Genomic DNA, 85,066 nt, shown 5'->3' on the forward strand with positions numbered 1-85,066 from the left:
CCGGTCTTCTCATGGAAGGGGCGGAGGGCCTCCTTCAAGCCGGGGAACTTCTTCCTGGCGCGCTCGAGGGCCGTGCGCACCGTCCGCCGCGACACTCCGAGACGTTCGGCGATCTTCTCGTCGCTGAGCGAGGCCCCCTCCTCGCTGTAGCGCATCTCGAGGATCATGAGCTGGCGGCCCTTGAAGTTCTTGCGGAAGACGTTCCAGAACTCGCTGAGTTCCTCCGGCGCGAACTGGAGGCCGTCCTGGTCGTGGGCCTCGGTTTCCGGCGGTTCGCCGTCGAGGTCGTCGGCGTCGTCGTGGTCGTCCGGGTGGACGAGGTGGTCGAAGTGGGTCGTCGGATACGCGTTCCTGCGGTATTGGTTCTCCTTCCGCTTCAGGACCTTGATCTGGTGGAAGATCTCGTCGGTGAGAAGCGCCGTCACCTCCTCGAGGCCGGGCGTTTCGTCGGCCTGGTCGAGCTCCACGAGCACGCAGACGGACGCCTCGTTCATGACCAGGGTCTTGCTGTCGTCCGGGAGGGCGCGGAAGAGAGCGCTGGCGAATGCCCTCGACTCGGCGGCCCTGTACGCCTCGCGAAAGGTCTCGCGCGGCGGAGGTCCGCCTCGCTGGGCAGGAATCTCGGTCACCAGTTGCCTCCACGCACTTGCCGACTCGGGGGGTGGGGCCGCCCTGCGGTGGCCCCACCCTTGCGAAAAATGGCGGCAAAGTTGCCCAAGGCATGCTTTTTGGCGGGGTGTTGACGTGGAGGAGCGCGTGCCTGTCGTGATCGGGAACGCTTATGACGGCCTGCGCTCCCGCCGCGCCCCCATACGGAAGCGGCCGCCGTCCTGGGGTCAGGGCGACGGCCGCTCGGGTCGTGCGGTGGCGCTGGTGAGGGGATCGGGCGTGATGGAGCGTCCCGGCGCGGTGGAGTGCTCCGCCGCGGTGGAGCGCTCCGCTCAGTCGCCGGTCACGCGGCGGGGGAGGTTCAGGGGGTTGGCGTCGCGGAGTTCGGCCGGGAGCAGGGCGTCCGGGACCGACTGGTAGGCCACCGGCCGCAGCCAGCGCTCGATTGCCGTGCCGCCCACCGAGGTGGAGTGCGAGGTCGCGGCCGGGTACGGGCCGCCGTGGTGCTGGGCCGGGGCCACCGCGACCCCGGTCGGCCAGCCGTTGACCACGATCCGCCCCGCCAGCCCGGTGACCTGCCCGATCAGCTCGGCGGCCGGGCCCGGCGCGCCCTCGGTCTCGGCGGCGGACAGCTGGAGGGTGGCGCTCAGGTTCCCGCCGAGCCGCCCGAGGACCGCGCCCGCCTCGCCCTGGCCGGCGTACCGGACGACGACGGTGACCGGACCGAAGCACTCCTCCAGGAGGACGTCGTGTCCGTCGCCGCCGAGGAGGTCCTCCGCCCGCACGGTCAGATAGCCCGCACCCACCGTGTGGTCGCCACCGGAGCCCGGGGTGACGGGGGCCTCGACGCCGGGCAGTGCGGCCCGCTCGCGCACCCCGGAGACGAAGTTCTCCCGCATCCGGTGGTCGAGCAGCACTCCGGGCTCGGTCTCGCCGAGCGCCTTGGTCAGCTCGCCCGTGAGCCGGTCGCCGTCCGCGCCGTCGGGCACCAGGACCAGGCCGGGCTTCACGCAGAACTGGCCGACCCCGAGGGTGACCGAGGCCGCGAGGCCGGCGCCGATCTCCTCGGCGCGCTCGGCGGCCGCGGCCGGGGTGACCACGACGGGGTTGAGGGAGCCCAGTTCGCCGTGGAAGGGGATGGGCACGGGCCGGGCGGCGGCGGCGTCGAACAGCGCCCGCCCGCCCCGGATGGAACCGGTGAATCCGGCGGCGGCGACCAGCGGGTGGCGGATCAGCTCCAGGCCGGCGTCGAACCCGTGGACCAAGGCCACCACTTCGGGCGGGAGCCCGTTCGCGACGGCCGCCCGGCGCAGCAGCGAGACGCAGAGCTCGGAGGTGGCGGGGTGGTCGGGGTGCGCCTTGACCACCACCGGGCAGCCCGCGGCCAGCGCGCTCGCGGTGTCCCCGCCGGGGACGGAGAAGGCGAGCGGGAAGTTGGAGGCGGCGTATACCGCGACCACGCCGAGCGGGACCTTGTAGCGGCGCAGCTCGGGGCGCGGCGGGCTGAGGGACGGATCGGCGCGGTCGATCCGGACGTCGAGGTAGGACCCCTCGTCGACGGCGTCGGCGAAGGCGCGCAGCTGGCCGGTGGTGCGGGCCAGTTCGCCGGTGAGCCGGCCCGGGCCGAGGGCGGTCTCGGCGTCGGCGGCCTCGATGACGTGGGCTGCGGCCTCGTCGAGCAGTGCGGCGGCGGTGCGCAGGAAGGCGGCGCGGACGGCGGCGTCCGCGAGCTGGCCGCGGGCGGCATGGGCGGCCCGTACGGCTTCGTCCACCTCGCGGGATGTGGCCTCCACCGCAACCTGCTCGCGCTGCTTCCCGGTGCGGGGGTCCACACTCCAGACTGGTGTCGTTGTCATGGCCCACTGCCTCCTGGATCGTTCAGTATTCTGAACGCGGTTCCGGTGGATGAATGATCACATCTGCTGTGGACTCTATTTCCGGGGTCCTCCGCGTGACAAGAGGCGACCAGAGGGGAAGCGGGCGTATGACGACGACCGAGTCGGGGATTCCGGTTGCGGCGGCGCCGGTCAAATCGGCGGTCCGGACCGTCCTGCTGCTGGAGCACTTCGCGGCCCGGCCGGGGCTGCACAGCCTGGCCGACATCCAGAGCGACCTCTCCCTGCCCAAGTCCAGCCTCTACATGCTGCTGCGCACGCTGGTGAACCTGGGGTGGGTGGAGACGGACGCGACGGGCACGCGCTACGGCATCGGCGTACGGGCCCTGCTGGTCGGCAGCTCGTACATCGACGGCGACGAGGTGGTCGCCGCGGCCCGGCCCACCCTGGACCGGCTCTCCGACGACACGACGGAGACCATCCACCTGGCGCGGCTCGACGGAACGAGCGTGGTGTACCTCGCCACCCGGCAGTCCCAGCACTACCTGCGGCCCTTCACCCGGGTCGGGCGGCGGCTGCCCGTGCACTCGACGGCGCTCGGCAAGGCGCTGCTCGCCACGCACTCGGACGCGGAGGTACGGGCGTTGCTGCCGCGGCGGCTGGAGGCGGTCACCGAGCACACCATCACCGACCGGGAGCAGCTCATCGAGGAGCTGGAGCTGGTGCGGGAGCAGGGGTACGCGGTGGACCGGGAGGAGAACACGCTCGGGCTGCGCTGCTTCGGGGTGGCCGTGCCGTACCGGACGCCGGCCCGGGACGCGGTGAGCTGCTCGGTGCCGGTGGCCCGGCTGACGCCGGGGCACGAGCAGGTCATCAAGGCGGCGCTGTTCGAGGCGCGCGACCGGCTGTCTGTGGTGACGCGCCGCATGTGACACCCGGGGCCGGTCGTTCCTCCCCCGCGTGGGGGAGGCGGTTCCCCTTTGCGGGGGAGGTGGCGGGCCGCCGGACACGGGACCGTTGGGACATGACCACACGAGCCGTTCACGCGACGCACGTACCGCAGCCCTCCGACCCGTCGCCGGGGGCCGGGAGGCACATCCTCTCGGCGGTGGCCCTGGCTGCCACGGTGCCGTATCTGGCGCTCAAAGCCGCCTGGCTGTCCGGCAGCCGGATCGGGATACCGGACGGCAGCGTGCTGCTGGAGGCCGGAGCGTTCCTCACGGTGGCCAATGCCGTCACGCTGGCCATGGACGCGTGCGTGATCCTGCTCGTCCTGGTGCTCACCAGACCCTGGGGGCTGAGAACGCCCGCCTGGATACTGACCGTTCCGGTGTTCACGGCCACGGGCCTGCTGACCCCGATCCTCCTCGCCTTCCCGGGCCAGCTGCTCGTACGGGCCCTGGGCTTCGGGACCGGCCCGGAGGCGGCGGCCGGGCGGGCGCCCTTCCTGGACGACTGGGTCTTCATCGTCGTGTACACGGGATTCACCGTCCAAGGACTCGCCCTGGCCGCACTGTTCGTGCCCTATGCGCGCAAGCGCTGGGGCCGGCGGTGGCAGGGCGTGCTGGGAGAGCGGCTGCCGTCGCCCACGGGGGTGGTGGCGGCAGCCGCGGCATCGGGCGCGCTGGTCCTGGCCGCGATGTTTCTCTACTGGGCCTTCGGCGGCACCGCCGGGCTGAGCGCCGAGCGGGTGGGGGCGCACTCGGCGGAGAGCGCCGTGGGCTCCGTGGCCCACGCGGTGTGCGCGCTCGCCGCAGGAGCGGGAGCTGTGTTCCTGGCCCGCGGCGGGGCGCTCGGTGCGAGGTGGCCGCTCCGGCTCACCTGGGTCGGCGCCGCCGCGACCCTGGCCTGGGGGAGCTGGATGCTGATCGCCTCGCTGGGGCCGCAGCTGGACGGCGGTGAAGGAACCTCCGGCATCACCCAGTTGATCTACGCTGGCCAGATGGTCACCGGATCGCTCGCCGCCGCCGTACTCATCCGGTTCCTCATATCCCGACGCGAGAGCTGATGCGCGACGGCCTGGGGTGGGTGCTGGGAGCGCGCGCCCGGCTGCGATGGGTCCACCAGATCCTCGGCGGAGCCCTGCTGATGCCGTACTTCCTCCTGGCCTCGGTGGGGGTCGGCTCGGCGGCCGGCGGAGCCAACGCCCTGTCCTCCCTCCCCCTGTCCCTCGCCGCCTACGCCGCGGCCCTGCCGCTGGCCGCCGGCACCGGGGTCTACGGGCTGGTCCGGCCGCTGTCGGTGACTGCCGTCCGGGCCATGTGCGGGGTGCCGGGGGAGCGCCTCGCCGAAGGGCCCGCGCGGTCCTGGGCGGCGCGGGGGCGGGCCTCGGCCTGGTGGACCCTGCACCTGGGCGTCGGAGCGCTCGTCAGCGGGATGACCCTGGCGGTGCCGCCCATGGCCGTGGTACTGATCGTTCTGCCGTTCGTGAACGGACTGCGTGAAGTCCGGCTGGGCTTCGGGTGGTTCAACACGGGCGTCGAAACGTACACGGCCCCCCTCCTCGGGATCGGTCTGCTGGCCGCACTCACCCTGTGCGCGGCCGGGGCCGGGGCGCTGCTGGCCCGGCTGGCGCCCGTACTGCTCGGGCCCACGGCGGCGGACCGGCTCGCGGCGGCCGAGGAGCGGGCGGCCGACCTGGCCGTGCGCAACCGGCTGGCCCGGGAGCTGCACGACGCGGTCGGGCACGCTCTCAGCGCCGTCACCCTCCAGGCGGCCGCCGCCCGGCGGATGCTGGAGCGCGACCCCGACTTCGTACGGGAGGCGCTCACCGCGATCGAGGACACCACCCGCCGGACGGTGGGCGAACTGGACGCCGTCCTGGGCCTGCTGCGCGAGGGGGACCCGGTCCGGCCGGACGGCGCCACCGCCCCCGCCCCGACGCTCGCCGTCGACCTCGACGGGCTGCTGGCCCGCAGCCGGGCCTCGGGCACCGCCATCACCGCGGACCAGGATCCCGGGCCCGTGGGGGACTGGGCCCGGCTCCCGGAGATCACCTCGCGCGAGGCCTACCGGATCGTCCAGGAAGGCCTCAGCAACGCCCTGCGCCACGGCGCCGGCCCGGTGGACCTGCGCATCCAGGTCCGGGCCGGGCACGACAGCGGACAGCGAGAACTGGAGATCACCATGACCAATCCGCCCGCCCCGCCCGGGGACCGGGAGCCCCGCACCGGCGGGGGCCGCGGGCTGCGCGGCGCCGCGGAGCGGGCCGCACTGCTCGGCGGCGGCGTCGAGGCCGGCCCCTACGGCGACCGGTGGCGGCTGCGCGCGGTCCTCCCGCTGGCCGGAGGCGACCGATGACCGGGGCCCGACCGGCGGCCCGGCCGCCGCTGCGCATCGTGCTCTGCGACGACGAGCGGATGGTCCGCACCGCACTGCGGGTCATCCTGGAGGCCGAGGCCGACCTGGAGGTCGTCGGCGAGGCCGCCACCGGCGCCGAGGCGGTCCCGCTCGTGAGGTCCCTCGCCCCCGACGTGGTGCTGATGGACGTCCGGATGCCCGAGATCGACGGCATCCGGGCCACCGAGCAGATCATCGCCACCATGGCCCGGCCGCCCCGGATCGTGGTCGTCACCACCTTCGAGAACGACGCCCACGTCTACGACGCGCTGCGCGCCGGAGCGGCCGGCTTCCTCCTCAAGCGCGCCGACCCCGACGAGCTGATCGGGGCGGTCAGGCTCGTCGCCCGCGGCGACTCGCTGCTCTTCCCGGCCGCCGTCCGCTCCCTCGCCGCCGCGCACGCGGCGGCCGCCGCACCCGCCACCGCCCCCTGGATCGCCAGGCTGACCGACCGCGAGGCCGACGTACTGCGCCTGATGGCCACCGGGCTGTCCAACCACGAGGTGAGCGAACGCCTCGGCGTCGGACCGCAGACGGTCAAGACGCACGTCGCGTCGGTCCTCACCAAGACCGGCTCCCGCGACCGCACCCAGGCGGTCATCGCGGCCTACGAGGGAGGTTTCATCATGAAGAAAGGCTGAGAACTCGGCCACAATCGGGGCAGAGCGGAACGCCTGGCGCCCCCGGGACGTCCTTCCGGGGGATGAACAAGACGATCAGGCGTGCGTCGGTCTTCTGTCTGCTCCTGGTGCTGGCCCTGCTGGTCCGCGTCACCTGGGTGCAGGCGTACCAAGGCCAGGCCCTCGCAGACGACAAGCACAACCGCCGCAATCTCATCGGGCAGTACGAGAACCCGCTGGGCAACATCATCGTGGGCGGGGAGGCGATCACCGGCTCGGAGAAGACGGGCGGCAAGGACTTCGGCTACAAGCGGACCTACGTCGACGGCCCCCTCTACGCGCCCGTCACCGGCTACAGCTCACAGGCCTTCGGCACCAGCATGCTGGAGGGCATCTACAAGAACGTCCTCAACGGCTCCGACAACCGTCTGAAGACGGTGATGGACATGCTCACCAACAAGCGGGCCGACCCCGGCAACGTCCTCACCACCATCGACAAGGACGTGCAGAAGGCCGCCTACGACGCGCTCCAGGGCAAGCAGGGCGCCGCCGTGGCCATCGACCCCGTGACCGGCGAGATCCTCGCCGTCGTGAACAACCCCTCCTTCGACCCGGGCAGCATCGCCGGCGCCACCGACCAGAAGGCCTGGGACGAGCTCTCCGCCGACAAGGGCAAGGCCATGGAGAACGTGGCGCTGCGCAAGCCCCAGGCGCCGGGCTCCACCTTCAAGCTGGTCACCCTCGCCGCCGCGGTCGAGAACGGCCTGGTCACCGACATCGACCAGCAGACCGGCATCCCCGACCCCTACACGATCCCCGGCACCCGGACGCCGCTGCCCAGCGAGGCGGGCTCCGCGGCCTGCAACAACGTCTCGGTGCGCACCGCCCTGCGCCTGTCCTGCAACAACGTGTTCGCCGAGCTGGCCTCCAAGCTCGGCCAGGACAAGATGCGCGCGACGGCCGAGAAGCTCGGCTTCAACACGCAGATCGACACCCCGGTCCGCACCAACCCCGCGAGCAAGTACCCGTCCAAGAAGATGTCGGTCGACCAGGTCGCGCAGACGGGTATCGGCCAGTTCGACGTCCAGGCCACCCCGCTCCAGATGGCGATGGTCACCGCCGCGATCGAGAACGGCGGCAAGCTCGTCGCCCCGCACATGGTCTCCGAGGTCACCGACGCCAACGGCAACGTGCTCGAAAGCTTCAAGGACCCGAAGTCCCAGCAGGTCATGAAGGAGAAGACGGCCTCCATGATCCGCGACGCCATGCGCACGGTGGCCACCGAGGGCGGCGGCAAGCCGGCCCAGGTGCCGGGCGCCGAGGTGGGCGGCAAGACCGGCACCGCCCAGCGCGGTGTCAACAACAGCCTCGCGCCGCTGGCCTGGTTCACCTCGTACGGCAAGGCGAACGGCAAGCAGATCGCCGTGGCCGTGGTGATCGAGAACTCCGACACCGACCGCTCCGAGATCGGCGGCGGCAAGCTGGCCGCGCCGATCGCGCAGAAGATGATGCAGGCCTGGCTGAAGAAGTAGGCACGCGGGGGCCCTTGCCCGACGCGCCGGGAACCGCCCGGGTTCCCGGCGCGTTCCCCTGTCCGTGATCAGGACCGCGCACCCCGCCGACCTCGACGCCATAGCCGCCCTCCACACCAGGGCCCGCGCCACCTACTACCCGCGGCACATCCCCGAGCAGGCCTACGCGGGCGAGGCCGAGACGGGCGAGGCCGAGACGGCGCGGACCCGCGAGGGCTGGACCCTGGCCGTCGCCCGCGACGCGGCCGAGGGCCGGGTGCTGTGCGCCGAGGAGGACGGCCGGCTCACCGGGGTCGCCGCCTTCCGCACCCGGGACGGCGAGACCACCCTCACCCAGCTCCACGTCGACCCGGTCCACTGGCGCCGGGGCACCGGCGCCGCCCTGCACGCCGCCTGCCTGGAGGCCTGGCGCCGCGCCGGCGTCCGCCGGGTCCGCCTGGAGGTCTACGAGCACAACCTCCGGGCCCAGGCCTTCTACGCCGCCCAGGGCTGGCTCCCCGACCCGTCCGCCACCCCCTCGGGCAGCCACCGCACCCTCTGGCTGGAGGTCGCCCCGCCGCCCGCGGTGTCCGGGGAATGAGACGGGCGGGCGGATGGTTCACACCACTGATGGTTGAACAGCAAACCGTCTCGTCATCGACCCCGGAGAGAAGAAGGATCATGCGCGTCGAGATCTGGAGCGACATCGCCTGCCCCTGGTGCTACATCGGAAAGGCCCGTTTCACCAAGGGACTGGCCGAGTTCGCGCACCGCGACGAGGTGGAGGTCGTCTTCCGGTCCTTCGAGCTCGACCCGAACGGCCCCAAGGGCGTGACCGCCCCCGTCGTGGAGATGCTCGCCAAGAAGTACGGCCGCACCCTCGACGAGGCGCGCGGCATGGAGGAGCACGTCGCGGCCAGCGCCCGCGCCGAGGGGCTGACGTACCGGACCGAGGGGCGCGACCACGGCAACACCTTCGACATCCACCGCCTGCTGCACCTGGCCGACGCCCGCGGCCGCCAGGAGGAGCTGCTCGACCTCGCCTTCCGGGCCAACTTCGGAGAGGAGCGCTCCGTCTTCGACCCCGAGGTGCTGATCGCGCTCGCCGTCGAGGCCGGCCTGGACGAGGCCGAGGCCCGAGCCGTCCTGGCCGACGGCTCCGCCTACGCCGACGAGGTCCGCGCCGACGAGCGCGAGGCCGCCGAGCTGGGTGCGAACGCAGTGCCGTTCTTCGTCCTCGACCGCCGCTACGGGATCTCCGGCGGCCAGCCGGCCGAGGTGTTCACCCAGGCCCTGGAGCAGGCCTGGGCCGGGCGCGAGGTCGAGGAGCCCGCGGCCGAAGCCGACGCGTGCGAGCCCGACGGGGCCTGCGCCGTCCCGCAGGTATAAGTATTACTTGGAGTGGGCGAGTGAAACTCGACCATGGACTTTGGGTCGTTCCTGGCGCAGAGTTGACGGCATGGATCTTCCGATCGACGAAGCGACCCGTGCCGAGTTCGCCCACTCCACCACCTATCTCAACTCCGCCACCTGCGGCGTCGTACCGCGCTCCGCCGTCGCGGCGGTAAGGGAACTGGCCGAGGCGGCGGGGGCCGGGATCCCCGCCGGATTCGGTGACTTCGACCGCGTGAACCGTGCCCGCGCCTCCTTCGCCCGCCTCGTCGGCGTGGACGCCGACCGGGTGGCCGTCGGCGCGGCCGTGTCCACCCATGTCGGCCTCGTCGCGGCCTCGCTGCCCTCCGGCGCCGAAGTGCTCTGCCCGGAGGGCGAGTTCGCCTCCGTGATCAACCCGTTCGTGGTGCGGGACGACCTCAAGGTGCGCTTCGCGCCCCTGGAGTCCCTCGCCGAGGCTGTCGGCCCGGACACCGCCCTGGTCTCGCTGAGCGCCGTGCAGTCCGCGGACGGGCGCAAGGCCGACCTGCGGGCGGTGCGCGCGGCGACGGCGGCGCACGGCGCCCGGATGCTCGTGGACGCGTCCCAGGCGGCGGGCTGGCTCCCCTTCGACGCCTCACCGTACGACTACACGGTCGCCGTGGGCTTCAAGTGGCTGCTCGGCGTCCGCGGGGCCTCGTTCATGACCGTGGCGCGGGAGGCCCAGCAGACCCTGACCCCGCTGCACGCCGGCTGGGTCGCGGCGGAGTCCATGTGGGAAGCCGTCTACGGCCCGATGCCGAAACTGGCCGACTCCGCCCGCCGGTTCGACGAGTCCCCGGCCTTCCTCGCCTACCACGCGGCCGAGGTCTCGCTGGCCCTGATCGAACGGATCGGCATCGAGGCCGTGCACGCCCACGACACCGCCCTGGCCGCCCGCTACCGCGCCGGACTCGCGAGCCTCGGCCACGAGCCCGTGCCCGGCGACTCCGCCATCGTCTCCGTGCCGGGCCTGGCGGACCGGCAGCCCGCCCTGCAGGCGGCCGGCATCCTCACGTCGGCCCGCGCGGGCCTGCTGCGGGCCTCGTTCCACCTGTACAACACGGAGGCGGAGGTGGACCGGCTGCTGGACGCCCTCTCCGCCTCCTGACGCGGCGGGGGCCGCGCGTACAGTGCCGCCATGAGTGATGTGAGCGATGTGCTGCACGTGAAGGGGCGGGTGCTGGTCGGGCCCGACGAGGTCCGCGACGAACTCTGGGTCGTCGGCGGCCGCGTCTCCTACGAGCGCCCGCCCGGCGCCCGCGAGGTCACCACGGTGACCGGCTGGGTCCTGCCCGGGCTGGTCGACGCGCACTGCCACGTGGGGCTGGACGCCCACGGCCCGGTCGACGCAGGGACGGCCGAGCGTCAGGCCCTCACCGACCGCGACGCGGGCACCCTCCTCATCCGCGACGCCGGATCGCCCTCCGACACCCGCTGGATCGACGACCGCGAGGACCTGCCGAAGATCATCCGGGCGGGCCGGCACATCGCGCGCACCCGCCGCTACATCCGCAACTACGCCCACGAGATCGAGCCGGCCGACCTCGTCGAATACGTCGGCCGCGAGGCGCGGCGCGGCGACGGCTGGGTGAAGCTCGTCGGCGACTGGATCGACCGCGACGCCGGCGACCTGACGGCCTGCTGGCCGCGTGCCGAGGTCGAGGCGGCCATCGCCGAGGCGCACCGGCTGGGCGCCCGGGTCACCGCGCACTGCTTCGCCGAGGACTCGCTGCGCGACCTCGTCGAGGCCGGCATCGACTGCATCGAACACGCCACCGGCCTCACCGAGGACACCATTCCGCTGTTCGCGCAGCGCGGGGTCGCGATCGTCCCCACCCTCGTCAACATCGCGACCTTCCCGAAGCTCGCGGCGGGCGGCGACGCGAAGTTCCCCCGCTGGTCGGCGCACATGCGGCGGCTCCACGAGCGGCGCTACGACACCGTCCGGGCCGCCTACGACGCGGGCATCCAGGTCTACGTCGGCACCGACGCGGGCGGTTCCCTGCCGCACGGGCTGGTCGCGGCGGAGGTCGCCGAGCTGGTGACGGCCGGGATCCCGGCACTGGACGCCCTCTCCGCTACCGCCTGGGCGGCGCGCGAATGGCTCGGCCGGCCGGGCCTCACCGAGGGGGCCCCGGCGGACCTGGTGGTCTACGACGCCGACCCGCGGGCCGACGTACGGGTCCTGGCGCAGCCGCGGCGCGTGGTCGTCGACGGAAGGGTCAGGGCATGAGCGCGGCGCGGTGAGCCGGGCCGCAAATCGAATCCCCGCGCGGAAACCACCCTTTGGGGTGAAGTGACGTCAGGTAGCTGCCCCGTCACCCACATTGAGTAAGGATTCCCAGGGTCGAAGCCGTCGGCGCGTGCGATGTCCCCCATTGGCCGCGCGACGGCACCCAACTCCCCGGGGGTTCCACCACCTTGAACAGCAACACCTTCCGCATGCCCGCGGCCGCTCTGCTCGCCACGGGAGCGGTCGCCCTGCTCACGGCCCCGCCCGCCTCCGCCACGGGAGGCACCCCCGCAGGCGGAGAGGGCAAGTCCGGCGCCGTCGTCCTGCGCACCGGGCTGGACGTGGGCCTGCTCAACACCGTGCACATCCCGATGAAGGCGACCCTCAACGAGGTCAGCGCCCCCGCGACCGCCGAGAAGACGGCGCTGACCGTCACCCTGGACGGGGTGGAGGGGAACCAGCCGGTCAGCGTCCTGCGCGCGGACGTCGCCACCTCCAAGGCGACCGCGGACAAGGCCGGGGCGCAGGCCGAGGCGAACCTGGCCAAGGCCCGCGTGCACGTCCCCGGGCTGCCGCTGCTCTCGCTGATCGAGGTGGAGAAGGTCACCTCCAAGGCGGTCTGCGAAGCCGGCAAGAAGCCGGTGGCCAGCGCGAACGTCCTCGGCACGGTGACCGTGCTGGGCAAGAAGGCGACCCTGTCGGCGGGCGGCCCCACCAAGGTCGAGGTCCCGGGCGTGGGCGCGGTCAGCCTGGAGCTGTCCAGTACGCAGACCACCTCCACCACGGCCGCCGCGGCGGCGCTGCGCCTGAAGGTGGCGCTGAACCCGCTGAACCTGAACGTGGCGAAGGTGGACGGCGAGATCGTGCTGGCCGAGGCGCACTGCGAGTCCCCGACGGGCCCGGCGCCGACGACGAAGGCGCCCGGTCAGCCCGACATCAAGACCCAGACCGGGACGGGTACCGCCACCACCGCCGGTCCCGGCTCCGTCCCGGGCCCCACCGACGCCAACCTGGCCGAGACCGGCGGCGGTTCGCTCACCCCCTTCATCACGGGCGGTGCGCTGACGCTGCTCGCGCTCGGCGGCGGCGCGCTCTTCCTGACCCGGCGCGGCAAGGCCCAGTAGGACCGCCGGGCGACCGGGCCCGGCGCAGACCCGGGCCCGGCGCAGATCCGGGCCCGCCGCGCGGCGCGGGTCGCGCCGGCGCCACCGCCACCCGGCGAGCACATCGGAGGGGAGTGCTCAACGGGTGGCGTGGGTCAGCCCCTGCCCCTCCGCGCCCCGGGACATCACGGCGTCGGTGACCTGCCGGTCGATCCGCGCGTACTCGTCGCGCTTCCCGGCCGCCAGCGCGCCGTCCGAGGCCGCGCAGGAGGCGCAGACGACACGGAACGGCGGACCCATGTCCGAGTACTGCGTGAGGTACTCGGCCTTCACCACCTCCCACCGCCCCGGCCGGTCCGCCGCCGGGGCGAAGGTGAAGCGGGGGATCGAGGACTGGTTGCCGCGCAGCTTGTCGGCCGGGACGAAGCTGGCGACCTGGTCGCCCATGCCGAAGACCACCCAGGTGCCGTTGATCTTCTCGTAGGGCTGCGGGACGTGGTTGTGCGTGCCGATGATCAGGTCGATGTCGGGGAGGCCGTCGGCCGAGCGGGACGCGGTCAGTGCCTGCGCCAGCTCCTTCTGCTGCTCGTCGGGCGCCGTCTGCCACTCGGTGCCCCAGTGGACGCTGAGCACCACGACGTTCGCGCCGCCCGCCCGGGCCGCGCGGGCGTCCGCGATGATCCGGTCCTTGTCGATCAGGTTCACGGCCCACGGCTTGTCCTGGGGGAGCGGGATGCCGTTCGTGCCGTACGTGTACGACAGCTGGGCGACCTTCGCGCCGCCCGCCGAGAGCAGGGCCGGCGCCTTGGCCTCCTCCGCGCTGCGGGCCGAGCCGACGTGCGGGATGCCGACCCGGTCCAGGTGCTCCAGGGTGCGGGCCAGACCCTCGTAGCCGTCGTCCAGGGTGTGGTTCGAGGCGGTGGAACACCCGTCGTACCCTGCGTCCTTGAGGGCGTCCGCCAGCTGGTGCGGGGCCTTGAAGGTGGGGTAGCCGGTGTAGGGGCCGCCGGGGCGCCCGTACGGTATCTCGTGGTGGCATATCGCCAGGTCGGCGGCGGAGACCAGGGGTTTGACCCCCGCGAGTATCTTCCGGAAGTCGTACTCCCCGGCCTTGCCGGCGTCGTCCCCCGCCCGCTGGATGATCGAGGGGTACGGGATGACGTCCCCGGTCGCCACCAGCGTGAACGGCTGCCCCGCCGGTGCGGCGGGAGAGGCCGGCGGTGACGTCGTCGCCCCGCCCGGTCCGCTCCCCAGCCGCTGCCGCGCGGCGGGCGCGTCGTCCCCGTCGAGCAGCTGCGGTACGGCGTACAGCGCGCCGCCGACGACCACCAGTGCGGCCAGCGCTGCGCCTGTCACGGCGGATGCCTTCATTCCCGACCCCCGTTGTTCCTCGCCCGATGCGGGGATCCTCGAACGGCCCCGCCCCCGCAGCCATCGTAGGTGGGCCGTTCGGGTGAACCGGGGTCGGCGCGGGGTCAGGGCGAGGTCAGGGCGAGGGCGCGGTCCAGGGCCTGCAGCAGCCGGCCCGTCGTCGCCCGGTCGCGCACCGCCAGGCGGAGCCAGGTGCGGTCCAGCCCGGGGAAGGTGTCCCCGCGCCGGACGGCGAAGCCGAGGGCCCGCAGCCGGGTGCGGACCTCCGCGCCGTCCGCCACCCGGATCAGGACGAACGGCCCCTCCGCGACCCCCACGACCTCGACCTCGTCGAACTCCGCGAGCCCGGCCAGCAGGTGCGCCCGGTCCACCGCGATCCGCCGCGCCGCCTCCTCCGCCTCGGCCAGCGCCGCCGGAGCCACGCAGGCCTCGGCCGCCACCAGGGCGGGCGTCGACACCGGCCACAGCGGCTGCGCCGCCGCCAGCCTGGCGATCACCCCGGGCTCGGCCAGCACGTACCCGATCCGCAGCCCCGCCAGGCCCCACGTCTTCGTCAGGCTCCGCAGCACCACCAGTCCCGGCAGGTCCGTCCGGCCCGCGAGGGCCTCCCGTTCGCCCGGGACGGCGTCCATGAACGCCTCGTCCACCACCAGGATCCGGCCCGGCCGGGCCAGCCGCGCCAGGACCGCCGCCGGGTGCAGCACGGACGTCGGGTTGGTCGGATTGCCGATGACCACGAGGTCCGCGTCCTCCGGCACGGCCGCCGGATCCAGCCGGAACCCGTCCTCGGCCCGCAGCACCACCCGCTCGACCCGGTGGCCGGCGTCCCGCAGGGCCGCCTCCGGCTCGGTGAACTGCGGATGCACCACGACCGGCCGTTCGGCGCCCAGGGCCCTCGCGATCAGCACGAAGGCCTCCGCCGCCCCCGCCGTCAGCAGCACCCGCTCGACCGGCAGCCCGTGCCGGGCCGCCACCGCCGCGCGGGCGGCCCGCCCGTCGGGGTACGCGGCGAGGTCCCCGAGACAGGCGGCGATCCGCTGCCTGAGCCACTCCGGGGGCGTGTGCGCCCGTACGTTGACCGCGAGGTCCTCCAGAGCGGAGCCCGCGTCCACCACTTCGGCGTCCCCGTGGTGGCGCAGGTCGTGCGCCTGCGCCGTGGCGACCGCGCAGGTCGCCGAGAGCGAGCGCCGCTTGGGCACGAGGAGTTCCCCGCCCGTCACGAGGGCGGCGGCCTCCGCCACCGAGGGGGTCCCGGTCGCTGCCCGCGCCGCCTCCGAGGGATGCGGTACGGGGACGTCGGCCAGCCGGTCCGCGGGATAGCCGAGGACGGGCACGCCGAAACGTTCCGCCGCACCGGCGATCCCCGCCTCGGCCACCTTCGAGTCCACCGTGGCCAGCGCCGTCACCGCCGCCGCGGTCAGCCCGGCGCCGCGCAGCGTCTCCTCGACCAGGGCGCAAACCTCCTCCACGGAGACCCCCGCGCGCCCGCCGACCCCGACCACCAGCCGCGTCGTGTACTCGCCCACCGGGGGGCCTCCCTCCGTAGTCACGGTCACCGGCACATCACCGGACACCGGTCAGTCGTCAACACCGCTACGCCCGCCACCCGCGCGCGGACGTGCGCGCCGGGCGAGGAGTCTGTATCCAAGGGCACATGGCCGTGATCGTGGCGCTGGGCGCGTTCCTGATGACCCTGCTGGGCGGTTGGACGGCGCAACGCGTCACCGACCGCCGCCACCTCGTGCTGGGCCTGGCCGGCGGGCTGATGCTCGGCGTCGTCGGCCTGGACCTGCTCCCCGAGGCCCTGCACGCGGCGGGCGACGAGGTGTTCGGCGTCCCGCTCGCCCTGCTGCTCTTCGTGGCCGGCTTCCTCGTCGCCCACGTCGTCGAGCGGCTCCTGGCCGTGCGCCAGGCCGCGCACGGAGCCGAGAACGGCGCCCGCGTCCCGGAGGTCGGGCTCACCGCGGCCGCCGCGATGGTCGGCCACAGCCTCGCCGACGGGGTGGCGCTGGGCGCGGCATTCCAGGTCGGCGGCGGGATGGGCGTGGCCGTGGCGCTGGCCGTCATCACCCACGACTTCGCCGACGGGTTCAACACGTACACGCTCACCAGCCTCTACGGCAACGACCGCCGCAAGGCCCTGATGATGCTGTTCGCGGACGCGGTGGCCCCGGTGGTGGGTGCGGCGTCCACTCTGCTGTTCACCCTTCCGGAGGAACCCCTCGGCGCGTACCTCGGCTTCTTCGGCGGCCTCCTGCTCTACCTGGCCGCCGCCGAGATCCTGCCCGAGGCGCACCACAAGCACCCCGCCCTGTCCACGCTGATGTGCACGGTGGGCGGGGTGGCCGGGATCTGGCTCGTGGTGGGCATCGCGGAGTGAGCCGGCAGGATTCACGGCCGCGCTGCCGCGGCGCCTCGTACGGCCGCCGTCCGCGCGGCCGCGGCCTGCGCGAACCGGCGGGCGACGGACGGCTCCGCCGCCCAGTGAGTGTGCAGATAGCTGGCGTGCACACCCTGCCGGACGAAGCCCTCGACCCGGCGCTCCGGGTGCGTGAACCCCCACGCGGGGGCCGCTCCGGCGCCCGGCTCGATCACCGTCCGGTGGAACTCGTGCCCGCGCAGCCGGGTCCCGGCCGCCGCGAGCGAGCTGTCGGACACGGCCACCGCCTCGCGGTAGCCGAGGGTCAGCCGCTCCGACATCCGCGCGTCCGCGTCAAGCACCCCGCACATGGGCTTGCCGTCCAGCGACCGCGCCAGGTACAGCAGTCCGGCGCACTCGGCCGCCACCGGGCCGCCGGCCGCCGCGAAGGCCGAGACGGCCGCCCGCAGCGGTGCGTTGGCGGACAGCTCGGGCGCGTACACCTCGGGGAACCCGCCGCCGATCACCAGGCCGCCGGTCCCCTCGGGCAGCGCCTCGTCCCGCAGCGGGTCGAAGGTGACGACCTCCGCGCCCGCCGCCTGCAGCAGCTCGGCGTGTTCGGCGTACGAGAACGTGAACGCGGCCCCGCCGGCGACGGCGACGACAGGTCGGTCGTACGGTGCGGCGCCGCTGCCGGGGGGCTGCCCCGGACCCCGCGCCTCGAACGCCGGAGAGGCCGGATCCGGCCGCTGCCGGCTGCCCGACGTGCCGGATTGCCCGGAGCGCACGTCAAGCCCCGCCGGCGACCACGGCTCGCAGGACAGCGGCGGAGCCGTCCGCGCCAGCGCCATCAGCGCGTCCAGGTCGCAGCCCGCCCGGACCTGCTCGGCCAGCGCGGCCACCGCGGCCAGCGCGTCGGCGTGCCGCTCGGCCACCGGCACCAGCCCCAGGTGGCGCGAGGGCGTGGCCACCTGCGGAGCCCGCCGCAGGACGCCGAGCACCGGCATCCCCGCCTCCTCCAGGGCCTCCCGCAGCATCACCTCGTGCCGGTCCGAGCCGACCTTGTTCAGGATCACGCCGCCCAGCCGGACCTGCGGGTCGAAGGAGGCGAAGCCGTGCACCAGCGCCGCCACCGACCGCGACTGCGAGGACGCGTCGACCACCAGCACCACCGGCGCCCGCAGCAGCTTCGCCACCTGCGCCGTCGACGCCAGCTCGCCCCGGCCCGCGGCCCCGTCGTAGAGCCCCATGACGCCCTCGACGACGGCGAGGTCGCACCCGGCCGCCCCGTGCGCGAACAGCGGAGCGATCAGCTCCGGCCCGCACATGAAGGCGTCGAGGTTGCGCCCCGGCCGGCCGGTGGCCAGCGCGTGGTAGCCGGGGTCGATGTAGTCGGGCCCGGCCTTGTGCGGGGACACGGCGAGGCCGCGCTCCGCGAAGGCCGCCATCAGGCCCGTGGCCACGGTGGTCTTGCCGCTGCCCGACGACGGCGCGGCGACGACCAGCCGGGGCATGTCGAACGCAGTCACCACTCGATGCCCTTCTGGCCCTTCTGGCCGGCGTCCATCGGGTGCTTCACCTTGGTCATCTCGGTGACCAGGTCCGCGAACTCCACCAGCTTCTCCGGCGCGTTGCGGCCGGTGATCACCACGTGCTGGGTCCCGGGCCGGCTGCGCAGCACCTCGATGACCTCGTCGACGTCGATCCAGCCCCAGTGCATCGGGTAGGCGAACTCGTCGAGCACGTACAGCTTGTGCGTCTCGGCGGCCAGGTCCCGCTTGACCTGCTCCCAACCCTCCTTGGCCGCCTGCTCGTTGTCGAGCTGCGCGTCCCGCTGGACCCAGGACCAGCCCTCGCCCATCTTGTGCCAGACGACGCTGCCGCCCTCGCCGGAGGCGCCGAGGACCTTGAGCGCGTTCTCCTCGCCGACCTTCCACTTCGCCGACTTGACGAACTGGAACACACCGATCGGCCAGCCCTGGTTCCACGCGCGCAGCGCCAGCCCGAAGGCCGCCGTGGACTTGCCCTTGCCGGGCCCGGTGTGGACGAAGACGAGCGGGCGGTTGCGGCGCTGGCGCGTCGTGAGTCCGTCGTCCGGAACGACGGACGGCTGTCCCTGAGGCATTACGCGGCCCTCCTGGTGATGTGGGAAGCGGGAGTTGTCACTGCGGTACGTACGTCCTTCACGAGCCCGGCCAGCGAGTCGGCCCGCAGCCCGTCGAGGGTGACGGCCGGCCCGCCGAGGTCGGCGGCCAGCGCTCCGGCGAGCCCCAGCCGCACCGGACCCGACTCGCAGTCCACGACCACCGACGCGACCCCCTCGGCGGCCAGCAGCCGGGCACTGCGCGCCGTCAGCTCGCGCGGGTCTCCGCCGACGGCCCCGGCCGAGGTGGCCCGCCCGTCGGTGACCACGACCAGCAGCGGACGGCGGCTCGGATCCCGCAGCCGCTCGATCCGCAGCACCTCGTGGGCCTTGAGCAGCCCGGACCCGAGCGGGGTGCGGCCGCCGGTGGGCAGCTTCTCCAGCCGGGCGGCCGCCGCGTCCACCGAGGAGGTGGGCGGCAGCGCCAGCTGGGCGGCGGCGCCGCGGAAGGTGATCAGGCCGACCTTGTCCCGGCGCTGGTAGGCGTCCAGGAGCAGCGACAGCACGGCGCCCTTGACCGCGCTCATCCGCTGCCGGGCGGCCATGGAGCCGGAGGCGTCGACCACGAAGAGGACGAGGTTGCCCTCACGGCCCTCCCGGGTGGCCTGGCGCAGGTCGTCCTTGCGGATCACCAGGCCGCGCCCGGCGCGGCCGCGCGCCTTCTGGTGCGGGGCGGCCGCGTGCACGGTGGCCGCCAGGTGCAGCTTCGTCAGCTGGCCGCGGGGGCGCTGCGCGCCGGTGGTCCGGCCGTGGGCGGTCCGGGCGCGCGAACGCCGCCCGGCGGCGCCCTCACCCAGCCCGGGGACGCTCAGCATCTTGGTCCGGAACGGCTCGGCCGGCCGTACGGCGGCCTGCTCGGGCCCGCCGTCCTGGGCGGAGGGCTGCCGGGGCGCCTCGGGGGAGTCCGCGGGGGCCTCGGCGGGCTCCGCCGGGGGCTGCTCGTCCTGGGGGCCGCCGCCCTGCGGGGGCACTCCGCCGCCACCGTCGGGGCCGCCGTCGTCGTCCGGCCCCTGCGGGTTCTCGGGACCGCCGTCCGGGCCGGGCTCCGGGTCGGTGCCGGGATCAGGCTCCGGGTCCGGGTCGTTCTCCGGCTCCTCGTCGGGGAACCGGTCGAGGATCTCGTCCAGCTTGTCCTCGTCCAGGCCCGGCGCGTCGAAGGGGTTGCGGCGCCGCCGGTGGGGGAGCGCGAGCAGCGCGGCCTGCCGTACGTCCTCCTTCAGCACCGCCGTGCGCCCCGCCCAGGCGGCCAGCGCGGTAGCGGTCCGCGCCATCACGATGTCGGCCCGCATGCCGTCGACCTCGAAGCCGGCGCAGGTCGCGGCGATCTGCAGCAGCGCGGTGTCCCCGAGGCGGACCTGCGGCAGCAGCGCCCGCGCGGCCACGACCCGGGCGCGGACCTCGCTCTCGTCCCCCGACCAGCGGGCGGCGAAGCCCGCGGGGTCGTCCTCGTAGGACAGCCGGCGGCGGACCACCTCCACCCGCTGGGCGGGCTCGCGGGAGGCGGCGACCTCCACGGTCAGCCCGAAGCGGTCCAGGAGCTGCGGCCGCAGCTCGCCCTCCTCCGGGTTCATGGTGCCGACGAGCAGGAACCGGGCCGCGTGCCGCACGGAGACGCCCTCGCGCTCCACGTACGAGGCGCCCATCGCGGCGGCGTCCAGCAGCAGGTCGATCAGGTGGTCGTGGAGGAGGTTGACCTCGTCGACGTAGAGGATCCCGCGGTGGGCGTCGGCGAGCAGCCCGGGTTCGAAGGCCTTCACGCCCTCGGCGAGGGCCCGTTCGATGTCGAGGGCGCCGACGAGGCGGTCCTCGGAGGCGCCGACGGGCAGCTCCACCATGCGGGCCGGCCGGGCGCCGCCGGGGCCGGCCCCGTGCGGACCGTCGGGGCAGTCCGGGTCCGGCGCGGCGGGCGCGCACGAGAACCGGCAGCCGGGCACGACGTCGACCTGCGGCAGCAGTGCCGACAGCGCGCGCACGGCGGTGGACTTGGCGGTCCCCTTCTCGCCGCGTACGAGCACACCGCCGACCGCCGGGCTCACGGCGTTCAGCAGGAGCGCCAGCCGCAGGTCGGTCTGGCCGACCACCGCGGTGAACGGATAGGGCGTGCTCATGCGTTGCCTCTCTCTGTACGGGTTCGGGTGTGCGTGCGCGGGCTGTTGCCCGTGCCGGTGCGGGGCCGTGGCGGGGGCTGCGCCCCCGGAGCCCCGCGTCTCGAACGCCGGCCGGGCCGAAGGCGCAGGGCCCCGCCGGTCACGGTGCGCCCGGCGGGAGGAACGGGAGTCCGGCCGGGGCCCCGGCCTCGATCAGCTTCAGCAGTGCGTCCGTGTCCGCGTGCTGTTCGATCAGGTCGCCCAGCAGGTCGAGCTGTTCCTCGCGCAGCGTGGCGAACGAGGTGTCGGGGGCCGGGACGAAGCGCCGACCGGCGGCGGCCGCCACCTCCCGCAGGAACGCCCGGCGGAAGCCGTCCGACTCCAGTGAGCCGTGCCAGTGCGTGCCCCACACCGAGCCCACCCGGCAGCCGTCCAGGAACGGCTCCCCGCCCAGGACCTCGGCCACCCCGTGGTGGATCTCGTACCCGTCCACGGGCTCGCCGAGCGCCGTCCCGGACGGCCGGGCCAGGGTCTTCTCGGGCGCGAAGCGCACCCGTACCGGCAGCAGCCCGAGGCCGTCGACCTCGCCCGCCTTCGACTCGACCTCGTCCGAGATCCGCTCGCCCAGCGCCTGGAAACCGCCGCAGATGCCCAGGACCGGCCGGCCCTCGGCGGCCCGACGCGCCAGCGCGTCCGCCAGCCCGCGTTCGCGCAGCCACGCCAGTGCCTTCACCGTGCCGCGGGTGCCCGGTACGACGACCAGGTCCGCGTCGGCCAGTTCCTCGGCGCGGTCCACGAAGCGCACCACGACGCCGGGCTCGGCCGCGAGCGCGTCGACGTCCGTGAAGTTCGACATCAGCGGCACCGCGCACACCGCGACCCGCAGCACGTCCTCACCCACCGGCGGCGCCACCACGGACTCCCGTACGGCGCCCCGCAGGGAGACCCGCAGGCCGTCCTCCTCGTCGATGCCCAGCCCGTGCTGGAACGGCAGCACCCCGTACGTCGCCCGGCCGGTCAGCCCGCGCAGCATCTCCATGCCGGGCTCCAGCAGCGACACGTCGCCGCGGAACTTGTTGACCATGTAGCCGGCGATCAGCTCCTGGTCCTGCGGGGAGAGCAGCGCCGTCGTACCGAAGAAGGACGCGAAGACCCCGCCGCGGTCGATGTCGCCGACCACGACCACCGGGAAGCGCGCGGCCCGGGCGATGCCCATGTTCACGATGTCGGTCCGGCGCAGGTTGATCTCGGCCGGACTCCCCGCCCCCTCGCAGATCACGGCGTCATACGTGCCCCGAAGCTGCTCCAGGCAGTCCGTGACGATGCCGAGCAGCTGCTCCTGGCGCCCGCCATGGTAGCCGCGCGCGCTCATCTCGCCCACGGGCTTGCCCAGCAGCACCACCTGGCTGCTGCGGTCGCTTCCGGGCTTGAGCAGCACCGGGTTCATCAGCGCGGTCGGCTCCACGCGGGCCGCCTGGGCCTGCATCGCCTGGGCGCGCCCGATCTCGGCGCCCTCCCGGGTGACGAAGGAGTTCAGCGACATGTTCTGCGCCTTGAAGGGCGCCACCTTCACGCCCTGGCGGGCCAGCCAGCGGCAGATGCCCGCGGTGACCACGCTCTTGCCCGCGTCCGACGTCGTTCCCGCGACCAGCAGTCCGCCGCCGCGCTTCGTGCCGCTCATGCGCGTCCCCTCCGTACTCGTTCCGCCAGCGTCCGGGCGGCCACGCAGGCGCCCAGGGCCAGCCACGTCACCTGTCGTGACAGCCGTACAGCCCGTTCGATGTCGGCGACCTCCACCGGCCGTCCGGCCCCGCCGTTCAGCACGGCACGGTGCTCGACCCGGCCGCCGTAGGCCAGGGTTCCGCCCAGTCTGACGCCGAGCGCCCCGGCGAAGGAGGCCTCGACGGGACCGGCGTTCGGGCTCGGGTGCGCGGCGGCGTCCGCGCGCCAGGCGCGAACGGCTCCGCGCCGGTCGGGGCCGGCCACCACGGCGGCCAGGGCCGTCAGCCGGGCCCCCGGCCAGCCCGCGAGGTCGTCGAGCCGGGCGGAGGCCCAGCCGTAGCGCAGGTGGCGGGGGGACTTGTGGCCGACCATCGCGTCCAGGGTGTTGACGGCGCGGAACGCCAGCAGTCCGGGGACCCCGGCGACGGCGCCCCACACCAGGGCCCCGACCACGGCGTCGGAGGTGTTCTCGGCGACGGACTCCACGACGGCCCGGGCCATCTGCTGCCCGTCCAGGGAGTGCGGGTCGCGGCCGCACAGGTGAGGCAGCCGCTCGCGGGCCACCTCGACGTCCCCGGCGGCGAGCGCGCCGCCGATGGCACGGGCCTCACGGCCCAGCGAGGTGCCGCCCACGACGGCCCACGTGGCGGCGGCGGTCAGGGCGACACGGGCGGCCGCGGGCCGGGAGCGCAACGCGCGGGCGCCCAGCGCGCCGACGGCGGCCGCGCCCCCGGCGCACACCAGGGTGTGCAGGACGCCCCGGGCGCGGTCGTCACGCCACAGGGAACGCTCGACGGCGGCGGCGGCTCGTCCGAAGGCGGCCACGGGGTGCCCTCGGCGGGGATCACCGAGGATCCGGTCGCCGATCAGGCCCGCCGTGGCGCCGTACGCGAAGACGCGATCGGCACGCATGGTGGAAGGTATGTCCTCACTCAGGGTCCGCGCCCTGGTTCGACGTGTCCGGCGGCGAGAGTTCCTGGCTCCCGGGGCGCACGCGCGGCGTGCGCTCCCCGGTGACAGTGGCGGGACCGCGCCGGAATCGCACCGGACTTCCTCTCCATGCCGCCGTATTGGCTCGGGCAGTCCACCACGCACCCGGAAGGCCCGTCAACTCGCCGTTGACCTGCGGCGCGGCAGGGTCGGGAGATGCGAAAGCTCCCTCCGGGACGAACCCGGAGGGAGCTTTCGCGAGCTTTCACGCCATACCCGCGCCGTGGCGGGGGATCAGGCGACGATCAGGTAGATCCCGTACGACACCGCCGCCGCGACGAGCGCGAAGCAGAGGTACGCGCCGCTGCGGGCCAGGGTGGCGCTGCCGCCCTGCTCGGTCGCGGCCTCGTGCTTGGACAGGCCCACCAGACCCAGGGTGAAGAGGGCCACGAGGGCGACGGTGGCGAAGAGGCTGACGCCGAAAACGGAGCCGAGCGCTTCCCAGTCGATCTTCATACTGCCGATTCCTCTTGTGTCTCTGTCTCGGTCAGACCGTGGCGGCCGGAGCCGCCGGGGTCGTCGCGGCCGGGATGGTGGCCTTGAGGTCCTCGTCCGTGACCGCGGCGGTGGTGCCGGCGGCGGCGACGGTCGGCGGGACGGTGACGGCCGCGATGGCCGTGGTGACGACGCCCGGCGCCTCGGCGTCCGCCTGCTCGACGTCGTTGACGTTGTTGTGGTCGACGACCTGGCGGCGCGAGATGAGCCAGATGGCCAGGCAGGAGCCGACCAGGAAGACGGTGACGGCGGCGATGCCGATGTCACCGGCGCGCATGACCAGCTCGGCACCGGCCGAGACCAGCGCGGCGGCCGGCAGGGTCAGGCCCCAGGCGACGAACATGCGGGTCGCGGTGGACCAGCGGACCACACCGCCCTTGCGGCCCAGGCCCGCACCCATGACCGCACCGGAGCACGAGTGGGTGGTGGAGAGCGAGAAGCCCAGGTTGGAGGAGGCGAGGATGACGGAGGCGGCCGAGGTCTGGGCGGCGAAGCCCTGCTGCGGCTGCAGGTCGGTCAGGCCGCTGCCCATGGTGCGGATGATGCGCCAGCCGCCCAGGTAGGTGCCCATGGCGATGGCCAGACCGGCGGAGACGATGACCCAGACCGGCGGGTTCGCGTCGGGCGCGATCGCGCCGCCGGCGATGAGGGCCAGGGTGATGATGCCCATCGTCTTCTGCGCGTCGTTGGTGCCGTGCGCGAGGGAGACCAGACCGGCGGAGGCGATCTGACCCGCGCGGTAGCCCTTGGTGGCGGTCTTCCCGCCGACCTTGTCACCCAGCTTGTAGGTGACCTTGGCGGCCAGGTACGCGGCGATGCCGGCCACCAGCGGGGCGGCGATCGCGGGGATGAGCACCTTGGTGACGACGACGCTGCCGTTGACCGCGCCGATGCCGGCGGAGGCGACCGCTGCGCCGATCAGGCCGCCCATCAGGGCGTGGGAGGAGCTGGAGGGGAGTCCGACCAACCAGGTGACGAGGTTCCAGAGGATGGCGCCGACCAGCGCGGCGAAGATCACCTCTGGCTGGATGCCTTCCTCGTTGACCAGGCCCTTGGAGATCGTCTTGGCGACCTCCACGGACATGAATGCGCCGACGAGGTTGAGTACGGCGGACATGGCCACCGCGGTCTTGGGCTTGAGGGCGCCGGTCGAGATGGTGGTGGCCATCGCGTTGGCCGTGTCGTGAAAACCGTTCGTGAAGTCGAACACGAGAGCGGTGATGATCACGATCCCGAGGAGAAGCGTTATGTGCTCCATTTACCCAGGCTTCTGTTTGGCGTCAGTGGCTCGGCGAACGTAGGCAACCTGGATGAACGGAAGGTGAACTGGCTCCGGCGGAGCGGTGTACGGGCACGGCGCGCGATCGGGACATTCGTCCTGATTCTTACGTAGATTTCGGCATTAATGCACGTCAAAGCCGGGTGAATGAACCCCTCCGCACGTCCCCGGATGCGCCCCCGGCCACCCCTGCCGCCCCCCGAAAGAGACCCAGATCACTCTCCCCGCGTAGACCCGGAACGGCCCCCTCCAGTGGCCCGCCCGACTCTGCGCGACGACACTGGAACGGTGCGTACCGTTACAGCGGCGGCAGCGGCCGTCACGACGACCCTCATCGGCGCGGGGGTGGCCGCCGTCGCGGCCGGCCGGTACGCCGCCGACGCCGCCCTGCGACCCCGCCCCGGCACGCCGCTACCCGGCGGCGCCCGGCTGAGCGTCCACTCCGCCGGGGACGGCCGGATCGCGCTGACCCGTTCCCTCGCCTCCCTGCGCCCCGGCACGTACGGCCTCGTCGCGCCCGGGGTGCACGCCGTCGTCGGGCCCGTGCTCCCGGACGCCGACCACGGCCCGGACACCGTCGTGCGCAGGCTCCTCTCCGTCACCCACGGCAGGCTCGACCCCGGCACCCGGGTCACCCTCACCTCCCAGGTGCACCTCGGGAACCCGCGCACCGCCCTCGGCCTCGACCACGCCGACGTGGACGTCCCCGGCGAGCTCGGCGCGCTCCCGGCGTGGTTCGTGCCCGCCGCCCGGGACACCTGGGTGATCACCGTCCACGGCCTCGGCACCAGCCGCGAGCACCCGATGGTGGTCATGCCCTTCCTGCACCGCCACCGGCTGCCCGTCCTCGACCTCGGCTACCGCGGCGACCTCGGCGCCCCCGAACCCCTCGACGGCCTCGGCCACCTCGGCGAATCCGAGTGGCGGGACCTGGACGCCGCCGTCCGCTACGCCCTGCGCTACGGAGCCCGGCGCGTGATCCTGCACGGCTGGTCCACCGGCGCCACCATGGCCCTGCGCGCCGTCGAGCGCTCGGCGCTCGCCGACCGGATCGCCGGCCTCGTGCTGGACTCGCCCGTGCTCGACTGGCACACCACCCTGCGCGCGCTCGCCGCGGCGCGCGGCACCCCGGCCCCCGTGCTGCCGCTGGCGGTCCGGGCCGCCGAGGGTCGCGCGGGGCTGCGCGCCGACCGGCTGCCGCCGGGCGCCGACCCCGGGGCGCTGCGGGTCCCCGTACTGATCTTCCACGGGCCGGACGACGTGCTCGCCCCCTGGGAGCCCTCCCGCAGGCTCGCCGCCGCCCGTCCCGACCTGATCACCCTGCACACGGTGCGGGGCGCCGGGCACGGGGCGATGTGGAACGCCGATCCCGCCGGCTACGAGGAAGTCCTGCGCCGCTTCCTCACCCCTCTGATGTGAAGGCCGTGTGACGGACCGGGCCCTGCGGGCGGGTTGTCCCGGTCTGCCCCTCGGGCGAGTGGTGGAAGGAGCCGATTCCGTTTGGGCTTTCGGCCAGTGACGGGCGAGACTGCTTCCGTGACGTCCCGAAAGCCTGATGAGCAGTTGGCTCGCGACTCCAGACTCCGACTCGTCTCCCCGCGCTCCGTCGCCGCGGCGCGCAAGGCGGTGACCGACCGCCGGACCCGCCCCGCCCCGCGGCCCCCGGCGGGCACCCCGGCCACGGCCGACCTCGCGAACCGGGCCCGGGCCTCGCTGGCGGACGCCGTGCGCCTGACCCGCTGGGCCGAGCGCAACCTCGGTGCCGCGGACGGCGGCCGGCCGGCCCCGACGGGAGCCCTGCCCGCCCCCGACGTCGAACGCGCCGCCGACGAGCTGGGCCTGACGCACGGCCAGATCCGCGTCGGCTGGGACCGCGCCCGCCTCGCCGGCCTCGTCGAGGTGCACGGCGGCCACGCCCGCCCCGGCTGGCGGCTGCGCGCCTGGGACCGGGACGACACCGCCGTACTGCGCGGCTGGGTCGCCCTCTTCGACGCCTGGTCGCTGGTCCACCCGGCCCCCGCCGACATCGCCCCCGCGGCCGTCGCCGAGGTCGTCGAGGCCATGCCCCAGCTCCTCTCCCTGCTCCAGCTGTCCGCGGGCCCCGTGAGCGTCCCCGACCTGCTGGACCTGCTCGGGCAGCGCGTCACCGAACTGCGCGACGAGCGCTGCGAGATCCCCTACGAGGCCGAGCCCGCGACGGCGCTGACCTCCGCGGCCGGCGCCGCCGAGGCCCGCCCCGTCCCGCTCGCCCGGCTGCTGCGCTGGGCGCTCGGCGGCCTCGCCGCCGTGGACGCCGTCACCCTCGGACCCGCCCGGGCCACCCTCACCCCGCTCGGCAGCTGGGCCGTCTGGGTCAAGCTGGAGCAGATCTGCGTCGCGGCGCAGAGCCCCGCCGGGAACATCGAGCAGTCCGCCGCCGCCATGCTGCACGGCTGCGCCCGGCTCACCCCCGGACCGGCCCGCGCCGAGTACCGGGCCTGGCTGGCCGCCCGGCCCGTCGGCCACGCCGTGGCCGAACTCATCCAGGCGGCCCGCGGCGAGGACGCCCTGCTGCGCGGCCTGGCCTTCGAGGCGCTGCGCGTGGTCGGGGCCCCCGCGGAGCCCGAGGTGCGCGCCACCGTGCGCGAGCCCGCCCTGCGCCCGTACGCGCTGCTCTGGCTCGCCGAGCACGACGGCATCGACCCCGACGAGGCCCAGGACGTGCTCACCGCCGAGGAGTCGACCTGGCTCTGGGTGGACACCGCCGCCGCCATCGCCGACCACGGCGAGGCCGAGCTGCTGGCCCGCCATCTGGACTCGGCCGTCCGCACCACCGTCCCCAGGCTGCTGGACGAGGTCCGCGCGGTCGGCCATCCGCGCACCGTGCAGGTGCTGGTCGCACTGGCCGCGGCCCACCCGGACCCGGCCCTGGCCAAAGCCGTCCGGCGGGCCGCCTTCCAGGTCCACACCGGCGGCGCTTGACGCGGCGCTACGCGCGTCCGCGCCGCGGGTCCGGCCGGGCCGGGCCGGGTCCGCGGCACGGGACGCGGGCCGGTCTCAGACCTGCGGCGCGTACGTGCCGAAGCTCCAGATGTTGCCCTCGCCGTCCCGGGCCATGTAGTCACGGGAGCCGTAGTCCTGGTCGGTGGGTCCCATGAGGATCTCCACCCCGTGCTCGACGGCCCGCCCGTGGTGGGCGTCCACGTCGTCGACCACGACGTAGACCCCCGAAGGGCCGGCGCCCTCCATGGCCTTGTCGAAGGCCCCGCCCGTGCCCTTGCTGCCCAGCATCACCACGCCGTTGCCGTACGCCAGCTCCGCGTGCACCACCGAGCCGTCGTCCCCCTCGTACACCGCGACCTGGCTGAAGCCGAAGGCCTCGGTCAGCAGCTTGATCGCCGCCTTCGCGTCGCGGTAGACCAGCGTGGGACAGATGGACGGAACGCCTGCCATGACGATCACTCCCTCTCGTGACGGTGACCCGCGTCACACAGCATGGCAGGCGCCGCCGACGGTCAGCGGAAGGTGTTGCACCGGGCCATGTCGCCGGTCCGGTAGCCCTGGTAGAACCACTGCCGGCGCTGCTCGGCCGAGCCGTGCGTCCAGGCCTCCGGCGTCACCCGGCCCTGGAACTTCTCCTGGATGCGGTCGTCGCCGACCGCGGCCGCCGCGTCCAGCCCGTCCTGGATGTCCTCGTCGGTCAGGTTCGTGATCAGGGGACGCCCGGTCGACTCGTCCGGGGTCCGCGTCGCGTTGTGCGCCCACACCCCCGCGTAGCAGTCGGCCTGCAGCTCGACCTTGACCGCGTTGCTGTTCGCGCCCTGCTGTCCGTCCTGGGCCCGCTGGAGGGTGCCCAGCTGGTTCTGGATGTGGTGCCCGTACTCGTGGGCGACGACGTACGCCTGGGCGAAGGGGCCGCCGCTCGCGCCGAACTTCGTCCGCAGCTCGTTGAAGAAGCCCAGGTCCAGATAGACCTGCCGGTCGGCGGGACAGTAGAAGGGGCCGACGGCCGCGGTGGCGGCCCCGCAGGCGGTGTTCACCCGCCCGGTGAAGAAGACCGTCGACGCCGGACCGTACTGGCCCTGGCGCCGCGCGAACTCCTGCCGCCAGAAGTCCTGCGTGCTGTTCACCACGGCGACCAGCCGGCAGTCCTCGCGCGCGTTCGCGTCCTGGCCCGTCCTGCACGCCTGCTGGACCTGGTTGACGGAGGACGCCGCCGGGGCGGGCTCCTCGTCCCCGGAGGACAGCCCCAGCTGCTCCGGCCCCACGCCGAAGAGCAGGCCCATGATGAGCGCGATGATGCCGACGAGGCCGCCGCCGATGGTGGCCCTGCCGCCCGGGATGCGACTGCCACGCACGTCCTTGACCTCGGACGTGTCCAGATCGGCGTTGTCGTCGAACTGCATCCCGCACCGCCCTCCATCCGCCCGGCCGTGAAGCCGGTGCGGCCGCGTGACCGCCCCTGCGGTGAGTATCGACCCATTCGTCACGACCCGCGCCCCGGGGTGACTGGGCCGGACGGGGGACACGGGGGAGCGGACCTCGGCGCCCGGGCGGCCCGGCCGCCGCCCCGGAAACCAGTTGCACACCCCCGGTAGAATGTCTCCCATGGCAAATCTCCTCGCGGATTAGCGGCGTCGAAGCCTCGCGTTCCCGCCCCCTTCCGCCGTCCCCACCCGCCCTGGAGTATTTCCGTGATCACCGCCACCGGCGTAGAGCTGCGCGCCGGCGCCCGCGTCCTCATCGAGTCCGCCTCTTTCCGCATCGCCAAGGGCGACCGCATCGGCCTGGTCGGCCGCAACGGCGCCGGCAAGACCACCCTCACCAAGTGCCTCGCGGGGGAGGGCCAGCCCGCCGGCGGCTCCATCACCCGTTCGGGCGAGGTCGGCTACCTGCCGCAGGACCCGCGCACCGGCGACCTCGACGTCCTGGCCCGCGACCGGATCCTCTCCGCCCGCGGCCTCGACGTCCTCATCAAGAAGATGCGGATGAACGAGGAGCGCATCGCCACCGGCTCCGGCGCCACCCGCGAGAAGGCGCTCAAGCAGTACGAGCGCCAGGAGACCGAGTTCCTCACCAAGGGCGGGTACGCCGCCGAGTCCGAGGCCGCGACGATCTCGGCCGCCCTCAGCCTGCCCGAGCGGGTCCTCGGCCAGCCGCTGCACACCCTCTCCGGCGGTCAGCGCCGCCGCGTCGAGCTGGCCCGGATCCTCTTCTCGGACGCCGACACCCTGCTCCTCGACGAGCCCACGAACCACCTCGACGCCGACTCGATCGTCTGGCTGCGGGACTACCTCAAGAACTACCGCGGCGGCTTCGTCGTCATCTCCCACGACGTCGACCTCGTCGAGACCGTCGTGAACAAGGTGTTCTACCTGGACGCCAACCGCGCCCAGATCGACGTCTACAACATGGGCTGGAAGCTCTACCAGCAGCAGCGCGAGGCCGACGAGAAGCGCCGCAAGCGCGAGCGCCAGAACGCCGAGAAGAAGGCCGCGGCCCTGAACTCGCAGGCCGACAAGATGCGCGCCAAGGCCACCAAGACGGTCGCCGCGCAGAACATGGCCAAGCGGGCCGAGCGCCTGCTGTCCGGCCTGGAGGCCGTCCGCGTCTCCGACAAGGTCGCCAAGCTGCGCTTCCCGGACCCGGCGCCCTGCGGCAAGACCCCGCTGACCGCCGAGGGCCTGTCGAAGTCGTACGGCTCCCTGGAGATCTTCACCGACGTCGACCTGGCCATCGACAAGGGCTCCCGCGTCGTCATCCTCGGCCTCAACGGCGCCGGCAAGACCACCCTGCCGCCTGCTGTCGGGCACGGAGAAACCCGACACCGGCACGGTCGTCCCCGGCCACGGCCTCAAGCTCGGCTACTACGCCCAGGAGCACGAGACCCTGGACCCGGAGCGCACGGTCCTGGAGAACATGCGCTCCTCCGCGCCCGACCTGGACCTGGTCGCCGTGCGCAAGACGCTCGGCTCCTTCCTCTTCTCCGGCGACGACGTCGACAAGCCCGCGGGCGTGCTCTCCGGCGGCGAGAAGACCCGTCTGGCCCTGGCCACGCTGGTCGTCTCCTCGGCGAACGTGCTGCTCCTCGACGAGCCCACGAACAACCTCGACCCGGCCAGCCGCGAGGAGATCCTGGGCGCGCTGCGCACGTACAAGGGCGCCGTCATCCTCGTCACGCACGACGAGGGCGCCGTCGAGGCCCTCGAACCGGAGCGGATCATCCTGCTGCCCGACGGTGTCGAGGACCTGTGGGGACCGGACTACCGGGACCTGGTGGCCCTCGCCTGACCGTCGCCCCGGCCGTGCCGGGGCGGTGCCGGGATGGCGTCCCGGCACTGATCCAGTTCCTTATGGATCATTCGGCTCAGGGGTGATCCATCATCTGAGTGAGACGGTCTCGTACCGTTGCGCGTCGTACGACGGCCCCGGCCGCACCAGCGAAGGTGCGCGACCGGGGCCGTCGGTTTTTCCCGGTCCGGCCCCTGACCTGGAGATTTCTGGGGCAGTCGGCGAAGTGTGACGGAAGTCATGCGGCGGAAGGGGAGATTCCGTTCTGCTCGGGTGTCCACGGCTCGGGAAATGCCGCCGTACCGACCTTGCTGAATGGGTGGCCAGGAAGCCGGGGAGGGGTGATCATGAGAAGTCCAGAGCGCACTTCCCACGAGGAGGCACGGGTGGCCGAGACTCTGAAGAAGGGCAGCCGGGTTACCGGCGCCGCGCGCGACAAGCTCGCGGCAGACCTGAAGAAGAAGTACGACTCCGGTGCGAGTATCCGGGCGCTGGCCGAAGAGACCGGCCGGTCCTACGGATTCGTCCACCGGATGCTCAGTGAGTCCGGGGTTTCGCTGCGCGGCCGCGGTGGCGCGACGCGCGGCAAGAAGGCGGCTACGGCCTGACCCCGGGTCCATCGGTTCCAACGCTCCAACGGCTCCAAGGCTCACATGATCCGACGTTCCCTCCGGTGACCCCCGGTCGGCCTCCCGGCCGACTGGGTGGTTACTGTGCAGTCACTTAGGCCGAGCTTGCGGCCGACTGCACACCGGAGGCATACAGATGGCTCTGCTCGACAAGGACGGCGTACGACTCACCGTCGACGACACGGTCGCCACGGTGACACTGACCAATCCGGCCAAGCGAAATGCCCAATCCCCCGCGCTCTGGCGGGCTTTGGCCGAGGCGGGAAGGTCGTTGCCGGGCACCGTCCGGGTCGTCGTGCTGCGCGGCGAGGGCAAGTCCTTCTCCGCCGGGCTCGACCGGCAGGCGTTCACCCCCGAAGGCTTCGAGGGCGAGCCGTCCTTCCTCGATCTGGCGCGCGGTTCGGACGAACTGCTCGACGCCACGATCTCCGAGTACCAGGAGGCATTCACCTCGTGGAGGCGTAACGACATCATCTCCGTCGCCGCCGTGCAGGGGCACGCGATCGGCGCCGGTTTCCAGCTCGCACTCGCGTGCGACCTGCGCGTTGTCGCCGACGACGTGCAGTTCGCCATGCGCGAGACGAGCCTGGGACTGGTCCCCGACCTGGCCGGCACCCAGCCGCTGGCCTCCCTGGTCGGCTACGCCCGCGCGCTGGAGATCTGCGCGACGGGCCGCTTCGTGCACGCCGAGGAGGCGGAGCGGGTCGGCCTCGCCAACCTGGTCGTCCCGGCGGACGAGCTCGACGCCGCGGTCCAGGACCTGACCACGGCCCTGCTGGCCCCGCCGCGGGACGCCGTGATCGAGACGAAGACCCTGCTTCGCTCCGCGCAGGCCCGCCCCTACGACGACCAGCGCGCCGCCGAGCGCGCGGCCCAGGCCCGTCGCCTGCGGGACCTGGCGGGCCTTTCGGACTGACCCCCACTCCTACCGCGGAGGCGAGAAGGCGCCCCGGGACCACGCCGACCGGCGTAGCCCTGGGGCGCCTTCTCGCCTCCGCGCGCCTAACGTGGTGCGGAGTGAGTCCGTATACGTGAAGGGACACGCGATGACCGACACCGCATCAGGGGGCTCCCACAAGGCACCCGGCGACCGGGGGCGCACGACCATCGCGGACGGGGTGGTCGAGAAGATCGCCGGCCTCGCCGCCCGTGAAGTGGTCGGCGTGCACGCCCTGGGCAGTGGCCTCTCGCGTACGTTCGGCGCCGTCCGCGACCGGGTTCCCGGCGGCGGGAAAGCCGCGGTCAGCCGCGGGGTCAAGGCGGAGGTCGGCGAGGTCCAGACCGCCCTCGATCTGGAGATCGTCGTCGACTACGGCGTGTCGATCCGTGACGTGGCACGGGCGGTCCGTGAGAACGTCGTCTCCGCGGTCGAGCGCATGACCGGCCTGGAGGTCGTCGAGGTCAACATCGCCGTGAGTGACGTCAAGCTGCCCGACGAGCCCGACGAGGAGCCGGAGTCCCGACTCCAGTAGCCGAAAGGAGCCCGTACATGAGCATGGCGGTCGCCGGCATGTTGGCCGGCATGGCCCTGGGGTTCGCCGGCTATTTCGGCGGTTTCGGCGCCTTCCTGCTGGTCGCTGCCCTCGGAGCCGTCGGCTTCGTCGCCGGTCGCTTCCTCGACGGGGATCTGGATCCCGGGGACCTGTTCCGCCGCCGCGACGACCGGCGGGGGTGAGCGGCTGTGAGCAGCCTGCCGCAGGCCACCCCGCCGGGCCCGGCCGCGCCGCACACCGGCGCACGCGCCACCCCGGCCGCGGTGGCCGCCGGCGATCGCGGGGCCACCCGGATCGCCGACCGGGTCGTCGCCAAGATCGCCGCACAGGCCGCCCGGGAGGCGCTCGCCGGCACCTCCGGCGCGCCCCCGCACGCCACCGTCACCGTGCACCACGACATCGCACGGGTCCGGGTGAGCCTGGAACTCGACTACCCGTCCGACCTCGCCGCCCAGTGCGCCGCCGTTCGCAGCAGCGTCGTACGCCGCGTCGAGGAGTGCGCGAACATGTCCGTCCCCGAGGTGGACGTCGACATCGAGCACCTGCACTCGATCCACACCCGGACCGGCTCCGGGCGGGACCGGCGGCTGCGGTGACGGCACGGCGCTTCCGCTCCGCCCGCCGCATCCCCGCGGCCCTCGTCGCCCTGCTCGTGCTCGCCGTGGCCGGCCTGTTCCTCTACGACCTGGCCGCCGTGCGGGCCGACCGCCCCGCCATGGCCTGGCGCCGCGAACTCGCCCACCGGCTGGAGGTCCACACCCCGGCCGACCCGGGGGTGCAACTGGCCGGCGTGGCCCTGGCCCTGGCCGGGGTGGTGCTCCTGCTGCTGGCCTTCACCCCCGGGATCCGCAGCATCCTGATGATGAGGAGCCCCGGCCAGGACGCCGGCCAGGACACCGGCCAGGACAGCGGCCATGAGGCCGGCCAGGACGCCGTCGAGGCGTCCCGCCCCCCGCTGCGGGCCGGGATCGGCCGCAAGGACGCCGCCCAGGTGCTGCGAGACCGGGCCATGGAAGTGCCCGGGGTACGGTCCGCCCGGGTCCGGATGGGCCGCTCCCGCGTCCGGGTGCGGGCCACGTCCCACTTCCGCGAACTGGACGAGGTACGCGCCGACCTGGACGCGGTGATCGCCGTCGGCATCGAGGAACTGGGCCTCGTGCACCCGCCGCGGCCCCGCCTACGGGTCAGGAGGCGAGCGGATTGATCGGGACCGTGAACCGGATCCTGCTGGCGGTGGCCGGCGCGGTACTGCTGGCGGCCGGGGTCGTCCTGCTGACGGCCGTACGGCCGCTGGGCGGTCGGGCCGCGCCCCTGCTGAGCGCCGCCGACCGGCGCCGGTACCTGCACGCCGACGGCTGGTGGTGGTGGGTGCTGATCGCCGCGCTCGTCGTGTGCCTGCTGCTGGCCCTGTGGTGGCTGCTGTCCCAGCTGAAACGCGCACGGCTGCGGACGGTCGCCGTGGACACCGGGGACGGAGCCTTCGCCGTGCTGCGCGGCCGCGCCCTGGCGGACGCCGTCGCCGCCGAGGCCGGCGCCCTGGACGGGGTCGCCGGCTGCCGGGTCGTCCTGCACGGCAGGCGCGGCTCTCCCGCCCTGCGGGTGGCGGTGGAGCTGGAGCCCCACGCCGTCCCGGCCGACACGCTGGCCGGTCTGGCGGGGCCGGTCCTGACCCACGCCCGGACCTCCGCGGGCCTTGCCCACCTGCCGGCGGAGGCCCGCTTCAAGGTCACCTCCCACCGGGCCCGCCGCGTCAGCTGACGGCCGCCGCGGCAGCCGCCCGGCGGACGGCTGCCGCGACGTGGGGTCAGAAGCCGTGCCGGGAGCCGCCGTCGACCGGGAGCATCACGCCCGTCAGGTACGAGGCGGCAGGCGAGAGCAGGAACGCCGCCGCGCGGCCGAACTCCTCCGGAGAGCCGTACCGGCGCAGCGGGATGCGGGACTCGTTGCCCGCGCGGGCCGTCCCGGCGTCCCCGGACAGGGCGTCCAGCTCCCGTACCCGGTCGGTGTCGATACGGGCCGGAAGCAGGCCGACGACGCGGATCCCGCGCGGACCGAGCTCCACCGAGAGGGACTTCGCGAAGCCGGCCAGGCCCGGACGCAGGCCGTTGGAGATGGTGAGGCCCGGGATCGGCTCGTGGACCGAGCCGGACAGGACGAAGCCGATGACGCCGCCCTCGCCCAGCACCGCGGCGGCCGCCCGGGCCAGGCGCACCGCGCCGAGGAAGACCGACTCGAAGGCGGCCGACCACTGCTCGTCGGTGCTGTCGACGGCGAAGCCGGGGACGGGGCCGCCGACGCTGATGAGGATGCCGTCGAAGCGGCCGAAGCGCTCGCGCGCGGTGGCGATGAGCCGGCCGGCCGCCGCCGGGTCGGCGTTGTCCGCTGCCGCACCCACGGCGTTGGGGCCCAGTGCGGCCGCCGCTTCGGCCGTCCGCTTCTCGTCGCGGCCCGTCACGACGACCTTCGCGCCGTCGGCGATCAGTTCCCGGGCGGAGGCGAAACCGAGGCCGCGGCTGGCCCCGGTGACGATGTAGACACGGTCCTTCAGTCCAAGATCCATGCCCGACACGCTACGCCGTCGCGGGCTCCTGTTCGATGGCTTCGGCCCGGGCCGCCGCCTCCTCGCGGTCGCGCTTCTCGCGCCGGACGAGGACCAGCCAGCCCACCGGCACCGCCGAGGCGAACAGCCACCACTGGACCGCGTAGGCCATGTGGGCGCCGATCGAGTCGTGGTCGGGGTCGGTGACGGTCTCGGGACCGCCGTCGCCCGGATCCGGATCGGTCAGCTCCAGGTAGCCGCCGAGGACCGGCCGGCCCAGGTACTCCGCCTGCTGACCGCTGTTGATCAGCATCACCTGACGGTCGGGCAGGCCCTTGCGGTCCTTGATGCCGCTGCCGCCGCTCGTCTCGTCGGCCTTCAGCCGCCCGGTGACGGTGACCTCGCCCGCGGGCGCGGCCGGCACCGGCGGATAGGCGCGCGGGTCGTCGCCGCCCGGCACCCAGCCGCGGTCGACCAGGACCACCCGGCCGTCGCCGAGGACGAGCGGGGTCAGGACGTGGAAGCCGACCTTGTCGTCGTTCGAGGTGCGCATCCGTACGACGACCTCGTGCGCGGAGTCGTACGTGCCCGTCGCGGTGACCGCGCGCCAGAAGTCGGCGCGGGGGACCTTGTGGCCGGGGGAGGTGACCTCGGTCATGGGGACGGGCTTCGCCCGCAGGTTCGCCTCGATCAGCTGGTTCTGCGCGACCCGGTGCACATGGCGGTGGTACTGCCAGAACCCCAGCTTGATCATCACGGGGATGAGGACGAGGGCGACGAGGGTGAGGCACACCCACTGCCGGGTCAGCACAAAGCGGTACACGCCCACGACGGTACCCCGGCCGACGAGGACCCCGGCGGCCGGGTGGCCCTCCGGGGTCGCGGGAAGGAGAAGGAGCGGCGGTCAGACGTGGTCGACGATGCCCACCTTCCCTTCCGCGCGGGCGCAGTGCCCGCCGCAGAACCACTGGCCCTCGACCTCGACGCCCTGTCCGATGATCTGGACCCGGCAGTGCTCGCAGATGGGCGCCATGCGGTGGATGGCGCACGAGAAGCAGTCGAAGACGTGCACCGCGCCCTGCGCGTGCACCTCGAAGGACATGCCGTAGTCGTTTCCGCAGACCTCACAACGTGCCATGCGCCGCATGCTGCGCACGGCGGAGCGACGGAACAAGATCCACCCTGGTGAGTCGTCGCGCGGACACCCGCCCGGCTCAACGGGCGGCGGCCGGGCCGCTCACTCCCCGGCCGGGGCCACGTCCCGCAGCAGCTGCGTGAAGGCCGCCTCGTCGACGACGGGGGTGCCGAAGGACTTCGCCTTGACCGTCTTGGAGGTCGCCGAGTCGGGGTCGTTCGTCACCAGGAGGCTGGTGAGCCGCGACACGCTCGTCGCGACGTGCAGGCCCGCCTCGACCGCCCGGTCCTCCAGCAGCTCCCGCTCCACCGAGGTGTCGCCGGAGAACGCGATCCGCATGCCCTGCTTCAGCGGCTTGCCGTCCTCGAACCGCCCCGGGTTGGGGTGCGGGCACGGCGGCCGCTTGCGCGAGGGCCGCCAGCTGCCGCCCCGGTACGACGCCTGGTGGCCCACGCGCGGGGTGGCGGCGGAGTCCGACCACTCCGTCAGCGGCCGGCATTCCAGCAGCGGCAGCCGTACGCCGCCCTGCGCCGCCGCGTGCAGCGACGGACGGAAGGCCTCCGCGAGCACGCGGGCGTCGTCGAGGGCGTGGTGGGCGCGCTGCTGGACCACACCGAAGTGCGCGGCGAGCGACTCCAGCTTGTGATTGGGCAGCGGGAGGTTCAGCTCCTTCGACAGGGCGATGGTGCACAGCCGCTGACGGACCGGCGCGGTCGTCTCGGCGCGCGCGTACTCCCGGGCGATCATCTGCCAGTCGAAGATGGCGTTGTGTGCGACCAGCACGCGGTCCGCGAGCCTGCCGGCGAACTCCTCGGCGATGTCCTTGAAGAGCGGCGCACCGGCGAGCACGTCACTGGTCAGGCCGTGGATCCACACCGGCCCCGGGTCCCGCTGCGGGTTGACCAGCGTGTACCAGTGGTCCTCCACGTTGCCCTGTGCGTCGAGCCGGTAGACGGCGGCGGAGACTATCCGGTCGTCGCGAGCGAGCCCGGTGGTCTCCACGTCGACGACCGCGTACCCCTGTGGGTACGCGGTCGGCCATGTCGTCTCTGCGGTCGTACGGTCGTCGAGCATGGTCACAGAGGATATCGGCACGCACTGACACCGCCGCCCCACCCTGGGTCAGCCCGGGGCCCGCGGCGCCGTCGCCAGCAGGGCCGTCACCAGGGCGCGTACGGACAGCAGGAAGAGCCGCTCCGGGTCGGCGGGCCGGGCCAGCGCGCGGGCGAGCGCCGGGTCGTGGGGGGCCGCGGCCGGGTCCCACAGCTCGCTCTCGGCCGGGGACTGGGCGGGGGAGCGCTCGCGGTTGCGCTCGACGAGCAGGAACCCGACGATCTGGAACTGCACCGCCCGCACCGCGTCGGCCGCCCGGGCACCGCGCAGGCCCGCGGCGTGCACCTCGTGGACGAGCGCCTGCTGCGCCGGAAGGAACATCCGCTCCGTGAGACCGCGTTCGTGGACCATCGCGATCAGGTGCGGGCGCTCGCGCAGCTCGCGGCGCAGGATCCGGGCGACCGACAGGATCCGCTCGGCCGGGGAACGTCCGGCGGGCCGGATCGCGCCCATCTCCTGCACGGTCCGCTCCACGAGGGCGTCCAGCAGCGACTCGCGGTTGCCGACGTGCCAGTAGATCGACGTCACCGCGGTGCCCAGCTCGGCGGCGAGCCCCCGCATCGTCAGGGCGGCCGGGCCGCGCTGCTTGACCAGGGACGCGGCGGCGTCCAGGACCTCGTCGCGGGTCAGCGAGGATCTGGCCATGTCAGCGGTCCACCGATCTGTTGATGCGTCAGTTCTGGTGCCTGCAGGGGTCTTTACCCTTCATCGGCGGCGGTGTAACTGTGTTACAGACCCGAACCGAGAGGTGGTGCGAGACATGGCACGCGTACGGTACGGAGCGCGGACCGAGGCCGAGATCGCCGCGTCGCGCGAGAAGAGCTCCAAGCTCCCCGACATCTGGTCCACCGGTGTGGTGGCCGTCTGGGAGACCGATCCGGACGTGGTCGCCGCGGTCCTCCCGCCCCCGCTCAAGCCGGCCGACCGGCCCCTCGTACGGGCGAACATCAGCAAGGTCGACCTGCCCGGCTACCCGCTCGGCGCCGGCTCGGTGGCCGTCGCCGCCCAGCACGACGGCGTGGCGGGCTGGTACCCGCTGGTCATGCCGATGACCCACGAACGCGCCCTGACCGGCGGCCGCGAGGTCTTCGGCGAACCGAAGAAGCTGGGCGAGGTCACCGTCGAGCGCGACGGCCTCGTCGTCCGGGCCGTCCTCGCCCGCCACGGCATCGCCTTCGTCGAGGTGCGCGGCGCCGTGGACCGCCCGCTCCCGCTGCCCGAGCCCACCCAGAAGACCGACTTCTACTTCAAGTTCCTGCCCGCCGTAGGCGGTTCGGGCTTCGACGCGGACCCGGTCCTCGTGCACTGCGTCCGCAACGAGAAGGTCCGCAAGCTGGATCACGTCACCGGCGACGTCGTCCTGCGCGAGTCCATGTTCGATCCCGTGGCCGACCTCCCCGTCCGCCGGATCGTGGAGATCACCATCGGCGAGAAGACCACCGACCAGAAGGGCCGCGTCGTCGAACGGGTCAGTGCCCGGGCCCTCCTCCCGTACATCCACCAGCGCTACGACGACCCGATGCAGATCCTCGACGGACCCCCCGAAGGGAGCCTGTGAGATGCGGCTCGAATCCGGACAGGTGGCCGTCGTCACCGGAGCCGCCGGCGGCATCGGCCTCGCCATGGCCCGCCGCTTCGCCGCCGAGGGGCTGAGCGTCGTCCTCGCCGACGTCGAGGAGGCCGCCCTGCGCAAGGCCGCCGACGAACTCGCCGCGGACGGGGCCCGGGTCCTCGCCCGGACCGTCGACGTCAGCGACCGCGCATCCGTGCTCGCCCTCGCCGACGCGGCGTACGACGCCTTCGGCGCCGTCCACGTGCTCTGCAACAACGCGGGCGTCGGCTCCGGCGCCGAGGGCCGGATGTGGGAACACGAGCCCAACGACTGGAAGTGGGCCTTCTCGGTCAACGTGTGGGGCGTCTTCCACGGCATCCAGGCCTTCGTCCCCCGCATGATCGCCGGCGGCGCCCCCGGCCACGTCGTCAACACCTCCTCCGGCGACGGCGGCATCGCCCCGCTGCCCACCGCCTCCGTGTACGCCGTCACCAAGGCCGCCGTGGTCACCATGACCGAGTCCCTCTACGCCCACCTCAAGGCGGAGGGCGCCGCCGTCGGAGCCTCCGTGCTCTTCCCCGGCCCGCACATGCTGCGCACCGGATTGTGGGAGTCCCACCGCAACCGGCCCGAGCGGTACGCCAAGCAGCGCCCGCGCAGGACCCCGTACCGCAGCCTCGACCAGTACGAGGCCGCCATGAAGCAGGCCGGCCACGAGGTGCACTTCACCCCGGTCGAGGAGGTCGCCGAGCACGTCGTCGACGGCATCCGCGCCGGCCGTTTCTGGATGCTGCCCCCGAGCGAGCACAGCGACCGGCAGATCCGCGCCCGGTCGCAGTCGATGCTCGACCGCGCCAACCCCGCCTACCTGGAGAGCTTCATCCTCGACTGAGGAGCGTCCGCAATGAGCGACACACCGTACGAAGACCCGTACCTGATCATTTCCTCCGACTGCCACGCGGGCCTGCCCACCGAGCTGTACCGCCCCTACCTCGACTCCCGCTTCCACCCGCAGTTCGACGAGTTCCTCGGCCAGCGCGACGCCCGCCGCGCGGAGGCCACCCGCCTGGGCGTGCGCAACGAGGCCTTCGCCGAGAAGTGGTTCCACGATCACGAGGAGGGCCTGCGGGGAGGCTGGGACGCGGGCCAGCGGCTGAAGGAGCTCGACGGCGACGGCGTCGCCGCCGAGGTCGTCTTCCCCGACGCGGACGCCGTCGACAGCCAGACCGCGGCCCCCTTCGGGGTGGGGCTCGGGCTCTCCGGCGACCAGGACCCCGAGCTCGGCATGGCGGGCGCGCAGGCGCACAACCGCTGGCTGGCCGAGTTCGTCTCGCAGAACCCCGAACGCCACTGCGGCGTCGCCCTCCTGCCCATCACTGGCGAGCCGTCGAAGGTCGTCGCCGAGATCCACCGGGCCAAGGAGTCCGGGCTGGGCGCGCTGATGATCCCCGCCATGTGGGTGGACAAGGCGCCCTACCACGACCGACGCTACGACCCCGTCTGGGCGGCGGCCGCCGAGACGCGGATGCCGATCGTCACCCACTCCGGGTCCTCACCGCGCCACGAGTACGGCGACCACCTGGGCATCTTCGTCTCCGAGGTCACCTGGTGGCCGGCCCGTCCGCTGTGGTTCCTGCTCTGGTCGGGGGTGTTCGAGCGGCACCCGGGCCTGAGGTTCGGGGTCGCCGAGTCGGGCTGCTGGTGGCTGCCGAACCAGCTGTGGTTCATGGACCGGCTCTACCTCGGCGCGCACGGCGGCAAGAAGCTCTCGCCGTTCGAGGAGCTGAAGCGGCCGCCCAGCGAGTACCTGGACCGCCAGGTCTTCGTCTGCGCGACGAACACCAAGCGGCGCGAACTGGCCCAGCGCTACGAGATCGGCGTGGACAACATCCTGTGGGGCTCGGACTTCCCGCACCCCGAGGGCACCTGGCCGGACACCCGCAACTGGCTGCGCAAGACCTTCCACGACATCCCGGTCGACGAGACCCGGCGGATGCTCGGGCTCGCCGCGGCGGAGGTCTTCGGCTTCGACACGGAGGAACTGGCCCCGGTCGCCCGCCGGATCGGCCCCACCCCGGCCGAACTGGGCCAGTCCCCGGACCAGGCGGCGGTGGCGGCCTCCTGGGCACGCTCGCGCGAGGTGGGCCGCCACTGGCTGACCGACCACGACTTCCCCGTCCTGGGGGTGTCGCGGTGACCGGCGACGACCGCTACACGGTGATCTCGGCGGACTGCCACGCGGGCGCCGACCTCCTGGACTACAAGCCGTACCTGGAGAGGCGGTACCACGACGAGTTCGACGCCTGGGCCGCCACGTACGTGAACCCGTACGAGGACCTCCTCGCGGACACCGCGGACCGCAACTGGAACTCGGCGCGGCGCCTGGCGGAACTGGAGGCGGACGGCATCGTCGCCGAGGTCGTCTTCCCCAACACCATCCCGCCGTTCTTCCCCAAGGCCTCCCTGATGGCGCAGCCGCCGACGGCCGCCGAGTACGAGATGCGGTGGGCCGGCCTCCAGGCCCACAACCGCTGGCTGGCGGACTTCTGCGCGGACGCCCCCGGCCGGCGGGCGGGCGTCGCGCAGATCCTGCTGAACGACGTGGACGCGGCGGTGCGGGAGATCCGCCGCGTCAGGGAGGCCGGCCTGACGGGCGGGATCCTGCTGCCCGGCGTACCGCCCGGCTCGACGGTCCCCGAGCTGTACTCGGCCGCCTACGACCCCGTCTGGGCGGTGTGCGACGAGCTCGACGTCCCGGTCAACCACCACGGCGGCTCGGCGTCGCCGCCGCTCGGCGACGAGCCGGCAGCCCGGGCCGTCTTCATGGTGGAGACCACCTGGTTCTCGCACCGCGCCCTGTGGCACCTCGTGTTCGGCGGGGCGTTCCGCCGCCATCCCGGCCTCAAGCTGGTCCTCACGGAGCAGGGCTCCGGCTGGATCCCGGGCGTGTTGGAGATGCTGGACTACTACCACGGCCGTCTGGTCGCGGCGTCGGCCACGGCCGAGTCCAAGTTCGGGGCGGGCCTCGCCGAGGCGATGGGCAAGGGCCCCAGCGAGGTCTGGCGGGACAACTGCTTCGTGGGAGCGAGCTTCATGCGCCCCCACGAGGTCCCGCTGCGGGACCGGATCGGCCTCGACAAGATCATGTGGGGCAGCGACTACCCCCACGACGAGGGCACCACCCCGTACTCCCGCGAAGGCCTGCGCATCGCCTACGCGGGCCTGGCGCGGGACGAGATCGCGGCGATGGTCGGCGGCAACGCGGCCCGCGTCTACGGCTTCGACCTCCCCCTCCTGGACGCCCTGGCGGCCAAGCACGGCCCGCTGGTGTCGGAGATCGCCGAACCCCTGACCCAGATCCCGCCCGAGGCCACCAGCCCGGCCTTCGCCAAGGGCGGCTCGGTCCGGGTCTGGTAGCCGTGCACCTCCGCCGGGGCGGCTCAGTTCCACCGAGTCAGCCGCTCCGGCGGGATGGCTTCGATCCCGTTGAGCACCACGTCGCCGTACACCTCGATCGAGATCTGCTCCGCCCTCGCCAGCGGGGTGAGGTCCACGCAACCGCTGCGTTGGTTGAATACGAGGCGGCGGAGGTGCGGCAGGGAGCTGAGCGGCGCCAGGGAGTCCACGACAGCACACTGGTTCAGCGACAGGTCGGTGACGTGGTCGAATCGGGTCAGCAGAGCCGGTTCGATCGCTGCCTCGGTGATGTCAAGGTTGGTCACCGGCAAGTGGGGATGGTGCGCGGCAAGTTCCTGTACCCGCTCGTCGCCGCTGATTGCGAGGGAACGGAGTTCCTGCCAGCGTTCCAAACCGACGAGGGGAATGTCGCGGGCGGTCAGGCCCAAGGACAGCGACTGCAAACCGTCGCTGACCGGCAGAGTGCCGACCCGGTCCACCGGGGCCCGGTAGCCCAAGTGCAGTGAATCGAGGGGGAGCATTTGCAGCGAACCCAGAGGCAGCCCGTCCTGGAGGCCGAAAAGGCTCAGATTGTGCAGCGGAAGGTCTGCGAGCGGACCCAAGTCGCCGATGGCCGGGCACATGGACAGGCCGAGGAACTGAAGTCGGTCGAGCCGGCGCAGAGGGGCGAGATCCGTCAGTGTTTCGTTGCGGAAGACGAAAAGCCACTCCAGGTCGCTGCGGCTCGCGAGTATGTCGGCGAGGCCCGGCGCCCAGTGGAGGTTGACCCGCTTGAGGTGAGTGAGCCGGGCGAGCCATGCGGCCTGCTCGGCCGTGTTCACCAGCAGGCTCGCATTGCCCAGGTCGGCGCTGCTGAGCACGACCTCGGCGTATTCCGCAGTATCGAAGCGCCCCCAGCTTTCGCCTAGGGCGTGGGACACACGGAGCCGTGTGTCCGACCGGAACCTGGTGATGACCTTCATGGCCGCGGAACCACCGATCCCGGCTGCGGTGAGGATAACCGCCTCGGCCGCATGGGCGTCCAAATCGCCGCTGCCGGGCAGCAGTTCCAGGACGATTTCCCCCGCCTTGGCCAGTGACTCGGCCTGGCGGCGGTTGCGCGGCGGCAGCAATTCCGCAGTACGGGACTGAATGTCGGCGCGGATCACAGGGTCCAGCTCCGGGGCGTGTTCCAGACAGGCAGCGGCCAGCAGGATCAGACGGCTGCGGGTGCCCTTGACCTTGTCCGCGCGTTTCAGCAGGCCGCGCAGGATGCGGGTACGTTCGTCCGGGCGGGCATGACCCACGGCCATTCGGACGACATCGTCCCACGTGTCGTCGTGCGCGTTCTTCACCAGGACACCGAAGTCGCGGGCTTCCACTGCGGCCTTCGCAGCCAGGTAGTCCTGAAAGGTGCGGTGGACGAAGACGACCGTGCCCGGAGCCGGCTCCAGGAGCAGGCCGCTGCGGATCAGGAGATGGGTGAAGACCGGGTCGGCGCCTCCCTGAGCCCGTACCTGGGGCATCGAGTCCAGCCACCCGCCCACCAACTCGACGGCTTCGTCCCGGCCCGCCTCCAACTGCCCGTTGCGGATCAGCCAGTACGCGAGCCGCTGGAGCAGCGCGATCTGCTCCTCCCGGGTGAGGTAGACCCCCTCGACCCCGCAGATCTCCCGCTCCGTGTCCCGCCGGACCAGCAGCATGTCCAGTGCCGCGTCGTACAGTTCCTTGCGCGCCCGGGGGAGCTGCATGCGCCGGTCCTGGTTGAGGGCGCAGAGCAGGGCGCACATCAGTGGGTTCGTCGCCAGTCGGGCCAGGTCCCGTCGGGAGGCGACCGCCTCCAGCAGTGAGGCCTCGTACGCGTCCACCTCCTGCCCCTGCGCCCGCGCGGCCGCGTGCCAATGCTCCACGAAGGCCCGGATGTCGCGCTGTTCCATCGGCAGCATCGAGTGGGTGGCGAACCCGAGGCCCGCGAGCCAGTCCTCCGGGACGGCAGAGGGGCGGGTCGTCACCACGTAACGGGCCTTCGGGAAGGCGGAGACGAGCGAGCGCAGCCAGGTCTCCGTGCGGGCGCGCAGCCGCTGCGGGACCTCGTCCACGCCGTCCACCAGGACCAGCGCCCGGCCGCTCAGCATGAGGTCGTCGACCCAGCCCGGCGGGGCGGACAGCGGTACGCCGCCCGCGCGCAGGAAGTCCTCCGGCAGGGGCAGGTCGCCCGATGCGGTGAAGGAGCGCAGGCGCAGCACGAACGGCACGCACGTGCTCCACGGTCCGTCGCTCTGCCGGGCCGCATTGAGGGCCAGCCATTGCACCAGGGTGGATTTCCCCGAGCCCGCCGGACCGCGCAGCAGGACCCGATCGGCGGAGGCGAGGGCCTGCTCGGCCCGGACCTGGGTCCGGTGCACCGCCGGTTCGCCCGGCAGGAGCTGCTCCGTGCCGCTGACCGACAGGCTGATGTACGCCACGTCCAGCGGCCAGTCCTGGCGGGAGCGGCTGAGGGTGAGGCCGAAGAGCTGGAGGCGGCCGTGGGTCGCGGCGATGTACTGCGCGTAACGCTCCTCGAAGGCGTACGACGTCCCGTCCCCGGCGGCACCGAGCCGGTCCACCGCACGGGCCAGCTCCCCCGTCCGCCGGACCAGTTCCACGTCCGTCCGGGCGGCGAAGCCCGGCAGGGTCGTCAGGTACTCCACCGTGTGCTCGCAGCACAGCCGGACCAGCCGCCCGTACAGGGCCTCGGCCGCACCGCCCAGGCCGGGTGGGGCCGGCGGCAGTGTCGCCGCCAGGGCCGTCGGGTCCAGGTCCGCCGCGAAGAGGGCCTCCGCGTCCAGTGGGCCCAGCGCGGCGAAGGCGTCGCCGACCGCGGCAACCGCCGCCAGCCGTTCGTGTTCGGGGAGGCGGGCAGTGGCCTCGGTCATGCGGGCCGCGAGGGCCTCGGCCAGGCGGCGGACCTCCGGCTCGGCCAGTTCCGTCGGCGGCCGGCGCCAGCGCGGGACCGGGCGGGCGGGGTCCGCCGTCAGGCCCGCCCCCGGGGCCCGGGACAGCAGGGACCTGACCAGGGCGCTCGCCGCCGTGCCCGCCACGCGTAACAGAACCGTCTCGAATCCCGTCATTCCCCGCCCTCCCCGAACCGTCGGTAACCTCGATGGATACCGATCGGTAACAACCTCTAGCGGCACCCCCGAAGGCGCCTCTATGGTGCGGACATGCCGAACCTGCCCGATGTCGTGCTGTGGTCCATACCCGCCTTCGTGCTGCTCACCGTCATCGAGCTGGTGAGCTACCGCCTCCATCCCGACGAGGACGCGGAGGGCTACGACTCCAAGGACGCCGTCACCAGCATCAGCATGGGGCTCGGCAGCATCGGCTTCGACCTGCTCTGGAAGATCCCGGTGGTCGCGGTCTTCACCGCCGTCTACGAACTCACCCCGCTGCGGGTGCCGTTGCTGTGGTGGACCATCCCGCTGATGCTGCTCGCCCAGGACTTCCTCTATTACTGGCAGCACCGCGGCCACCACGTCATCCGCATCCTGTGGGCCTGCCACGTGGTCCACCACAGCAGCCGGAAGTTCAACCTCACCACCGCCCTGCGCCAGCCCTGGACCAGTGCCACGACCTACTGGTTCTACCTGCCGATGGTGGCCGTCGGGGTGCACCCGGCCGTGATCCCGTTCTGCTACGGCATCAACCTGCTCTACCAGTTCTGGGTCCACACCGAGCGCATCGGGAAGCTTCCCCGCGCCTACGAGTACGTCTTCAACACCCCGTCCCACCACCGCGTGCACCACGCGTCCCAGGGCGGCTACCTCGACCGCAACTACGGCGGCATCCTGATCATCTGGGACCGGATGTTCGGCTCCTGGGTGGGGGAGACCGACAAGCCCGTGTACGGGCTCACCAAGAACATCAACACCTACAACCCGCTGCGCGTCGCCACCCACGAGTACGCCGCCATCGCCCGGGACGTCCGCGCCGCCCGGAGCTGGAGCGAGCGGGCCGGCCGGGTCTTCCGCGGCCCGGGCTGGCAGCCCGCCCCCACTGCGGAGGCCGCGCCCGCCACCGCCACCGCAGCAGCCGTCCCCGCGCCCGCCACCGCGCCCGTCACCCCCGCCGCCGACCCGGCCGTACAGGAGACCCACGCGTGAGCACCGAGTCCCCCGGCCGCCCCGCACCCTCCTGGGCCGCCCCGCGGGCGGCGGCCGGGCGGGCGCGCCTCGGCCGCCTCGCCCTCTACGGCTTCGCCGCCGCCACCGCCGTCGACCTCGGGTCGCTGCTGGCCGGCTGGCACCTCGGGCACGTCATCGCCAAGCCGCTGCTGATGCCGCTGCTCGTCGCCTACGCGATCACGCGCGGCGCGCCCCGCCTGCTGGTCGCCGCCCTGCTGTTCGGCTGGGGCGGGGACCTGGCCCTGCTCTTCGACGCCGAGGCCGCCTTCCTGGTCGGCATGGGCTCCTTCGCCGTCGGACACGTCTGCTACCTCGTCCTCTTCGGCAAGCGGCCCGCGAACCCCCTGCTCGGGGGCGCCTACGCCCTGGCCCTCCTCGGGACCGTCGCCCTGCTGTGGGCCGATCTGCCCGCGGACCTGCGGATCCCCGTGGCCGGCTACAGCCTGCTGCTCACCGCCATGGCCTTCCGCTCCAGCGCCCTCGGCCTGCGGGCCGGCATCGGCGGCGCGCTGTTCCTGCTGTCCGACACCCTCATCGCCACCGGCGTCGCCGAGTGGCCGCAGCTGCCCCGCCCGGACTTCTGGATCATGGCCACCTACCTGGCCGCCCAGTACCTGCTGGCCACTGGCGCGACCTCCCGGGAAGCAGGCGTACGGTAGGACGGTTCCACAGTCGTACAAGACTGAACGATCTCGAACCGGAGGACTGCACCACCATGCGCGCCACCGTCATCCACGCCCCGCACGACATACGCGTGGAGGAGGTGCCCGACGCTGCGATCCAGCGCCCCGAGGACGCCGTCGTCCGCGTCCTGCGTGCCTGCATCTGCGGCAGCGACCTGTGGGCCTACCGCGGCGAGGCCGCGCGCCAGCCCGGCCAGCGCATCGGCCACGAGTTCCTGGGCGTCGTCGAGGAGACCGGCTCCGCCGTCTCCGGGCTGCGCGCGGGCGACCTCGTGGTCGCGCCCTTCATGTGGTCGGACGGCACCTGCGAGTACTGCACCGAGGGCCTGTACACCTCCTGCGACCACGGCGGCTTCTGGGGCTCGGTCGGCCACGACGGCGGCCAGGGCGAGGCCGTGCGCGTCCCGCACGCCGACGGGACGCTGGTGAAGCTGCCCGCCGAGGCCGTCTCCGACGACCACCTGCTGACCGGCCTGCTCGCCCTCTCCGACGTCATGGGCACCGGGCACCACGCCGCGCTGGGCGCGGGCGTGCGCGAGGGCTCCACGGTCGCCGTGGTCGGCGACGGCGCGGTCGGCCTGTGCGGAGTGCTCGCCGCCAAGCGCCTCGGCGCCGAGCGGATCATCGCGCTGGGCCGCCACACCGTCCGTACGGACATCGCCAGGCTCTTCGGGGCCACCGACGTCGTCGCCGAGCGCGGCGAGGCCGCCGAGGCGGCCGTGCGCGAGCTCACCGGCGGCCGCGGCGCGCACTGCGTCATCGAGGCGGTCGGCACCGAGCAGTCCATGCGCACGGCGGTCGGCATCACCCGTGACGGCGGGGCCATCGGCTACGTCGGCGTCCCGCACGGCAGCGGCACCGGCCTCGACCTCGGCGTCATGTTCGACCGCAACATCACCCTGCGCGGCGGTGTGGCACCGGTCCGCGCCTACATCCCGGAGCTGCTGCAGGACGTCCTCGGCGGCGTGATCGACCCGGCGCCCGTCTTCGACCGCGCCGTGTCCCTGGACGAGGTCCCGGACGGCTACCGCGCGATGGACGACCGCAGTGCGCTCAAGGTGCTGATCAAGCCCTGACCCGGCCGCGGTGACGGACGGGCCGGGCGGGGGTGCTCCCCGCCCGGCCCGTCCGCACGCGGTTCGGTCCTACTTCACGGCCTTGAGGGCGTCCACGACGCCGTAGCCGTAGTAGCCCGTCTGCCCCCACTTGGCCTGGCAGGTGGTGGCGTCGACCAGGGTGCCCGCGGCGTCGTAGATCTGCGTCGGGCAGGCCGCCTTGGTGGACTGCGCCTTCAGCATCGCCTGGAGCTGCGAGGGCGTGGCCCCCGGGTGGGCGCTCTTGAGCAGCGCCGCGACGCCCGCGACGTGCGGGGCGGCCATCGAGGTGCCCTGCTTGTACCCGTAGCCCCCGCCCGGGACGGTCGACAGCACGCGCCCGTTGGCGTCCGGCGTGGCCGGGACCTGCCACTTGTCGCCGCCGGGGGCCGCGACGTCCACGACCCCGAGGCCGTAGCTGGAGTAGTACGAGCGCAGGCCCTTGTCGCCGGTCGCGGAGACGGTGACCACGCCCGGCAGCTGCGTGGGCAGGTCCAGGCAGACCTTCGGGTCGATGGTGCGCGTCACCGGGGTGGTGTCGTTCGGGCTGGTGGTGTCCTCCAGGGAGTCGGCCGCCAGGTCCTGGTTGGAGTTGCCGGCGGACGCCACGTGCAGGGTGCCCTTGCGCTCCGCGTACTTGGTGGCCCGGCCGATGGCCTCCACCAGCGCCTTCTGGTCGTCGTCGGTCTTGCAGTTGAAGAGCCACGGGTCGACGTAGTAGCTGTTGTTGGTCACCTCGATCCCCTTCTCGGCGGCGAACATGAAGCCGCAGACGACCGCCTCGGTGTAGAAGAGGCTGGTCCCGGGCTCGCTCACCTTGATCGCGGCGATCTTCACGCCGGGCGCCACACCGCTGATGCCGACGCCGTTGCGCGGGGCGCCGATGGTGCCGGCGACGTGCGTGCCGTGGTCGCTGCCGTCGGGGTACGGGCGCCAGGCGCCGTCGGTGGTGTCGGCGACCCCGCCGACGCAGTTGGCCGACTGGCCCTTGGAGAAGTTCGGGGCGAGATCGGGGTGGGTGTCGTCCACACCCGTGTCGATGATGCCCACCGTGACGTCCTGGCTGCCATCGTTGATCTTGTGAGCCTCGTCGGCCCTGATCGTCCGCAGGTCCCACTGGTTGGGTTCGAGCGGCTCCTGACCCTCCTGGGCACGCGCCGCCGCCTTGGCCGCGTCCGCCTCGCTCAGCAGCTGGGTCGCGCCCTCGTCGGTGGTCTGCACCGCCTGCATCGGGGCCGTCCGGGTGGCGCCGACGGACACGAACAGCCCACGCTGGGCGCGCAGCTGCTTGGCGAAGTCCGGGTTCTGGGAGTGTGCGACGACGACCCCGATCTGCTCATAGGCCGTCACCACCGTTCCGCCGGCCCGCTCGACGGCCTTCTTCGCCGCCTTCATCGTGGCGTAGGCGTTCAGGTTCGCCACGTACGACAGCTTGGGGCCGGTGGTCGCCGCCTTCGGCGCCGTCGCCGCGTCCGCGGTGGTGCCCAGCGGGGCGGCGGAGGCCGACACCGAGGGCAGCAGGGCGAGCGAGGCGGTGAGCGCCAGGCCGACCGGTACGGCCAGGGCGCGCCGGCGGACGGATCCCAGATGAGCCATGGGTTCTCCAGATCATCGTGAAAAAGCCGTCCGCACGCGGTCGCGTCGGACGGGTCCATGACAAGTGAACCTAGTGCCGCCGTTCCCTTCTCCGCCATCAGTTCGAGAAATCAGTTTCCGAAGAATCCACGGGTGTTGAACCGTCCCGACACGCCGGCCGTGCCGTTGACAGAGGGGGGTCAGCGCCATCGACCCCGCCACACGGAGGTTGTTTTGTCCGTCGTCCCCACCGCACCTGCGTCACAAGGAGATTCCCCCGTGACCACCGAAGCAGCGCCGCCTCCGGGCAGCACGGGAACGCCCCTGGCGGGCCCCACGGCCGAAGAGTTCGTGAGCGTCCAGCAGAGCCCCGAGTTCGCCGAACTCCGCCGCTCCTACCGCTCCTTCGCCTTCCCGCTCACCGTGGCCTTCATCGCCTGGTACCTGCTCTACGTCCTGCTGTCCAACTACGCGGGCGGCTTCATGGGGACCAAGGTCTTCGGCAACATCAACGTCGCCCTCGTGCTCGGCCTCGCCCAGTTCGCGACGACCTTCCTCATCGCCTGGCTGTACGCGCGCCACGCCGCGGCCAAGCTCGACCCCAGGGCGGCGGCCATCAAGGCGCGGATGGAGGCCTCCGAATGAGCCGCACGCACCACCTGACGACGCTCGCCTCCGGCGCCTCCGAGCACCGCCCGCTCATCATCACGCTCTTCGGGCTGTTCGTCGTCGCCACCCTGATCATCACGGTCTGGGCCGGTCGCCAGACCAAGGACGCCGCGGACTTCTACGCGGGCGGCCGCCAGTTCACCGGCTTCCAGAACGGCCTCGCCATCTCCGGCGACTACATGTCCGCCGCGTCCTTCCTCGGCATCGCCGGAGCCATCGCCCTCTTCGGCTACGACGGCTTCCTCTACTCCATCGGCTTCCTCGTGGCCTGGCTGGTGGCCCTGCTGCTCGTCGCCGAGCCGCTGCGCAACTCCGGCCGCTACACGATGGGCGACGTCCTCGCGTACCGGATGCGCCAGCGGCCCGTCCGCACCGCCGCCGGAACCTCCACCATCGTGGTCTCGATCTTCTACCTCCTCGCCCAGATGGCCGGGGCCGGCGTCCTGGTCTCGCTGCTCCTGGGCATCACCAGCGACGGCGGCAAGGTGGCGGTCGTCGCCCTCGTCGGCGTCCTGATGATCGTCTACGTGACCATCGGCGGCATGAAGGGCACCACCTGGGTCCAGATGATCAAGGCGGTCCTGCTGATCGCGGGCGCCCTGCTGATCACCTTCCTGGTGCTGGTGAAGTTCGACTTCAACGTCTCCGACCTGCTGGGCAAGGCCGCCGAGAACAGCGGACAGGGAGCCAAGTTCCTCGAACCGGGCCTCAAGTACGGCAAGGACTCCACCTCGAAGCTGGACTTCCTCTCCCTCGGCCTCGCCCTGGTCCTCGGCACCGCCGGCCTCCCGCACATCCTGATCCGCTTCTACACCGTGCCCACCGCGAAGGCCGCCCGTAAGTCCGTGAACTGGGCCATCGGCATCATCGGCGCCTTCTACCTCATGACCATCGCCCTCGGCTTCGGGGCCGCGGCCCTGCTGGAGCGCGCGGACATCCTGGCCTCCAACAAGGCAGGCAACACCGCCGCGCCCCTGCTCGCCCAGGCGGTCGGCGGCGGCGCGGACTCCACCGGCGGCGCCGTCCTGCTCGCCGTGATCTCCGCGGTCGCCTTCGCCACCATCCTCGCCGTCGTCGCCGGCCTCACCCTCGCCTCCTCCTCGTCCTTCGCCCACGACCTGTACGTGAACGTGATCCGCAAGGGCAAGGCCACCGAGCAGGAGGAGGTGCGGGCCGCCCGCTGGTCCACGGTCGTCATCGGCGCCGTCGCCATCGGCCTGGGCGCGCTGGCCCGCGACCTGAACGTCGCCGGACTCGTCGCGCTGGCCTTCGCGGTCGCCGCCTCCGCCAACCTGCCGACGATCCTCTACAGCCTCTTCTGGAAGCGCTTCAACACCCAGGGGGCGCTCTGGTCCATCTACGGCGGACTGATCTCGGCGGTCGGCCTGGTGCTGTTCTCCCCGGTCGTGTCCGGCAAGCCGACCTCGATGTTCAAGGACGCGGACTTCTTCTGGTTCCCGCTGGAGAACCCGGGCATCATCTCGATCCCCCTCGGCTTCCTCCTGGGATGGCTGGGAACCGTCCTCACCAAGGAGAAGGCCGACCCGCAGAAGTTCGCCGAGCTGGAGGTGCGCTCCCTCACCGGAACAGGGGCGCACTGACATCGTCCGAACACCCAGCGTGGCCGTGTCGTAGGGACCTACGACACGGCCACGTCACGTCTCGTTCATTCGGGCATCACAGAACGACACACGCGTCCCGTAGTCTCGAAATAGAACGCGTGAAGTAGCTCCAATGTCGCGCGTATGTCTACTTCCGGACAGGGGAGGGGGCCCACAGTGCTTCTCGACACCTATGGCCGCGTGGCCACTGACCTGCGCGTCTCGCTCACCGACCGGTGCAACCTGCGCTGCACCTACTGCATGCCCGAAGAGGGCCTGCAATGGCTCGGCAAGTCCGATCTGCTGACCGACGAGGAGATCGTCCGGCTGATCCGCATCGCCGTCACGCAGCTCGGCATCACCGAGGTCCGCTTCACCGGCGGAGAACCACTGCTCCGGCCCGGCCTGGTCGGGATCGTCGAGGAGTGCGCGGCGCTGGAACCCCGCCCCAAGATGTCGCTCACCACCAACGGCATCGGCCTCAAGCGCACCGCCCAGGCCCTGAAGGCCGCCGGCCTGGACCGGGTGAACGTCTCCCTGGACACCCTGCGCCCCGAGGTCTTCAAGACCCTCACCCGCCGCGACCGGCACAAGGACGTCATCGACGGCATGGCCGCGGCCCGCGAGGCCGGCCTGACCCCCGTCAAGGTCAACGCCGTCCTCATGCCCGGACTCAACGATGACGAGGCCCCCGACCTGCTGGCCTGGGCCGTCGAGAACGAGTACGAGCTGCGCTTCATCGAGCAGATGCCCCTCGACGCCCAGCACGGCTGGAAGCGCGACGGCATGATCACCGCGGGCGACATCCTGGAATCGCTGCGCACGCGCTTCATGCTCACCGAGGAGGGCGCCGACGAGCGCGGCTCCGCCCCGGCCGAGCGCTGGGTCGTCGACGGCGGCCCCGCCACCGTCGGCGTCATCGCCTCCGTCACCCGCCCGTTCTGCGGCGCCTGCGACCGCACCCGGCTCACGGCCGACGGCCAGATCCGTACGTGCCTGTTCGCCACCGAGGAGTCGGACCTGCGCTCCGCCCTGCGCTCGGGCGCCCCGGACGAGGAGATCGCCCGCCTGTGGAAGGTGGCGATGTGGGGCAAGAAGGCCGGCTCCGGCCTCGACGACCCGTCGTTCCTGCAGCCCGAGCGCCCCATGTCCGCGATCGGCGGCTGACCCGCACCGGCTGACCCGCCGGCTGGTCCGTGGCGGCCGGTCCGTGCCGGCCGGTCCGCACCCGCGGACCGGCCGCCGCGCCGGATCAGCGCCGGCGCTCCGAGCCCTCGGGCTGCACCCACTCCTCCAGCTTCACGACGTCCTTGAGGAAACCGCGGACGCCCAGGAACTGGGAGAGGTGCTCGCGGTGCTCCTCGCACGCCAGCCACGTCTTGCGCCGCTCCGGCGTGTGCAGCGTCGGGTTGTTCCACGCGAGGACCCAGACGGCCGCGTCACGGCAGCCCTTGGCCGAGCAGGTGGGGATTTCGTCGGGAGTGGGGGAGTCGGAGGAAGTCACGATCTCACCCTAGGGGTCTCTCGAACGGAAAGGCGACGCCGAGCAGCCACGGGGGGAGCTGCCCGGCGTCGGTCCGTCGCTCCGACGGGGGATGCGGAGCGCGTGAGCAGTATGTCACGCAGGACCCGGTGCAGTGCACCGGAACTTCATGATTGATCTGAGCTTTTCTTGAGGTTTCCCGCGTCCAGGGCCGGCCGGACCGGAGCCGGGATGAAATGCGAGGGCAGCGACGGAGTCGACTCGCGCCCCGCGTTGGCGATGACCACGGCCACGTAGGGCAGCAGGGCGCCCGCGACGAGCGTCACGACGGCCACGGGGCGGGACACGTTCCACAACAGCACGGTCGCGATGACCGACAGGGTCCTGACCGTCATCGAGATCACGTAGCGGCGCTGGCGGCCCCGCACGTCCTCGGCGAGTCCCATCCGGGCGCCGGTGATCCGGAAGACCTCGGCCCCGTTCCGCTTCTGTCGGTTCACCCGTTCCACGTCCTACCACCCGATCGCCGGCCGGGCGTTCCCCGGCCCGGACCCCTCCACGGTACGCGGCCCCCTCCGCCACGGGTACAGGGGGACCCCGGACGGCGCCGCCCGAAATGCGCGCTGTGCCGGACGGGCCGACACTGGGCCCACGTGCGCACACCGCGCCAGGAGGAGGCTGGACATGAGCTGGTTGTGGGCGATCGTCGTCGGTTTCGTGCTGGGGCTGATAGCCAAGGCCATCCTGCCGGGCAAACAGCACCAGCCCCTGTGGCTGACCACGCTGATGGGCATCATCGGCAGCGTCCTCGGCAACGCCGTCGCCGCCTGGATCGGGGTCGCCGACACCCGCGGCATCGACTGGACCCGCCACCTGCTGCAGCTCGCGGGAGCGGTCCTCTTCGTCTTCCTCGGCGAGATGGCCTACAAGGCGATGCGCGGAGGCAGCCGCCAGATGACCTAGGTGCGTGTCACCCCCCGGCGCATGACGGAGGGGCCGGCCGGACCGTGAAGTCCGAACCGGCCCCTCCGCCGTGTGCCGTACGGGTCCGACGCGCCCCGGGACGCGTCAGGCGCCGGTGACCTCGACCGCCGCCAGGTTCTTCTTGCCCCGGCGCAGGACGAGCCAGCGCCCGTGCAGCAGGTCCTCCGCGGCGGGGACCGCGTCCTCGGCGGTGACCTTCGCGTTGTTCACGTAGGCACCGCCCTCCTTCACGGTCCGGCGCCCGGCCGACTTGCTCGCGACCAGACCCGTCTCCGCGAAGAGGTCCACCACCAGGGCAAGCTCCGACACCTTGGCGTGCGGCAGCTCCGACAGGGCCGCGGCCAGCGTGGCCGCGTCCAGCTCCGCCAGGTCGCCCTGGCCGAAGAGCGCCCGCGACGCGGCGATCACGGCGGCGCACTGGTCGGCGCCGTGCACCAGCGTGGTCAGCTCCTCCGCCAGCGCCCGCTGGGCGGCACGCGCCTGCGGCCGCTCGGCGGTCTGCGCCTCCAGCTCCTCCAGCTCCTCACGGGACTTGAAGGAGAGGATCCGCATGTAGGTGGAGATGTCCCGGTCGTCCACGTTCAGCCAGAACTGGTAGAACGCGTACGGGGTGGTCATCTCCGGGTCCAGCCAGACGGCCCCGCCCTCGGTCTTGCCGAACTTGGTGCCGTCCGCCTTGACCATCAGCGGGGTCGCCATCGCGTGGACGTGCGCGTCCGGCTCGACGCGGTGGATCAGGTCCAGGCCGGCCGTCAGGTTGCCCCACTGGTCCGAGCCGCCCTGCTGGAGGGTGCAGCCGTGGCGCCGGTACAGCTCCAGGAAGTCCATGCCCTGGAGCAGCTGGTAGCTGAACTCCGTGTAGCTGATGCCCTGGTCCGACTCCAGCCGCTTGGCGACCGAGTCCTTCGTCAGCATCTTGTTGACGCGGAAGTGCTTGCCGATGTCCCGCAGGAACTCGATGGCGGACATGCCCGCCGTCCAGTCCAGGTTGTTGACCAGGACCGCGGCGTTCTCGCCCTCGAAGGACAGGAACGGCTCGATCTGCGAGCGCAGCCGGTTCACCCACTCCGCGATGACCGCGGGGTCGTTCAGGGTGCGCTCGGCGGTCGGACGGGGGTCACCGATCTGACCGGTGGCCCCGCCGACCAGCGCGAGCGGCCGGTTGCCCGCCAGCTGCAGCCGCCGCATCGTGAGCACCTGCACCAGGTGGCCGACGTGCAGCGAGGCGGCGGTCGGGTCGTAGCCGCAATAGAACGTGACCGGACCGTCCGCGAAGGCCTTGCGCAGCGCTTCTTCGTCGGTGGACTGGGCGAAGAGCCCGCGCCACTTCAGTTCGTCGACGATGTCCGTCACGGTCTCTCGACTCCTTACGTTTTGTGGAAATGCCGCGCTCAGTCTAGGTGGGTCAGACGCCCTTGCTCACCGAACTCATGTTGAAGTCCGGGATGCGGACAGCCGGCATCGCCGCCCGCGTGAACCAGTCGCTCCACTCGCGCGGCAGGGTCTTCTCCGTGCGGCCCGCCTCGGAGGCCCGCGACAGCAGGTCCACGGGGGACTCGTTGAAGCGGAAGTTGTTCACCTCGCCCACGACCTGCCCGTTCTCCACCAGGTAGACCCCGTCCCGGGTCAGGCCCGTCAGCAGCAGCGTGGCCGGGTCCACCTCGCGGATGTACCACAGGCAGGTCAGCAGCAGGCCCCGCTCGGTGTCCGCGACCATCTCGTCGAGGGACTTCTCGCCGCCGCCGTCCAGGATCAGGTTCCCGAAGCCGGGGGAGACCGGCAGGCCGGTCAGGCCGGCCGTGTGCCGGGTCGTCGAGAGCCGGGCCAGCTCGCCGTCCCGGATCCACTCGGTCGCCGGGACCGGCAGGCCGTTGTCGAAGGCCGAGACGTCGTCGCCGGAGCTGTGGGCGATGACGAACGGCGCGGACTCCAGGCCCGGCGCGTTCGGGTCGCTGCGCAGCGTCAGCGGCAGGTCGGTCAGCCTCTCGCCGAGCCGGGTGCCGCCGCCGGGCTTGGAGAAGACCGTACGGCCCTCCACCGCGTCCCGGGCCGACGCCGACCACATCTGGTAGATCAGCAGGTCGGCCACGGCCGTCGGCGGCAGCAGCGTCTCGTAGCGCCCGGCGGGCAGGTCGATCTTCCGCTCCGCCCAGCCCAGCCGTACGGCGAGCTCCGCGTCGAGCACGGTCGGGTCCACGTCCTTGAAGTCCCGGGTGGAGCGGCCGGCCCAGGCCGAACGCTGGCGGTCCGGGGACTTCGCGTTGAGCTCCAGGGTGCCGTTGGGCTGGTCGTGGCGCAGCCGAAGCCCCGTCGAGGTGCCGACGTACGTGGAGACCAGCTCGTGGTTGGCGAAGCCGTACAGCTCCCGCCCGCCCGCGCGGGCCCGGGCGAAGGCCTCGCCGAGGGCCGGGGCGAAGTCCGCGAACACGGCGGAGGTGGTCTCGGCCGGGGCGTCGGTGAAGTCCGGCGACACCGGGGTCCCGGTGACCAGCGGCTGGGCGTCCTCGGCGGGGCCGGCGCCCCGGGCGGCCGCCTCGGCAGCGCGTACGAGGGGCTCCAGGTCCTCGGCGGTGACGGCGGAACGCGACACGACCCCCGAGGCCGTGCCCTCCTTGCCGTCGACCGTGGCGATGACGGTCAGGGTCCGGCCACGGGTGACGCCGTTGGTCGTCAGGGCGTTGCCGGCCCAGCGCAGGTTGGCGCTCGACTCCTCGTCCGCGATGACGACGCATCCGTCGGCGGTGGACAGCTCCAGGGCCCGCTCGACGATCTCGTGCGGCTTGGTCGATCGGCTCATCGGCCGGCCTCCTGCGTGGTGTTCAAGATGTTCACGTCGCGGAACAGCGCGGACGGGCAGCCGTGCGAGACCGCCGCGACCTGGCCCGGCTGGGCCTTGCCACAGTTGAAGGCGCCACCGAGGACGTAGGTCTGCGGACCGCCGACCTTCTCCATCGAGCCCCAGAAGTCCGTGGTGGTGGCCTGGTAGGCGACGTCGCGCAACTGCCCGGCCAGCCGGCCGTTCTCGATCCGGAAGAACCGCTGCCCGGTGAACTGGAAGTTGTAGCGCTGCATGTCGATCGACCACGAGCGGTCGCCGACCACGAAGATGCCGCGCTCCACGCCGCCGATCAGGTCCTCGGTCGACAGCCCGCCGGGATCCGGCTGGAGGGACACGTTCGCCATCCGCTGGACCGGCACGTGCCCGGGGGAGTCGGCGAAGGCGCAGCCGTTGGACCGGCCGAGGCCGGTCAGCTTCGCGATCCGCCGGTCCAGCTGGTAGCCGACCAGGGTGCCGTCCTTGACCAGGTCCCAGCTCTGCGCCTGGACGCCCTCGTCGTCGAAGCCCACGGTGGCCAGCCCGTGCTCGGCGGTCCGGTCGCCCGTCACGTTCATGATCGGGGAGCCGTACCTGAGCTTGCCCAGCTGGTCGAAGGTGGCGAAGGAGGTCCCCGCGTACGCCGCCTCGTAGCCCAGCGCCCGGTCGAGCTCGGTGGCGTGGCCGATGGACTCGTGGATGGTGAGCCACAGGTTGGACGGGTCCACCACCAGGTCGTAGCGCCCGGCCTGCACGCTCGGCGCCCGCATCTTCTCGGCGAGCAGGCCCGGGATCTCCTCCAGCTCGGCGTTCCAGTCCCAGCCGGTGCCCGTCAGGTACTCCCAGCCGCGGCCCGCGGGCGGGGCGATGGTGCGCATCGAGTCGAACTCGCCGGTGGTGCCGTTGACGGCGACCGCCGTGAGCTGCGGGTGGATCCGGACCCGCTGCTGCGTGGTCGTGGTGCCCGCGGTGTCGGCGTAGAACTTGTTCTCGTGCACGGCGAGCAGCGATGCGTCCACGTGCGCGACGCCGTCGGCCGCCAGCAGCCGGGAGCTCCAGTCGGCGAGCAGCGCCGCCTTCTCGGTGTCCGGCACCTCGAAGGGGTTCACCTCGTAGGAGGAGATCCACGTCCTGTCCGCGTGCACCGGCTCGTCGGCGAGCTCCACGCGCTCGTCCGAACCGGCGGCCTTGATCACCTGGGCGGACAGCTTCGCCATGGCCACGGCCTGCGAGGCCACCTTGGCGGCGCCGTCCATGGTCAGGTCCACGCCGGAGGCGAACCCCCAGCTGCCCCCGTGCACGACCCGGACCGCGTAGCCGAGGTCGGTGGTGTCGGACCCGCCGGAGGGCTTGGCGTCGCGCAGCCGCCACGAGGCGCTGCGGATCCGCTCCAGCCGGAAGTCGGCATGGTCGGCGCCCAGCGCGCGGGCCCGGGCGAGCGCCGCGTCGGCGAGCGCCCGCAGGGGCAGCGCGGTGAAGGCCGCGTCGATGGAATGGGGCACGGAAGTCCTCCCGGGGTCGGGGACGGTCGCCCCGATCATGTCGCGATCGGGGCCCTTGTGCCTACATCTTTCTGTAGGGACTCGACAGAGCCCGCTGCGAGGCCCTGTCGGGGCTCGATTCTCCGTACGAGCGATGCGACCTATAGGTTTTCGGTATTCAGACCGCTAGCGAAAGGGTGATCCGTTGAGCCGCTCGGTTCTCGTCACCGGAGGAAACCGGGGCATCGGCCTCGCCATCGCCCGAGCCTTCGCGGAGGCCGGCGACAAGGTCGCGATCACGTACCGGTCGGGTGAGCCGCCGCAGGCCCTCACCGAGCTCGGTGTCCTGGCGGTGCGGTGCGACATCACCGACTCCGAGCAGGTGGAGCAGGCCTACAAGCAGATCGAGGACGCGCACGGCGCCGTCGAGGTGCTCGTGGCCAACGCCGGCATCACCAAGGACACCCTGCTGATGCGCATGTCCGAGGAGGACTTCTCCTCGGTGCTCGACACCAACCTCACGGGCACCTTCCGGGTGGTCAAGCGCGCGAACCGCGGCATGCTCCGTGCCAAGAAGGGCCGCGTCGTCCTGATCTCCTCGGTCGTCGGCCTCATGGGGTCGGCGGGGCAGGCCAACTACGCCGCCTCCAAGGCCGCGCTGGTCGGCTTCGCCCGCTCGCTCGCCCGCGAGCTGGGCTCCCGCAACATCACCTTCAACGTCGTCGCGCCCGGATTCGTGGACACCGACATGACGAAGGTCCTCACCGACGAGCAGCGCGCGGGCATCGTGGCGCAGGTGCCGCTGGCCCGCTACGCGCAGCCCGAGGAGATCGCGGCAGCCGTCCGCTTCCTGGCGTCCGACGACGCCGCGTACATCACCGGAGCCGTCATTCCCGTTGACGGCGGATTGGGCATGGGTCACTGATCACCATGAGCGGAATTCTCGAGGGCAAGCGCATCCTCATCACGGGTGTGCTGATGGAGTCCTCCATCGCCTTCCACACGGCCAGGCTGGCCCAGGAGCAGGGCGCCGAGGTCATCCTCACCGCGTGGCCGCGTCCGTCGCTGACGGAGCGCATCGCGAAGAAGCTGCCCAAGCCGGTCAAGGTGATCGAGCTCGACGTCAGCAACGACGAGCACCTGGCCCGCCTGGAGGGCCTCGTCCGTGAGGAGCTCGGCGGCCTCGACGGCGTCGTGCACTCCATCGGCTTCGCGCCGCAGGACGCCCTCGGCGGCAACTTCCTGAACACGCCGTTCGAGTCGGTCGCCACCGCCATGCACGTCTCGGCGTTCTCGCTGAAGTCGCTGACCATGGCCTGCAAGCCGCTCTTCCCGGCGGAGGGCGCGGCCGTCGTCGGCCTCACCTTCGACGCGCAGTTCGCCTGGCCGCAGTACGACTGGATGGGCCCGGCCAAGGCCGCGCTGGAGGCCACCAGCCGCTACCTCGCCCGCGACCTGGGCAAGGAGAAGATCCGCTGCAACCTGGTCTCGGCCGGTCCGATCGGCTCCATGGCCGCGAAGTCCATCCCGGGCTTCGGCGAGCTGGCCGAGGTCTGGAACACCCGCTCCATGCTGGAGTGGGACATGAGCGACCCGGAGCCGGCGGGCAAGGGCGTCGTCGCCCTGCTGTCGGACTGGTTCCCGAAGACCACCGGCGAGATCGTCCACGTGGACGGCGGCGTGCACGCGATGGGCGCCTGACCCCCGGTCAGGACCCCGTGTCCGTACGGCGGCGGGGCCGGGGCGGCGCGGGAGCAGGGGGTCCGCGGGGGCGGCTTCGCTCGCATGTTCACCGGCTGACCGGATCTTCCCGAGTCGAAAACCGGGACGGATGCCTGCAAACTGGCCAGGTCGGGATCTTCCCGGCTCCGGCGGGGAGGAGGCAGGAGTGCGCACCAGGCCGAGCCGAGCGGTATCGATACTGGTCACATCGGTGATCGTGACCGGACTCCTGATCCCGGCCGTCGCCGCGCAGCCCTCCGGAGAAGAGGCCGCCCCCGGCCCCGAGGTGGCGGCCCCGGCCGTAGTGGAGTTCTCCGACATCCCCGCCGAACCCCCCGTGCAGCCCTCGCCGCCCGCCACCCGTGACCTCTTCGGCGCCGACTGCGCCACCTCGATCGAGGGCTCCCAGGTGACCGCGCACTGCCACAACGCCTACCCGGAGACCGACCTGGTGAGCCTGCACGTGGAGTGCGACCGCTGGTGGGACCTGGACGGCGACGGCGCGGCCGTGGCCGTGGGCCCGGCCGGCCGGACCGAGCTCACAGGCCGCTGCTGGAAGGAAGTCCGCGCGGCCTGGGTCAGCCACCGACGGGCGTGACCGGGGCCCCCTGCGCGTCCTTGCCGCCCCTGCCGTCCTTGCCCTCCCCGCATTTCCCGCCGCCCTTGCCGCCCTTGCCGTCCTTGCCGTGCTCGTCGTCCCTGCCGAGACAGACGAAGGGGTAGCCCGAGGCCTCCGAGGCCGCCGCGTCCCCGTCCCCGCGCCGGATCGCCTCGATCAGCCGGGCGTGGTCGACATGGGCGGCGGGATCCAGCACGGTGCCCACGTCGGCCCGCAGCCAGTCGGCCACCAGTTCGCCGAGGTCCGCGTACAGCTCGATCAGCACGTCGTTGTGCGAGGCCGTCACCACCGCCATGTGCAGGCTCACGTCCGCCGCGACGAAGACCTCGGCGTCCCCGCCCGCCCAGGCCTCCTCGCGGCGCGCCAGCAGGGCGTCCAGCTGGACCAGGTCCCGCTCCGTGCGCCGCTCGGCCGCCAGCCGGGCCGCCGAGGACTCCAGCGTGGAGCGCAGCTCGGCGATGTGCCTCGGCTCGGCCCCGGCGAAGCGCCGGTGCATGACCCCGGCCAGCTCGCTGGTCGCGATGACGTACGTGCCCGAGCCCTGCCGGATGTCGAGGAGGCCGTTGTGCGCCAGGGCCCGCACCGCCTCGCGCACGGTGTTGCGGGCGACGCCCATCAGCTCCACCAGCTCCGGCTCGGTGGGGATGCGCGAGCCGACCGGCCACTCGCCGGAGGTGATCTGGTTGCGCAGCTGGGCGATCACCTGATCGACGAGCGCGGAGCGCCGGGGCGAGGTCAGCGGCATGGGTTCCTCTCACGTGCGGAATGCGACTGGACAACCAATCATCCCATGATTCTATGATGGTTCAATGTCCGACGAAGAAACCAAGACGCTCGACCGGCCCGCCGCAGACCGCGCCACGCTGACCACCCCGCACGCGACGGCACGGCCGACCTGGCTCGGCCCGGTGCTCATCGTCGGAATCGTGCTGGCCGCCCTCAACCTCCGCCCCGCCATCACCAGCCTCGGCGCCCTCTTCGAGGAGACCCGCACCGGCCTGGGCATGAGCGGCACGGTCGCCGGACTGATCACCTCCGTCCCGGCCCTGTGCTTCGCCGTCTTCGGCGTCACCGCACCCCGGCTCTCCCGCCGCTTCGGCCCGGTCGCCGTCGTCTGCGCCGGCATGGCCGCCGTCGCCGCCGGACTGCTGATCCGCCCCTTCGCCGACGGCGCCGCGGGCTTCCTCGCCGCCAGCGCCCTGTCCCTGGCCGGCATAGCGCTCACCAACGTCCTGCTCCCGGTGATCGTCAAGCGCTACTTCCCGGACCGGGTCGGCACCATGACCGGCCTCTACTCCATGGCCCTGGCCGCCGGCACCTCGCTCGCCGCCGCCGCGACCGTCCCGCTGACCGACGCCCTCGGCGGCAGCTGGCGCACCGGCCTGCTGATGTGGGCCTCCCTCGCCGTCGTCGCCGTCCTGCTGTGGCTGCCCATCGCCCGCGCCGCCCGGCGCGCCGACCGGGCCGCCGCCGGGCCGGGCGCGAGCGCCGCCGTACGGACCGACGCGGGCCCGCGGGTCGCCCGTAGCCGTACCGCCTGGGCCCTGGCCTGCTACTTCGGCCTCCAGGCCACGGGCGCGTACATCACCATGGGCTGGCTCCCGCAGATCTTCCGCGACGCCGGCGTCTCCGCCTCCACCGCCGGTGTGCTCCTCGCCGTCACCATGGTCATGGGCGTCCCGCTCGCCTTCGTCATCCCGGGCCTGGCCGGCCGCATGCGGAACCAGGGGGCCATCGCCGTCACCCTCGGCGTCTTCGGCCTCACCGGCTACCTCGGGCTCTACTTCGCCCCCGCCGCCGGAGCCTGGGCCTGGGCACTCCTGCTCGGCGTCTCCAACTGCGCCTTCCCCCTCGTCATCACCATGATCGGGCTGCGCGCCAAGTCCCCGGCCGGCGTGGTCAAGCTCTCCGCCTTCGCCCAGAGCACCGGCTACCTCATCTCCATCCCCGGCCCGCTCGTCATCGGCACCCTCTACCAGCACAGCGGCGGCTGGGACCTGCCGCTCGCCCTGATGGCGGGCCTGCTCGTGCCGCAGATCGCCCTCGGCGTCCTGGCGGGACGGGACCGCACGATCGAGGACGAATGCGGCGTGCGAGACTGACCGCATGTCGCCCGTACTCGAACCGAACCCCCAGGACGGCCGCAAGAAGCTCGGCCTCGTCCTCGGCGCCTTCCTCGGCATCACCGTGATCATCTCCGTCATCGCGACGATCGCCTCGCCCTGACGCCGGCCGCCTCCCCGGTGACCGCCTCCCCGGTGACCGCCTCCCCGGGGGTGGGGATATCCCCACCGACCCCTAGGGGGTCAGGCTCAGGGTGAAGTGGGGTGTGCCCCGGATGGGAACCGCCGTCCCGGATCCATAGATTCGTAGGCAGCGAGCCAGTCCGGTCCACACACCCACGGAGGCGGCCATGTCGGCCCCCACGCACACACGGTCCCTCCCGTCCGCCCGCCGGGCGAGCGCCACCACCGCGGCGAGCACCCGGCTGCACTGGTGGGCCCTGGCCCTGCCCGCACTCGCCTTCGGCCTGCTCCTGCTGCTCCTCGCCGGCTCCGGCGAGGCCCACGCGGCCACCGGCGAGGTCTCCGGTCTCGTCCAGGTCGCCGAACAACTCCTGCGCGCCGTCGGCTGACCCCCGAGCGCCCCTCACCACCTGGGACGAGCCCCCTCAACACCCTGCGCCCCATGGCCCGTTTCATGCGAAGCTGGGAGCCATGAGCGCAGACACACCCCGCAGGATCGCCCTCCTCCGGCACGCCAAGGCCGACTGGCCCGAGGTGTCCGACCACGACCGTCCGCTGGCGGAGCGGGGCCGCAAGGACGCGCCGGCCGTCGGTCTGAAGCTCGCCGAGACCGGCATCGCCTTCGACCTGGCCCTCTGCTCCACCGCGGCCCGCACCCGCGAGACCTGGAAGCTCGCCGTCCAGGAGATGCCGCACCGGCCGAAGACCCACTACGAGGAGCGGATCTACGACGCTTCGCCGGGCGAGCTCATCGCCCTGCTGAACGAGACCTCCGACGAGGTCCGCGACCTCCTCGTCATCGGCCACAACCCCGGCATGCACGCCCTCGCCGACGCCCTCTCCGGGCGCGCGGAGGGCGACACCCTGGCGCGGATGACCCGCACGGGTTTCCCGACCGCCGCGCTCGCCGTCGTCTCCTTTACCGGCTCGTGGAAGTCCCTGGAGCACGGGGTGGGCACCCTGCTGGACTACTGGACCCCCAAGGGCCACTGACCGGCGCCGCACGCGAAGGGGCCCCGGCGGCCGCACCGGCCGCCGGGGCCCACTCATGTCCGGGACCGGGTGCCCCGGGCACCGACGGGGGTCAGGCCAGGTCGGCGGCCTCGACCTCCTCGCGGGTGATCCCCAGCAGGTACAGCACCGCGTCCAGGAAGGGCACGTTCACCGCCGTGTGCGCCGCCTCGCGGACCACCGGCTTGGCGTTGAAGGCCACGCCCAGCCCGGCCGCGTTCAGCATGTCCAGGTCGTTGGCGCCGTCACCGATGGCCACCGTCTGGGCCAGCGGCACACCGGCCTCCGCGGCGAAGCGGCGCAGCAGCCGGGCCTTGCCCGCCCGGTCCACGATCTCCCCGGTGACCTTGCCCGTCAGCTTCCCGTCGACGATCTCCAGGGTGTTGGCGGAGGCGAAGTCCAGCCCCAGCCGCTCCCGCAGGTCGTCCGTCACCTGGGTGAAGCCGCCGGAGACCACGCCCACCTGGTAGCCGAGCCGCTTCAGGGTACGGATCAGGGTCCGCGCACCCGGGGTCAGCTGCACCTCGGCGCGCACCTTGTCCACGACGGAGGCGTCCAGGCCCGCCAGCAGCGCCACCCGGGCGTGCAGCGACTGCTCGAAGTCCAGCTCGCCGCGCATGGCCCGTTCGGTGACCTCGGCGACCTCGGCCTCGCACCCGGCGTGGGCGGCGAAGAGCTCGATGACCTCGTCCTGGATGAGGGTCGAGTCCACGTCCATGACGACCAGGCGCTGCGCCCGGCGGTGCAGCCCGGCCGAGACGACGGCGATGTCCACGCCGATGTGCGCGGCGGCCGTGGCCAGCGCGGTGCGCAGCGGCTCGGTCTCCACACCGGAGACGGCGAACTCCACCGCGGTCACCGGATACTTGGCGAGCCGGAAGATACGGTCGATGTTGCCGCCGGCCCCGGTGATCTCCGCGGCGATGGCGGCCGTGGACTCGGCGGTGAGCGGGTGGCCGAGCACGGTGACGTGGGACCGGCCGCTGCCGCGCGGCCGGTTGTCACCGGTACCGGAGAGGATCTCGGCCTGCAGCTTGAGCGATTCGGCCCAGCTGTGGACGGTGGCCCGCAGGTCGCCCTCGGTGCTGCCGACGGGCTTGGTGACGAGGGCGCACAGGACGATGCGGCCACGGGTGACGACCTGCTCGATGTCGACGACGTCGACGGAGTAGGCGGCGAGGGTGTCGAACAGCCCGGCGGTGATCCCGGGACGGTCCTTGCCGAAGATCTTGACGAGGAGGGTGGGGACGTCGGAGGTCTGCGATGCGCTCATGGTGCCCTCACCGTATCTTCCCGGCCCCCGGGACAGGACCCCCGTCCCATTTCCTGAACGCGCCGCGTCCCGCTCGTGAACGTGCCGCGTCCTGCCCGGCCGTCACCGCGGCGGAACCGGTGGCTCCGGCGGGTTCGGCGGGTTCGGCGGTTTCGGCGGGGGCGGGGCGCCCGGCGGGGGCGGCGGGGTGAAGGGTGGCCGCTGCGGGGGCCGGGTACGCCGCGGCGGGTGCGGCGGCACGCCGGTGACCGTCACGTCCCAGGAGACGTCCGGATCCAGGTACGGCACGGCCCACTCGGGCGGCGGACCCTGCCCGCCACGGCCCCCGCGCCCGCCCCGGCCGCCGGGGCCCGCCGCGTACGGGCCCGCCGGGTACGGGGCCGTGGGCGCGCCGGGATCCACCGGGCCCGGCCCGCCGGGCCCGCCCGCGGCCGGGCGACCCGCCGCGACGGCAGCCGCCCGGCCGCGGCCCGCCAGCAGCGCACCGGCCGCGCCGGCCACCGCACCCCACACCGAGCCCAGCAGCAGGGCGTAGGGGACGTCACCGCGCAGCTCCACCCCGGCGTCCACCATGTCCACGCCCAGCACCGCCAGCGAGGCGTCCGCCGACAGCCGCGTCAGCCGCACCAGCACCGCCAGCGCCACCCCGGTCACCGCTCCCAGCCGCACCGCGCATCCCGCGACGCCGAGCCCGGGAGACCGTACGGCCGCCAGCACGCCCGCGGCGAGCAGCAGCAGGAACACCCCCACCACCAGCAGCCAGACCCGCCCGTCGTACTCCGCGAGCCGGGCCACCGTCACCGGCTCCCGCGGGGACGCCGACAGCAGGTCGTCCAGCGGATCCGGCAGCAGCCGCGCCGGCTCGCCCGTGGCCCCGCCGCGCACCGGCACGAACAGCCCCAGCAGCACCCCCAGCCAGCTCCCGTTCGGAGCGCCCAGCAGCGCGGCGCCCAGCACCCGCCCGGGACGTTCGTCGCCCAGCGCCGCCCACACCGCCGCGGCCAGCCCCGCCGCCACCGCGACCAGCCCCGCCGTCACCACCGCGGAGGCGGCGGGCCGCACCCGGGCGAGCCCGGCCGGCCCGCGCCGCGAGACCAGCAGCGCCACCGCCAGCACCGCGAGCGCCCACAGGCCCGCGCCCAGCAGGGTCGGCCCCGGTTCCACGGAGAAGCCCACCCGGGTCCGCGCCTCGACCAGGTCCCCCACCCGGTCCGGGAGCAGCCCGCCGATGTCCCCGATCCCCGGCACCTCGACCTTCACCGGGGTCCTCGGCAGCGCCGTGCCGTCGAGGGTGACCACGTCGTGCCCGGCCCACGCCAGGCCTCCCGCCGTCGCGACGAGCAGCGCGGTGAAGGCCACGACCCTGGCGGCCGTCTCGCCCCCGCCCGCTCCGGCTCGCAGCGAGCGCAGGAACAGCCCGGCCAGCACCAGGGCCCCGGCCAGCGACACCCCCAAGGGCATGACGTCCAGGGAGGTTTCGGCCCCCGCTCCGGCAACTCCGAAGACCGAGACGTCACCCGAAGGGTCCACGGTTCCACCGACCGCGAGGACCACCACGGCAGCCGTCATCGGCCCGAGCGAACCCCCGGCGGCGTCCGCGCCCAGCAGGTGCAGCCCCAGACCGGCCACCCCCGCCATCACGATCAGGGACCAGCCCACGGCGGCCACGGCGGACAGGAACACGTCTCCCCAGCGGATGCGGCGCACGCGGTGGACCCCCGATGCCTGCCGAGCGGTACGCGACGGAACCCCCGGGCGAGAAGTCCCGTATCTCACTCTCCGGGTGACTTTCGCCCCCGTCAACGGGCGGACGTAGACGCCCCGGCAAGGCCCGGATTCCACATACGGCTGCAGGCCTGAAATAGTTCCCCCGGATGTTCGCCATCCCTAGACTCCCTGACGTCATGGGGGATTCTCGGGGGACTTAAGTGGGGCTGGAGTGCCGGAACTCGTACTGGAATTGAATGGCAGGACCTGGACGCTCGATCCGTCCAGGTCGTACTCGCTGGGGCGCGATCCCCAGGGAGACGTGGTGATCGACGATGCGCGGGTGTCGTGGCGGCACGCCACCATCGCCTGGAACGGCCAGGGTTGGGGGCTCGAGGACCACGGCAGCACCAACGGCACCTACGTGCAGGGGGCGAGGGTCCAGCAGACCGCGCTCGTGCCCGGCACGCCGGTCCACCTGGGCAACGCCACCGACGGCCCGCGACTGAACCTGAGCGCCGCCGCCGCGCCGCAGCCCGCCGTGGCGCAGCAGCAGGCGCAGCAGACCCCGGCCCAGGCGTACGCCCAGCCTCAGGCCGCGGCCTACCAGGCTGCGCAGCAGCCCCAGCAGGCCTGGAACCAGCAGCAGCACCAGCCGCAGCAGCCGCAGGTCCACGTCCCGCAGCAGCAGGGCGGCGGCGCCGCGCCCCGCCAGCCGCAGGCCGCGGCTGCGGGCTACGGCGGCGACCGCAGCCCGACGACGTTCCACCAGCTCTCGCTGGGCCACGTCATGCGGATCGGCCGTGCGCTGGAGAACGAGCTGGTGGTCTCCGACCTCCAGGTCTCGCGCCACCACGCCGAGTTCCACTCGATGCCCGGCGGCCGCTTCGAGATCCGCGACCTCGGCAGCCACAACGGCACCTACGTCAACGGCCAGCCGCTGGCGAAGTCCGGCACCCAGCTCCTCGGCCCGAACGACATCGTCGGCGTCGGCCACTCGACGTTCCGCATCGTCGGGGACCGGCTCGAGGAGTTCGTCGACACCGGCGAGGTCTCCTTCTCGGCCCGCCACCTCACCGTCACGGTCGACGGCGGCAAGCAGATCCTCAAGGACGTCACCTTCGGCGTCCCGGAGAAGTCGCTGATCGGCGTCATCGGCCCGTCCGGCTCCGGCAAGTCCACCCTGCTCAAGGCGCTGACCGGCTACCGGCCCGCCGACCAGGGCGACGTCCTCTACGACAACCGCAACCTGTACAAGCAGTTCGCGGAGCTCCGCCAGCGCATCGGCCTGGTCCCGCAGGACGACATCCTGCACAAGGAGCTGCGGGTCAACACCGCGCTCAAGTACGCGGCCAAGCTCCGCTTCCCCGGCGACACCGCCGAGTCCGAGCGCGCCGCCCGCATCGACGAGGTGCTGCGCGAGCTGAAGCTCGACATCCACAAGGACAAGAAGATCACCGCGCTCTCCGGTGGTCAGCGCAAGCGCGTGTCCGTGGCCCTGGAGCTGCTCACCAAGCCGTCGCTGATCTTCCTGGACGAGCCGACCTCCGGCCTCGACCCGGGCATGGACCGCGACGTCATGCAGCTGCTGCGCGGCCTCGCCGACGACGGCCGCACGGTCCTCGTCGTCACGCACTCCGTCGCCGAGCTGTCGCTCTGCGACAAGCTGCTGGTCATGGCCCCGGGCGGGTCGGTCGCCTACTTCGGGCCGCCGGACGAGGCGCTGAACTTCTTCGGCTACAGCACGTGGGCGGACGTCTTCTCGGCCTTCGAGAACTACCGCGACTACGACTGGGCGGGCCGCTGGAAGGGCTCCCAGCACTACCAGCTCTACGCCGCCGAGCTCGACGCGGTCGCCCCGCAGCCGGTGGTCATGCCGCCGGCGCAGCAGATGCGCCCGACCAAGCCGCAGGGCTGGGGCTCGCAGCTGTGGACGCTGATCCGCCGCTACGTCTCGGTGATCGCGTCGGACAAGGGCTTCATGGGCCTGATGCTGATCCTGCCGGCGGTCCTGGGCGTGGTCTCCACGGTCATCCCGGCGACCTTCGGCCTGGCGCCGCCGACCCCGCCGTCGCGCTTCAACGGCGACGCGGGCACGATCATGCTGATCCTCGCGGTCGGCATGTGCTTCTCCGGCGCCGCCAACTCGGTCCGTGAGCTGATCAAGGAACGCGTCATCTACGAGCGTGAGCGCGCGACCGGCCTGTCCCGGTCGGCGTACCTCATGTCGAAGGTGATCGTCCTCGGCATCATCACGGCCATCCAGGGCGTGATCATCTGCGCGATCGGCTTCGCCCCGCGCGACCTGCCCGCCGAGGGGCTGCTGATGCCGCCGGCCGTCGAGCTGTGCGTGTCGGTCATCGCGCTCGGCTTCACCTCGATGATGTTCGGCCTGGTGATCTCCTCGCTGGTGAAGACCGCCGAGAAGACCATGCCGCTGCTGGTCATGTTCGCGATCGTCCAGGTCGTCTTCACCGGCATCCTCTTCCAGGTCTACGACTCCCCGGGCCTGGAGCAGTTCGCCTGGCTGATGCCGTCCCGCTGGGCCGTCGCCGCCGCCGGCACCACGCTGAACCTCGGCAAGCTCATGCCGCCGTGGGACCAGGACAACCCGACCAACACCGACCCGCTCTGGGACGCCACGGTCGGCCAGTGGAGCCTGAACATCATCATCCTGCTGGCCATCGGCATCGCGTGCGGGTTCCTCGTGCAGCGCCTGCTGCGCCGCCACGAGCCCGAGGTCATGCGCGCGGGCAAGTAGTCGACGGCGCGTCGTCCGCACAACGCCGAAGGGCGGCACCCGGGATCCGGGTGCCGCCCTTCGGCGTTGCGTGCGGGGTGGGGCGAGGACCGCCGGAGGCCTAGTAGGCGCTGTTGACGTTGTCCATCGAGCCGTACCGGTCGGCCGCGTAGTTGCAGGCGGCGACGATGTTGGCGACCGGGTCGTACTGGTCGAACTTGGTGCCCTTGACGTGGTACGCCTTGAACGTCGGGAGGATGACCTGGAGCAGACCCTTGCTGGGGATGCCGTTCTGGGCGTTGATGTCCCAGTTGTTGATCGCCATCGGGTTGCCGCTGGACTCACGCATGATGTTGCGGTGAATGCCGGCGTAGGTGCCCGGAATGCCCTCCTTCTTCATGATGAAGAGGGCTTCCTTGATCCAGCCGTCCAGGTTGTTCGCGAACACCGGGGTGCGGGCGGCGGAGCGGCTCGCGGCGGCCTTCTGCTCGCGGGCCTTCTTCGCGGCGGCCTCGGCCTTGGCCTTGGCGTCGGCGTCGGCCTTCGCCTTGGCGGCGACGGCGGCGGCCTTGGCGTTGGCGTCGGCGATGACCTGCTGCGTGGAGAGGTGGCCGTACAGCGCCTTCGTCTGCGTGCCGTTCACGGCCTGGGCCCAGGCGACGGGGGCGGCGGAGATGGTGGTCTCGGCCTCGGCGACGTCGGCGGGGACGAGGGAGAAGGCGACGGCGGCGGCGCTCAGGGTGGCGACACCGGCGATGGACAGCTTGTGTGCCTTCGTCAGACGACTGTGACCAGGGGTGCGGGAAGCAGACATGGCGGGGCAACCTCTTCGAATAGCGGGGGCCGCAGGAAGGCGCCGAGCGGATCCGGGATCCGCGGCGCCTGGCGACGGGAGCAATTCTTAGCGGCGGCAAAATCCTGTGGCAAAGGTGTGACGTACGATCCCGCTTAGTGGATCAGGGGCGGGCGCCGGGGCCCGCGGTGCGGCCCCGGCGCTGCGCCTGCCCGCTCTGGCGGGACCTGCGCTCTTCCACTAGGGAGCTTCGTAAGTGATGTGGGTCCTATGCCGGGGCTCACACCGCCCTTACGCCGTTCTCACCATGCGTTGCTTCAGCAATGCGATCCGTGACGGTTGTCATCCTTGAGTAGCAGATGGACGTCACCGAACTCGTGCCAGAGGCAGAGCCGGGCGAGCGCCTGCGCATACCCCAGCCGTACGGCGGCACGCCCCGCCACCGCCTCCAGCATCAGCAGATGGGACGCCTCGGGCTCGTGCAGCCCGGTCAGCAGACCGTCCACCGCCCGTACCCCGCGCTCCGGCGTCACCACCAGGTCGGTCCACCCGCCCGCCGCGTGGACCACCCCGCGCTCGTCCGCCGCCGACTCCAGCGCCCGCACGGCCGTGGTCCCCACCGCGATCACCCGCCCGCCGCCCGCCCGCGCCGCGTTCACCAGCGCCGCCGTCGTGGCCGGCACCGCGTACCGCTCCGGGTAAGGCGGCTCGTGCGCCTCCTGCGAGGCCACCCCCGTGTGCAGGGTCAGCGGCGCGAACTGCACCCCCCGGCTCACCAGCCGCGCCACCAGCTCCGCCGTGAAGGGGCGGCCCGCGCTCGGCATCTCGGCCGACCCCGACCCGTCGGCCGCCGGCACCGCGAACACCGTCTGGTACGCCGACAGCGGCTGGTCCCGCTCCGTGTAGGCGTACCGGATCGGCCGCCCGTGCTCCCGCAGCAGCTCCGGGACCCCGTACGGCGCGGGGGAGGGCCGCGCCCACCACAGCCGGTCCGCGTCCGCCGCCAGGGGCTGCTCCAGCACCAGGCGGCGCCCGCCCGGCAGCTCCACCACCGCCCCCGCCGGCCCGCCCGGGCGCGGCCGGGTCGTCCCCCGGCCCGCCGGGGCGCGCAGCTCCACCGCCCAGCGGCCGTCGTCCCCCCGGGTCGAGAAGTGCACCACCACGTCCTCGCCGCCCAGCCGTGCGTCCACGGCGGCCGCGAGGGTGGCCGAGGTGTTCACCACCAGCACGTCACCGGCCCGCAGCAGGTGCGGCAGCTCGCGGAAGGCGTGCAGCGACGGCTGTGCACCGCCCGGGGACACCAGTAGCCGCACCGAGTCCCGCCCCCGCCCCGGCCCCCGCTGCTCGGCCGGAACCCGGGCCAAGAGTTCGCGAGGAATGTCCGTTATATACAGTCCCGAAATCGACCCCCCGCTGCCGTCCGCCACCCAACCCGCACGCCCGCCCACCACACTGGCCGGCCCGCCACCGGCCGCCCCGATCCCGCTCATCACCGCGTCCCGCCTCCCGCCGGGGACCCGGCCAGCCCCTCCGCCGTGTACCGCCCGCTCGGCAGGTCCTGCGTCCGCAGCCGCAGCAGCACCGGAGCCACCTCCTCCGGCGCCGGCAGCCCCGCCAGGTCCTCTCCCGGCTCGGCCGCCGCCATCATCCGCGTCCGCATCGAGCCCGGATCCGCCCACCACACCCGCAGCTCCGGCTCCTCCACCGCCAGCACGGCCGACATCAGGTCCACCGCCGCCTTGGTCGCCCCGTACGCACCCCACGTGGCGTACGGAACGACCGCGGCGTCCGAGCTGATGTTCAGCACCGCCCCCGCCGCCGAGGCCCGCAGCAGCGGCAGACCCTCCTGCACCAGCCCCAGCGGCCCCAGCACGTTGACCTCGAACGCCTCGCGCAGCCCGGCCACCGGCTGGACCGCCAGCGGCACCAGCGGCTCCGCACCGAGCACCCCCGCGTTGTTCACCAGCAGGTCCAGCCCGCCCAGCCCCCGCGCGGCCGCCACCAGCGCCGCCCGGTGCGCCGCCGAGGACACGTCCCCGGCCACCGCCACGACCCGCACCCCCTCGGCCCGCTCCAGCCCGGCCGCCGCCTCCTCCAGTGCGGTCGCGCCGCGGGCGCTCAGCACCAGGTCCCAGCCCTCCGCCGCCAGCTCCCCGGCCAGCGCCCGGCCGAGCCCCCTGGACGCCCCCGTCACGATCGCCACCGACATGACAGCACCTTCGCCTTCGTTCCGATCAGCAGATGCCCTCAACCTAGGAACGGGCGGGCCGCCGCCGCGTCGGCCGCCGGCCCCACCCGTACAGGTCCCTTGGACCTACGCCCTCAGGGGTGCCCCGGATCCACCCACCGCCCGATCCGGCAGGTCACGGCCGCCGGTACGGTGAGGCCATGACCGCAAGCCCCCTGCCGGGCGGACCCCGCAGCGGCCTGGCCGCCGTGAGCACCGCGCTGCTCGCCATGAGCCGCCGCCTGGAGGTCCGCGACGTGCTCCGCACGATCGTGGTGTCGGCCCGCGAGCTGCTGGACGCCGAGTACGCGGCCCTGGGCGTCCCCGACGACCACGGCGGTTTCGCCCAGTTCGTCGTCGACGGCATCAGCGCGGAACAGTGGCGGCGGATCGGCCCGCTGCCCCGGCAGCACGGCATCCTCGCCGCGATGCTCCACGAGAACGGCCCCGAGCGGCTGGCCGACGTACGCCAGGACCCCCGCTTCGAGGGCTGGCCCGCCGCCCACCCCGAGATGTCCGACTTCCTGGGCATGCCCGTCCGCGACGGCGAGGAGATCCTCGGAGCGATCTTCCTGGCGAACAAGCGGAGCGCGCCCGACGGCAGCGGGCGCGTCTTCACCGACGAGGACCAGGAGCTCCTCTCCCTCCTCGCTCAGCACGCGGCGATCGCCCTCACCAACGCCCGGCTCTACGAACGCAGCCGCGAGCTGACCATCGCCGAGGAGCGCTCCCGCCTCGCCCACGAGCTGCACGACGCCGTCAGCCAGAAGCTCTTCTCCCTGCGCCTCACCGCCCAGGCCGCCGCGACCCTCGTCGACCGCGACCCGGCCCGCGCCAAGGACGAGCTCCAGCAGGTCGCCGCCCTCGCGGCGGAGGCCGCGGACGAACTGCGCGCCGCCGTGACCGAGCTGCGCCCGGCCGCCCTCGACGAGGACGGCCTGGTGGCCACCCTGCGCACGCACGTCCACGTACTCGACCGCGCGCACGCCGCGCACGTCACCTTCACCTGTGACGGCGTACGGGCCCTTCCCGCGACCCAGGAGGAAGCGGTGCTCCGCGTCGCCCAGGAGGCCCTCCACAACGCCCTGCGCCACTCGGACGGCGACCGCGTCGAGGTCACCCTCGCCCGGACGCCCTCCGGCGGCGCGGTCCTCAAGGTCGTCGACTCCGGCAGGGGCTTCGATCCCGGGGCCGTCCGCCGGGCGGGCCGCCACCTGGGCCTGGTCTCCATGCGGGACCGCGCGAGCGGCGTCGGAGGCCGCCTCGCCGTGCACTCGGAGCCCGGTCGGGGCACCACGATCGAGATGGAGGTCCCCGGTGGCTGACAGCACCGGCCTAAGCGGCAGCCGCATCCGGGTCCTGCTCGTGGACGACCACCAGGTGGTCCGGCGGGGCCTGCGCACCTTCCTGGAGGTCCAGGAGGACATCGAGGTGGTCGGGGAGGCCTCCGACGGCGAGGAGGGCATCGCCCGCGCCGAGGAGCTGCGGCCCGACGTGATCCTCATGGACGTGAAGATGCCGGGCACCGACGGCATCGAGGCGCTGCGCCGGCTGCGCGAGCGGGCGAACCCGGCGCGGGTGCTGATCGTCACCAGCTTCACGGAGCAGCGGACCGTGGTCCCCGCGCTGCGCGCCGGTGCGGCGGGATACGTCTACAAGGACATCGACCCCGACGCCCTGGCCGGAGCCATCCGCTCCGTCCACGCCGGCCACGTCCTGCTCCAGCCGGAGGTGGCGCAGGCCCTGCTCTCCCAGGACGAGCAGGGTTCCCCGGCGGGCCGGCCCGGCTCGCTGACCGACCGGGAGCGCGAGGTCCTCGGCCTGATCGCGGACGGCCGCTCCAACCGGGAGATCGCCCGCGCCCTGGTGCTGTCCGAGAAGACGGTCAAGACCCACGTCTCGAACATCCTGATGAAATTGGACCTTTCCGACCGGACCCAGGCCGCATTGTGGGCGGTCAGGCACGGAATCGCCGACTGAGGAGCCCGAATCGGACCGTCTCCTTCCGGTCTGAGATTCATACGGTCGGGTGTATGTAGCCCACATGGCGTACCCGAGGGGGCGGGGCGTCCGTTCTCCATGGCGTGCCGCGACGGCTGGTCGCGGCCGACGCAACGGAGGAACGAGAACGTGAAGAACTTCAAGAAGGCCGCAGCCGTCACCATGATCGCGGGCGGCCTCGTCGCCGCCGGCGCCGGTGTCTCCTCGGCGCACGGCGGTGCGTCGGCGGAGGGCGAGGCCCTGAACTCGCCCGGCGTGGCCTCGGGGAACCTGCTCCAGGCACCGGTGCACGTCCCCGTGAACGTCGTGGGCAACACGGTCAGCGTGATCGGCCTGCTCAACGGCGCCTGGGGCAACACCGGCGTGAACGCCTGACCCCACCCCGACCTGCGGCCCCGCTTCCCCCTCTCCCCTGGAAGCGGGGCCGCACCGGTATGTCGGCCGGGCGCCCCGGGGTGATCGACAGGACGCCCCCTATCGTGACCCGCATGACGAGGAACCGGGACATCACCGGACGAAACGCCGCCTTGCTCTGTGCGGTGGCGGCCCTGACGGGACTGACGGGACTGGCGGCCGCACCGCCCGAGCGGCCCGGTCGCTTCGTCTACGTCGCGAACCTCCACTCCGACACCGTCTCGGTCGTCGACACCCGCTCCGGCACCGTCCTGGCCGGAGTTCCCGTGGGGGACGGGCCCGACAGCGCGGCCCTCGACCCCGACGGGTCCCGCCTCTACGTCACCGACTCCGCGGCGGACACCGTGTCCGTGGTCGACACCCGCACCAGAACGGTCGTCGAAACCGTCGGGGTCGGGAACGAACCGAGCAGAGTGACGGTCTCCCCGGACAACAGGAGCGTCTACGTGGCCAACGTCGGCGCGGGCACCGTGTCGGTGATCAGCACCCGCACCCTCGCCGTCACGGACACCATCGCCGTGGGCGACGCACCCCTGGGCCTGGCGGTGACACCCGACGGCCGCACGCTGTACGTCGCCGACGCCGGCTCCGACAGCGTCGCGGTGATCCGCACCGACACCGGCACGGTCACCGGCGCCGTCCCCGTCGGCGGCGGACCGACCGCCCTCGCCCTCACGCCCGACGGCCGCCACCTCTACGTCTCCAACCTGACCTCGGACGACGTCTCGGTGGTCGACACCCGGGCCCGCGAGGAGACGGACCGCATCCCGGTCGGGGACCAGCCCGCAGGCATCGGAGTCCTACCGGACGGCCGCCGCGTCTACGTCGCCGACCTCGGGTCGGACGAGGTGTCGGTGATCAGCACCCGCGGCCGCACCGTCACGGACACCATCGCCGTGGGCGACGGCCCCAACGGCCTCGCCGTCGCCCCGGACGGCCGCAGCGTCCACGTCAGCAACTTCGAGTCGGACACCCTGTCGGTGATCGACACCGCAACGGACCGGACCGTCGCCACCGTCCCGGTGGGCGACGGCCCGACCGGCGTCGCACATTGAGCCCCGACGGCATTCGAGGCGCGGCGTGCGGGACGGAGCCCCGCGAAGCCCGGGCGCAGCCCGGTCCCGACACCCCGCGCCGCCGCCCGGCGAACCGTCAGCCCCGCTCGCGCGCCTCGACGGCCGAGTTGTACGCCGCCACCAGCGCCCGCCGCGCGACCCGCTCCACCGGCCGCAGCGCCTCCGCCCGCGCCGCCATCTCCGACGCGGCCACCGCACCCCCGTGCCCGCTCTCGTACGCCAGCGACACCATCAGGTCCACCCGCTGCGCCAGCGCCAGCACCCGTACCGCCCGCGCCGGATAGCCCGGCGCCAGCGCGTCCTGCCCCGCCTCGGCCCGCGCCCGGTACGCCGACAGGGCCGCCTCCGCCACCGGCCCCGACCCCGCCACGTCCAGCCGGGTCAGCACCACGGTCGCCTCGCGCAGCGCCTCCGCAAGCTCCCGCTCCGCCTCGCTCAGCGACGGCACATCGGCCGGCGGGGCCTCCCGCACCGGCAGCACGTGCCAGGTCACCGACACGTGCACGTCCCCGGCCGGACCGGCCTCGGCCACCTCAGGCACCAGCCCCACCGCCGCACCCACCGCGAGGACCGCCTCCTCGGCCTCCAGCGCCCGCGCGTTGAACTCCGGCGGTCCGCTCAGCCCCAGCGGGTGCCCCGGCGCCGGCAGCGCGACCCGCAGACCCGTCACCCCCAGCGCGCGCAGCCGGCCGAGCGCCAGCGTGAGCCCCACCGGACCCGCCTCGTCCGGCAGCCCCTCCACCCGGTGCACGGCGTCCTCGCCCACGATCGACATCGCGGCCTCGTCGGGCGAGACCAGACCGGCCAGCAGCGCGTTCCCCCAGGCGGCCAGCCGCCCTGAACGTGGTTCGAAAAGCATCCCCCCACTTTACGGATCGCCACCCGCACCGGGCCCCGGCCCCGGACCCCACCCCGAGTGGCGTAGGTTTTCCCCTGGGGCTGCGTCTACCGGCGCACAGAGAACCGTGACTGCAAGGGGTGACAACACGCTCATGAGCGATGTTCTGGAGCTGGTGGACGTATCCGTGGTCCGCGAGGGCCGGGCTCTGGTGGACCAGGTCTCCTGGTCGGTGAAGGAGGGCGAGCGCTGGGTGATCCTCGGCCCCAACGGCGCCGGCAAGACCACACTGCTGAACCTCGCCTCCAGCTACCTCTTCCCCACCAAGGGCTCCGCCACCATCCTCGGCAGCACCCTCGGCAAGGTCGACGTCTTCGAGCTGCGCCCCCGCATCGGCGTGGCCGGCATCGCGATGGCCGACAAGCTCCCGAAGCGGCAGACCGTCCTGCAGACCGTCCTCACCGCCGCCTACGGCATGACGGCGACCTGGCAGGAGGAGTACGAGGCGGTCGACGAGCAGCGCGCCCGTGCCTTCCTCGACCGCCTCGGCATGACCGAGTACCTCGACCGGAAGTTCGGCACCCTCTCCGAGGGCGAGCGCAAGCGCACCCTGATCGCCCGCGCGCTGATGACCGACCCCGAGCTCCTGCTCCTCGACGAGCCCGCCGCGGGCCTCGACCTCGGTGGCCGCGAGGACCTCGTGCGCCGCCTCGGCCGCCTCGCCCGCGACCCGCTCGCCCCCTCCATGGTCATGGTCACGCACCACGTCGAGGAGATCGCCCCCGGCTTCACCCACGTCCTGATGATCCGTCAGGGCAAGGTCGTCACCGCGGGCCCCATCGACCTCGAACTGACCTCCCGCAACCTCTCGCTCTGCTTCGGCCTCCCCCTGGTCGTCGAGCGCAACGGGACCGACCGCTGGACGGCCCAGGGCCTGCCCCTCGGCTGAGCAGGAGCCCCGGCCGGGCCCCCCGGCCGGAGAAACCCGCACGGTTACGCTCCGGGTACGGTCCCCCGCACCCTGTCCCGACCGCGCCCCATCGACCTACCATGACCACGTGGACATCGACGCGTGGGTGTGGTGGCTCATCGGCGCGGTCGGACTGGGCATCCCCCTGGTCCTGACCGCCATGCCGGAGTTCGGCATGTTCGCCGTCGGGGCGGTGGCGGCAGCCGTCACGGCGGCCCTGGGCGGCGGAGTGGTGGCCCAAGTCCTGGTGTTCGTGGTCGTGTCGGTCGCGCTCATCGCCGTCGTCCGGCCCATCGCCAACCGCCACCGCGACCAGCGCCCCCAACACCGCAGCGGCATCGACGCCTTGAAGGGCAGGAGCGCCGTCGTCCTCGAACGCGTCGACGGCGGCGGCGGCCGGATCAAGCTCGCCGGCGAGGTCTGGTCCGCCCGCACCCTCGACGCGGACACCAGCTTCGAACCCGGCCAGTCCGTCGACGTGGTGGAGATCGACGGGGCGACCGCCGTCGTGATGTGAAAGCAGCCTGCTCGCGGCCCCCAGGTCTGCGAGACTCCGATCAACGGGGCAGCACAGACAGCCGGAAGGGCACGGGGAACCGCATGCAACCGATCATCATCGTCCTGATCATTCTGGTGGTTCTGGTCTTCATCGCACTGGTCAAGACGATCCAGGTGATCCCGCAGGCCAGCGCCGCCATCGTCGAGCGGTTCGGCCGCTACACCCGCACCCTCAACGCGGGCCTCAACATCGTCGTCCCGTTCATCGACTCGATCCGCAACCGGATCGACCTGCGCGAACAGGTCGTCCCCTTCCCGCCGCAGCCCGTCATCACCCAGGACAACCTGGTCGTCAACATCGACACCGTCATCTACTACCAGGTGACCGACGCCCGCGCGGCCACGTACGAAGTGGCCAGCTACATCCAGGCCATCGAGCAGCTCACCGTCACCACGCTGCGCAACATCATCGGCGGCATGGACCTGGAGCGCACCCTCACCTCCCGCGAGGAGATCAACGCCGCCCTGCGCGGGGTCCTCGACGAGGCCACCGGCAAGTGGGGCATCCGCGTCAACCGCGTCGAGCTCAAGGCCATCGAGCCGCCGACCTCCATCCAGGACTCGATGGAGAAGCAGATGCGCGCCGACCGCGACAAGCGCGCCGCGATCCTCCAGGCCGAGGGCGTCCGGCAGTCCGAGATCCTGCGCGCCGAGGGTGAGAAGCAGTCCTCCATCCTGCGCGCCGAGGGTGAGGCCAAGGCCGCCGCGCTCAAGGCCGAGGGTGAAGCACAGGCCATTCGTACGGTGTTCGAGTCCATCCACGCCGGAGACGCCGACCAGAAGCTCCTCGCCTACCAGTACCTGCAGATGCTCCCGAAGATCGCCGAAGGCGACGCCAACAAGCTCTGGATCGTGCCCAGCGAGATCGGCGACGCCCTGAAGGGCCTCTCCGGCGCCATGGGCAACTTCGGCCCCCTGGGTGGCGGTTCGGGCTTCAACCCGCAGAACTCCGGCAAGGACGGCGGCGGCATCCCGGCCGCCCGCGACAAGGACGCCGCCGACCGCCGCGAACAGCCCCCGATCGACTGACCCCACCCCTTCCTGCATGATCAGTGAGGCCCCTCGACCTTCATGGCGGGGAGGCGACTCACTCATGCAAAGGGGATGGCACAGTCCATGTCCATCTGGGAATCACTCGCGGTCTTCGCCGCCGGCATCGGCGCCGGCACGATCAACACCATCGTCGGCTCCGGCACCCTCATCACCTTCCCGGTGCTGCTCGCCACCGGCCTGCCGCCGGTCACCGCCAACGTGTCCAACACCCTCGGCCTGGTGCCCGGTTCCATCAGCGGAGCCATCGGCTACCGCAAGGAACTCCAGGGGCAGCGCGCCCGCATCCTGCGACTCGGCTCGGTCTCCGCCGTCGGAGGACTCGCGGGCGCCGCCCTGCTCCTGGCCCTGCCGTCCGACTCCTTCGACACGATCGTGCCCGTCCTGATCGGGCTCGCACTCGTCCTCGTCATCCTGCAGCCCCGGCTCGCCGCCGCCCTGCGCCGACGTCAGGAAGCCGCCGGCGGCGACACCGGCCACCCCGACGGCGGCCCGCTCCTGCTCGGCGGCATGCTGTTCTCCAGCGCCTACGGCGGCTACTTCGGCGCGGCCCAGGGCGTGCTCTACCTCGGCCTGATGGGCCTGTTGCTCCGCGACGACCTGCAACGGATCAACGCGGTCAAGAACGTCATCGCCGCCCTCGTGAACGGCATCGCGGCCGTCTTCTTCCTCTTCGTCGCCGAGTTCGACTGGACGGCCGTCCTGCTCATCGCCGTCGGCTCGACGATCGGCGGCCAGATCGGGGCCAAGGTCGGCCGCCGGCTGTCGCCGACGGTCCTGCGCGCAGTCATCGTGACGGTCGGAATCCTCGCGATCGTCCAGTTGCTGGTCCGCTGAGCGACGTAGATCCGCTACGTCGCTCAGCGCAGGCGTCCTAGGCGGAACGCTCCAGCCACTCCGGGAGGCCCTCCTGCCCGGCCACCCCCAGCGCGAGGAGCATGGCGTCCGCCGGAGACGGTACGAAGGGCTTCCGGAGGAGCGGCATTCCCGCCTCCTCCGGAGTCCGGGCCGCTTTGCGGTGGTTGTCCTCGGCGCAGGACGCCACCGTGTTCAGCCACGTGTCCCCACCGCCCTGGGCCCTGGGCAGCACGTGGTCCACCGTGGTCGCGCGCCTGCCGCAGTAGGCGCACCGGTGCTGGTCCCGGACCAGCACCCCCCTCCGCGACCAGGGAGCATGTCTTCGGAAGGGCACCCTGACGTACCGGCAGAGCCGGATCACCCGCGGCATCGGAAGATCCATGGTGGCGGCGCGGACACGGAGATCGGGGTGCGACTGTTCGACGACGGCCTTGTCCTGGAGCACCAGGACAACAGCCCGGTTCAGGGTCACCGTCGACAGCGGCTCGAAGCTCGCATTCAGCACCAGCGTGTCCCGCATCTCGCCCACCTCCCGTGTGCAGGCCCGCGACCACGACGGCGGCAGGGCCCGCAACCACTCTGGCCGCGCGCGCCACGCGGGACAACGCAATAAAAATGCCCGGTCCTGGCCTTCTTTAGACCAGGACCGGGCAAACGCCGGGCGAACGATCAGCGCGCGGCGGGCGCCTCGTACTCGGCGACGAGCTGCGCACGCCCCAAGGCGTGGAACCGCAGATGGAATCCGACGACCGCCGGCGAGGAGTCCTCGTCCGGGCCGAGCTGCTCGCGGTCCACCGCGTACACGGTGAAGACGTAGCGGTGCCGCTCCCCGCGCGGCGGGGCCGCGCCGCCGAAGTCCCGCGTGCCGTAGTCGTTCCGCGCGTGCACAGCCCCCTCCGGCAGGCCCGCGAAGTCCCCGGAGCCCGCCCCGGCCGGCAGTTCCGTCACCGAAGCGGGCAGGTCGAAGAGGACCCAGTGCCAGAACCCGCTGCCCGTGGGCGCGTCCGGGTCGAAGCAGGTCACGGCGAAGCTCTTGGTCCCCTCGGGGAAGCCCTCCCAGCGCAGGTGCGGCGAGACGTTCTTCCCCGTGAGGACCTGCGCGGCGTTCAGGTCGGCTCCGTGGGAGACGTCCTCGCTCGTCAAGGTGAAGGACGCGACCTCGGGATGGAAGTCGTGCGGAAGGGGCGCCCTGCTCTGCTCTGACACTGCTGAACCTCCGGAAGGGGGGACACATCGGACCGCGCCCGCCGTGTGCGGACGCGGTTCCGAGCCTAGGGCGTGCCCTAGAACCAGTTGCGCTGCGAACCGACGCTGGCGATCCACTGGTTCAGGTACGCCGCCCAGTCGGTGCCCTGGTACGACTGCAGACCCACCTGGAAGCAGCGGTAGGTGTCGCTGCCCTCGCTGAACAGCCCCGGCTTCTTGTCCATCTCCAGGACGACGTCCATCTCCCGGCCGTCCGAGACGAAGGTCAGCTCGACCTGATTCAGACCCCGGTACTGCGACGGCGGCAGGAACTCGATCTCCTGGTAGAAGGGCAGCGTCTGCCGCGTCCCGCGGATGTGCCCCCGCTCCATGTCCGCGCTGCGGAAGGTGAAGCCGAGCTGACGGAAGGCGTCCAGGATCGCCTGCTGCGCCGGCACCGGGTGCACGTTGATCGCGTCGAGGTCACCCGCGTCCACCGCACGCGCGATCTCCAGCTCGGTGCTCACCCCGATGTTCATGCCGTGCAGGTGCTGACCCGCGAAGTGGGTGATCGGCGTCTCCCAGGGGATCTCCAGCGCGAAGGGCACCACGTGCAGCGCGCCGGCCTGCACCTGGAAGGCACCGCCGAGGCGCTGCTTGGTGAAGACGACGTCCTGCTTGTACTCCTGGTCACCGCCCTCGACCTCGACCCGCGCCTGCAGCCCGACGGACAGCCCCTCGATCTGCTGCTCCACGGATCCGCCCTGGATCCGGACCTCGCCCTGGACGATCCCGCCCGGTACGACGTTCGGCTCGGTGATGATCGTGTCCACCGAAGCACCACCGGCACCCAGGCTCGCGAACAGCTTCTTGAAGCCCATGCTCAAACTCCCCTTGAACGATCTGGCGACTACGCCGCGACTACCCCTTACAAACGCGGAACCTTAGGTCCCGGTTGCAGGTGAGCGCGTTCCACTACGCTCGACCGGATGAGCGCGCGTCTCGACCGTACGCCCCTGCCCCGGTCCTTCTTCGACCGCCCGGTCCTCACCGTGGCCCCGGACCTCCTCGGCCGCACCCTGGTCCGCCGTACCGAGGAGGGCCTCCTCGAACTGCGCATCACGGAGGTCGAGGCGTATGAGGGGGAGTCCGATCCGGGCTCACACGCCTACCGCGGACGCACGGCACGGAACGCATCGATGTTCGGTCCACCCGGACACGCGTACGTCTACTTCATCTACGGCATGTGGTTCAGCCTCAACCTGGTGTGCGGCCCGCCGGGCCACGCGAGCGGTGTCCTGGTGCGCGCGGGCGAGATCACGGTCGGCGCCGACCTGGCCGCCAAACGGCGAGTTTCAGCCAGAAACCCGCGAGAACTCGCCAAGGGCCCGGCTCGTCTGGCCACGGCTCTGGACGTGGACCGCTCGCTGGACGGGACCGACCTCTGCGGGGGCCCCGATTCCCCCTTGTCCCTCCTCGCGGGTACCCCCACCTCGCCCGACCTGGTGAGCAGCGGTCCGCGCACGGGAGTCGGCGGAGCCGGCGCGGACCACCCGTACCGCTTCTGGATCACCCACGACCCGACGGTGAGCCCGTACCGCGCCCACGCGCCACGCCGCCGCTCAACTTGACTCGCCCTTGCCGGACGCCTAACGTAGCTCGAGCCGCTTTTACGGGGCACTGCCATCGGCAGACCCCCGGAGCGGCCAACCCACTACCTACGACTTACCCCTGGCGGGGTCCTATTCGGCATGCCCGAATTCCCGGCCGGCGACTCGATTATGAGTCGCAAGGGAAAAGCGCTAACGTGGTGGGAGCCGAAAGGCAAAGACCCCCAACGGTCACCGAATTCAAATCCGAAGCCGGAAACGGCGTGGAAATGATCTGGTAGAGTTGGAAACGCAAGACAGCAGAACGAAAGCCCGGAGGAAAGCCCCAGCCGATGTTGCTGAGGGTGAGTACAAAGGAAGCGTCCGTTCCTTGAGAACTCAACA

Annotated in this window: 83 protein-coding genes, 1 pseudogene and 1 riboswitch (1 of these 85 cut by a window edge); of the genes and pseudogenes, 49 read left to right on the top strand and 35 right to left on the bottom strand. The window is 72.7% G+C overall.

What is annotated here, in order from left to right; translation table 11 throughout:
- Together IG86_RS0121965 and IG86_RS0121970 are read right to left on the bottom strand one after the other, a co-directional pair.
- Positions 1 to 629, bottom strand: the 5' portion of a protein-coding gene (locus IG86_RS0121965) for a sigma factor-like helix-turn-helix DNA-binding protein (RefSeq protein WP_030898901.1). Its footprint begins 31 nt before the window's first position; the window shows 629 of its 660 coding nt (coding positions 1-629); the start codon lies at positions 627 to 629; the stop codon falls past the left edge of the window.
- A 312-nt stretch (positions 630 to 941) separates the two neighbouring features.
- Positions 942 to 2,465 carry an aldehyde dehydrogenase (NADP(+)) gene (locus tag IG86_RS0121970; protein ID WP_030829641.1) on the bottom strand — a complete coding sequence of 508 codons (1,524 nt, stop codon included), beginning with the start codon at positions 2,463 to 2,465 and terminating at the stop codon, positions 942 to 944.
- A gap of 128 nt (positions 2,466 to 2,593) precedes the next feature.
- Here IG86_RS0121970 and IG86_RS0121975 point away from each other — a divergent pair, with 128 nt between their 5' ends.
- The 10 genes from IG86_RS0121975 (at position 2,594) to IG86_RS0122020 (ending at position 12,684) form a co-directional block, all read left to right on the top strand.
- Complete coding sequence (locus IG86_RS0121975) at positions 2,594 to 3,376, top strand: IclR family transcriptional regulator (RefSeq protein ID WP_030829638.1); 783 nt, start codon at positions 2,594 to 2,596, stop codon at positions 3,374 to 3,376.
- Between the two features lie 92 nt (positions 3,377 to 3,468).
- A complete protein-coding gene (locus IG86_RS0121980) occupies positions 3,469 to 4,452 on the top strand; it encodes a hypothetical protein (RefSeq protein WP_030898904.1) in 984 nt (327 codons plus the stop codon).
- Positions 4,452 to 5,744, top strand: a complete 1,293-nt coding sequence (locus IG86_RS0121985; protein WP_030898906.1) for a sensor histidine kinase — start codon at positions 4,452 to 4,454, stop codon at positions 5,742 to 5,744. The genes IG86_RS0121980 and IG86_RS0121985 overlap by 1 nt, the downstream gene beginning before the upstream one ends.
- Positions 5,741 to 6,424, top strand: coding sequence for a response regulator transcription factor (locus IG86_RS0121990; protein WP_030829631.1), 684 nt, complete (start codon positions 5,741 to 5,743; stop codon positions 6,422 to 6,424). Before IG86_RS0121985 ends, IG86_RS0121990 begins: the two co-directional genes overlap by 4 nt.
- A 62-nt stretch (positions 6,425 to 6,486) precedes the next feature.
- Positions 6,487 to 7,935, top strand: coding sequence for a peptidoglycan D,D-transpeptidase FtsI family protein (locus tag IG86_RS0121995; protein ID WP_030829628.1), 1,449 nt, complete (start codon positions 6,487 to 6,489; stop codon positions 7,933 to 7,935).
- Positions 7,936 to 7,999: 64 nt separating this feature from the next.
- The gene (locus IG86_RS0122000; RefSeq protein ID WP_030829625.1) at positions 8,000 to 8,515 is read left to right on the top strand and encodes a GNAT family N-acetyltransferase; all 516 of its coding nucleotides are present in this window, start codon (positions 8,000 to 8,002) and stop codon (positions 8,513 to 8,515) included.
- An 80-nt stretch (positions 8,516 to 8,595) separates the two neighbouring features.
- Complete coding sequence (locus tag IG86_RS0122005) at positions 8,596 to 9,303, top strand: DsbA family oxidoreductase (RefSeq protein ID WP_030829621.1); 708 nt, start codon at positions 8,596 to 8,598, stop codon at positions 9,301 to 9,303.
- Positions 9,304 to 9,373: 70 nt separating this feature from the next.
- Positions 9,374 to 10,435, top strand: coding sequence for an aminotransferase class V-fold PLP-dependent enzyme (locus IG86_RS0122010; RefSeq protein ID WP_030829618.1), 1,062 nt, complete (start codon positions 9,374 to 9,376; stop codon positions 10,433 to 10,435).
- A gap of 30 nt (positions 10,436 to 10,465) precedes the next feature.
- Complete coding sequence (locus IG86_RS0122015) at positions 10,466 to 11,560, top strand: amidohydrolase family protein (RefSeq protein WP_030662876.1); 1,095 nt, start codon at positions 10,466 to 10,468, stop codon at positions 11,558 to 11,560.
- Between the two features lie 188 nt (positions 11,561 to 11,748).
- Positions 11,749 to 12,684, top strand: coding sequence for an SCO1860 family LAETG-anchored protein (locus IG86_RS0122020; protein ID WP_030898914.1), 936 nt, complete (start codon positions 11,749 to 11,751; stop codon positions 12,682 to 12,684).
- A 117-nt stretch (positions 12,685 to 12,801) separates the two neighbouring features.
- On the opposite strand, the gene IG86_RS0122025 is transcribed toward IG86_RS0122020, so the two are convergent.
- Both IG86_RS0122025 and cobC read right to left on the bottom strand, forming a co-directional pair.
- Positions 12,802 to 14,034: a CapA family protein gene (locus tag IG86_RS0122025; protein WP_030829613.1), complete on the bottom strand. Its 1,233-nt coding sequence runs from the start codon at positions 14,032 to 14,034 to the stop codon at positions 12,802 to 12,804.
- 104 nt (positions 14,035 to 14,138) lie between these two features.
- Entirely contained in the window at positions 14,139 to 15,560 is a 1,422-nt protein-coding gene (cobC, locus tag IG86_RS0122030) for an Rv2231c family histidinol phosphate aminotransferase CobC (RefSeq protein WP_234350587.1), read from the bottom strand.
- A gap of 128 nt (positions 15,561 to 15,688) precedes the next feature.
- Here cobC and IG86_RS0122035 point away from each other — a divergent pair, with 128 nt between their 5' ends.
- The gene (locus IG86_RS0122035; protein ID WP_030662887.1) at positions 15,689 to 16,414 is read left to right on the top strand and encodes a ZIP family metal transporter; all 726 of its coding nucleotides are present in this window, start codon (positions 15,689 to 15,691) and stop codon (positions 16,412 to 16,414) included.
- Between the two features lie 11 nt (positions 16,415 to 16,425).
- On the opposite strand, the gene IG86_RS0122040 is transcribed toward IG86_RS0122035, so the two are convergent.
- The 7 genes from IG86_RS0122040 to IG86_RS0122070 form a co-directional block, all read right to left on the bottom strand.
- Positions 16,426 to 17,907, bottom strand: coding sequence for a cobyrinic acid a,c-diamide synthase CobB (locus IG86_RS0122040; protein WP_051785328.1), 1,482 nt, complete (start codon positions 17,905 to 17,907; stop codon positions 16,426 to 16,428).
- Positions 17,908 to 17,918: 11 nt separating this feature from the next.
- Entirely contained in the window at positions 17,919 to 18,518 is a 600-nt protein-coding gene (gene cobO, locus IG86_RS0122045; RefSeq protein ID WP_030829610.1) for a cob(I)yrinic acid a,c-diamide adenosyltransferase, read from the bottom strand.
- On the bottom strand, positions 18,518 to 20,644 hold the full coding sequence (locus tag IG86_RS0122050) for a putative cobaltochelatase (RefSeq protein WP_051785324.1): 2,127 nt from the start codon (positions 20,642 to 20,644) through the stop codon (positions 18,518 to 18,520). The genes cobO and IG86_RS0122050 overlap by 1 nt, the downstream gene beginning before the upstream one ends.
- Positions 20,645 to 20,783: 139 nt before the next feature.
- Entirely contained in the window at positions 20,784 to 22,304 is a 1,521-nt protein-coding gene (locus IG86_RS0122055) for a cobyric acid synthase (RefSeq protein WP_030829607.1), read from the bottom strand.
- Positions 22,301 to 23,257: a cobalamin biosynthesis protein gene (locus IG86_RS0122060; RefSeq protein ID WP_030829605.1), complete on the bottom strand. Its 957-nt coding sequence runs from the start codon at positions 23,255 to 23,257 to the stop codon at positions 22,301 to 22,303. The genes IG86_RS0122055 and IG86_RS0122060 overlap by 4 nt, the downstream gene beginning before the upstream one ends.
- Positions 23,258 to 23,315: 58 nt before the next feature.
- A riboswitch (cobalamin riboswitch) is annotated at positions 23,316 to 23,401 on the bottom strand.
- Between the two features lie 168 nt (positions 23,402 to 23,569).
- Complete coding sequence (locus IG86_RS0122065) at positions 23,570 to 23,791, bottom strand: hypothetical protein (protein WP_030898931.1); 222 nt, start codon at positions 23,789 to 23,791, stop codon at positions 23,570 to 23,572.
- 31 nt (positions 23,792 to 23,822) lie between these two features.
- Entirely contained in the window at positions 23,823 to 25,088 is a 1,266-nt protein-coding gene (locus IG86_RS0122070) for an inorganic phosphate transporter (protein WP_030662907.1), read from the bottom strand.
- 309 nt (positions 25,089 to 25,397) lie between these two features.
- Here IG86_RS0122070 and IG86_RS0122075 point away from each other — a divergent pair, with 309 nt between their 5' ends.
- Both IG86_RS0122075 and IG86_RS0122080 read left to right on the top strand, forming a co-directional pair.
- Positions 25,398 to 26,528 carry an alpha/beta hydrolase gene (locus IG86_RS0122075; protein ID WP_030829599.1) on the top strand — a complete coding sequence of 377 codons (1,131 nt, stop codon included), beginning with the start codon at positions 25,398 to 25,400 and terminating at the stop codon, positions 26,526 to 26,528.
- A 117-nt stretch (positions 26,529 to 26,645) separates the two neighbouring features.
- Positions 26,646 to 28,070, top strand: coding sequence for a hypothetical protein (locus IG86_RS0122080; RefSeq protein WP_078848130.1), 1,425 nt, complete (start codon positions 26,646 to 26,648; stop codon positions 28,068 to 28,070).
- Positions 28,071 to 28,145: 75 nt separating this feature from the next.
- Here IG86_RS0122080 and IG86_RS0122085 read toward each other — a convergent pair whose 3' ends face one another.
- Together IG86_RS0122085 and ypfJ are read right to left on the bottom strand one after the other, a co-directional pair.
- On the bottom strand, positions 28,146 to 28,541 hold the full coding sequence (locus IG86_RS0122085; protein WP_030829593.1) for a VOC family protein: 396 nt from the start codon (positions 28,539 to 28,541) through the stop codon (positions 28,146 to 28,148).
- 62 nt (positions 28,542 to 28,603) lie between these two features.
- A complete protein-coding gene (gene ypfJ, locus IG86_RS0122090; RefSeq protein ID WP_030829590.1) occupies positions 28,604 to 29,494 on the bottom strand; it encodes a KPN_02809 family neutral zinc metallopeptidase in 891 nt (296 codons plus the stop codon).
- Between the two features lie 288 nt (positions 29,495 to 29,782).
- Here ypfJ and IG86_RS38950 point away from each other — a divergent pair.
- The 8 genes and pseudogenes from IG86_RS38950 to amaP all read left to right on the top strand — a co-directional run bounded on the left by IG86_RS38950 (position 29,783) and on the right by amaP (position 35,259).
- Positions 29,783 to 31,379 (top strand): annotated as a pseudogene (locus tag IG86_RS38950) (ABC-F family ATP-binding cassette domain-containing protein).
- 386 nt (positions 31,380 to 31,765) lie between these two features.
- On the top strand, positions 31,766 to 31,987 hold the full coding sequence (locus IG86_RS0122100; protein WP_030010789.1) for a helix-turn-helix domain-containing protein: 222 nt from the start codon (positions 31,766 to 31,768) through the stop codon (positions 31,985 to 31,987).
- Between the two features lie 157 nt (positions 31,988 to 32,144).
- A complete protein-coding gene (locus IG86_RS0122105) occupies positions 32,145 to 32,924 on the top strand; it encodes an enoyl-CoA hydratase/isomerase family protein (RefSeq protein WP_030898937.1) in 780 nt (259 codons plus the stop codon).
- 130 nt (positions 32,925 to 33,054) lie between these two features.
- Positions 33,055 to 33,480: an Asp23/Gls24 family envelope stress response protein gene (locus IG86_RS0122110; protein WP_030829581.1), complete on the top strand. Its 426-nt coding sequence runs from the start codon at positions 33,055 to 33,057 to the stop codon at positions 33,478 to 33,480.
- A gap of 17 nt (positions 33,481 to 33,497) precedes the next feature.
- Entirely contained in the window at positions 33,498 to 33,683 is a 186-nt protein-coding gene (locus IG86_RS0122115; protein WP_030829578.1) for a hypothetical protein, read from the top strand.
- A 15-nt stretch (positions 33,684 to 33,698) separates the two neighbouring features.
- Complete coding sequence (locus IG86_RS0122120; protein ID WP_420894110.1) at positions 33,699 to 34,097, top strand: Asp23/Gls24 family envelope stress response protein; 399 nt, start codon at positions 33,699 to 33,701, stop codon at positions 34,095 to 34,097.
- The gene (locus tag IG86_RS0122125; protein ID WP_107056266.1) at positions 34,094 to 34,705 is read left to right on the top strand and encodes a DUF6286 domain-containing protein; all 612 of its coding nucleotides are present in this window, start codon (positions 34,094 to 34,096) and stop codon (positions 34,703 to 34,705) included. The genes IG86_RS0122120 and IG86_RS0122125 overlap by 4 nt, the downstream gene beginning before the upstream one ends.
- A complete protein-coding gene (gene amaP, locus IG86_RS0122130; protein ID WP_030898948.1) occupies positions 34,702 to 35,259 on the top strand; it encodes an alkaline shock response membrane anchor protein AmaP in 558 nt (185 codons plus the stop codon). Before IG86_RS0122125 ends, amaP begins: the two co-directional genes overlap by 4 nt.
- 46 nt (positions 35,260 to 35,305) lie before the next feature.
- On the opposite strand, the gene IG86_RS0122135 is transcribed toward amaP, so the two are convergent.
- The 5 genes from IG86_RS0122135 to IG86_RS0122155 form a co-directional block, all read right to left on the bottom strand.
- Complete coding sequence (locus tag IG86_RS0122135) at positions 35,306 to 36,061, bottom strand: SDR family oxidoreductase (RefSeq protein ID WP_030829569.1); 756 nt, start codon at positions 36,059 to 36,061, stop codon at positions 35,306 to 35,308.
- 10 nt (positions 36,062 to 36,071) lie between these two features.
- The gene (locus IG86_RS0122140) at positions 36,072 to 36,863 is read right to left on the bottom strand and encodes an SURF1 family cytochrome oxidase biogenesis protein (RefSeq protein ID WP_030829568.1); all 792 of its coding nucleotides are present in this window, start codon (positions 36,861 to 36,863) and stop codon (positions 36,072 to 36,074) included.
- Between the two features lie 81 nt (positions 36,864 to 36,944).
- Positions 36,945 to 37,178, bottom strand: coding sequence for a hypothetical protein (locus IG86_RS0122145; protein ID WP_075972011.1), 234 nt, complete (start codon positions 37,176 to 37,178; stop codon positions 36,945 to 36,947).
- Positions 37,179 to 37,277: 99 nt separating this feature from the next.
- Entirely contained in the window at positions 37,278 to 38,249 is a 972-nt protein-coding gene (locus IG86_RS0122150; protein ID WP_030829567.1) for a DEDDh family exonuclease, read from the bottom strand.
- 48 nt (positions 38,250 to 38,297) lie between these two features.
- Positions 38,298 to 38,933 (bottom strand): TetR/AcrR family transcriptional regulator, encoded by a 636-nt coding sequence (locus tag IG86_RS0122155; RefSeq protein ID WP_030829566.1) that lies wholly within the window; start codon positions 38,931 to 38,933, stop codon positions 38,298 to 38,300.
- A 115-nt stretch (positions 38,934 to 39,048) separates the two neighbouring features.
- Between IG86_RS0122155 and IG86_RS0122160 the strand changes: the two genes are divergently transcribed.
- The 4 genes from IG86_RS0122160 to IG86_RS0122175 are packed head-to-tail and all read left to right on the top strand — an operon-like array spanning position 39,049 to position 43,257.
- On the top strand, positions 39,049 to 39,846 hold the full coding sequence (locus tag IG86_RS0122160) for an acetoacetate decarboxylase family protein (RefSeq protein ID WP_030898953.1): 798 nt from the start codon (positions 39,049 to 39,051) through the stop codon (positions 39,844 to 39,846).
- Position 39,847: 1 nt separating this feature from the next.
- Entirely contained in the window at positions 39,848 to 40,732 is an 885-nt protein-coding gene (locus tag IG86_RS0122165) for an SDR family NAD(P)-dependent oxidoreductase (RefSeq protein WP_030898956.1), read from the top strand.
- Positions 40,733 to 40,744: 12 nt separating this feature from the next.
- Positions 40,745 to 42,037, top strand: coding sequence for an amidohydrolase family protein (locus IG86_RS0122170; RefSeq protein ID WP_030829559.1), 1,293 nt, complete (start codon positions 40,745 to 40,747; stop codon positions 42,035 to 42,037).
- Positions 42,034 to 43,257, top strand: coding sequence for an amidohydrolase family protein (locus tag IG86_RS0122175; RefSeq protein WP_030898960.1), 1,224 nt, complete (start codon positions 42,034 to 42,036; stop codon positions 43,255 to 43,257). Before IG86_RS0122170 ends, IG86_RS0122175 begins: the two co-directional genes overlap by 4 nt.
- Positions 43,258 to 43,280: 23 nt before the next feature.
- Here IG86_RS0122175 and IG86_RS0122180 read toward each other — a convergent pair whose 3' ends face one another.
- A complete protein-coding gene (locus IG86_RS0122180) occupies positions 43,281 to 46,346 on the bottom strand; it encodes an NACHT domain-containing protein (RefSeq protein ID WP_030898964.1) in 3,066 nt (1,021 codons plus the stop codon).
- A gap of 93 nt (positions 46,347 to 46,439) precedes the next feature.
- Between IG86_RS0122180 and IG86_RS0122185 the strand changes: the two genes are divergently transcribed.
- Genes IG86_RS0122185 through IG86_RS0122195 form a run of 3 tightly spaced genes read left to right on the top strand, consistent with a single transcriptional unit; the run spans position 46,440 to position 49,158 of the window.
- Complete coding sequence (locus tag IG86_RS0122185) at positions 46,440 to 47,378, top strand: sterol desaturase family protein (protein WP_030829550.1); 939 nt, start codon at positions 46,440 to 46,442, stop codon at positions 47,376 to 47,378.
- Positions 47,375 to 48,058, top strand: coding sequence for a lysoplasmalogenase (locus IG86_RS0122190; RefSeq protein WP_030829547.1), 684 nt, complete (start codon positions 47,375 to 47,377; stop codon positions 48,056 to 48,058). Before IG86_RS0122185 ends, IG86_RS0122190 begins: the two co-directional genes overlap by 4 nt.
- A 56-nt stretch (positions 48,059 to 48,114) precedes the next feature.
- Positions 48,115 to 49,158, top strand: a complete 1,044-nt coding sequence (locus IG86_RS0122195; RefSeq protein ID WP_030829544.1) for a zinc-dependent alcohol dehydrogenase family protein — start codon at positions 48,115 to 48,117, stop codon at positions 49,156 to 49,158.
- A gap of 69 nt (positions 49,159 to 49,227) precedes the next feature.
- Here the strand turns inward: IG86_RS0122195 and IG86_RS0122200 are convergent, their stop codons facing one another.
- A complete protein-coding gene (locus IG86_RS0122200; RefSeq protein ID WP_030829541.1) occupies positions 49,228 to 50,772 on the bottom strand; it encodes a S8 family serine peptidase in 1,545 nt (514 codons plus the stop codon).
- A 258-nt stretch (positions 50,773 to 51,030) separates the two neighbouring features.
- Between IG86_RS0122200 and IG86_RS0122205 the strand changes: the two genes are divergently transcribed.
- From IG86_RS0122205 to moaA, 3 genes are all read left to right on the top strand, one after another.
- Complete coding sequence (locus IG86_RS0122205; RefSeq protein ID WP_030829538.1) at positions 51,031 to 51,396, top strand: DUF485 domain-containing protein; 366 nt, start codon at positions 51,031 to 51,033, stop codon at positions 51,394 to 51,396.
- Positions 51,393 to 53,021, top strand: coding sequence for a solute symporter family protein (locus tag IG86_RS0122210; RefSeq protein ID WP_030898969.1), 1,629 nt, complete (start codon positions 51,393 to 51,395; stop codon positions 53,019 to 53,021). The genes IG86_RS0122205 and IG86_RS0122210 overlap by 4 nt, the downstream gene beginning before the upstream one ends.
- A gap of 177 nt (positions 53,022 to 53,198) precedes the next feature.
- Entirely contained in the window at positions 53,199 to 54,188 is a 990-nt protein-coding gene (moaA, locus tag IG86_RS0122215) for a GTP 3',8-cyclase MoaA (protein ID WP_030898972.1), read from the top strand.
- A gap of 85 nt (positions 54,189 to 54,273) precedes the next feature.
- On the opposite strand, the gene IG86_RS0122220 is transcribed toward moaA, so the two are convergent.
- Together IG86_RS0122220 and IG86_RS0122225 are read right to left on the bottom strand one after the other, a co-directional pair.
- A complete protein-coding gene (locus IG86_RS0122220) occupies positions 54,274 to 54,525 on the bottom strand; it encodes a hypothetical protein (protein WP_030829529.1) in 252 nt (83 codons plus the stop codon).
- Between the two features lie 146 nt (positions 54,526 to 54,671).
- Positions 54,672 to 54,950 (bottom strand): DUF3099 domain-containing protein, encoded by a 279-nt coding sequence (locus tag IG86_RS0122225; RefSeq protein WP_051785329.1) that lies wholly within the window; start codon positions 54,948 to 54,950, stop codon positions 54,672 to 54,674.
- 238 nt (positions 54,951 to 55,188) lie between these two features.
- Here IG86_RS0122225 and IG86_RS0122230 point away from each other — a divergent pair, with 238 nt between their 5' ends.
- Positions 55,189 to 55,467 carry a GlsB/YeaQ/YmgE family stress response membrane protein gene (locus IG86_RS0122230; RefSeq protein ID WP_030829524.1) on the top strand — a complete coding sequence of 93 codons (279 nt, stop codon included), beginning with the start codon at positions 55,189 to 55,191 and terminating at the stop codon, positions 55,465 to 55,467.
- Between the two features lie 105 nt (positions 55,468 to 55,572).
- Here the strand turns inward: IG86_RS0122230 and tyrS are convergent, their stop codons facing one another.
- The 3 genes from tyrS to IG86_RS0122245 are packed head-to-tail and all read right to left on the bottom strand — an operon-like array spanning position 55,573 to position 59,805.
- Complete coding sequence (gene tyrS, locus IG86_RS0122235; protein ID WP_030898977.1) at positions 55,573 to 56,841, bottom strand: tyrosine--tRNA ligase; 1,269 nt, start codon at positions 56,839 to 56,841, stop codon at positions 55,573 to 55,575.
- Between the two features lie 52 nt (positions 56,842 to 56,893).
- Positions 56,894 to 58,285: a metallopeptidase TldD-related protein gene (locus tag IG86_RS0122240; RefSeq protein ID WP_030898980.1), complete on the bottom strand. Its 1,392-nt coding sequence runs from the start codon at positions 58,283 to 58,285 to the stop codon at positions 56,894 to 56,896.
- Positions 58,282 to 59,805 (bottom strand): TldD/PmbA family protein, encoded by a 1,524-nt coding sequence (locus IG86_RS0122245; RefSeq protein ID WP_030898983.1) that lies wholly within the window; start codon positions 59,803 to 59,805, stop codon positions 58,282 to 58,284. Before IG86_RS0122245 ends, IG86_RS0122240 begins: the two co-directional genes overlap by 4 nt.
- 184 nt (positions 59,806 to 59,989) lie before the next feature.
- Between IG86_RS0122245 and fabG the strand changes: the two genes are divergently transcribed.
- The 3 genes from fabG (at position 59,990) to IG86_RS40070 (ending at position 62,104) form a co-directional block, all read left to right on the top strand.
- Positions 59,990 to 60,709 carry a 3-oxoacyl-[acyl-carrier-protein] reductase gene (gene fabG, locus IG86_RS0122250; RefSeq protein WP_030829516.1) on the top strand — a complete coding sequence of 240 codons (720 nt, stop codon included), beginning with the start codon at positions 59,990 to 59,992 and terminating at the stop codon, positions 60,707 to 60,709.
- Positions 60,710 to 60,714: 5 nt separating this feature from the next.
- The gene (fabI, locus tag IG86_RS0122255; RefSeq protein ID WP_030829513.1) at positions 60,715 to 61,485 is read left to right on the top strand and encodes an enoyl-ACP reductase FabI; all 771 of its coding nucleotides are present in this window, start codon (positions 60,715 to 60,717) and stop codon (positions 61,483 to 61,485) included.
- Between the two features lie 187 nt (positions 61,486 to 61,672).
- Positions 61,673 to 62,104, top strand: coding sequence for a hypothetical protein (locus IG86_RS40070; protein WP_053679487.1), 432 nt, complete (start codon positions 61,673 to 61,675; stop codon positions 62,102 to 62,104).
- Here the strand turns inward: IG86_RS40070 and IG86_RS0122265 are convergent.
- Positions 62,085 to 62,870, bottom strand: a complete 786-nt coding sequence (locus IG86_RS0122265) for a FadR/GntR family transcriptional regulator (protein WP_167751159.1) — start codon at positions 62,868 to 62,870, stop codon at positions 62,085 to 62,087. The genes IG86_RS40070 and IG86_RS0122265 overlap by 20 nt on opposite strands.
- 64 nt (positions 62,871 to 62,934) lie before the next feature.
- Here IG86_RS0122265 and IG86_RS0122270 point away from each other — a divergent pair, with 64 nt between their 5' ends.
- The 4 genes from IG86_RS0122270 (at position 62,935) to IG86_RS0122285 (ending at position 65,364) form a co-directional block, all read left to right on the top strand.
- Entirely contained in the window at positions 62,935 to 64,227 is a 1,293-nt protein-coding gene (locus tag IG86_RS0122270; RefSeq protein WP_030829504.1) for a CynX/NimT family MFS transporter, read from the top strand.
- A gap of 4 nt (positions 64,228 to 64,231) precedes the next feature.
- Entirely contained in the window at positions 64,232 to 64,351 is a 120-nt protein-coding gene (locus tag IG86_RS45085) for an SGM_5486 family transporter-associated protein (RefSeq protein WP_253910784.1), read from the top strand.
- Between the two features lie 187 nt (positions 64,352 to 64,538).
- Positions 64,539 to 64,760, top strand: coding sequence for a hypothetical protein (locus IG86_RS0122280; RefSeq protein WP_030829501.1), 222 nt, complete (start codon positions 64,539 to 64,541; stop codon positions 64,758 to 64,760).
- An 82-nt stretch (positions 64,761 to 64,842) separates the two neighbouring features.
- On the top strand, positions 64,843 to 65,364 hold the full coding sequence (locus IG86_RS0122285; protein WP_030829498.1) for a SixA phosphatase family protein: 522 nt from the start codon (positions 64,843 to 64,845) through the stop codon (positions 65,362 to 65,364).
- 91 nt (positions 65,365 to 65,455) lie between these two features.
- Here the strand turns inward: IG86_RS0122285 and serB are convergent, their stop codons facing one another.
- Together serB and IG86_RS43965 are read right to left on the bottom strand one after the other, a co-directional pair.
- Complete coding sequence (gene serB, locus IG86_RS0122290) at positions 65,456 to 66,655, bottom strand: phosphoserine phosphatase SerB (RefSeq protein WP_030829495.1); 1,200 nt, start codon at positions 66,653 to 66,655, stop codon at positions 65,456 to 65,458.
- A gap of 102 nt (positions 66,656 to 66,757) precedes the next feature.
- Positions 66,758 to 68,362 carry a streptophobe family protein gene (locus tag IG86_RS43965; protein ID WP_420894109.1) on the bottom strand — a complete coding sequence of 535 codons (1,605 nt, stop codon included), beginning with the start codon at positions 68,360 to 68,362 and terminating at the stop codon, positions 66,758 to 66,760.
- A 232-nt stretch (positions 68,363 to 68,594) separates the two neighbouring features.
- Here IG86_RS43965 and IG86_RS0122300 point away from each other — a divergent pair, with 232 nt between their 5' ends.
- Positions 68,595 to 71,123 carry an ABC transporter ATP-binding protein/permease gene (locus tag IG86_RS0122300; protein ID WP_078848128.1) on the top strand — a complete coding sequence of 843 codons (2,529 nt, stop codon included), beginning with the start codon at positions 68,595 to 68,597 and terminating at the stop codon, positions 71,121 to 71,123.
- A 100-nt stretch (positions 71,124 to 71,223) separates the two neighbouring features.
- On the opposite strand, the gene IG86_RS0122305 is transcribed toward IG86_RS0122300, so the two are convergent.
- From IG86_RS0122305 to IG86_RS0122315, 3 genes are all read right to left on the bottom strand, one after another.
- Positions 71,224 to 71,916, bottom strand: coding sequence for a transglycosylase SLT domain-containing protein (locus tag IG86_RS0122305; RefSeq protein ID WP_030829486.1), 693 nt, complete (start codon positions 71,914 to 71,916; stop codon positions 71,224 to 71,226).
- A gap of 296 nt (positions 71,917 to 72,212) precedes the next feature.
- The gene (locus IG86_RS0122310; protein WP_078905994.1) at positions 72,213 to 73,385 is read right to left on the bottom strand and encodes an S-adenosylmethionine:tRNA ribosyltransferase-isomerase; all 1,173 of its coding nucleotides are present in this window, start codon (positions 73,383 to 73,385) and stop codon (positions 72,213 to 72,215) included.
- Positions 73,385 to 74,104, bottom strand: a complete 720-nt coding sequence (locus IG86_RS0122315) for an SDR family NAD(P)-dependent oxidoreductase (RefSeq protein WP_030829481.1) — start codon at positions 74,102 to 74,104, stop codon at positions 73,385 to 73,387. The genes IG86_RS0122310 and IG86_RS0122315 overlap by 1 nt, the downstream gene beginning before the upstream one ends.
- Positions 74,105 to 74,298: 194 nt before the next feature.
- On the opposite strand from IG86_RS0122315, the gene IG86_RS0122320 reads away from it, so the two are divergent.
- The 4 genes from IG86_RS0122320 (at position 74,299) to IG86_RS0122335 (ending at position 77,592) form a co-directional block, all read left to right on the top strand.
- Positions 74,299 to 75,447 carry a GAF domain-containing sensor histidine kinase gene (locus tag IG86_RS0122320; protein ID WP_107056268.1) on the top strand — a complete coding sequence of 383 codons (1,149 nt, stop codon included), beginning with the start codon at positions 74,299 to 74,301 and terminating at the stop codon, positions 75,445 to 75,447.
- Positions 75,440 to 76,102, top strand: a complete 663-nt coding sequence (locus tag IG86_RS0122325; RefSeq protein ID WP_030829475.1) for a response regulator — start codon at positions 75,440 to 75,442, stop codon at positions 76,100 to 76,102. Before IG86_RS0122320 ends, IG86_RS0122325 begins: the two co-directional genes overlap by 8 nt.
- A 150-nt stretch (positions 76,103 to 76,252) precedes the next feature.
- Complete coding sequence (locus IG86_RS0122330; RefSeq protein ID WP_030829472.1) at positions 76,253 to 76,498, top strand: chaplin; 246 nt, start codon at positions 76,253 to 76,255, stop codon at positions 76,496 to 76,498.
- Positions 76,499 to 76,611: 113 nt separating this feature from the next.
- Entirely contained in the window at positions 76,612 to 77,592 is a 981-nt protein-coding gene (locus IG86_RS0122335) for a beta-propeller fold lactonase family protein (protein ID WP_051785326.1), read from the top strand.
- A 97-nt stretch (positions 77,593 to 77,689) separates the two neighbouring features.
- On the opposite strand, the gene IG86_RS0122340 is transcribed toward IG86_RS0122335, so the two are convergent.
- Positions 77,690 to 78,472, bottom strand: a complete 783-nt coding sequence (locus tag IG86_RS0122340) for a hypothetical protein (RefSeq protein ID WP_030829470.1) — start codon at positions 78,470 to 78,472, stop codon at positions 77,690 to 77,692.
- 133 nt (positions 78,473 to 78,605) lie between these two features.
- On the opposite strand from IG86_RS0122340, the gene IG86_RS0122345 reads away from it, so the two are divergent.
- The 4 genes from IG86_RS0122345 to IG86_RS0122360 all read left to right on the top strand — a co-directional run bounded on the left by IG86_RS0122345 (position 78,606) and on the right by IG86_RS0122360 (position 81,866).
- Positions 78,606 to 79,400, top strand: a complete 795-nt coding sequence (locus IG86_RS0122345) for an ABC transporter ATP-binding protein (RefSeq protein ID WP_030829467.1) — start codon at positions 78,606 to 78,608, stop codon at positions 79,398 to 79,400.
- Positions 79,401 to 79,509: 109 nt separating this feature from the next.
- The gene (locus tag IG86_RS0122350; protein ID WP_030829464.1) at positions 79,510 to 79,938 is read left to right on the top strand and encodes an NfeD family protein; all 429 of its coding nucleotides are present in this window, start codon (positions 79,510 to 79,512) and stop codon (positions 79,936 to 79,938) included.
- A gap of 83 nt (positions 79,939 to 80,021) precedes the next feature.
- Positions 80,022 to 81,008, top strand: a complete 987-nt coding sequence (locus IG86_RS0122355) for an SPFH domain-containing protein (RefSeq protein WP_030829460.1) — start codon at positions 80,022 to 80,024, stop codon at positions 81,006 to 81,008.
- An 87-nt stretch (positions 81,009 to 81,095) separates the two neighbouring features.
- Positions 81,096 to 81,866, top strand: a complete 771-nt coding sequence (locus tag IG86_RS0122360) for a sulfite exporter TauE/SafE family protein (RefSeq protein ID WP_030829457.1) — start codon at positions 81,096 to 81,098, stop codon at positions 81,864 to 81,866.
- Positions 81,867 to 81,903: 37 nt separating this feature from the next.
- Here the strand turns inward: IG86_RS0122360 and IG86_RS0122365 are convergent, their stop codons facing one another.
- The 3 genes from IG86_RS0122365 to IG86_RS0122375 all read right to left on the bottom strand — a co-directional run bounded on the left by IG86_RS0122365 (position 81,904) and on the right by IG86_RS0122375 (position 83,953).
- Positions 81,904 to 82,407, bottom strand: coding sequence for an HNH endonuclease (locus IG86_RS0122365; protein WP_030665776.1), 504 nt, complete (start codon positions 82,405 to 82,407; stop codon positions 81,904 to 81,906).
- Positions 82,408 to 82,556: 149 nt separating this feature from the next.
- Positions 82,557 to 83,093: a YbhB/YbcL family Raf kinase inhibitor-like protein gene (locus IG86_RS0122370; protein ID WP_030829454.1), complete on the bottom strand. Its 537-nt coding sequence runs from the start codon at positions 83,091 to 83,093 to the stop codon at positions 82,557 to 82,559.
- Between the two features lie 77 nt (positions 83,094 to 83,170).
- Positions 83,171 to 83,953, bottom strand: coding sequence for a sporulation protein (locus tag IG86_RS0122375; RefSeq protein WP_030829451.1), 783 nt, complete (start codon positions 83,951 to 83,953; stop codon positions 83,171 to 83,173).
- A 108-nt stretch (positions 83,954 to 84,061) separates the two neighbouring features.
- Between IG86_RS0122375 and IG86_RS0122380 the strand changes: the two genes are divergently transcribed.
- A complete protein-coding gene (locus IG86_RS0122380; RefSeq protein ID WP_030829447.1) occupies positions 84,062 to 84,703 on the top strand; it encodes a DNA-3-methyladenine glycosylase in 642 nt (213 codons plus the stop codon).
- Positions 84,704 to 85,066: the final 363 nt, after the last annotated feature.

The organism is Streptomyces virginiae (genome assembly GCF_000720455.1).
Lineage (GTDB): Bacteria > Actinomycetota > Actinomycetes > Streptomycetales > Streptomycetaceae > Streptomyces > Streptomyces virginiae.

Bases quoted from the DNA above. Each gene is read 5' to 3' on its own strand.
- IG86_RS0121970 (WP_030829641.1), bottom strand. From the start codon at position 2,465: ATGACAACGACACCAGTCTGGAGTGTGGACCCCCGCACCGGGAAGCAG.
- IG86_RS0121975 (WP_030829638.1), top strand. From the start codon at position 2,594: ATGACGACGACCGAGTCGGGGATTCCGGTTGCGGCGGCGCCGGTCAAA.
- IG86_RS0121980 (WP_030898904.1), top strand. From the start codon at position 3,469: ATGACCACACGAGCCGTTCACGCGACGCACGTACCGCAGCCCTCCGAC.
- IG86_RS0121985 (WP_030898906.1), top strand. From the start codon at position 4,452: ATGCGCGACGGCCTGGGGTGGGTGCTGGGAGCGCGCGCCCGGCTGCGA.
- IG86_RS0121990 (WP_030829631.1), top strand. From the start codon at position 5,741: ATGACCGGGGCCCGACCGGCGGCCCGGCCGCCGCTGCGCATCGTGCTC.
- IG86_RS0121995 (WP_030829628.1), top strand. From the start codon at position 6,487: ATGAACAAGACGATCAGGCGTGCGTCGGTCTTCTGTCTGCTCCTGGTG.
- IG86_RS0122005 (WP_030829621.1), top strand. From the start codon at position 8,596: ATGCGCGTCGAGATCTGGAGCGACATCGCCTGCCCCTGGTGCTACATC.
- IG86_RS0122010 (WP_030829618.1), top strand. From the start codon at position 9,374: ATGGATCTTCCGATCGACGAAGCGACCCGTGCCGAGTTCGCCCACTCC.
- IG86_RS0122015 (WP_030662876.1), top strand. From the start codon at position 10,466: ATGAGTGATGTGAGCGATGTGCTGCACGTGAAGGGGCGGGTGCTGGTC.
- IG86_RS0122025 (WP_030829613.1), bottom strand. From the start codon at position 14,034: ATGAAGGCATCCGCCGTGACAGGCGCAGCGCTGGCCGCACTGGTGGTC.
- IG86_RS0122035 (WP_030662887.1), top strand. From the start codon at position 15,689: ATGGCCGTGATCGTGGCGCTGGGCGCGTTCCTGATGACCCTGCTGGGC.
- IG86_RS0122040 (WP_051785328.1), bottom strand. From the start codon at position 17,907: ATGCCCCGGCTGGTCGTCGCCGCGCCGTCGTCGGGCAGCGGCAAGACC.
- cobO (WP_030829610.1), bottom strand. From the start codon at position 18,518: ATGCCTCAGGGACAGCCGTCCGTCGTTCCGGACGACGGACTCACGACG.
- IG86_RS0122050 (WP_051785324.1), bottom strand. From the start codon at position 20,644: ATGAGCACGCCCTATCCGTTCACCGCGGTGGTCGGCCAGACCGACCTG.
- IG86_RS0122055 (WP_030829607.1), bottom strand. From the start codon at position 22,304: ATGAGCGGCACGAAGCGCGGCGGCGGACTGCTGGTCGCGGGAACGACG.
- IG86_RS0122060 (WP_030829605.1), bottom strand. From the start codon at position 23,257: ATGCGTGCCGATCGCGTCTTCGCGTACGGCGCCACGGCGGGCCTGATC.
- IG86_RS0122065 (WP_030898931.1), bottom strand. From the start codon at position 23,791: ATGAAGATCGACTGGGAAGCGCTCGGCTCCGTTTTCGGCGTCAGCCTC.
- IG86_RS0122070 (WP_030662907.1), bottom strand. From the start codon at position 25,088: ATGGAGCACATAACGCTTCTCCTCGGGATCGTGATCATCACCGCTCTC.
- IG86_RS0122085 (WP_030829593.1), bottom strand. From the start codon at position 28,541: ATGGCAGGCGTTCCGTCCATCTGTCCCACGCTGGTCTACCGCGACGCG.
- ypfJ (WP_030829590.1), bottom strand. From the start codon at position 29,494: ATGCAGTTCGACGACAACGCCGATCTGGACACGTCCGAGGTCAAGGAC.
- IG86_RS0122105 (WP_030898937.1), top strand. From the start codon at position 32,145: ATGGCTCTGCTCGACAAGGACGGCGTACGACTCACCGTCGACGACACG.
- IG86_RS0122110 (WP_030829581.1), top strand. From the start codon at position 33,055: ATGACCGACACCGCATCAGGGGGCTCCCACAAGGCACCCGGCGACCGG.
- IG86_RS0122115 (WP_030829578.1), top strand. From the start codon at position 33,498: ATGAGCATGGCGGTCGCCGGCATGTTGGCCGGCATGGCCCTGGGGTTC.
- IG86_RS0122135 (WP_030829569.1), bottom strand. From the start codon at position 36,061: ATGGATCTTGGACTGAAGGACCGTGTCTACATCGTCACCGGGGCCAGC.
- IG86_RS0122145 (WP_075972011.1), bottom strand. From the start codon at position 37,178: ATGGCACGTTGTGAGGTCTGCGGAAACGACTACGGCATGTCCTTCGAG.
- IG86_RS0122150 (WP_030829567.1), bottom strand. From the start codon at position 38,249: ATGCTCGACGACCGTACGACCGCAGAGACGACATGGCCGACCGCGTAC.
- IG86_RS0122155 (WP_030829566.1), bottom strand. From the start codon at position 38,933: ATGGCCAGATCCTCGCTGACCCGCGACGAGGTCCTGGACGCCGCCGCG.
- IG86_RS0122160 (WP_030898953.1), top strand. From the start codon at position 39,049: ATGGCACGCGTACGGTACGGAGCGCGGACCGAGGCCGAGATCGCCGCG.
- IG86_RS0122165 (WP_030898956.1), top strand. From the start codon at position 39,848: ATGCGGCTCGAATCCGGACAGGTGGCCGTCGTCACCGGAGCCGCCGGC.
- IG86_RS0122170 (WP_030829559.1), top strand. From the start codon at position 40,745: ATGAGCGACACACCGTACGAAGACCCGTACCTGATCATTTCCTCCGAC.
- IG86_RS0122180 (WP_030898964.1), bottom strand. From the start codon at position 46,346: ATGACGGGATTCGAGACGGTTCTGTTACGCGTGGCGGGCACGGCGGCG.
- IG86_RS0122185 (WP_030829550.1), top strand. From the start codon at position 46,440: ATGCCGAACCTGCCCGATGTCGTGCTGTGGTCCATACCCGCCTTCGTG.
- IG86_RS0122195 (WP_030829544.1), top strand. From the start codon at position 48,115: ATGCGCGCCACCGTCATCCACGCCCCGCACGACATACGCGTGGAGGAG.
- IG86_RS0122200 (WP_030829541.1), bottom strand. From the start codon at position 50,772: ATGGCTCATCTGGGATCCGTCCGCCGGCGCGCCCTGGCCGTACCGGTC.
- IG86_RS0122210 (WP_030898969.1), top strand. From the start codon at position 51,393: ATGAGCCGCACGCACCACCTGACGACGCTCGCCTCCGGCGCCTCCGAG.
- IG86_RS0122225 (WP_051785329.1), bottom strand. From the start codon at position 54,950: ATGGGACTCGCCGAGGACGTGCGGGGCCGCCAGCGCCGCTACGTGATC.
- IG86_RS0122230 (WP_030829524.1), top strand. From the start codon at position 55,189: ATGAGCTGGTTGTGGGCGATCGTCGTCGGTTTCGTGCTGGGGCTGATA.
- IG86_RS0122240 (WP_030898980.1), bottom strand. From the start codon at position 58,285: ATGAGCCGATCGACCAAGCCGCACGAGATCGTCGAGCGGGCCCTGGAG.
- fabI (WP_030829513.1), top strand. From the start codon at position 60,715: ATGAGCGGAATTCTCGAGGGCAAGCGCATCCTCATCACGGGTGTGCTG.
- IG86_RS0122265 (WP_167751159.1), bottom strand. From the start codon at position 62,870: ATGCCGCTGACCTCGCCCCGGCGCTCCGCGCTCGTCGATCAGGTGATC.
- IG86_RS0122270 (WP_030829504.1), top strand. From the start codon at position 62,935: ATGTCCGACGAAGAAACCAAGACGCTCGACCGGCCCGCCGCAGACCGC.
- IG86_RS45085 (WP_253910784.1), top strand. From the start codon at position 64,232: ATGTCGCCCGTACTCGAACCGAACCCCCAGGACGGCCGCAAGAAGCTC.
- IG86_RS0122280 (WP_030829501.1), top strand. From the start codon at position 64,539: ATGTCGGCCCCCACGCACACACGGTCCCTCCCGTCCGCCCGCCGGGCG.
- IG86_RS0122285 (WP_030829498.1), top strand. From the start codon at position 64,843: ATGAGCGCAGACACACCCCGCAGGATCGCCCTCCTCCGGCACGCCAAG.
- serB (WP_030829495.1), bottom strand. From the start codon at position 66,655: ATGAGCGCATCGCAGACCTCCGACGTCCCCACCCTCCTCGTCAAGATC.
- IG86_RS0122305 (WP_030829486.1), bottom strand. From the start codon at position 71,916: ATGTCTGCTTCCCGCACCCCTGGTCACAGTCGTCTGACGAAGGCACAC.
- IG86_RS0122310 (WP_078905994.1), bottom strand. From the start codon at position 73,385: ATGAGCGGGATCGGGGCGGCCGGTGGCGGGCCGGCCAGTGTGGTGGGC.
- IG86_RS0122315 (WP_030829481.1), bottom strand. From the start codon at position 74,104: ATGTCGGTGGCGATCGTGACGGGGGCGTCCAGGGGGCTCGGCCGGGCG.
- IG86_RS0122335 (WP_051785326.1), top strand. From the start codon at position 76,612: ATGACGAGGAACCGGGACATCACCGGACGAAACGCCGCCTTGCTCTGT.
- IG86_RS0122340 (WP_030829470.1), bottom strand. From the start codon at position 78,472: ATGCTTTTCGAACCACGTTCAGGGCGGCTGGCCGCCTGGGGGAACGCG.
- IG86_RS0122345 (WP_030829467.1), top strand. From the start codon at position 78,606: ATGAGCGATGTTCTGGAGCTGGTGGACGTATCCGTGGTCCGCGAGGGC.
- IG86_RS0122355 (WP_030829460.1), top strand. From the start codon at position 80,022: ATGCAACCGATCATCATCGTCCTGATCATTCTGGTGGTTCTGGTCTTC.
- IG86_RS0122360 (WP_030829457.1), top strand. From the start codon at position 81,096: ATGTCCATCTGGGAATCACTCGCGGTCTTCGCCGCCGGCATCGGCGCC.
- IG86_RS0122365 (WP_030665776.1), bottom strand. From the start codon at position 82,407: ATGCGGGACACGCTGGTGCTGAATGCGAGCTTCGAGCCGCTGTCGACG.
- IG86_RS0122375 (WP_030829451.1), bottom strand. From the start codon at position 83,953: ATGGGCTTCAAGAAGCTGTTCGCGAGCCTGGGTGCCGGTGGTGCTTCG.
- IG86_RS0122380 (WP_030829447.1), top strand. From the start codon at position 84,062: ATGAGCGCGCGTCTCGACCGTACGCCCCTGCCCCGGTCCTTCTTCGAC.